At 38.1% G+C, this 114,401-nt stretch carries 120 protein-coding genes, 1 tRNA gene, 1 other RNA gene and 8 pseudogenes; 95 read left to right on the forward strand and 35 right to left on the reverse strand.

The annotated features are described in order from the left end of the window. Positions 1–781 (reverse strand): ISL3 family transposase (locus ACVRZH_RS00810; RefSeq protein ID WP_447453551.1); only part of this gene is annotated, 781 nt, incomplete at its 3' end. Positions 782–1,266: 485 nt separating this feature from the next. After that, positions 1,267–2,176: pseudogene (locus tag ACVRZH_RS00815) on the reverse strand (IS630 family transposase); the annotation flags it as partial. 41 nt (positions 2,177–2,217) lie between these two features. Here ACVRZH_RS00815 and ACVRZH_RS00820 point away from each other — a divergent pair. Both ACVRZH_RS00820 and ACVRZH_RS00825 read left to right on the forward strand, forming a co-directional pair. Continuing rightward, positions 2,218–2,670, forward strand: a complete 453-nt coding sequence (locus ACVRZH_RS00820) for a helix-turn-helix domain-containing protein (protein ID WP_447453435.1) — start codon at positions 2,218–2,220, stop codon at positions 2,668–2,670. Between the two features lie 79 nt (positions 2,671–2,749). Further along, positions 2,750–3,046, forward strand: a complete 297-nt coding sequence (locus tag ACVRZH_RS00825; RefSeq protein WP_447453436.1) for a hypothetical protein — start codon at positions 2,750–2,752, stop codon at positions 3,044–3,046. Between the two features lie 303 nt (positions 3,047–3,349). On the opposite strand, the gene ACVRZH_RS00830 is transcribed toward ACVRZH_RS00825, so the two are convergent. From ACVRZH_RS00830 to ACVRZH_RS00845, 4 genes are all read right to left on the reverse strand, one after another. Beyond that, positions 3,350–3,422, reverse strand: a tRNA-Lys gene (locus ACVRZH_RS00830). Next, a non-coding RNA gene (gene ssrS, locus ACVRZH_RS00835) (6S RNA) lies at positions 3,423–3,615 on the reverse strand. A gap of 364 nt (positions 3,616–3,979) precedes the next feature. Then, positions 3,980–5,275 (reverse strand): replication-associated recombination protein A, encoded by a 1,296-nt coding sequence (locus ACVRZH_RS00840; RefSeq protein ID WP_447453437.1) that lies wholly within the window; start codon positions 5,273–5,275, stop codon positions 3,980–3,982. Next, the gene (locus ACVRZH_RS00845) at positions 5,265–5,762 is read right to left on the reverse strand and encodes a GNAT family N-acetyltransferase (RefSeq protein WP_447453438.1); all 498 of its coding nucleotides are present in this window, start codon (positions 5,760–5,762) and stop codon (positions 5,265–5,267) included. Before ACVRZH_RS00845 ends, ACVRZH_RS00840 begins: the two co-directional genes overlap by 11 nt. Positions 5,763–5,875: 113 nt before the next feature. On the opposite strand from ACVRZH_RS00845, the gene ACVRZH_RS00850 reads away from it, so the two are divergent. From ACVRZH_RS00850 to ACVRZH_RS00860, 3 genes are read left to right on the forward strand one after another with little or no spacing between them, the layout of a single operon-like run. Further along, positions 5,876–6,346: a DUF3013 family protein gene (locus tag ACVRZH_RS00850; protein ID WP_447453439.1), complete on the forward strand. Its 471-nt coding sequence runs from the start codon at positions 5,876–5,878 to the stop codon at positions 6,344–6,346. 19 nt (positions 6,347–6,365) lie between these two features. Continuing rightward, complete coding sequence (gene prmA / locus ACVRZH_RS00855) at positions 6,366–7,319, forward strand: 50S ribosomal protein L11 methyltransferase (protein WP_447453552.1); 954 nt, start codon at positions 6,366–6,368, stop codon at positions 7,317–7,319. Further along, positions 7,320–8,027, forward strand: coding sequence for an RsmE family RNA methyltransferase (locus tag ACVRZH_RS00860; RefSeq protein WP_447453440.1), 708 nt, complete (start codon positions 7,320–7,322; stop codon positions 8,025–8,027). A gap of 126 nt (positions 8,028–8,153) precedes the next feature. Here the strand turns inward: ACVRZH_RS00860 and nrdI are convergent, their stop codons facing one another. Further along, positions 8,154–8,603, reverse strand: coding sequence for a class Ib ribonucleoside-diphosphate reductase assembly flavoprotein NrdI (gene nrdI / locus ACVRZH_RS00865; RefSeq protein WP_447453441.1), 450 nt, complete (start codon positions 8,601–8,603; stop codon positions 8,154–8,156). 83 nt (positions 8,604–8,686) lie between these two features. Between nrdI and ACVRZH_RS00870 the strand changes: the two genes are divergently transcribed. Beyond that, positions 8,687–9,196, forward strand: coding sequence for a methylated-DNA--[protein]-cysteine S-methyltransferase (locus tag ACVRZH_RS00870; protein ID WP_447453442.1), 510 nt, complete (start codon positions 8,687–8,689; stop codon positions 9,194–9,196). Positions 9,197–9,287: 91 nt separating this feature from the next. Here the strand turns inward: ACVRZH_RS00870 and ACVRZH_RS00875 are convergent, their stop codons facing one another. Then, a complete protein-coding gene (locus tag ACVRZH_RS00875; protein WP_447453443.1) occupies positions 9,288–10,322 on the reverse strand; it encodes a M42 family metallopeptidase in 1,035 nt (344 codons plus the stop codon). Between the two features lie 140 nt (positions 10,323–10,462). On the opposite strand from ACVRZH_RS00875, the gene ACVRZH_RS00880 reads away from it, so the two are divergent. The 18 genes from ACVRZH_RS00880 (at position 10,463) to ACVRZH_RS00965 (ending at position 26,199) form a co-directional block, all read left to right on the forward strand. Continuing rightward, a complete protein-coding gene (locus ACVRZH_RS00880) occupies positions 10,463–11,200 on the forward strand; it encodes a response regulator transcription factor (RefSeq protein ID WP_447453444.1) in 738 nt (245 codons plus the stop codon). Further along, positions 11,197–12,537: a GHKL domain-containing protein gene (locus tag ACVRZH_RS00885; RefSeq protein ID WP_447453445.1), complete on the forward strand. Its 1,341-nt coding sequence runs from the start codon at positions 11,197–11,199 to the stop codon at positions 12,535–12,537. The genes ACVRZH_RS00880 and ACVRZH_RS00885 overlap by 4 nt, the downstream gene beginning before the upstream one ends. A gap of 285 nt (positions 12,538–12,822) precedes the next feature. Continuing rightward, the gene (locus ACVRZH_RS00890) at positions 12,823–13,557 is read left to right on the forward strand and encodes a hypothetical protein (protein ID WP_447453446.1); all 735 of its coding nucleotides are present in this window, start codon (positions 12,823–12,825) and stop codon (positions 13,555–13,557) included. A gap of 14 nt (positions 13,558–13,571) precedes the next feature. Continuing rightward, positions 13,572–14,447: an ABC transporter ATP-binding protein gene (locus ACVRZH_RS00895; protein WP_447453447.1), complete on the forward strand. Its 876-nt coding sequence runs from the start codon at positions 13,572–13,574 to the stop codon at positions 14,445–14,447. 2 nt (positions 14,448–14,449) lie between these two features. Continuing rightward, on the forward strand, positions 14,450–15,220 hold the full coding sequence (locus tag ACVRZH_RS00900) for a hypothetical protein (protein WP_447453448.1): 771 nt from the start codon (positions 14,450–14,452) through the stop codon (positions 15,218–15,220). A gap of 139 nt (positions 15,221–15,359) precedes the next feature. Next, positions 15,360–17,573 carry a RelA/SpoT family protein gene (locus tag ACVRZH_RS00905; protein WP_447453449.1) on the forward strand — a complete coding sequence of 738 codons (2,214 nt, stop codon included), beginning with the start codon at positions 15,360–15,362 and terminating at the stop codon, positions 17,571–17,573. Beyond that, a complete protein-coding gene (dtd, locus tag ACVRZH_RS00910; protein ID WP_447453450.1) occupies positions 17,573–18,016 on the forward strand; it encodes a D-aminoacyl-tRNA deacylase in 444 nt (147 codons plus the stop codon). Before ACVRZH_RS00905 ends, dtd begins: the two co-directional genes overlap by 1 nt. A 62-nt stretch (positions 18,017–18,078) precedes the next feature. Further along, positions 18,079–18,351, forward strand: a complete 273-nt coding sequence (locus ACVRZH_RS00915; protein ID WP_447453451.1) for a cytochrome c-type biogenesis protein — start codon at positions 18,079–18,081, stop codon at positions 18,349–18,351. A gap of 135 nt (positions 18,352–18,486) precedes the next feature. Beyond that, entirely contained in the window at positions 18,487–20,382 is a 1,896-nt protein-coding gene (locus tag ACVRZH_RS00920; RefSeq protein ID WP_447453452.1) for a M13 family metallopeptidase, read from the forward strand. A gap of 74 nt (positions 20,383–20,456) precedes the next feature. Further along, a complete protein-coding gene (gene rlmB / locus ACVRZH_RS00925; protein WP_447453453.1) occupies positions 20,457–21,185 on the forward strand; it encodes a 23S rRNA (guanosine(2251)-2'-O)-methyltransferase RlmB in 729 nt (242 codons plus the stop codon). A 2-nt stretch (positions 21,186–21,187) separates the two neighbouring features. Next, on the forward strand, positions 21,188–21,709 hold the full coding sequence (locus tag ACVRZH_RS00930; protein ID WP_447453454.1) for an NYN domain-containing protein: 522 nt from the start codon (positions 21,188–21,190) through the stop codon (positions 21,707–21,709). Positions 21,710–21,953: 244 nt separating this feature from the next. Further along, the gene (locus ACVRZH_RS00935; RefSeq protein WP_447453455.1) at positions 21,954–22,847 is read left to right on the forward strand and encodes a DUF7916 family protein; all 894 of its coding nucleotides are present in this window, start codon (positions 21,954–21,956) and stop codon (positions 22,845–22,847) included. Positions 22,848–22,952: 105 nt separating this feature from the next. After that, positions 22,953–24,008: an LPXTG cell wall anchor domain-containing protein gene (locus ACVRZH_RS00940; RefSeq protein ID WP_447453456.1), complete on the forward strand. Its 1,056-nt coding sequence runs from the start codon at positions 22,953–22,955 to the stop codon at positions 24,006–24,008. Positions 24,009–24,118: 110 nt separating this feature from the next. Next, complete coding sequence (locus ACVRZH_RS00945) at positions 24,119–24,577, forward strand: hypothetical protein (RefSeq protein WP_447453457.1); 459 nt, start codon at positions 24,119–24,121, stop codon at positions 24,575–24,577. Next, positions 24,574–24,765, forward strand: a complete 192-nt coding sequence (gene relB, locus ACVRZH_RS00950) for a type II toxin-antitoxin system RelB family anti-toxin (RefSeq protein WP_447453458.1) — start codon at positions 24,574–24,576, stop codon at positions 24,763–24,765. Before ACVRZH_RS00945 ends, relB (ACVRZH_RS00950) begins: the two co-directional genes overlap by 4 nt. Before the next feature lie 146 nt (positions 24,766–24,911). Then, a complete protein-coding gene (locus ACVRZH_RS00955; RefSeq protein ID WP_447453459.1) occupies positions 24,912–25,232 on the forward strand; it encodes a hypothetical protein in 321 nt (106 codons plus the stop codon). Between the two features lie 290 nt (positions 25,233–25,522). Then, on the forward strand, positions 25,523–25,669 hold the full coding sequence (locus ACVRZH_RS00960; RefSeq protein WP_447453460.1) for a hypothetical protein: 147 nt from the start codon (positions 25,523–25,525) through the stop codon (positions 25,667–25,669). A 338-nt stretch (positions 25,670–26,007) separates the two neighbouring features. Further along, on the forward strand, positions 26,008–26,199 hold the full coding sequence (locus tag ACVRZH_RS00965) for a hypothetical protein (protein ID WP_447453461.1): 192 nt from the start codon (positions 26,008–26,010) through the stop codon (positions 26,197–26,199). 246 nt (positions 26,200–26,445) lie between these two features. Here ACVRZH_RS00965 and ACVRZH_RS00970 read toward each other — a convergent pair whose 3' ends face one another. Both ACVRZH_RS00970 and ACVRZH_RS00975 read right to left on the reverse strand, forming a co-directional pair. Beyond that, complete coding sequence (locus ACVRZH_RS00970) at positions 26,446–26,952, reverse strand: CPBP family intramembrane glutamic endopeptidase (RefSeq protein ID WP_447453462.1); 507 nt, start codon at positions 26,950–26,952, stop codon at positions 26,446–26,448. Between the two features lie 150 nt (positions 26,953–27,102). Next, a complete protein-coding gene (locus ACVRZH_RS00975; protein WP_447453463.1) occupies positions 27,103–27,294 on the reverse strand; it encodes a hypothetical protein in 192 nt (63 codons plus the stop codon). 369 nt (positions 27,295–27,663) lie between these two features. Here ACVRZH_RS00975 and ACVRZH_RS00980 point away from each other — a divergent pair, with 369 nt between their 5' ends. From ACVRZH_RS00980 to rpsI, 6 genes are all read left to right on the forward strand, one after another. Further along, positions 27,664–28,404: a response regulator transcription factor gene (locus ACVRZH_RS00980; protein ID WP_447453464.1), complete on the forward strand. Its 741-nt coding sequence runs from the start codon at positions 27,664–27,666 to the stop codon at positions 28,402–28,404. A 605-nt stretch (positions 28,405–29,009) separates the two neighbouring features. After that, positions 29,010–29,744, forward strand: a complete 735-nt coding sequence (locus tag ACVRZH_RS00985; RefSeq protein WP_447453465.1) for a sensor histidine kinase — start codon at positions 29,010–29,012, stop codon at positions 29,742–29,744. Between the two features lie 190 nt (positions 29,745–29,934). Beyond that, entirely contained in the window at positions 29,935–30,120 is a 186-nt protein-coding gene (locus tag ACVRZH_RS00990; RefSeq protein WP_447453553.1) for a CPBP family intramembrane glutamic endopeptidase, read from the forward strand. Continuing rightward, the gene (locus ACVRZH_RS00995) at positions 30,068–30,253 is read left to right on the forward strand and encodes a CPBP family glutamic-type intramembrane protease (RefSeq protein WP_447453466.1); all 186 of its coding nucleotides are present in this window, start codon (positions 30,068–30,070) and stop codon (positions 30,251–30,253) included. Before ACVRZH_RS00990 ends, ACVRZH_RS00995 begins: the two co-directional genes overlap by 53 nt. A 259-nt stretch (positions 30,254–30,512) precedes the next feature. Continuing rightward, positions 30,513–30,959, forward strand: a complete 447-nt coding sequence (gene rplM / locus ACVRZH_RS01000) for a 50S ribosomal protein L13 (protein WP_447453467.1) — start codon at positions 30,513–30,515, stop codon at positions 30,957–30,959. A gap of 21 nt (positions 30,960–30,980) precedes the next feature. After that, a complete protein-coding gene (gene rpsI, locus ACVRZH_RS01005; RefSeq protein ID WP_115268172.1) occupies positions 30,981–31,373 on the forward strand; it encodes a 30S ribosomal protein S9 in 393 nt (130 codons plus the stop codon). Positions 31,374–31,511: 138 nt separating this feature from the next. Here the strand turns inward: rpsI and ACVRZH_RS01010 are convergent, their stop codons facing one another. Both ACVRZH_RS01010 and ACVRZH_RS01015 read right to left on the reverse strand, forming a co-directional pair. Beyond that, the gene (locus ACVRZH_RS01010) at positions 31,512–32,666 is read right to left on the reverse strand and encodes a site-specific integrase (protein WP_447453554.1); all 1,155 of its coding nucleotides are present in this window, start codon (positions 32,664–32,666) and stop codon (positions 31,512–31,514) included. A gap of 54 nt (positions 32,667–32,720) precedes the next feature. Continuing rightward, on the reverse strand, positions 32,721–33,239 hold the full coding sequence (locus ACVRZH_RS01015) for a helix-turn-helix domain-containing protein (protein ID WP_447453468.1): 519 nt from the start codon (positions 33,237–33,239) through the stop codon (positions 32,721–32,723). Positions 33,240–33,391: 152 nt separating this feature from the next. On the opposite strand from ACVRZH_RS01015, the gene ACVRZH_RS01020 reads away from it, so the two are divergent. The 10 genes from ACVRZH_RS01020 to ACVRZH_RS01065 all read left to right on the forward strand — a co-directional run bounded on the left by ACVRZH_RS01020 (position 33,392) and on the right by ACVRZH_RS01065 (position 44,008). Then, the gene (locus ACVRZH_RS01020) at positions 33,392–33,676 is read left to right on the forward strand and encodes a DNA-binding protein (RefSeq protein WP_447453469.1); all 285 of its coding nucleotides are present in this window, start codon (positions 33,392–33,394) and stop codon (positions 33,674–33,676) included. A gap of 11 nt (positions 33,677–33,687) precedes the next feature. Further along, a complete protein-coding gene (locus tag ACVRZH_RS01025) occupies positions 33,688–34,539 on the forward strand; it encodes a putative phage replisome organizer (protein WP_447453470.1) in 852 nt (283 codons plus the stop codon). A gap of 13 nt (positions 34,540–34,552) precedes the next feature. After that, positions 34,553–34,843 carry a DUF5962 family protein gene (locus tag ACVRZH_RS01030; protein WP_447453471.1) on the forward strand — a complete coding sequence of 97 codons (291 nt, stop codon included), beginning with the start codon at positions 34,553–34,555 and terminating at the stop codon, positions 34,841–34,843. Further along, positions 34,836–35,201: a plasmid mobilization protein gene (locus ACVRZH_RS01035; protein ID WP_018166603.1), complete on the forward strand. Its 366-nt coding sequence runs from the start codon at positions 34,836–34,838 to the stop codon at positions 35,199–35,201. The genes ACVRZH_RS01030 and ACVRZH_RS01035 overlap by 8 nt, the downstream gene beginning before the upstream one ends. Further along, positions 35,198–35,554, forward strand: a complete 357-nt coding sequence (locus ACVRZH_RS01040) for a transposase (RefSeq protein ID WP_447453472.1) — start codon at positions 35,198–35,200, stop codon at positions 35,552–35,554. Before ACVRZH_RS01035 ends, ACVRZH_RS01040 begins: the two co-directional genes overlap by 4 nt. Positions 35,555–35,873: 319 nt before the next feature. Further along, positions 35,874–36,569 (forward strand): DNA methyltransferase family protein, encoded by a 696-nt coding sequence (locus ACVRZH_RS01045; protein ID WP_447453473.1) that lies wholly within the window; start codon positions 35,874–35,876, stop codon positions 36,567–36,569. Positions 36,570–36,572: 3 nt separating this feature from the next. Next, entirely contained in the window at positions 36,573–40,952 is a 4,380-nt protein-coding gene (locus ACVRZH_RS01050; RefSeq protein WP_447453474.1) for an Eco57I restriction-modification methylase domain-containing protein, read from the forward strand. Positions 40,953–40,957: 5 nt separating this feature from the next. After that, entirely contained in the window at positions 40,958–41,929 is a 972-nt protein-coding gene (locus ACVRZH_RS01055; protein WP_447453475.1) for a hypothetical protein, read from the forward strand. A 1-nt stretch (position 41,930) separates the two neighbouring features. Beyond that, entirely contained in the window at positions 41,931–42,515 is a 585-nt protein-coding gene (locus tag ACVRZH_RS01060; RefSeq protein WP_024532988.1) for a KwaA family protein, read from the forward strand. A gap of 59 nt (positions 42,516–42,574) precedes the next feature. Next, positions 42,575–44,008, forward strand: a complete 1,434-nt coding sequence (locus tag ACVRZH_RS01065; protein WP_447453555.1) for an ATP-binding protein — start codon at positions 42,575–42,577, stop codon at positions 44,006–44,008. Positions 44,009–44,152: 144 nt separating this feature from the next. Here ACVRZH_RS01065 and ACVRZH_RS01070 read toward each other — a convergent pair whose 3' ends face one another. Beyond that, a complete protein-coding gene (locus ACVRZH_RS01070) occupies positions 44,153–44,329 on the reverse strand; it encodes an AbrB/MazE/SpoVT family DNA-binding domain-containing protein (RefSeq protein ID WP_164437759.1) in 177 nt (58 codons plus the stop codon). Positions 44,330–44,693: 364 nt separating this feature from the next. Beyond that, positions 44,694–44,810, reverse strand: a pseudogene (locus ACVRZH_RS01075) (integrase); the annotation flags it as partial. A 722-nt stretch (positions 44,811–45,532) separates the two neighbouring features. Here ACVRZH_RS01075 and ACVRZH_RS01080 point away from each other — a divergent pair. Beyond that, positions 45,533–46,750, forward strand: a complete 1,218-nt coding sequence (locus ACVRZH_RS01080; protein WP_447453476.1) for an ATP-binding protein — start codon at positions 45,533–45,535, stop codon at positions 46,748–46,750. Between the two features lie 172 nt (positions 46,751–46,922). On the opposite strand, the pseudogene ACVRZH_RS01085 reads toward ACVRZH_RS01080, so the two are convergent. Beyond that, a pseudogene (locus ACVRZH_RS01085) lies at positions 46,923–47,057 on the reverse strand (site-specific integrase); the annotation flags it as partial. 560 nt (positions 47,058–47,617) lie between these two features. On the opposite strand from ACVRZH_RS01085, the pseudogene ACVRZH_RS01090 reads away from it, so the two are divergent. Further along, positions 47,618–47,833 (forward strand): annotated as a pseudogene (locus ACVRZH_RS01090) (ATP-binding protein); the annotation flags it as partial. A gap of 198 nt (positions 47,834–48,031) precedes the next feature. On the opposite strand, the pseudogene ACVRZH_RS01095 reads toward ACVRZH_RS01090, so the two are convergent. The 6 genes and pseudogenes from ACVRZH_RS01095 to ACVRZH_RS01120 form a co-directional block, all read right to left on the reverse strand. After that, positions 48,032–48,393, reverse strand: a pseudogene (locus ACVRZH_RS01095) (IS3 family transposase); the annotation flags it as partial. Further along, positions 48,381–48,566, reverse strand: coding sequence for a hypothetical protein (locus ACVRZH_RS01100; RefSeq protein WP_447453477.1), 186 nt, complete (start codon positions 48,564–48,566; stop codon positions 48,381–48,383). The gene ACVRZH_RS01100 and the pseudogene ACVRZH_RS01095, both read right to left, overlap by 13 nt. A 73-nt stretch (positions 48,567–48,639) precedes the next feature. Further along, positions 48,640–49,047: pseudogene (locus ACVRZH_RS01105) on the reverse strand (type II toxin-antitoxin system death-on-curing family toxin). After that, entirely contained in the window at positions 49,044–49,265 is a 222-nt protein-coding gene (locus tag ACVRZH_RS01110; protein WP_447453478.1) for an AbrB/MazE/SpoVT family DNA-binding domain-containing protein, read from the reverse strand. Before ACVRZH_RS01110 ends, ACVRZH_RS01105 begins: the two are co-directional and overlap by 4 nt. A gap of 300 nt (positions 49,266–49,565) precedes the next feature. Beyond that, positions 49,566–50,705, reverse strand: coding sequence for an SPASM domain-containing protein (locus ACVRZH_RS01115; RefSeq protein ID WP_447453479.1), 1,140 nt, complete (start codon positions 50,703–50,705; stop codon positions 49,566–49,568). Between the two features lie 34 nt (positions 50,706–50,739). Continuing rightward, positions 50,740–51,504, reverse strand: coding sequence for a DeoR/GlpR family DNA-binding transcription regulator (locus ACVRZH_RS01120; RefSeq protein WP_447453480.1), 765 nt, complete (start codon positions 51,502–51,504; stop codon positions 50,740–50,742). 241 nt (positions 51,505–51,745) lie between these two features. Between ACVRZH_RS01120 and lacA the strand changes: the two genes are divergently transcribed. The 9 genes from lacA to ACVRZH_RS01165 are packed head-to-tail and all read left to right on the forward strand — an operon-like array spanning position 51,746 to position 58,454. After that, positions 51,746–52,171, forward strand: coding sequence for a galactose-6-phosphate isomerase subunit LacA (lacA, locus tag ACVRZH_RS01125; protein ID WP_447453481.1), 426 nt, complete (start codon positions 51,746–51,748; stop codon positions 52,169–52,171). A 15-nt stretch (positions 52,172–52,186) separates the two neighbouring features. Then, on the forward strand, positions 52,187–52,702 hold the full coding sequence (lacB, locus tag ACVRZH_RS01130; protein ID WP_447453482.1) for a galactose-6-phosphate isomerase subunit LacB: 516 nt from the start codon (positions 52,187–52,189) through the stop codon (positions 52,700–52,702). A gap of 11 nt (positions 52,703–52,713) precedes the next feature. Further along, positions 52,714–53,136, forward strand: a complete 423-nt coding sequence (locus tag ACVRZH_RS01135; RefSeq protein ID WP_447453483.1) for a PTS sugar transporter subunit IIA — start codon at positions 52,714–52,716, stop codon at positions 53,134–53,136. A gap of 14 nt (positions 53,137–53,150) precedes the next feature. Further along, positions 53,151–53,621 (forward strand): PTS sugar transporter subunit IIB, encoded by a 471-nt coding sequence (locus ACVRZH_RS01140; RefSeq protein WP_447453484.1) that lies wholly within the window; start codon positions 53,151–53,153, stop codon positions 53,619–53,621. Positions 53,622–53,661: 40 nt separating this feature from the next. Continuing rightward, complete coding sequence (locus ACVRZH_RS01145) at positions 53,662–54,459, forward strand: PTS mannose/fructose/sorbose/N-acetylgalactosamine transporter subunit IIC (protein ID WP_447453485.1); 798 nt, start codon at positions 53,662–53,664, stop codon at positions 54,457–54,459. After that, complete coding sequence (locus ACVRZH_RS01150) at positions 54,456–55,271, forward strand: PTS system mannose/fructose/sorbose family transporter subunit IID (RefSeq protein ID WP_447453486.1); 816 nt, start codon at positions 54,456–54,458, stop codon at positions 55,269–55,271. Before ACVRZH_RS01145 ends, ACVRZH_RS01150 begins: the two co-directional genes overlap by 4 nt. A gap of 19 nt (positions 55,272–55,290) precedes the next feature. After that, positions 55,291–56,787: a sulfatase gene (locus ACVRZH_RS01155; RefSeq protein ID WP_447453487.1), complete on the forward strand. Its 1,497-nt coding sequence runs from the start codon at positions 55,291–55,293 to the stop codon at positions 56,785–56,787. A gap of 13 nt (positions 56,788–56,800) precedes the next feature. Continuing rightward, on the forward strand, positions 56,801–57,661 hold the full coding sequence (locus tag ACVRZH_RS01160) for a formylglycine-generating enzyme family protein (protein ID WP_447453488.1): 861 nt from the start codon (positions 56,801–56,803) through the stop codon (positions 57,659–57,661). 16 nt (positions 57,662–57,677) lie between these two features. After that, on the forward strand, positions 57,678–58,454 hold the full coding sequence (locus ACVRZH_RS01165) for a sulfite exporter TauE/SafE family protein (protein WP_447453489.1): 777 nt from the start codon (positions 57,678–57,680) through the stop codon (positions 58,452–58,454). Between the two features lie 483 nt (positions 58,455–58,937). On the opposite strand, the gene ACVRZH_RS01170 is transcribed toward ACVRZH_RS01165, so the two are convergent. From ACVRZH_RS01170 to ACVRZH_RS01205, 8 genes and pseudogenes are all read right to left on the reverse strand, one after another. Continuing rightward, complete coding sequence (locus ACVRZH_RS01170) at positions 58,938–59,549, reverse strand: Fic/DOC family protein (RefSeq protein WP_447453490.1); 612 nt, start codon at positions 59,547–59,549, stop codon at positions 58,938–58,940. After that, on the reverse strand, positions 59,542–59,730 hold the full coding sequence (locus tag ACVRZH_RS01175) for a hypothetical protein (RefSeq protein WP_447453491.1): 189 nt from the start codon (positions 59,728–59,730) through the stop codon (positions 59,542–59,544). The genes ACVRZH_RS01170 and ACVRZH_RS01175 overlap by 8 nt, the downstream gene beginning before the upstream one ends. A gap of 123 nt (positions 59,731–59,853) precedes the next feature. Continuing rightward, entirely contained in the window at positions 59,854–60,072 is a 219-nt protein-coding gene (locus ACVRZH_RS01180; RefSeq protein WP_447453492.1) for an AbrB/MazE/SpoVT family DNA-binding domain-containing protein, read from the reverse strand. A gap of 414 nt (positions 60,073–60,486) precedes the next feature. After that, positions 60,487–60,673: pseudogene (locus tag ACVRZH_RS01185) on the reverse strand (transposase); the annotation flags it as partial. Between the two features lie 634 nt (positions 60,674–61,307). Beyond that, positions 61,308–63,146 (reverse strand): TcaA second domain-containing protein, encoded by a 1,839-nt coding sequence (locus ACVRZH_RS01190; RefSeq protein WP_447453493.1) that lies wholly within the window; start codon positions 63,144–63,146, stop codon positions 61,308–61,310. Between the two features lie 11 nt (positions 63,147–63,157). Then, positions 63,158–64,099 carry a DUF6574 domain-containing protein gene (locus ACVRZH_RS01195; protein WP_447453494.1) on the reverse strand — a complete coding sequence of 314 codons (942 nt, stop codon included), beginning with the start codon at positions 64,097–64,099 and terminating at the stop codon, positions 63,158–63,160. A 159-nt stretch (positions 64,100–64,258) separates the two neighbouring features. Further along, the gene (galU, locus tag ACVRZH_RS01200; RefSeq protein WP_447453495.1) at positions 64,259–65,155 is read right to left on the reverse strand and encodes a UTP--glucose-1-phosphate uridylyltransferase GalU; all 897 of its coding nucleotides are present in this window, start codon (positions 65,153–65,155) and stop codon (positions 64,259–64,261) included. Between the two features lie 20 nt (positions 65,156–65,175). After that, the gene (locus ACVRZH_RS01205) at positions 65,176–66,192 is read right to left on the reverse strand and encodes an NAD(P)H-dependent glycerol-3-phosphate dehydrogenase (protein ID WP_447453496.1); all 1,017 of its coding nucleotides are present in this window, start codon (positions 66,190–66,192) and stop codon (positions 65,176–65,178) included. A gap of 229 nt (positions 66,193–66,421) precedes the next feature. Here ACVRZH_RS01205 and ACVRZH_RS01210 point away from each other — a divergent pair, with 229 nt between their 5' ends. From ACVRZH_RS01210 to ACVRZH_RS01370, 33 genes and pseudogenes are all read left to right on the forward strand, one after another. Next, on the forward strand, positions 66,422–68,131 hold the full coding sequence (locus ACVRZH_RS01210) for an ABC transporter ATP-binding protein (RefSeq protein WP_447453497.1): 1,710 nt from the start codon (positions 66,422–66,424) through the stop codon (positions 68,129–68,131). Beyond that, positions 68,131–69,927 carry an ABC transporter ATP-binding protein gene (locus tag ACVRZH_RS01215; protein ID WP_447453498.1) on the forward strand — a complete coding sequence of 599 codons (1,797 nt, stop codon included), beginning with the start codon at positions 68,131–68,133 and terminating at the stop codon, positions 69,925–69,927. The genes ACVRZH_RS01210 and ACVRZH_RS01215 overlap by 1 nt, the downstream gene beginning before the upstream one ends. Positions 69,928–70,006: 79 nt before the next feature. Then, positions 70,007–70,537 (forward strand): dihydrofolate reductase family protein, encoded by a 531-nt coding sequence (locus ACVRZH_RS01220; RefSeq protein WP_447453499.1) that lies wholly within the window; start codon positions 70,007–70,009, stop codon positions 70,535–70,537. Positions 70,538–70,609: 72 nt separating this feature from the next. Then, positions 70,610–71,053, forward strand: a complete 444-nt coding sequence (locus tag ACVRZH_RS01225) for a dUTP diphosphatase (protein ID WP_447453500.1) — start codon at positions 70,610–70,612, stop codon at positions 71,051–71,053. Positions 71,054–71,055: 2 nt separating this feature from the next. Beyond that, positions 71,056–72,420 (forward strand): DNA repair protein RadA, encoded by a 1,365-nt coding sequence (gene radA / locus ACVRZH_RS01230; protein ID WP_447453501.1) that lies wholly within the window; start codon positions 71,056–71,058, stop codon positions 72,418–72,420. A gap of 126 nt (positions 72,421–72,546) precedes the next feature. After that, entirely contained in the window at positions 72,547–72,837 is a 291-nt protein-coding gene (locus tag ACVRZH_RS01235; protein WP_447453502.1) for a bacteriocin immunity protein, read from the forward strand. Positions 72,838–73,118: 281 nt separating this feature from the next. Continuing rightward, a complete protein-coding gene (locus tag ACVRZH_RS01240; protein WP_447453503.1) occupies positions 73,119–73,304 on the forward strand; it encodes a hypothetical protein in 186 nt (61 codons plus the stop codon). A gap of 66 nt (positions 73,305–73,370) precedes the next feature. Further along, the gene (locus tag ACVRZH_RS01245) at positions 73,371–74,018 is read left to right on the forward strand and encodes a CPBP family intramembrane glutamic endopeptidase (protein WP_447453504.1); all 648 of its coding nucleotides are present in this window, start codon (positions 73,371–73,373) and stop codon (positions 74,016–74,018) included. An 18-nt stretch (positions 74,019–74,036) separates the two neighbouring features. Further along, positions 74,037–74,267 carry a type II toxin-antitoxin system RelB family anti-toxin gene (gene relB, locus ACVRZH_RS01250; protein WP_447453505.1) on the forward strand — a complete coding sequence of 77 codons (231 nt, stop codon included), beginning with the start codon at positions 74,037–74,039 and terminating at the stop codon, positions 74,265–74,267. 179 nt (positions 74,268–74,446) lie between these two features. Next, complete coding sequence (locus tag ACVRZH_RS01255; protein WP_447453506.1) at positions 74,447–75,613, forward strand: SIS domain-containing protein; 1,167 nt, start codon at positions 74,447–74,449, stop codon at positions 75,611–75,613. Positions 75,614–75,729: 116 nt separating this feature from the next. Further along, positions 75,730–76,445 (forward strand): annotated as a pseudogene (locus ACVRZH_RS01260) (TIGR00266 family protein). A 113-nt stretch (positions 76,446–76,558) separates the two neighbouring features. Then, complete coding sequence (gene gltX, locus ACVRZH_RS01265; protein WP_447453507.1) at positions 76,559–78,013, forward strand: glutamate--tRNA ligase; 1,455 nt, start codon at positions 76,559–76,561, stop codon at positions 78,011–78,013. 257 nt (positions 78,014–78,270) lie between these two features. Then, on the forward strand, positions 78,271–78,930 hold the full coding sequence (locus tag ACVRZH_RS01270) for a DUF4352 domain-containing protein (protein WP_447453508.1): 660 nt from the start codon (positions 78,271–78,273) through the stop codon (positions 78,928–78,930). 284 nt (positions 78,931–79,214) lie between these two features. Then, positions 79,215–79,568 carry a ribonuclease P protein component gene (gene rnpA, locus ACVRZH_RS01275; protein ID WP_447453509.1) on the forward strand — a complete coding sequence of 118 codons (354 nt, stop codon included), beginning with the start codon at positions 79,215–79,217 and terminating at the stop codon, positions 79,566–79,568. Further along, complete coding sequence (locus ACVRZH_RS01280) at positions 79,558–80,370, forward strand: YidC/Oxa1 family membrane protein insertase (protein ID WP_447453510.1); 813 nt, start codon at positions 79,558–79,560, stop codon at positions 80,368–80,370. The genes rnpA and ACVRZH_RS01280 overlap by 11 nt, the downstream gene beginning before the upstream one ends. A 69-nt stretch (positions 80,371–80,439) precedes the next feature. Beyond that, on the forward strand, positions 80,440–81,456 hold the full coding sequence (jag, locus tag ACVRZH_RS01285) for an RNA-binding cell elongation regulator Jag/EloR (RefSeq protein ID WP_447453511.1): 1,017 nt from the start codon (positions 80,440–80,442) through the stop codon (positions 81,454–81,456). Between the two features lie 106 nt (positions 81,457–81,562). Further along, positions 81,563–82,015: a LytTR family DNA-binding domain-containing protein gene (locus tag ACVRZH_RS01290; protein WP_447453512.1), complete on the forward strand. Its 453-nt coding sequence runs from the start codon at positions 81,563–81,565 to the stop codon at positions 82,013–82,015. A gap of 10 nt (positions 82,016–82,025) precedes the next feature. After that, entirely contained in the window at positions 82,026–82,427 is a 402-nt protein-coding gene (locus tag ACVRZH_RS01295; protein ID WP_447453513.1) for a DUF3021 domain-containing protein, read from the forward strand. Positions 82,428–82,596: 169 nt separating this feature from the next. Beyond that, positions 82,597–82,731, forward strand: coding sequence for a 50S ribosomal protein L34 (gene rpmH, locus ACVRZH_RS01300; RefSeq protein WP_002885866.1), 135 nt, complete (start codon positions 82,597–82,599; stop codon positions 82,729–82,731). A gap of 106 nt (positions 82,732–82,837) precedes the next feature. Then, positions 82,838–83,611, forward strand: a complete 774-nt coding sequence (locus ACVRZH_RS01305; RefSeq protein WP_447453514.1) for a TatD family hydrolase — start codon at positions 82,838–82,840, stop codon at positions 83,609–83,611. Then, complete coding sequence (rnmV, locus tag ACVRZH_RS01310) at positions 83,604–84,173, forward strand: ribonuclease M5 (RefSeq protein WP_447453515.1); 570 nt, start codon at positions 83,604–83,606, stop codon at positions 84,171–84,173. Before ACVRZH_RS01305 ends, rnmV begins: the two co-directional genes overlap by 8 nt. Beyond that, the gene (locus ACVRZH_RS01315; protein ID WP_447453516.1) at positions 84,163–84,549 is read left to right on the forward strand and encodes a hypothetical protein; all 387 of its coding nucleotides are present in this window, start codon (positions 84,163–84,165) and stop codon (positions 84,547–84,549) included. Before rnmV ends, ACVRZH_RS01315 begins: the two co-directional genes overlap by 11 nt. After that, positions 84,546–85,013, forward strand: a complete 468-nt coding sequence (locus tag ACVRZH_RS01320) for an HIT family protein (protein ID WP_447453517.1) — start codon at positions 84,546–84,548, stop codon at positions 85,011–85,013. Before ACVRZH_RS01315 ends, ACVRZH_RS01320 begins: the two co-directional genes overlap by 4 nt. 46 nt (positions 85,014–85,059) lie before the next feature. Next, positions 85,060–85,935 (forward strand): 16S rRNA (adenine(1518)-N(6)/adenine(1519)-N(6))-dimethyltransferase RsmA, encoded by an 876-nt coding sequence (gene rsmA, locus ACVRZH_RS01325; RefSeq protein ID WP_447453518.1) that lies wholly within the window; start codon positions 85,060–85,062, stop codon positions 85,933–85,935. A 181-nt stretch (positions 85,936–86,116) separates the two neighbouring features. After that, the gene (locus tag ACVRZH_RS01330) at positions 86,117–86,863 is read left to right on the forward strand and encodes a response regulator transcription factor (RefSeq protein WP_447453519.1); all 747 of its coding nucleotides are present in this window, start codon (positions 86,117–86,119) and stop codon (positions 86,861–86,863) included. Position 86,864: 1 nt separating this feature from the next. Continuing rightward, the gene (locus tag ACVRZH_RS01335) at positions 86,865–88,157 is read left to right on the forward strand and encodes a sensor histidine kinase (RefSeq protein ID WP_447453520.1); all 1,293 of its coding nucleotides are present in this window, start codon (positions 86,865–86,867) and stop codon (positions 88,155–88,157) included. Positions 88,158–88,546: 389 nt separating this feature from the next. Then, positions 88,547–89,398 carry a 4-(cytidine 5'-diphospho)-2-C-methyl-D-erythritol kinase gene (gene ispE, locus ACVRZH_RS01340; RefSeq protein ID WP_447453521.1) on the forward strand — a complete coding sequence of 284 codons (852 nt, stop codon included), beginning with the start codon at positions 88,547–88,549 and terminating at the stop codon, positions 89,396–89,398. 121 nt (positions 89,399–89,519) lie between these two features. Next, entirely contained in the window at positions 89,520–89,963 is a 444-nt protein-coding gene (locus ACVRZH_RS01345) for a zinc-dependent MarR family transcriptional regulator (protein WP_447453522.1), read from the forward strand. Positions 89,964–89,980: 17 nt separating this feature from the next. Continuing rightward, entirely contained in the window at positions 89,981–90,688 is a 708-nt protein-coding gene (locus ACVRZH_RS01350; protein ID WP_447453523.1) for a metal ABC transporter ATP-binding protein, read from the forward strand. Further along, positions 90,681–91,490, forward strand: a complete 810-nt coding sequence (locus tag ACVRZH_RS01355; RefSeq protein ID WP_447453524.1) for a metal ABC transporter permease — start codon at positions 90,681–90,683, stop codon at positions 91,488–91,490. The genes ACVRZH_RS01350 and ACVRZH_RS01355 overlap by 8 nt, the downstream gene beginning before the upstream one ends. A 530-nt stretch (positions 91,491–92,020) precedes the next feature. Next, positions 92,021–92,308, forward strand: a complete 288-nt coding sequence (gene relB, locus ACVRZH_RS01360; protein ID WP_447453525.1) for a type II toxin-antitoxin system RelB/ParD family antitoxin — start codon at positions 92,021–92,023, stop codon at positions 92,306–92,308. Continuing rightward, positions 92,298–92,645, forward strand: a complete 348-nt coding sequence (locus ACVRZH_RS01365) for a type II toxin-antitoxin system RelE/ParE family toxin (RefSeq protein ID WP_447453526.1) — start codon at positions 92,298–92,300, stop codon at positions 92,643–92,645. Before relB (ACVRZH_RS01360) ends, ACVRZH_RS01365 begins: the two co-directional genes overlap by 11 nt. Before the next feature lie 181 nt (positions 92,646–92,826). After that, positions 92,827–92,997, forward strand: coding sequence for a hypothetical protein (locus ACVRZH_RS01370; RefSeq protein ID WP_447453527.1), 171 nt, complete (start codon positions 92,827–92,829; stop codon positions 92,995–92,997). A 548-nt stretch (positions 92,998–93,545) separates the two neighbouring features. Here the strand turns inward: ACVRZH_RS01370 and tyrS are convergent. Then, positions 93,546–94,805 carry a tyrosine--tRNA ligase gene (gene tyrS / locus ACVRZH_RS01375; protein WP_447453528.1) on the reverse strand — a complete coding sequence of 420 codons (1,260 nt, stop codon included), beginning with the start codon at positions 94,803–94,805 and terminating at the stop codon, positions 93,546–93,548. Between the two features lie 103 nt (positions 94,806–94,908). Here tyrS and pbp1b point away from each other — a divergent pair, with 103 nt between their 5' ends. From pbp1b to ACVRZH_RS01390, 3 genes are all read left to right on the forward strand, one after another. After that, the gene (pbp1b, locus tag ACVRZH_RS01380) at positions 94,909–97,353 is read left to right on the forward strand and encodes a penicillin-binding protein PBP1B (RefSeq protein ID WP_447453529.1); all 2,445 of its coding nucleotides are present in this window, start codon (positions 94,909–94,911) and stop codon (positions 97,351–97,353) included. 417 nt (positions 97,354–97,770) lie between these two features. After that, positions 97,771–98,232 (forward strand): CtsR family transcriptional regulator, encoded by a 462-nt coding sequence (locus ACVRZH_RS01385; protein ID WP_447453530.1) that lies wholly within the window; start codon positions 97,771–97,773, stop codon positions 98,230–98,232. 104 nt (positions 98,233–98,336) lie between these two features. After that, entirely contained in the window at positions 98,337–100,772 is a 2,436-nt protein-coding gene (locus tag ACVRZH_RS01390; RefSeq protein WP_447453531.1) for an ATP-dependent Clp protease ATP-binding subunit, read from the forward strand. Between the two features lie 83 nt (positions 100,773–100,855). Here ACVRZH_RS01390 and dhaQ read toward each other — a convergent pair whose 3' ends face one another. Continuing rightward, complete coding sequence (gene dhaQ, locus ACVRZH_RS01395; protein ID WP_447453532.1) at positions 100,856–101,845, reverse strand: DhaKLM operon coactivator DhaQ; 990 nt, start codon at positions 101,843–101,845, stop codon at positions 100,856–100,858. Then, positions 101,838–102,401 carry a dihydroxyacetone kinase transcriptional activator DhaS gene (gene dhaS / locus ACVRZH_RS01400; RefSeq protein WP_447453533.1) on the reverse strand — a complete coding sequence of 188 codons (564 nt, stop codon included), beginning with the start codon at positions 102,399–102,401 and terminating at the stop codon, positions 101,838–101,840. The genes dhaQ and dhaS overlap by 8 nt, the downstream gene beginning before the upstream one ends. Before the next feature lie 156 nt (positions 102,402–102,557). On the opposite strand from dhaS, the gene dhaK reads away from it, so the two are divergent. From dhaK to ACVRZH_RS01440, 8 genes are all read left to right on the forward strand, one after another. Continuing rightward, positions 102,558–103,547 (forward strand): dihydroxyacetone kinase subunit DhaK, encoded by a 990-nt coding sequence (gene dhaK, locus ACVRZH_RS01405; RefSeq protein ID WP_447453534.1) that lies wholly within the window; start codon positions 102,558–102,560, stop codon positions 103,545–103,547. Between the two features lie 72 nt (positions 103,548–103,619). Continuing rightward, positions 103,620–104,195, forward strand: a complete 576-nt coding sequence (dhaL, locus tag ACVRZH_RS01410; protein WP_447453535.1) for a dihydroxyacetone kinase subunit DhaL — start codon at positions 103,620–103,622, stop codon at positions 104,193–104,195. Then, a complete protein-coding gene (gene dhaM / locus ACVRZH_RS01415; protein ID WP_447453536.1) occupies positions 104,195–104,569 on the forward strand; it encodes a dihydroxyacetone kinase phosphoryl donor subunit DhaM in 375 nt (124 codons plus the stop codon). Before dhaL ends, dhaM begins: the two co-directional genes overlap by 1 nt. 169 nt (positions 104,570–104,738) lie before the next feature. Beyond that, positions 104,739–106,244, forward strand: a complete 1,506-nt coding sequence (glpK, locus tag ACVRZH_RS01420) for a glycerol kinase GlpK (protein WP_447453537.1) — start codon at positions 104,739–104,741, stop codon at positions 106,242–106,244. 24 nt (positions 106,245–106,268) lie between these two features. Continuing rightward, on the forward strand, positions 106,269–108,098 hold the full coding sequence (glpO, locus tag ACVRZH_RS01425) for a type 1 glycerol-3-phosphate oxidase (RefSeq protein ID WP_447453538.1): 1,830 nt from the start codon (positions 106,269–106,271) through the stop codon (positions 108,096–108,098). 11 nt (positions 108,099–108,109) lie between these two features. Next, entirely contained in the window at positions 108,110–108,814 is a 705-nt protein-coding gene (locus tag ACVRZH_RS01430) for an MIP/aquaporin family protein (protein WP_447453539.1), read from the forward strand. 194 nt (positions 108,815–109,008) lie between these two features. After that, on the forward strand, positions 109,009–110,346 hold the full coding sequence (locus ACVRZH_RS01435; protein ID WP_447453540.1) for an FAD-dependent oxidoreductase: 1,338 nt from the start codon (positions 109,009–109,011) through the stop codon (positions 110,344–110,346). Further along, the gene (locus ACVRZH_RS01440; protein ID WP_447453541.1) at positions 110,328–111,779 is read left to right on the forward strand and encodes an AcpB/EbpR/MafR family transcriptional regulator; all 1,452 of its coding nucleotides are present in this window, start codon (positions 110,328–110,330) and stop codon (positions 111,777–111,779) included. Before ACVRZH_RS01435 ends, ACVRZH_RS01440 begins: the two co-directional genes overlap by 19 nt. 159 nt (positions 111,780–111,938) lie before the next feature. Here ACVRZH_RS01440 and dusB read toward each other — a convergent pair whose 3' ends face one another. The 3 genes from dusB to ACVRZH_RS01455 form a co-directional block, all read right to left on the reverse strand. Continuing rightward, on the reverse strand, positions 111,939–112,925 hold the full coding sequence (gene dusB, locus ACVRZH_RS01445) for a tRNA dihydrouridine synthase DusB (RefSeq protein WP_447453542.1): 987 nt from the start codon (positions 112,923–112,925) through the stop codon (positions 111,939–111,941). Next, on the reverse strand, positions 112,909–113,784 hold the full coding sequence (hslO, locus tag ACVRZH_RS01450; protein ID WP_447453543.1) for an Hsp33 family molecular chaperone HslO: 876 nt from the start codon (positions 113,782–113,784) through the stop codon (positions 112,909–112,911). Before hslO ends, dusB begins: the two co-directional genes overlap by 17 nt. Before the next feature lie 73 nt (positions 113,785–113,857). Beyond that, complete coding sequence (locus ACVRZH_RS01455; protein ID WP_447453544.1) at positions 113,858–114,148, reverse strand: hypothetical protein; 291 nt, start codon at positions 114,146–114,148, stop codon at positions 113,858–113,860. Positions 114,149–114,401 lie beyond the last annotated feature (253 nt).

Genomic DNA, 114,401 nt, shown 5'->3' on the forward strand with positions numbered 1-114,401 from the left:
GTTTGAATGCCTTGTATTCATGAGACTTTCTGTCAAACTGATTCATGACTTGTATGCGCAAACGATTCATAGCGCGACTCATGTGTTGTACGATGTGAAAGCGATCAAGGACAATTTTAGCGTTAGGAAAAAGTTTCTTAGCGATATCATAATATGGACTAAACATGTCCATTGTAATGACTCTGACACGGTTTCTGACAGCACTAGGATAGCGTAGGAAGTGATTGCGAATAGTTGCCTGTGTCCTCCCATCCAGAATAGCGATCACTTTTAGCGAGTCGAAATCTTGTGCGATAAAGCTCATTTTCCCCTTCTTGAAGCTGTACTCGTCCCAAGACATCTTTTCAGGTAGGTGGTTCAGGTCTGTCTTAAATTGGAACTCCTTTAGCTTTCGGATAACCGTTGAGGTTGATACAGCTAGGGTTTGAGCGATGGCAGTCATGGTTACATTCTCAATGAGTTTCTGTGCAATTTTCTGATTAAGGATGACAGGTATCTGGTGATTTTTCTTGACTAGAGAGGTCTCAGCGACGGTTATTTTTCTGCAGTCATAACAGCGAAAACGTCGCTTTCTCAATCGAATTAGTGTCTTGTAGCCGGCACATTCTAGATAAGGTATTTTGGATGCTTTCTGGAAGTCGTATTTGGCCATTTGACCTTGGCAATGGTGGCATTTTGGGGCGGGATAGTCCAGTTTAGCGATGATTTCCTTATGTGTTCCCGCCTCTTTATAATCCAAGATAGTGATATTAGGGTCTTTTATTTCGAGTAGGTTTGTGATAAACTCCTCGCTTTTTTATTTTTAGGCTCGGGAAGAACTAGTCACTCCCCCGACTAGTTCTTTATTCCATATGAGGCTTTCTAATGATGGTTTGCTTGCTTTTCATTATAGGTCATATGGGACTTTTTGATACTCAAAAGGCCCTATAATCTCTATGGTGGAGTTACCCACTACAGAAATTATAGAGCCAGGTTTTTAAACTTTGTTTCAGACAAAAGACAAACTAGCTCATTTACTAGTTTGTCTTTTTGTTTTCTGTGTTATTTTTGAAAAAATAGTTTAAAAAAGTGGTTTGGGCCAAGACAATACTTAACAAAAATCAAAATCTGATATATAATACTTATATGATATTTACACAAGATCAAATCACAGAACTCAAGTCAGCCTTGAAGGATAAGCAGCTCTCTTCCTATTACAAACGAATTCAAGCGGTCTATTTACGCTCACAAAACTTGACTTATAAGGCTATTTCTGACTTATACTCATCAAATATCAAAATCTGAAAACAACCAATTTCTATAAACAATAGTTTTCAACACAGACCACTGCAGGCTTTGTATCACCTCTTGTAGCTTATCAATGACATCATCAAGCATCTTAAAGGCCTTATTCTTAAATCCTCTCTTACGAATCTCAGCCCAGACTTGCTCAATCGGATTCATCTCAGGCGTATAAGGTGGAATGAATGTAAAGCCAATATTGGCAGGCTTCTCTAAGGTCCGTGATCTATGCCATACAGCGTTATCCATCACAAGTAAGATATAGTCATTAGGGTAGGTTTCAGATAATTGCTTGAGGAATGCATTCATCCAATAGGTATTGCAACCCCCAGCAATGATGCAGAAAGATTCCCCTGTGTTGGCATCGACAGCACCATAGCAGTATCGGTATTCTCGGACATAGTGGCTATGAACATGGGGACGCACTCCTTTTGGTGCCCATGCCTTCCCAATTTTACTAATCCATCCGAACCCTGCTTCATCTTGGTACATAAGTCTGACTTTATGGTAACGACGGCTATACTTAAAGCGCTTTCTTGTCTTCTTGAAAGTAGATTTTATTTTTAGACGCCAAAATCGTTTTGGCATCTGCCTTTTTAGGGTGTTCGGGTCTTGGTGTCACTTTGCGCCAACCGTGACGCTTCAGCAGCGCATAAAATCCTTCTCGGGTTGTCTCTTTCCCGATTTTAATTTGATAAGCCTCATGCATCTCTGCAATGGTGACAAACTGTCCTGAAGTACTACCAACAAACTGTTCTTCTAAGAACGCTTTTTCTTCTTCGTATGTGAGATAAGAACAATGACGGCCTCCTCGTGCATCATAGGTTAGAGAAGAGAGACCTTCTTGTTTATATTTTTTTACCAAACGCCAAATGGTATCATGAGATAAACCGATTAATACTTAACTAATTTCAAAAACTGAAGTATAGTAGAAACATGGAATTTACTAACGAAATGATTACAGAGCTCAAAACAGCTCTAAAAGATAAAAACTTAGCACCTTATCACAAACGTATTCAAGCAGTTTATCTCAGGGCAAATCAAACTCCCTACAAATTCATTATGGATATGCTTGATGTCTCACATGATACGGTTTGGAGATTGACTAAGAAATATCAAGAACATGGTTTAACAGGCCTTGTTTCAGATGCTAGAGGAGGTCGTCGCCACTCTTATATGACAGTTGAAGAAGAAGAAGCTTTTTTGAGTGAGCAGTTAGCTTCTGCTGTAAATGGAGAGTTTGTAACTGTTGAATCCCTCTATAGAGCTTATCAAGATAAACTTGGTCGTACGACGACTAAAGATGGTTTTTACCAACTATTGAAACGTCATGGATGGGTCAAAGAATCAAGAGATTCTTTGAGGTGGGAGATAGAGCTTACGCAGTAAGCAACAAAAGTAACTCCCCGTCCAGAACATCCAAAGAAAGCAGACGCCGAAACGATTTTAGCGTCAAAAAATAAAATCTTTGTACAAGGAAAAATCAAGTAAGCGATTTCTTGAACAAAATGCCTATAAGCAAACCCGTCTTATGTATCAAGATGAGGCAGAGTTTGGTCGGATTAGTAAACTGGGGGCATGTTGGAGTCCTAAAAACTATCGTCCGAATATCTCAAGCCATCACATCCGAGAATGTCGTTCCTGCTATGGTGCGGCAGATGCACATACAGGGGAATCTTTCTTCATAATAGAAGGAGTTAAAATATCAGAATGTTTAAAGTATTTGCGTATTGATAGTGGTAAATCTAAGGATTATTTTCGCTGATTTAGGTTTTTCAAAGACTATGATCTGGGTTGGTAGTAGGCATACTTTTGGAAGCTATCTTTTATCAAAGAAAGTAGATATGTGAGTTGTTGCTAAAATCTTAGGTCATAAAGATATACAACATATGATGGAAACTTATGGTCATTTAATGTTTGAGTTGGAGCAAGAGGGTTTTGATGATGTTAGAACGTTAATGGATTTAAGGTAAATCTTTTAAAAAGCTCAATTTGACCAAATTTTGACCAAAAGCCAATAAAAAATAAAAACCCCTTGATTTCAAAGGGTTTTTACGGAGATATTCAATCCTCCCTGCAGGGTTCGAACCTGCGACCCACGGATTAAGAGTCCGCTGCTCTACCAACTGAGCTAAGGAAGGAAAAGTGCTGTATTGGTACCGATGATTCACAGTTTGTATTGAACCCGCGCAAATAAGCAGGTGGGCAACTCGCTTTGACTTAGCTGCTTCCGCGTGAAACGGCCTGCATGCTGTCAAAAGACTTTTGTTTCCCGAATAATACAAAAAATAGTCGGTCAACACATGAGAGTGAATTCGTATACCACAGCAAAACTTTATATTCCTATCTTACCACTTTTTTAAAAAATTTCAAGTCCCCAATGTGATTTTTTGAAAACGTTATCCTTTATTTGAGGTTGGTACTTTTCAAGTTGCAGATAGTAAATTCCTTTTCTACGTTAAACACATCGAAACTGAGCAGTTTCTACGAAATATTGTTCGTAGTCAAATTTCTTTGCATTGATCTGTTTAACTTGTCCGAAAGTCCTAGGTTTTAGTTTGCGGTAGGCGGTAGGGCGATTCGGACCATATGTTTCGGATTATTGGATGGTTTCAATTATTCTGAAAGTTTGGCTTCAATTTTCCTGCATTATGGTTTAGAAATATAGTGATGAGCTTCTTTTCTATTGCATTTCATTTTACAAGGTGGGTTTATTTTGGTGATTTTTTTGTTTCAAAATGTTGATATTGTCTTGAATCTGGCTTAAGGCTCTTTCGTATTTGCCAGTATCATTGGGTTTGAAATAAATTGTATTTATTAGTTTATCTGGCAGATACTGTTGGTCTACCCATTTTTCTGGGTAATCATGAGGGTAGAGGTAATCTTGGGCGTTGCCGAGTTCTTGGCTTCCCTGATAATGCCCGTCTCTAAGGTGTCTTGGGATGGGTAAGTGTCCATAATTTTTCAAATCGCTTAGTGCAGCGTTCATAGCTAAATAAGCAGAATTAGATTTTGGAGACAGAGCAAGGTCAATCACAACGTTAGCAATCAGGATTCTTGCCTCTGGGAAGCCGATTTTTTGTGCTGCATCTAATGCTGTTACGGTGTGGACTTGCGCATCTGGATTGGCAAGGCCAATGTCCTCGTAGGCAATAATAGTCAAGCGTCTAGCTAGACTAACCAAATCACCTGCTTCAATCAAGCGTGCGGCATAGTGCAAACTAGCATTGACATCTGAGCCACGAATGGACTTTTGGAGGGCTGATAGGATGTCATAGTGAGCGTCACCGTTTTTATCCATGCTAATGTAGCTGCGTTGCAAGCTGTTTGCCATTGTGTCCAAATCAATATGCCTTACGCCCTCGTCATTAGGTTTGGTTGATAGGACAGCTAAATCAAGCGAATGATAGGCAGAACGGAGGTCACCATTAGTGGATTGACTGATAAAATCAAGCGCTTCTTGAGTGATTGTGACAGGGAAATCATAACCCTTGTCTTTATCCTTGAGGGCTTTTTGGATGGCAAATTTAATGTCATCTTGTTCTAGTGGTTCCAGTTCGAAGATTTGTACGCGGCTTCTGATGGCGGGTGTGACGGAGAAAAAGGGATTCTCAGTAGTTGCGCCAATCATGGTGAGGTAGCCATTTTCCAGTAAGGGCAAGAGAAAATCTTGTTTGGTCTTATCTAAGCGATGGATTTCATCTAACAAAAGAACCAAGCCACCTGAGAATTTGGCTTCTTCTGCAATTTCCTGTAATCGTTTTTTGGTGTCTGTGGTAGCGTTGAAGGTTCGAAAGGCGAATTTTGTTGTTCCTGCAATAGCTGACGCGATAGAGGTTTTGCCGATGCCTGGTGGGCCATATAGGATCATTGAGGATAGGCGGTTGGCTTCCACCATCCGTCTGATGATTTTACCGTCGCCAACCAGATGTTGCTGTCCGATGACATCATCAATGGTTTTAGGACGCATTCTAAGGGCTAAATTATCTTGCATAGGAGTTATCTTCTAAGTGTTTTCCATAAATCAGATCATCATGGCTGCTTCCGTCAATCTTGAAATGCCCCGATAATTGTCCTTCTTGCTTAAACCCATTTTTTTCATAGCATTTAATGGCACTGTTATTGCCACTTGTGATATGAATGGCAATTTTGGTATACCCTTTTGATATAGCTACGGATGTGAAAAACTGTAGCAAGGCTCCACCAATACCTTGTCTGCGATAGTTCGGATCTACTAAAAGTCCAAAAGTGACGACATGCTTACCTTGATCAAAAGGATAGTAAGGATTATAACTTAGCGTTCCAACAATCTTATCGTGTATCACAGCAACTAATCGACCAGATCTATTATTTTGTTCCTTGACTAAATCAATCTCGCTTAATTTATTCTCATAAAACGGCGATGTTTGAGCTGTCCAATAAGTATTTTCTAATTCAAGAACATCTAAATAATCTTCTTTTTTTATAGGACGAATGAGCATTGTTTTTCTCCTTTGTTAATTGTAACCATTATATCATAACTGATTCGTAAAATCTTTGATAGAACTGTTGGTTTGAAAATGCTATAATGGTAACAGAAAGTAAGAGGTTTTGTATGAGCAAATATGGTTTTTTGAGTGTTTTGGAAACCGAATTAGAGAAGTCTTTTCCGTTTGATTTTTCAATGAATTGGGATAAGCGTCAACATGCAGTCGAGGTGAGTTTTGTTTTAGAGGCTAACAATGCCAGTCATGTAGAGACTGTTGACATGGATGGTGAAGTTGTGACAGAAGATATTGTTTTGGAAGAATTTGTTTTGTTCTATCATCCTGAAAAGAGTCATTTTGATAAAGAGGACTACTTGGTGACATTACCGTATGATCCTAAAAAAGGTCTGTCCAAAGAGTGGATTGCTTACTTTGTGGATACGCTTAATCAGGTTGCAGAGCAAGGTCTGGATGATTTGATGGATTTCCTAGCAGATGAAGCAGCAGAGGAGTTTGCGATGGTTTGGCCAGAGGAAGCGTTTGATGAGGGACTTGAGACTTTGGTAGAGACAGTGTTTCACCCTTATCCTAGATACTAATGGAGGATGTGTGATGACAATGGATAAATGGCAAGAATTGACAATTGAAATCAGACGTGAGGTTGAGGAGGCTGTTTCGAACATTTTAATTGAGGCAGGGGCAAGTGGTGTTGCGATTGATGATAGTGCCGATTATATTGGGAAAGAGGACTTGTTTGGGGAGATTGTGCCTGAGGTGGAACAGGTTGAGACGGTTCGTATCACCGCTTATTATCCTGATACTGTTGAGATGACAGAACTTGAAGCGGCTATCTTAGCCCGTTTAAATGAGCTTCAGGAACACGGCTTGAATACAGGAGAAGTCCAGATTTTTCGTCAGGAATTGGCAGAGGAGGATTGGGCTGACAATTGGAAGGCTTACTATGAACCCGCTCGTATTACGCATGATTTGACCATTGTTCCGTCTTGGACGGATTATGAGCCTAAGGTTAATGAAAAAATCATTAAATTGGACCCTGGTATGGCTTTTGGAACGGGGACGCATCCAACCACTAAAATGACCTTATTTGCCTTATCGCAAGTCTTGCGTGGTGGCGAGACAGTGATTGATGTGGGGACAGGTTCAGGTGTTCTGTCGATTGCTAGTTCTTTACTTGGGGCGGAATCCATTTATGCTTACGATTTGGATGATGTGGCTGTACGTGTGGCTAAAGAAAACATTGCTCTTAATCCCAATATGACTAATATCCAAGTGGCAACAGGAGATTTGTTAAAAGGTATTAATGTTGAAGCTGATGTGATTGTGGCTAATATTTTGGCAGATATCTTAATTCATTTGACTGAGGATGCTTATCGTTTGGTCAAGGATGAGGGCTATTTGATTATGTCAGGGATTATTTCAGAGAAGTGGGAGATGGTCAAGGCTTCGGCTGAACAGGCAGGGTTTTTCCTCGAAACACACATGATTCAAGGGGAATGGAATGCCTGTGTCTTTAAGAAAACGAAAGACCGTTCTGGAGTGATAGGAGGCTAGATGCAACAGTATTTTGTCAAAGGCGTACTACCTGAAAATCCTGTTACGATTAGTGATAAGGATACCATCAAGCATATGTTTCAGGTGATGCGTTTATCAGAAGGAGATAAGGTGGTTTTGGTCTTTGATAATGGGGTCAAATACCTTTCCCAAGTCCGAGATGATAAGTCATATCAATTTGAACTGCTTGAGGCTTTGCCTGATGATGTTGAGTTACCTGTTGAGGTTGTGATTGCTTCGGCGTTTCCTAAAGGTGATAAGTTAGAATGGATTGCTCAAAAGGCGACAGAATTAGGAGCGAGTGGGCTATGGGCATTTCCAAGTCAATGGTCAGTGGTCAAGTGGGATAGTAAAAAGTTAGCTAAAAAGCTAGAAAAGCTGGCTAAGATTGCCCAAGGAGCAGCTGAACAAAGTCATCGCAACAAGGTGCCAGATGTTAGGTTGTTTGAGACACAGCAGGCATTTTTGGCTAAATTAGCCGGATTTGATAAGGTCTTTCTTGCCTATGAAGAATCTGCTAAAGCTGGTGAACGCTTATTATTTATTTTTGGGCCAGAAGGTGGTATTTCGCCGGAGGAGCTTGCTTTGTTTGAACAGGCTGGAGCTATCAAGGTTGCTTTGGGGCCGCGTATTTTAAGAGCAGAGACTGCTCCCTTGTATGCTCTTAGCGCTGTGAGTTACGCCTTAGAGTTGTCAAAACATAATTAAAATTAGTTATAGTGTCTTTCAACTAATGGCAAAACGAAAAGAGTGGGAGAAAATCGTAATGTCTTAGACATTGATTTTCTCTCACTCTTTTGATGTTGTTTGTGATGATTGTTTTTATATAACACACTAAACGTTATCGATCACAGTTAGGATTTTATTCCCAATTCGTTCAACATCGTCTTGAAGTCCACGCAGTTCAAATTCATCAAGTACAGGAAATCCAAAACGCTGACTATACTGGCGAGCTGTTAGGCAAAATTGATCATTGAAGTTACGATTGCCACTGCCAACAATTCCCATGCAGTTGAGGTGGTTATCATGGGCAGCAATAAAGTCCCCTAGTGGATTAGTTAAGATCTCTACATCACCATTATCAATGCCGTTGCCACCTTCTAAATAAGTGGGTAAGAAAGCGACAAATGATGTGGTGATGGGAAAGGTTTGGTGGTTGAGCTCTTTGATATTGATCGGTATGATAGGGATAGAGAGGTGTTGTTCCAAGTAGGTTTTTAAGCGCGTGACAAAACTTTTGGTATTTCCAGTCAGACTGATATAAACTAGAGGTAGTTCTTGCATAATACTCCTTTGACTAATGGGTGATGACTTGATTATAGCTTGAACTAGTGACCTTGTCAAAGAAAAATCGGTGGAGGAATGGTATGATTTATACGACGATATATCAGTCACCCTTAGGAAAAATCTTATTGGCTTGTGATGACGATGGGTTGTTGGGCCTATGGTTTGAAGGTGCTAAGTATTACGGGAACGGGCTCTCAGAAGATAGTCTTGTCTCACACCATCATCCTATCTTGGTCAAAGCTCTCGCATGGTTGGAGGCTTATTTTTCAAAGCAAATCCTCCCAGAGTTGCCTCCCTTGAAGGCTAGGGGAAGCAGTTTTAGGCGAATGGTCTGGTCTGAATTGCTGACGATTCCCTACGGACAGACGATGACCTATGGCGAGCTAGGGCAACGTGTTGCTAAGCGAATGGGTGTTAAAAGTATGTCTGCCCAAGCGATTGGTGGTGCGGTTGGGCATAACCCATTGTCACTAATGATTCCTTGTCATCGTGTTTTAGGTGCTAAGGGGGCATTGACAGGTTATGCAGGAGGCTTAGAGCGTAAGCGACAGCTCTTAGCTTTGGAGGGTGTTGTGATAGCCGACATTTAAAGCAATTTCTATTATGAAGTCATAAGAAAAAGCCAATGCTATAAGGTTTACGGGTCTTGTTGCATTGGCTTTTTGGTGATGTTGTGGGTGGTTAAATCATTTCGCTGTTGACATAGGCATCGACGAGTTGTTCAGTAGCCTTGACCGAATCAATATGAGTGCGTTCATAAGAATGGCTTGATTCGATACCGGCACCTAGTAGGGCATGGCGAACTTCAGCCCCAGCACGCATGGCTGCTGAAGCATCGCTACCATAGTAGGGGTAGATATCCAGTTTGTAAGGGATATTGTGCTTTTCAGCAAGAGCAACCATGTGTTGACGAAGCCCAAAATGGTAGGGGCCAGACGCATCTTTGACACAGATAGAGACGCTATATTCATCTGTTTGCTGGTCATCCCCCATCGCTCCCATATCAACCGCTAGGTATTCAACGGTTTTTTCAGGGATACTTGAGTTGGCACCGTGCCCCAATTCTTCAAAAGATGAGAAGTAGAAATGAGTAGTGTATGGTAATACGGTTTTGTTTTCGGCATATGTCTTGAGCAGGTTGAGGAGAATAGCCGCTGAAACCTTGTCGTCCAGATGACGAGATTTGATGAAGCCTGTGTCTGTGACGATGGTGCGAGGGTCAAAGGAAATGAAATCGCCAACCTCAATGCCGAGTGCGCGTGTTTCATCGGCACTTGTGACCTTTTCATCTAAACGGACTTCCATATTGGCTTGGTTACGTTCAGCAGTGCCAGCGTCACGATAGACGTGGACAGAAGTTTGGTGCATAAGGATTGTTCCAGAGACTGTCTGACCATTTTTACTGATATGGATAGTACAGTTCTCACCTTCGATAGCATTGTAAACGAACCCGCCGATAAGGTCTAGCTTGAGTCTGCCATCAGGTTTGATAGCTCGTACCATAGCGCCAAGGGTGTCCAAATGGGCAGTGAGCAAGCGATGTTGGTCATCGTTTTGCCCTTTGACTGTCACTAAAACCCCGTCCTTGTGGGTGCGTGTGGCTTGGTAGCCCATGCCTTTGACCTCAGCCATAACATAATCCATGATTTGTGATGTAAAGCCTGTTGGTGAGGGAATGTTAGTGAGGGTTGTAATGTAATTGAGTGTCTGTGTCATTGTGTCCTCCTTTGTCAATTCACCTATTAGTATAGCATACTTAGCAGAAAATGTGGAAGGCATAGTTGCAGGCGAATAGGGTGTTGTCGTCTCGTTATGTTATAATAAATAGCATAGTATAGTTAGGATAGGATGAGTGAATGTTAAGGATTGTCATATTAGAGGATGATTTATACCAACAGGGGAGATTGGAAGAGGCGATTAGGCAATATACGACAAGGCGTGGTCAGAAGTATCGTCGCTTGTCTGTTTTTGGCAAACCGCAACAACTCCTTGAAGCCATTGAGGAGACGGGTGCTCATAATCTGTATTTTTTAGATATTGAGATCAAGGGCGAAGAGAAAAAAGGTATGGAGACGGCTCAGGAGATTCGTCTTAGAGACCCAAGTGCGTTGATTGTATTTGTGACGACGCATTCAGAGTTTATGCCACTGACCTATAAATATCGTGTTTCTGCTTTAGATTTTATTGATAAGGGGCTTTCGGATGAGGATTTTCAAGAAGCTATCTCGTCTGTTTTAGAACATGCTTATGCGACATTGAAAACCTCTATAGCGACGGATGCCTTTGTCTTTAAGAGTGAGCATTCACATATTCAGGTGCCTTTTTCAGATATTTTATACTTTGAGACATCTGCTACGGTACATAAGATTGTGTTGACGACTAAGACGGGTCATATGGAATTTTATGGCAAGGTCTCAGATATTGCCAAGGCGGACAAGCGTCTTTACCAAAGCCATAGGGCTTATGTGGTCAATCCTGATAATATCGTCAAGATTGATCGTCTGAAACACATGGTTTTCTTTGATAATGACGAGTCATGTCTCGTATCGCGGTTAAAACTGAAAGGCTTGATTGAAAGGGTTGAGAAGCGATGATATCTATTGTATTTCTGTTTGGTCTGGATATGCTCCTAAAGATTTATCTCTTTAGCCAATTGAGTAAACAGAAGGTGAAGACGAGTGTTCGGTTTGTTTTTGCCTTTTTGGTTGGTTTAATAGCTGTTTTGCTATCAGAAACTTTCCTATACATAGAGCCAGTCATGCTCTTTTTGTTGGCATTTTGGCTGAGACCGAGATGGCGCTTGAATCAGTATCTGTTTTACTGTCTTCTCCCTTTTTCATCGGTGGACTTGTTCCAGAGAATGTCGGGTTTCTATGAGTTGAAACGGGTTATTTTTTCTTATCCAGCGGACTCCTTTGAGGCTTATCTCTTTATTGTGATTGGCTTAAGTTTGTTTTTGGGGATGTACTTAGTGTTTGTCAAAGTTTTTCGGATTGATTTTGACATTGTTCGTCAGCTTTTTTACTATCCGCAATTTCATTGGTTGGTGCGTTTGTTAAATGCCTCAATGTTGTTTTATAGTGTGTTACTGCATTCTATCCTGGTGTGGGGTGGTAATGATCGGGAAGCGTCAATTACTATGGGACTTGGTTCAACGGAGTTTAGTATTGATCTCAATCTGTCTCAGCTCTTTTTGTTCATTGGTTTTATTATCTACACGAATTTAAAATTGAAAGACATTTTAGAGGAGGAGGTAAGGGAAAGTAAAGAAGATCAGCTAGCGGCTATGATGGCTTACAGTCATCATATTGAGTCCTTATACAAGGAAATTAGAGGATTTCGACATGATTATACTAATGTGCTGATTAGTTTCAATGAAGCTATCAAGCACAAGGATATGGCTACGATTGAAAAGATTTACCGTTCGGTATTGGCAGATTCTGATAAATTGTTTTATAAAAGCGGTTATGACATTGCCAATTTAGCGAATCTACAACATGCTGCTATGAAATCAATTGTGTCAGCTAAGATGATTGAGGCACAATCTAAGGGCATTAGTCTATCTGTTGAGGTCGAAAAGGCAATTGATATTCCAGAAGGTATTGAGGTGATTGAGCTGTTGAAAGTCTTGTCTATCTTTTTGGATAATGCGATTGAAGGAGCAAGTCAAGCATCCACTCCAGAATTGTGGTTTAGTTATTTTAAGGATGGGACGACTTATGTTCTCTTAATTGAAAATAGTAGTTTTGAGGAACGGGTCAATACCAAGACAATCTATGACTATGGGCATTCTAGTAAGGGTGCAGATAGGGGTATAGGTCTGGCAACAGTCAAAACCATTGTGGATAAGTACCCTCAGATGAGCCTGATGACAAGCAGTCAGAATTATCGTTTTAGACAAGAGCTGACAGTGGGAGTAAGTCGTTTTTAGATGAGGTTGTCTTAAGGCTAGTGTTGAGACAATCATAAGTCGAGCAATTGGGTGCTTTGGTGTTACTCTAGTTGTCTTTTTAGGGTGGGATAAGATCGTTTTTGACGAAAGAACGATTGTTCCCATTCTTTTTTTGTGACTTTTATCAGAAGTATGCCTATTTTTTTGTGGCGATAAACCATTCATTACAAAATAAATACCATTTATGACATTTTGCACTAAAACATCTTGTTATATCGTATACTTAATCGTGTTAAATCAATAGTGTGATGAAGGAGTCAGACAATGACATTACTAATATCTGTATTTCGGTCTGTTTTTAAGAGACGAGATGTTAATATTTTACTATCGTTCAGTTTCCTACCGCTGATTATACCAGCCTTGTCTGGAGTGATGGAAGGTCAGTTAAGACAGGATGTTACAGGCAGTCTGGTTAATTTTTTTGCCTCGATCATTGAAACACAGTACCAATTGGTGTTGCCAGCACTGGTGTTTTCTTTGATTGTATCATCTGTTTTTCGTGATGAGATTAACTCAGGTTTACTTTTTTTGTACAAGGACATCAAGCGTTCAACGATTTTAAATGCGAAACTCCTTAGTCTATACTTGGTGTACGTGATTTACTTGATAGGAACCTTTATTGTAACGACAGTGATTTACTTCCTCTCTATTGCGCCACAGACAGCTGTCGCTATTTTTCCGAGACAGGATGGTGGACAGGTCTTTTTACAAATCCTAACAGTAGTGATGATTCATGTGATTTTGATAACACTTGTGGCTGCAGTTTCCCTTAAGAAAACGAGTTTGATAGGGGTTTTGATAGGTATTCTCTTTAATATAATGGCACAAGTAGCTCCTTTGCTTAATGGGTTTAGATATATTTTCCCCAATACCTATCCGACCTTGATTGATAGACTGTCTTTCGGGCCAGCCTTTGGCATCAGTGTTTTTCTTGGTGTCCTTTATATCACATGGGCTTATTTATCGGCACGTCGTCAGTTTAATAAGATTGAATACTAGAAATGGAGAATGCTATGCTTACGATTACAAATTTATCAAAACAATTCGCAGGAAATGATTTTTACTCACTCAAGGATGTTAATTTAGAGATTAAGAAAGGTGAGATTGTCGGTCTGATTGGTAAAAATGGGGCGGGTAAGTCAACATTGATGAAGTTGATGGCCAAGTCTTTAAAACCAACAACAGGTCAGATTATGTATAAGGGTGTTGATATCAACACCGCTGATAATTTGTTGTCAGATTTTGGGATTATGATTGACCCTGTTTTCTATCCTGAGATGTCAGTCGTGGATAATCTGAAGTTTTATTTAAAGCTACATGGTAAAACAGAGTTTCTTCCCAATATTGAAAAGACTTTGAAATTACTGGAGTTATGGGATGCTCGTCATCGTAAGCCTAAAGGCTTCTCGTTTGGGATGAAACAGCGTACAGCACTAGCTATTGCCATGGTAGCTGAACCTGATTTTTTGATTTTGGATGAGCCTTTTGTCGGCTTAGACCCTATCGGTGTCCAAAAGTTGATTGACATTTTGAAAGAGTGGTCAAGCCAACGTCAGATTTCAATGTTAATCTCCAGCCACCAACTTGGTGAATTGGAAGCTCTTTGTGAGCGCTATATCTATATTGAAAAAGGTGAGTTAGCAGATGCGTTTGACGGTCAATCAGCACCAAGTATCTTTGTCCATCTTCGTGCAGAAGCGTTAGAAATGGATTTATCAGCTTATCTCAGTGAAGGTATGATGTTTGATGGTGAAAAGCTAGAGGTGTCAACACAGGTAACATCAGATGACTTGAATACGCTATTAAGCTATTTAGCTAGTCATCAGTGGATTGAGGGGATATCTATAAAAGAAAACCACTTGAAAGAAATCTTTAGCAGAGGAGAATAGTAATGTATCGTATTGTTTTACCTGTTTTCGAGAGTATCTGGAAGCGTAAAGAGACTAAGGTATTCTTATCCTTTTCGGTGCTCTATCCGACCTTGTTTTTGGTATCAACTTTTTTACCTGAGGGGTCAAATTTTCTGGTGCCATCTACGTCAGATGGGTCAAAGTTTGCATTCTCTGATTTGTTTCCTCTCATTTTTGATGCTTCGATTGATTTTGTCTTACCTGTTCTAGCCTTGTTTTATCTAACCTTTACTGTTTTTAGGACAGAAGCTGATAGCCATACCATGTTTCTCTATAAGGATATTAGTCGTAAGGACATCTTTTTGGCCAAATTGTTCAGTTTGGTTATGATTATCCTTAGTTATACAGGATTGTTCTTCCTTGTATTTGGGCTGTATTACTATTTACGCATTGGTCATATGCCTTATGCGGATATGATTTTCCTGTCATCTATTCCTGGGGGCAATGCTGCTCTTGTACAAGTGATTATGGGACTGATTTTTGATATGATTGTCTGTGTATGTTTGGCTACGGTCATGTCCTTGTATTTTGGTATTGGTCTAACGATGACGATGGCTTTTACCTATTCGATTGGTTCAACGATTTTGGGAATTTTTGGTTTTGCTGCTTTTTTCCCTGCAGGTGATATTGGTTATCTTTTCGAAGGGGGTAGTCTCTTGGTTACTTTATCGTTATCCACTTTTGTGACGGTATTGTATTCGGGAGTGCTGACTTACTTTGGCTTGAAGCGTTTTAAGCTACTGGAGTTCTAATCATCACTATCGGTCAATATCAATTATGCTTATCTGATAGAAAAGCTCACTGATTTTCATGTAGTGTGGCTTTTTCTTTTGTCTGAAACATGGTAAAATAGGTAACACGATTAAGAGTTCTAGAGAGAGGAGGCGTTTGATGGCGAAAATTATTGATTTGACTGGTGAAGAAGTTGTTGCCCTGACGAGTTTGTATTTGAATGAAAAAGATGTTGCCTTTGTTCAACGGGCTTTGGATTTTGCGGTTAATGCACACCGATTACAGTTTAGAAAGTCCGGTGAACCCTATATTATTCATCCGATTCAAGTGGCGGGAATTCTTGCAAAGTTACAGTTAGATGCTGTGACGGTTGCCTGTGGTTTTTTGCATGATGTGGTTGAAGATACTGAGACGACGTTAGACGACATGGAAGAAGCTTTTGGTAAGGATGTTCGCAATATTGTAGATGGGGTGACCAAGCTCGGTAAGGTAGAATATAAGTCACATGCGGAGCAGTTGGCGGAAAATCACCGTAAGATGCTGGTGGCGATGTCCAAGGATATTCGTGTTATTTTGGTTAAACTAGCTGACCGTCTGCACAATATGCGTACACTTAAGCATCTTCGCAAGGATAAGCAGGAACGGATTTCACGTGAAACAATGGAGATTTATGCTCCGTTGGCACATCGCTTGGGGATTAGCCGTATCAAGTGGGAATTAGAAGACCTTGCCTTTCGTTATTTGAATGAGCAGGAATTTTACAAGATAACCCGTTTGATGAAAGAAAAACGCCGTGAGCGTGAGCTTTTGGTCGAGGAAGTCGTGACCAAACTGCGTGATTATACGCAAGAGCAAGGGCTGTATGGCGAGATTTATGGGCGTCCCAAGCATATCTACTCCATCTATCGCAAGATGCATGATAAGAAAAAGCGATTTGACCAGATATTTGATTTGACAGCGATACGTTGTGTTATGGCTACGGCAAGTGATGTCTATGCTATGGTAGGTTATATCCATGAGTTGTGGCGTCCTATGCCAGGGCGGTTTAAGGATTATATTGCTGCACCAAAATCCAATGGTTACCAATCTATCCATACGACAGTCTATGGGCCAAAAGGGCCGATTGAGTTTCAGATTCGTACCAAAGCCATGCACGAGGTGGCAGAGTATGGGGTTGCGGCTCACTGGGCTTATAAGCAAGGCATTACTGAAAAAGTCAGTGGCAAGGCGATGGACTGGATTAAGGAGATGATTGAGCTTCAAGCGGACAGTGGAGGCGATGCTCAAGAATTTGTGGATTCGGTCAAAGAAGACCTCTTTGCCGAGCGGATTTATGTCTTTACCCCAAATGGTGCCGTTCAGGAGCTTCCAAAGGATTCTGGTCCGATTGATTTTGCTTATAACATTCATACACAGGTTGGAGACAAGGCGACAGGTGCCAAAGTCAATGGTCGGATGGTGCCTTTGACAGCCAAGTTGAAAACAGGAGATGTGGTTGAAATTATTACCAACAGTAATTCTTTCGGCCCAAGTCGTGACTGGATTAAGATTGTCAAGACCAACAAGGCACGTAACAAAATTCGTCAGTTCTTCAAGAGTCAAGATAAGGAACTATCTATTAACAAGGGTCGCGAACTCTTGATTTCAACCTTCCAAGAACAAGGCTATGTGGCCAACAAGTACCTTGATCGCAAGCATTTTGAAGATTTGCTGCCAAGAATTGGCTATAAGAGCGAGGAAGCCTTGTATGCGGCAATTGGCTTTGGTGAGATTTCAGCGATTAGTGTGTTCAATAAATTGACCGAGAAAGAGCGTCGTGAGCAAGAAAGGGCTAAGGCTAAGGCTGAAGCCGATGAACTGATGAATGGTGGCGAGGTTAAGACGGACAAGCGCGATGTTCTCAAAGTCAAGAGTGAAGGTGGCGTGATTATCCAAGGGGCATCAGGTCTCTTGATGCGTATTGCCAAGTGTTGTAACCCTGTTCCAGGTGACGCTATTGAAGGCTATATCACTAAGGGACGTGGTGTGGCGATTCACCGCTCGGATTGTAATAATATCAAGAGCCAAGATGGCTATGAACAGCGTTTGATTGAGGTTGAGTGGGAAGAGAGCACCGTTAATTCAAGTCAAGAATATATGGCAGAGATTGATATTTATGGTCTCAATCGCAGTGGTTTGCTGAATGATGTGCTCCAAATCCTATCCAACATGACTAAGAATATTTCAACGGTCAATGCTCAGCCGACTAAGGATATGAAGTTCGCCAACATTCATGTCAGCTTTGGGATTACGAACCTTAATAATCTGACAACGGTGGTGGATAAGATTAAGGTTGTCCCAGATGTGTATTCAGTGAAAAGGACGAGTGGTTAATGAAAATTATTATACAACGCGTGTCAGAAGCAAGTGTTGCGATTGATGGTCAGGTGACAGGTCAAATTGGTCAAGGATTGTTATTGCTTGTGGGTGTTGGACCAGATGACGACGCTAACGATATTGCCTATGCTGTTCGAAAAATCAGTCAGATGCGGATTTTTTCTGACCATGATGGCAAGATGAACCTTTCTATTCAAGATATTAAAGGTGACATCTTATCTATCTCGCAGTTCACTTTGTTTGCCCAAACCAAGAAAGGCAATCGTCCAGCTTTTACAGGAGCGGCATCTCCAGACCTTGCTAGTCGTTGTTATGAGGAGTTCAATGAGGCTTTAGCCCAGCTTGTACCGGTGAAAACAGGTGTTTTCGGAGCAGATATGAAGGTATCTCTGGTCAATGACGGGCCTGTGACCATTATTTTGGACACCAAAAACCCATAGTTTTTAAGGATGTTGATGTGAGTCATACTTGAGACTATGGTCAGATAAGAAGGAGAAGTGTTATGGAAACTAAGTGGCTTTGGATCGGTTTGGCAGTGTGGGTATTCTTACTTTATACTGCTTATATCAAGTATCGTCAGCAGATTGCTGCCGTGTTATCCAATCAAGATGTCGTGAAAGAAATTAGCCGTAAATTACTGGCAGGTGAAACAGATGATGCTATATTGAGCTTTATGCGTGAGCATTACAAGATTACAGGAATGGCAGCAGGCAATAGCTTGAATCAAATCAAAAAAGCCTTGGCTCAAAGACAAGCTCAAAAAGAGAAGAAATAGGGATGTAAATATGAACTGGAGCTGAACCTTTTAAGAGGATTTCAGCCCAGTTTTTGGCTATTTTCACAGTTTGGGCTGGTAATATGGGACTTTTTTGGTAAAATGTTAGGTAAGATATGAAGAAAGAGGTATGATATGGTACGATTACAAGATGATTTTTTCCAAGCGGTAAATGGCGAATGGGAAAAGACAGCCGTTATTCCTGATGATAAACCTGTGACAGGCGGTTTTATGGATTTGCATACAGCGATTGAGGACTTGATGCTAGAGACGACAGACGCTTGGTTGGCAAGCGACACGCTACCAAGTGACCCAATTCTTGCCAATTTTGTCAAGTTCCACCGTCAAGTGAGTGATTTTGAGACTAGAGAAAAGCTAGGAGCTGAACCTGTTCAAGCCCTGATTGACGAATACCGCAACTTAAACTCATTTGCTGACTTCACTAAGCGCATGGCTGAGTACGAATTAGCTGGTAAACCTAATCTGTTACCATTTGGTGTGTCGCCAGACTTTATGGACGCTCAGACCAATGTCCTCTGGGCATACGCACCACACACTATCTTGCCTGACACCACTTACTATGCCGATGATAACGACAAAGGTAAGGAATTGTTGGCGACATGGCGTGCTTGTCAAGAAGCCCTACTGCCAAAACTTGGTTTGGCTGATGATGAGATTAAGGATATTTTAGATAAGTGCATCGCTTTGGATGCCAAGATTGCCAAGTATGTTCTGTCAAGTGAAGAAGGTTCAGAGTATGCCAAACTATATCACCCGTATGCTTGGGCAGACTTTAAAGCCTTAGTGCCAGAACTACCGTTAAGCGACATTTTTACATCTATTTTAGGCACGGAACCTGATAAAATCATTGTTCCAGAGGAGCGTTTCTGGACACAATTTGCAGCAGAATTCTACTCAGAAGATAACTGGGAGTATCTAAAAGCCTATCTTGTTCAAGGTGCAGCAGTGGCTTATACGTCTTATTTAACAGATGACATTCGTGTCTTGTCAGGGACTTACAGCAGAGCATTGTCAGGAACACCAGAGGCGATGAATCAGCGTAAGGCAGCCTTTTACTTGGCATCAGGTCCATTTAGCCAAGCGCTTGGTCTTTGGTATGCTGGTGAGAAATTCTCGCCAGAAGCAAAAGCTGACGTGGAACATAAGGTGCAAACCATGATTGATGTTTACAAGTCTCGTCTGGAAAAGACAGAGTGGTTGGCTAAGGAGACACGCGATAAGGCAGTGACCAAGCTAAATGCTATCACAGCCCACATTGGCTATCCAGAGCAATTGCCAGAGACATACGCTAAAAAGGTCATTGATGAAAGCAAGACGTTGATTGAAAATGCTAATGCTCTCGCTCAAATCAGCATTGCGCACACATGGAGCAAGTGGAACAAGCCTGTTGATCGCAAAGAGTGGCATATGCCCGCCCACATGGTCAATGCTTACTATGACCCACAACAAAACCAAATCGTCTTTCCTGCGGCAATCCTTCAAGCACCATTCTATTCATTAGAGCAAAGCTCATCAGCCAACTACGGCGGTATCGGTGCTGTTATTGCCCATGAAATTTCACACGCCTTTGATACCAATGGTGCGTCCTTTGATGAGCATGGTAGTCTCAACGATTGGTGGACTGAAGCAGACTATGCTGCCTTCCAAGAAAGAACGCAGAAGGTCATTGACCAGTTTGATGGTCTTGAGATTGAGGGGGCAAAGGTCAATGGAAAACTCACCGTTTCTGAAAACGTTGCCGATTTAGGTGGTCTTGCGGCAGCACTTGAAGCAGCTAAGCAAGAAGCAGACTTCTCAGCGGAAGACTACTTTACCAATTTTGCAACTATCTGGCGTATGAAAGCTCGTCCTGAGTATGTTCAAATGTTAGTATCCGTTGACGTTCACGCCCCAGGACGCTTCAGAACAAACGTCCAAGTAGCAAACTTTGATGATTTCCATGACACCTTTGATGTCAAAGAAGGGGATGGCATGTGGCGTGATAAAGAGAAGCGCGTGATTATTTGGTAGAGATTTAAGGCTCCAATATCACGAAAGAAGGTCAGAGATTATCCGACCTTCTTTTTCTATGGTATAATAGGTCTATGGAAAATAATGATATCGTCTATGGTGTTCATGCTGTAACGGAGAGTTTACAGGCAGGCACTGGTAATAAATTGTATATTCAAGATGACCTTCGTGGCAAAAATGTGGATAAGATAAAGGCGCTTGCGACTGAGAAGAAAGTGTCGATCTCGTGGACACCTAAGAAAACCCTAACTGAGATGGCAGAAGGAGCTGTCCATCAGGGGTTTGTGTTGCGAGTGGCAGCCTTTGCCTATGCTGAATTATCTGATTTGATGGCTAAAGTAGAAGAAGAGGAAAATCCTCTCATTTTAGTCCTTGACGGTTTGAATGACCCGCATAACTTTGGCTCTATTCTGAGAACGGCTGATGCGACTAATGTGTCAGGTGTCATCATTCCCAAACACCGTGCCGTTGGTGTCACACCTGTGGTCACAAAGACGGCTACTGGCGCTGCTGAACACGTGCCAATTGTACGTGTAACCAACCTCAGTCAAACTCTTGCTAAGCTCAAGGAAGCTGGCTTCTGGATTTTCGGGACAGATATGGCAGGGACACCCTCAACCAAGTGGAATACCAAAGGTAAGCTCGCTTTGATTATCGGTAACGAGGGCAAGGGGATTTCAACTAACATCAAAAAACAAGTCGATGAGATGATTACCATTCCCATGTCAGGTCACGTGCAAAGCCTCAATGCCAGTGTTGCTGCGGCCATCTTGATGTACGAGGTTTATAGAAATCGAGGCTAGGCATGAAGCGTAAAATATTGTTGGTTGACGGTTATAATATGATTGCCTTTTGGGAGGAGACACGTCAGTATTTCAAAAAAGGAGAACTTGATGTCGCACGAAACATTCTCTTAAACCGTCTGAGTAATTACGCTAGTTTTGAACGCTTAGATGTCACGGTTGTCTTTGACGCTGAGTTTGTGCCTGGTGTGCGCTTGCGCTATGACCATTATAATCTGACGGTCGTTTTCACGGCAGAAGGTGAAACGGCAGACGACTACATCGAGCACCTCGCTGCAGAGCTCAACGAAGGCAAGTGGACAGTTTCTGTGGCTACCAGTGACCTCAATGAGCAATGGACGGTGTTTGCCCAAGGAGCACTCCGCGTTCCTGCGCGTGAGTTGGAAGACCGTATCAAAAAAACACGCAAGACCTTGGGTCAGATGAGTGAGACTATCCAACTCTATAATCCTAGACTACGTCCTTGGCGTGAAGAACAATTGGCTAGCCTCCAATCTCTGCTAGATAACTGGGAAGATGACTGAGCATGACTGAAGATTAAGGTACTTGATAAAATGTTCAACCCTCATAGCTGATTTACTAACCTTACGGGGTGAGATAACAAAATGGATTTCAATGAAATCAGGCTTGTTGTCCTACTCCTTTTTGATTACTTTGAGATAGATGGTTGAAGATGGTGATGAATTGATGGTATGACACATAAAAACGTTTTCATAACAATACAATTAGGTTATACTAGTAACTAGATAAAAAGATAGGAGAGAGATAATGAAGCGATTAATCTCATGTTATGCTAGTGACTTAGTTGGTATTAGTAAGGAAGATTTGAAACAAGCGATTAAATCAAGCGAGGGACGGACGATTTTGGGAGAGACAGTTGTCACTGCTGCTCCCTTGATTGAAGGAGTGACTAATGCTGAGATGATGGCTAGTTTTGGTTGTGATCTCCTCGTTTTGAATGAATTAGATGTTTTTCAGCCAGAGATTGTCGGTTTTTACCCTTGTGAGAATCCTGTGGCAGAGATAAAACGCTTGACGGGGCGTCCTGTGGGCATTAATCTTGAGCCTGTGGATGAAAACCTTGCTGTCTTAGATGAGAAAGTCCATTTGCCATCTGGTCGTCTCTTAAGTCAGGAGACCTTAGAGGCGGCAAATCAGCTAGGTGTTGACTTTATCATGCTGACAGGTAATCCATCAACGGGTGTGTCTTTAGAGGCGATTAAAGAGGCGATAAAGCTTTCTGTAACACATTTTGATGGTTTGATTTTTGCTGGTAAAATGCATGGAGCAGGTCTTGGTGAAAAAGTCGTTGACCCAGAAGCCTTGAGGGATTTTGTGACTTTAGGAGCAGATGGTATCTTGGTACCTAGTGTCGGAACAGTACCAGGTATTCGTGAAGAGCTGTTAAGTCCAGTGATTGAGGAGCTACAAGAAAAAGGCGCTCTTGTCATGTCAACTATAGGAACAAGTCAGGAAAGTGCTGATGTGGATACTATCCGCTCATTTGGTTTGAGTAACAAACGTTTGGGAACAGATATTCATCATATCGGAGACGGGGGTTACGGTCGTATGCCAGACCCTGAAAATATAGTGGCTCTAAGCATTGCCGTAAGAGGCAAACGACACACTTACTTCCGTATGGGGCAATCGGTCAGACGGTAGGTGCTTGGTATAGTAGATTTATTTGATATATTCCTCTCAAATAACTTGACAATATATATATATATATATAATGGATTTGATAAAAAAATTTAGGAGAAACAGATAATGAAAAAATCTATTTTAACGTCTTTATCACTTGCAACAGCTGTTCTTTCTTTAGCAACAGCACCTGTTTATGCAACAGAGGTGACTACATCGGAAACAACTGTGTCAACGAATCAGCCTTTTACGGCAGAAGTGACAGTTCAAGGTGATTATGAGTATCTTGTTCCAAGGTTTAGAGGGATATTAGAGAAGGAGACTGGCAATTCTACAGGTATCGACTATCATATTAAGAATTTAGATTCGAATACTTATGTTTCATCCCGTAACTTCTTGGTACATAAGCCAAAAAATACTGAAGACTTTAGTAGAGAACGGATGTCTATTTATAACTTACCTAATGGACATTATAGTGTTGAATTTTATGGAGCTTTTTATAGTGATTATAATGGGCAGTTACTGACTACTGTGTCTTTTGATATTAATCGTAGCAACGCCTCGTCTGAAACGTCTAATCCAGCAGTAAAACCAGAAGCAACACCCGAGGTAAAACCAGAAGCAACACCCGAGGTTAAACCAGAAGTCAAACCAGAGGTTAAACCAGAGGTAAAACCAGAGGTAAAACCAGAGGTTAAACCAGAGGTTAAACCAGAAGTAAAACCAGAGGTAAAACCAGAGGTAAAACCAGAGGTAAAACCAGAGGTAAAACCAGAGGTTAAACCAGAGGCTAAACCAGAAGTAAAACCAGAGGTAAAACCAGAGGTAAAACCAGAAGTAAAACCAGGGGTAAAACCAGAAGTAAAACCAGGGGTTAAACCAGAAGTAAAACCGGAGGTTAAACCGGAGGTTAAACCAGAGGTTAAACCAGGGGTTAAACCAGAGGTTAAACCAGGGGTAAAACCAGAGGTTAAACCAGGGGTTAAACCAGAAGTAAAACCAGAGGTTAAACAAACTTCTCAAGCACCAGTTAAAAAGGAAGCTCAAAAAGTAGCTGTATCTAACACACCTAAATCAACAATGAAGGAATTACCTAAAACAGGTGACGCATCAAGCTTGTTATCATTTGTTGGAATTCTATCAACTGCTGGAGCTTTCTTAGTGAAAAGAAATAAAAAATAATAAAAATGATTAAGAGAGGGCAACCTCTCTTTTTTATGACAAAATGTCAAAAATAATTTACAAAAAGAATGTTAAGTGTTACAATAAAAGAAAAAAACAGGAGGAAGTCAATGATGACAAAAAAAGAAATGGTCAAACTTGACGAACGGCAACAGCACTTTCTATTGAGATCCTATCAAATAGGTTTTTGGACGGTGATAGGCTTGCTTTGGGCGCAGCATGTATTTGGACACTTGTGGACGGATTATATTGCACAAGAGACGCTATATTTTTCGTTCCTATGCATTGGTGTCGGTGTGCAGACAGTTTACGCTGTTCTAAAGGACGCTCATCCTTTTCTGAATCAGAAAAATGATGTCGTAACTCTCAGGATCCTTTTGGTGATATTTGTTTTTGCTATTACTATGCTAGGAGTGACTATCCTGAACATTTTCGGTGGTGATGGTGAGCTTGCTTTGTTGGATAAAGGTGGTGCTACTAGTTTTTTACTGCTGTATGCTACTCTCTTGTCAATGGTCAGTAGCCTTATTTATAAACTATTACAAAATCGTCGTGAGGCAGAAAAATGAAAAACCTCCGATTAAAAGCAGCGAGAGCAGGAAAAGACCTGTCTCAGCAGGAGCTAGCAGAAAAAGTAGACGTCTCACGCCAAACCATATCAGCTATTGAAAAGGGCGATTATAACCCCACCATCAATCTATGCATTCGCATTTGTAAAGCCTTAGATAAAACCCTCGACGAGCTCTTTTGGGAATAAGTCGCATATTATACTAAGACCATAAAGAAATCGATAATTATATTTAGTAGAAAATATGGTCGTTCATTACAAAATAACGACATTTCGTGACAAGAGAAAAAATAATAACACATTTTATCTTATACTGTACATGTAAGGTTGGATTGATGAAAACGGAAGGGCGATGCTTTGTTACTTTAGTATCAAGCAAATCTGTTGGTTTCAGAGCGATATCTAGCTACAAGAATGACAAAACTAAACGTAAAGGAATTGAAGGTGATAATATGGCAAATGTTTTATCAATAATGGAAAGAAAATATCAAAAGCTTGATGCATTTTATAATTCTCTAAGTGTTCTTGGGAAATTATTATGTCTTGTTGGTGTTGCAGCTATCTTGTTAATAATTGGTGCTGTAGTGGTACCAAGCATTTATAAAGCTGGTGAAAGCTTTGGTGCGTATTTATATAACAATTTTAGTTCTAACTAATTACGAGGAGGGATTGTGATATGGATAAAATAAAGAATCTAGTTACTGTTTTTATCGTTGGTTATGCGATTTTATGCATCTTAGGAGACTTATCTATAATCAGTTTTGATATAGAATCATTTCTTCCATCCACATATGCTGTCTTATTTACTGTTATCTTTTTTGACTTTACAAATAGGTCGGCAAAACGACATCAAATCAAAGAATAACAGGACTCAATTTGAAACAAAGAATAATTTGAATACAGATTTTGGATCATTTTTAGATAATGTTTTGGTGAGAGGTATTTTATGAAGCAGGTTAACAATTTAAACTTACGCAATGCCATTGTTTCAATGGTTGCTATAGTGTTGTTATGGCTATTTGCTCCAAGTTTGATCAATGATATTTTTAGCATAGGCAAAGAATTTGGGAAAGCATTAGCACAGTGGTTTTAATGTCAAAAAGATTACATCATAAAAAGCTAACAATGAATGAAAAAGACATTAAGTAATATAGAGGAGAGATTATTATGACTAATAAAAAATCGATAATGACATTTATCAGAGCTTCCATATGCCTGTCTGCCGTTGTTGTATTTAGTATGGATTTAATCATGGAAAATAAACTAAATCTTATGTATGTTTTAGGAAGTGCTATATTACTATACCTAATCAGTGACTAAGGTTATCGCCATTGTTAGCGTAGCATCGGTAACAGTTTATGGATAGGGTAAAGGATTAAAGTAGTATGTGATTGCGCTATAAGATTTTAGATAAATAGAGGAGGAATTATAATGCATAAGTATGATAAAATAGCAACAATTCTTTTGGGAGGATATACTTTATTGTATATGCTTAATGACACGCTGGTTGCACAGGGTATTTCTCATGTTAAACTTCCTAACCTTATGTTAGCCGTGTTTTTTTACACAATATTTAGAAAAAAGGTGAAACGCACTACGAAAGTAAATGATCGATTGAAGTAGTCACATCATTAGGAATGCACTAGTAGGTAATCACTTGCCAATCAAGGCATGTATTCAGTTGACCACTTGAGAGGTATCAAAGTAAAAGGAAGGGTACTGTTAGTTATTGTAAGGGTATTTAGTCATTATTAAAGGTGAAAAAAACTCTCTTGACTATTATTTAGATAAATACTTGACTTAAAAAAGTTCCTAGTATCATTTTTAGATGCTAGGAACTTTTTATATCATAATACATTTCTACGCTATTCATCTCCATCCCATCATATAAGGAAAGGCATTCCACAACATATGATAAAACATCGTATAGTAAATACAGTTTGTTTTCTTAAAATAAGCCCCCATCAATAATCCTGGAATAAAGTAATTCAGAAAATCCATATTACTCCACCCCCAGTACCAAAAATGAGCTGATGAAAATATAGCTGATGATACTACTAAATCCAAATGATATTTCTTGAACTTAGACAATAGTGAAAAAGCAATTCCTCTATAAAAAACTTCCTCAACAAATGGAGCTCTAAATACGGAATTATAAAAATATCTTGAAAACCCTAAAATAGATAGAAATTTATATGATTGACCCCAAACAACAAGAGAATCGTCACCGTAAATACTAACTATATAGAACATCACTACTTGAGTCCATAAATATTGTAATATAAAGATTGCTGGGATCCAGAGGAGATACGACCATTTAAATTTGAATTGAAACATCTCTCTAAATCCATAATTCCAGAGCAATGCAATTCCCAAAATACCTCCTAATACTTGCGTACAATCGTAAATTAAAAAATAGGAGTCATCTGATAGAGAATCAAATGGGGAAGTACCCATTATATGATAAGTAAGTAACGGCAATACAATAAGCAATACAGATAATATATTAAAAATATACTTCTTCATCTATGGTCGTCTTTTTCTACCTGGATCAGTATAAACATCCCAATGATCAGGTCTATGTACAACAGTCGTTCCTCCACCTACAAACACAGGAACACCTCCACCACCAGCATATAAAGGATTAAATAACACATTGACACCACCAGTAGTTTCAATTAATTCTGTTGCTTTTAACTCGGTATATTTTGTTTTCATATTATAATCTCCTTAGAATTTAATAATAGTGATCACAAAATTATTATAACATAAAAAAGGAACAAATCAATAGAATTTTTAGAAAATTGCAAATTTTAAATAAGAATTTGAAAGATAATGTCCTCATTCCAAAATGAATTTGTAAATGTATTGAATCTTATCAGGTCCTTTTGGTCATTTTCATCTCATAAACTTTATTTATGCTAGTTATACAAGATTTTTTCAGTAGGTTATATAGATATCTTTGGTTGTGATATAATATCTATATAGAGTTTAGTTATGGAAACTTCCTATGTTGTTAAAAGAAGACTAATATTTTCAAGATACAAACAAAAGGAACTAGATAAACTATGGAGAAGAGGTTAATTTGTGCTTAATATTTTTGTATTAGAGGATAATTTTTTCCAACAGAGTAGAATAGAAAATGCAATAAAGAGGTGTGTTGAACAAACTGCTGTGAGATATAAATTTTTAGAAGTGTTTGGTAAACCAAATCAATTATTGGCATCTATAAAGGAAACAGGAAACCATCAATTTTTTTTCTTAGATATTGAGATTAAAGGTGAAGAAAAAAAAGGTATGGAAATTGCCAAGGAAATTCGCGCTAGAGATCCGTATGCTGTTATTGTCTTTGTGACGACTCACTCAGAGTTTATGCCGGTAACTTACCGTTATCGCGTTTCTGCTCTAGATTTTATAGATAAAGGTTTGGAAGATAGTGATTTTCAACAAGCTATATCAGATGTCTTAGTTCATGCCTTCGACAGTATAGATCATACTATCGCTGAAAATGCCTTTGTCTATAAGACTGATACTGCCCATGTTCAAGTCCCGTTTAGTGATATTCTTTATTTTGAAACCTCTTCAACAATTCATAAAGTAAGTTTAAAAACAAAAACAGGTCAGATGGAATTTTATGGTAAAGTGTCGGATATAGCTAAAGCTGATGAACGACTTTACCAGGCACATCGTTCTTATGTGGTGAATCCATTAAATATCACAAAAATAGATAGAACCAATCATATTGCCTATTTTGAGACTGGCGATTCTTGCTTTATATCCAGGCTAAAACAAGGGAAATTAGTAGAATTGGTGGAGCATAGGAAATGAATATTACTATTTCACCAGGGTATGATTTACTTTTTTTCATTGATATCTTAATAAGGATTTATATTTTTCAACAGATTAGTGGCTTTCAAATAAAACGAAAACATAAAGTGATCATAGCGTTGGTAATAACCTTCGCATCTATTTTTTTTAGTAGGTTGATTCTATTATGGGAGCCTTTCTCGCTATTGTTGGTAGTTCCTTTTTTAAAAACAGGATGGAATAAAACGCAAAAGATATTCTATTCTTTATTACCATTCGTCATAGGCGATATGTTTCAAAGGATGATAGGATTATATTTACGATTTATTTTTGACATTGATATTATTTTGTCTAATAGTAATCCGTTTTTTAATATTCTTTTAACAGTATTATTAGTTCCGTTTTATCTTATATTCTTCAAAGGTCTAAGGATAGACGCTAAAAATCTTCAGGTTGACACTTTAGATCAAGATTTTAAAAAGACATTCATTGGTATGAATCTATTTTTTGTTACCTATTTTTTGATAATACGTAGTATTGTTCAACTTGAAGTTGGTATCGAAAATGGGTTGAATTTAAACATAGATACATATTATATTAGAACCAATGTCTTACTAGTATATTTTATGTTGTTTACAGCTAGTATACTGTATTTGAACTATCAGAAGAAGGAAAAGCAAGACAGAGAAATTCAGGAGTTGAAGGACAAACAGCTAGCGGATTTAGAACGCTATAGCCGTCATGTCGAATCTCTTTATAAGGAAATTCGCAGTTTTAGACATGATTATACTAATATTCTTATCAGCTTGAATGAAGCTATCAAAGGAGAAGACATTGGTGCGATTCGTTCCATTTATCAAGAAGTTATCGCTGACTCTGATAAGAAATTTTATGATGGGAAGTATGATATAGCTCGACTGTCTAATATACAAAATACTGCTGTTAAGAGCTTGTTGTCATCTAAGATGTTGGAAGCACAAAATAAAGGAATCGAGATTTCGGTCGAAGTGGATTCCGAAATGGAACTACCTTCTTTGGAGTTGATAGAATTCATAACCATTTTATCCATTTTATTAGATAATGCCATAGATGCTGCAGAACAGTGTACCAATGGCAATATCATATTTGCTTATTTCCAGGAAGAAAATCGGAAAACTGTAGTTGTTGAAAATACTACAGTTGAAGATAAAGTAGCTACTGCTCAGATATTTGAATATGGATACTCTAGTAAAGGTGATAATAGAGGGATTGGGTTAGCCAACGTCAAAGCTATTTTAACTAATTATCCTAAATCGTCGTTATTAACCAGCAGTCATAATCATCGATTTATTCAGGAGTTGACCTTTATAGATGAAGACTAGTTTTATTGTATCAGACATTTAAATAGAAAAAGCGCATAACATCAGCATTTTAAAAAGTGATGTTATGCGCTTTTCTTATAATTATAGCTATTTAAAAGTTATTTTTCTTGTCTTAACAGGTATTGCAATACAACTAGTTATATTAAATCTCATTCCTGGAAAGTATGATTCTACAAATGGAGAATATGTCATGAGACTATTCCATTCTAGATTTGTTTTTTTGTTACTTATTGGTACTAATTTTATTAGTCCTATTATAGAAGAATTTGCTTTTAGAGGTATTTTTCAAGAAAGGCTTAAAATCTGTGGTAATCATTTATTGAGTGTGTTCATCTCTGCAGCTGTATTTGCCTTTTTTACATGTTTTTGGCATTGATAAACAATTCCTAATGATTTTATGTCAAGGACTAATCTTTTCTTGGTTATACTATAAAACTGATCATTTGAATTATTCAATTGTAGCACATATTCTAACAAATGTTATTGTTACAATTTTACATTACATGTAATCAATAACAGGAGAAGTGACATGAAAAAAGTAGCTGACTTGATAAAAGCCTTACAAAATTTACGACAGGATTTTATTTGCTAAATAAAGTTAGGAAAAAGAGTAAAAATAGACTCAAAACACTTGACTGGATAGGGTTCTTTTTGATATGATTATAAACGGTATTGTTTACCCCATTTGAAAGGCCCCGGAACCCTTCAAATAACTCGTGGACTGGAACATCCACACTGTAAACAAAAACGATTCGTATAGGAGAAATCATGAATAAAACAACATTTATGGCTAAACCAGGCCAAGTTGAACGTAAATGGTACGTTGTTGACGCAACAGATGTGCCTCTTGGACGTCTTTCAGCAGTAGTTGCTAGCGTTCTTCGTGGTAAGAACAAACCAACTTTCACACCTCACACTGATACAGGTGACTTTGTTATCGTTATCAATGCTGAAAAAGTGAAATTAACTGGTAAAAAAGCAACTGATAAGATTTACTACACTCACTCACTTCACCCAGGTGGATTGAAAGCTATCTCAGCTGGTGAGTTGCGTTCTAAAAACGCTGTTCGCTTGATTGAAAAATCAGTTAAAGGTATGCTTCCGCACAACACTCTTGGACGTGCGCAAGGTATGAAATTGAAAGTCTTCATTGGTGGTGAGCACACTCACGCTGCACAACAACCTGAAGTTCTTGATATTTCAGGACTTATCTAAGAGAAAGGAGCATAGAATAATATGGCACAAGCACAATACACAGGTACTGGTCGTCGTAAAAACGCTGTTGCACGCGTTCGTTTAGTTCCAGGTACTGGTAAAATCACTGTTAACAAAAAAGATGTTGAAGAGTACATCCCACACGCTGATCTCCGTCTTGTTATCAACCAACCATTTGCAGTAACATCAACTGCAGGTTCTTACGATGTTTTCGTTAACGTTGTAGGTGGTGGTTATGCAGGTCAATCAGGTGCTATCCGTCACGGTATCGCACGTGCACTTCTTCAAGTAGACCCAGACTTCCGCGATTCATTGAAACGCGCAGGACTTCTTACTCGTGACGCTCGTATGGTTGAACGTAAGAAACCAGGTCTTAAAAAAGCTCGTAAAGCTTCACAATTCTCAAAACGTTAATATCAGCGATATATCAACGTTTCAAGGCACTTTGCAAGTTACTTGCAAGGTGTCTTTTTTGTGGAAAAGTGGGCTTGGTAATCTTTTTGGTAATCTCTTAAGACCTGGTTAAATTTTAGTGGAAAAAGAAAGCTAAGGTTATTTAGCTTTATCGAGGTATTCTGCGAATTTTGTAATGGATTGTTTTTCACCAGCTTTTGTGGCATGGCTATAAGTGTCTAAAGTCATCTGGCTACTAGCGTGTCCTAACCGTTTAGCAGTATTCACAGGATCAACTCCCATTTCAATCATTAAGGTAGCGTGGGTGTGTCTAAATCCATGTGGACTGATTTTCTTGAGATTATGTTGACGAATGGTTCGCTTGAGAATGTTGTTGATGTAGTCAGCATGAAGAGGTTCAATGTCACCTGTTCTTGAGCAGTAAGTAAACATAAAGTCCTTCTCGATGGAAAGAGGTGCAATATGTAACTGTCCTTTTTCCCTGACAGATTCTTGTTTCCATTTGTTGAGTATACCACACGTTTCATCATCAAGGTAGATAGTGCGTACAGAAAAAGAGTTCTTAGTGCCTTTTTCAACGGCATGACCATCTATTCTACCCAGACTTTTACTGATTGTGAGTAACTGAGTGTCTGAATCAAAGTCTGACCATCTAAGTGCATACAATTCACCTTTTCGTAGGCCGCTGTAAGCTAATAGCCTGAACAAAGCATAGTGCTTGTAAGGTTCATTTTCTAAAATGATTTGCAAAAACTGCTGTAACTCACTAACTGACCAGTAATTTTCACTGGCAGTTTTTTTGATTTTCGGCATAATCACCTTGCTCATAGGATTTCGTTCAATATAATTCATATTAATGGCAAATTCAAATATTTTAGAAGTATAAGATTTGATTTGCTTCATGTTTTTGAATGTCTTGGCTTTGTCAGTGATGAAGGTTTGACAGTCTAAAGGACTGATTTTTGAAATTTTCTTTTCTCCAAAAGCAGGAAGAATATGTAGGCGATAGAGGTCGGCAGTTTTGACTGCAGTAGTTGCTTCAACAGTATCTTTGTAAGCTTCATACCACCTTTGATAAAGCTCTTGATAAGTGTAGGTTGTTTGAGCAGTAATATGGACAAAAGTTCCACTGTTCAACTGATGATTAACAGCAGTTTCATGAGCTTTGGCAGCTTTGCGCGTCTTGAATCCTCGTTTAGTATAATATTTTTTCTTACCGTAGTCGTTTAGACCAAGGTAAACTTTAACAAAATAGGTGACTCCTTTTGTAGATTGGTACTTGTGTACAGATATAACAGTTCTCCGTTTCTAAGTTTTCGGAGCTTATGTAATTGAGAAACTGTTCGTTTATTTTTTGTGTCGGTCTTCTTGTCTAATTCGGTATTCTTCAGTCTGAATCCAGGTTTGCCAAATTTCTGACTCTCGTTTTAAACTATTCATGTGTTTAGTGAAAGTTTTCATGAATTCTTCCTCATGATTGATCAAGTAGCGCGCTAAAAAGCGCCTAAAATCGTCTGAGAAGCCTTCATTTAAGGGCATAGACAAATGAATCTCTCCTAGTTCGATTCCTTTCTTAAGCTTCTCCATATCGCTTTTAAAAGGTGTTACAGAAGTAATTTCAGATGTCTTGAAACTATCAGTGACGATTTTTAAATTTGACGGAGCGTACTTTTCTTCGTCAATTCCAAGGATGTATGCCACTGAGACACCAAAATAATCCGCTAACTTTTGAGTATTCTCTTTTTTAGGTTTTCGTATTCCTTGGTTATAGCTAGATAGTGTTGGGTAGGATATATCTAGCGCTTCACTGATACTTTTTATTTTTTTGCCACTTTCTTCTATAAGTTTAGCTATATTATTAGTCATAGATTCCTCCTAATTGATATTCTACCACATTTAATACAAAAAGTATAATATCGCTTGAAAAGAATACAAAAAAGTATTTATAATTTAAAATGTATAATAAAATATACAAATTCGGAGTTTATTTAATTGAGAAATGGAAACGAGGTAATAATATGTCTGAAGAAGCGACTTTAGTTGTTCAACTTCCCAAAGTTTTGGAAAAACAGTTAAGGGCACATTATGATGAAATGGTCTCTACAGCTATTGAAAGAGCGCTAGAAGATAAAGAACTATACAAACCTATGGTTCGGATGGTAGCTCTTTCTAGGTGGCTTGATGTATCAACGACAACCCTTCAAAAATGGACACGAGAAGGAATGCCTACAATGGTCATTGATGGTGTGACTCTGTACGATAAACGAGCGGTCACTAGATGGTTAAAGCAATATGAAAGATAGGAGGTACACGTATGAGTGAAGTACAATGGATTAAGATTACTACAGATATCTTTGATGATGAAAAAATACAGTTGATTGAGTCAATGCCCGAAGGAGATACTTTAATTGTCATCTGGTTTAAACTACTCGTTTTAGCAGGTAAACAGAATTACAGTGGAGTCTTAGCTCTAGGAGATAAGGTCTTTTATACAGAAGAGATGTTAACTACAGTCTTTAGGAGAAAGTCAACGACTGTGAAGCTGGCTCTGAAAACATTTGAACAATTTGGAATGATTGCTTTTGTGGATGGAGCAGTCACAATTCCTAAATGGGAAAAACATCAGAATATTGATGGTCTAGAAAAAATTCGTAAACAAACAAGAGAAAGAGTGGCTCGTCATCGTCAAAAGCAAAAAACTCTAGTAAGTGGGCAAGATAGTTTATCAATAGAATGTAACGTTACAGAAACGTTACCTGTAACGGAAAGTAACGGTCAAGTAACGCAACAGATTAAGAACAAGAATCAGAAAGAGAATAATAATATACTAGATAATAGTTCTAGAGAGACAGAAGATCAGTCAACAACTTATCTCAAACCAGAGTATTATTCCCTTTTGCAAGTGATTGCGGATAGATATAACGATCGTTTTATTTACCCCTATAATTACACCCTAACGCATAAGCAAAAAATGGCGATTGGACAGTTTTTAAACGAAGGCTATATGACTTCTGATGAAGTCTTGGGAATGATAGATCGTATTCCTAATGATGTAGAGTCACCATTAGCCTATTTAATGAGCTCTATGGAGCACCTAAAAGATGAGCGATTATTGGAAGCTAAGGTAATTGCTCATGAAAATGCTAGAAGAAAATATCAAAACTAATAGGGAGAAAAAGATGACAAATTATTATCAACTTGAGAATATGCTGGTGGCTGGTTTTAAATCAGAAGAAGAGTTACAACGGTATCAAGGGTTAAAAGCAGAGTATGAGGAAGAAACCCTGGATTATAGTTTCTCAATTAGAGAAATTGTCAATCAATTAGAAATTATTATCCAGAGTAGAGAAAATGACTTCCCAAATTTAGAAGAAGGACTGTTGCAAGATTATCAGGAACTTGTAGAATATTTGAGGGAATACGATGTGTCTCAGGCAGAAAAATACACAAGGAGAATTTATCGTGGTTGAGCGTTATCGAACAGTTCTGAAAAAATTCTATATCACAAAATCGCAGAATCAAACGCTAAACTACCTTATCAGTTATACAGGTTTAAGGAATTTTTCTAACTATGCTAGGAAAATGTTATTTAAGAAATTCCCTATTGTTGTGGTATTTGATGAAACTTCATTTGAAGACTTGATATTTTCTTTGAGGCGAATTAAAAATAATATCAATCAGTTAGCAAGGATAGCAGAGCAATCTCAGGATCTTCAAGCATTACGAGCTATGACTTACAGTGTTCAAATGATTGAAAAATATGAAAAATCGTTCCTTAAATACCATAAAACGAAAAAGGCGAGGTTACTATCAAAAGTGGATGAATGAAAAATAGAATTAAAAATATCGTGAAGCAAGTCTTTTTGACTGAGGATGAGAATAAAAGATTGTTAGCATTAATGGCTAATGAAAAAGAGTCAAACTTTTCCGCTTTTGCCAGAAAGAAATTATTTAACCAAGAGATTGAATCATGGACGATTAATTTTCCAGAGTATGAGCAACTGACAGAGCGATCCATTCAGATTGGCAGATCAATTAATAGGATTGCCAAGTTGTCAACTCAGGTTGGAAATATTTCACAACAGAATTTTATAGAACTTGGTCAGTTGATAACTCAATTATTGGATGAATTGGAAAAGGGACTCTCAGTTAACCTGAAAAAGAAGTCTATTAAACATTAAATAAGTAAATGAAACCGCAGGAATTTATCTGCGATTTTCTTATGTCCTTCTAAAAAATGATTGTCTGACAATGTCAGCCACCGTGTCTGGCACGGGGAATTTAGAATTGATACAAAAACATAATTTTAGGTCTTTGCGAGCTCATATAGTGTATACACACTATCGCAAAAAAATAAAACATCAGGAAAGGTCGAACCGACAATTTTCCTGATGTTTTTAATATCTGGGGAGAATCCTCAGACCCCTTGAGAAATAATTTGAGATAAAGTTAGAAAATGGTATAATAGGCGGAGATATAATCGTTTTCAAGGAGTAGGTTTTGGAAGAGAGCTTAATTAAATCAAAACAACGTGTTCAAAAACATGGAGAAGTCTTTACACCTGCTTGGATGGTTCAGAAAATGCTGGATACTCCTGGAGTGAAAGAAGCTTGTGAAAGTGTATCTAAGACCTTTTTAGAGCCATCTGCAGGCGATGGTAATTTTTTGCAAGCTATTTTAGAGAGAAAGCTAGAGGCTGTGGTCAGACAGTATGACAAACGAAATTGGAAAACAAAGTCTTTGATTGCTCTCTCGTCCATATATGGCATAGAGTTTTTAGAAGATAATTTGGAAGTGGCACGTTCACGGATGTTTCTTTGTTATTTAGACTGGTACGAGCAAGCTTTTGGAACTAGACTAAATAGCAAAAATGATATCTATCAATCAGCACACTACCTTATTCATAAAAATATTGTGAGAGGAAATACCTTGACTCAGCAGCATCCAGTTACAGGGGAGCCTATCAGGTTCAATGAGTGGCAACTGGTCAAAGGTCATCCAAGTTTGGTAAGAAAAATTCCTTTTGCACTTTCAGAACTTTTGGGTAAGGAAGTAGAAGACGATCGGACAGTCGTGGAAGGACAACTGAGTTTTTTTGATATAGATGATGAATTTATGATTGAGAATGAATCTGTTAAAAAAGCAGATACGATAAAAGAGATAACCATTCAAAAAGTGTATTTACTAGGAGATTAGGCTATGATTTCAAATTTTGATTTTTTGGCAATTGATATAGATACAGCCGAGCTTTTTAGAACCATAAATATGGCTGAAGAAAATTATACACATGGGGACTATGAAGGCACGCTGACTAAGGTGAGAAAAGTTGCTGAGAATACAGCGAGGTTGGTTGCCGATAGAGAATATTTAGATATTAGTGAGCGCGCCACCTTTAATGACGTACTAAGAGAGATAAGAGACTTTATTCCCAATAAAACAATCGTCGATCACTTTTATGATATCAAGGGAAAGGGGAATAATTCTGCCCATGTCCTTAATCCAGAAGATGCGACAAAAGAAAATGCCTTAAAATCACTAAAACAAGTCTTTGACATACTAGCTTGGGTCATGCTGACCTATATTGAACCGGATATTAAAGCCAGTGCAATTGGTCAGTTTTTAGAACCGAGAGCACAAGAAATGTACACTACGGCTGAGCGGAAGTTTATCTATATTCAAACAGTTAACAATGAAAGTGGACTATTTAATGCCTTCGAAGGGACTCAAAAAATTGGTGAGGGTAGCGTTTCTTCGGATGATATTGAGACAGATTGGTCGCCAAATAGTGACTTTTTACGTACTGTTGCCCCAAAACGTATTAATCAATACATGAAAACATCTGGTCTGCCTTATACGCTTGGTTGGGTAGAGCTTGCTTACAAAAAGGCGACCAAGTCCTGGTTCCATGATTATGATGTGCATAATGTCTTGAAGCGTTCAGGGATTAAACAGGCTGAACAACTGGAAGGAACAGAGTGGTTCAAGACGGATTTAGAGACAGCTAAGGCTGCTATTAAAGCTGTTAAAGAAGGTAGAAATTATCTAAATATTACTGCCAAAGAATCATTTATTGAAGAACCAGTTATCACCCTTCGTCCAGAACAAGAGGCAGCGGTCGAGCAGACGCAAAAAGTCTTTAAGAAAAAAGACCGAATGCTCTGGAATGCTAAAATGCGTTTTGGTAAAACCTTGACGTCCTTGCAATTGGTCAAGAATGAAGCCTTTCAAAGAGTGCTCATCATGACTCATCGTCCTGTTGTGGCGGATTCTTGGTTTGATGATTTCAAGAAAATGAAGATGAGCGCTGATGGGTATGATTATGGCTCAGTTAATCAAGGAGAAACGCTTGAAAACCTGAAGCGAGGTGAGAAACCTTTTGTGTATTTCGCTTCAATCCAATTGCTTCGGTATAATGGTGGTCAAACCAATCTGAAAGATTTTGCGGATGTGGATTGGGATTTGATTATCATTGATGAGGCACACGAGGGAACCCAGACAGAGCTTAGTGCTTCGGTAATGAAAGAACTCGTCAAGGAACATTCTAAGATACTTGAACTATCTGGGACACCTTTCAATCTTTTGGATCAATTTGACGAGGAACAAGTTTATACTTGGGACTATGTCATGGAACAACAGGCTAAGAAGAAGTGGGAATTAGAACGTCCAAGTGAGCCAAATCCTTATGAAACTTTGCCAAAAGTATCGATGTACACTTTTGAAATGAAGCATAAGGAACGTTTTTCTGATGAGAGTAAATCGTTCAACTTTAGGGAATTTTTCCGTGTGGCTGAGGATGGTCAACTTGTTTATAAGCAAGAGGTTCGCCAATTCTTAGATAATATCACACATCCAGACAGTCGTACGAACTACCCTTTTTCAACGAAGTCTTATCGTGAAGAGTTGCGTCATACGCTTTGGCTTATGCCAGGTGTTAAGGAAGCTAATGCTTTTGAGGGCTTGCTTAAAGAACACCCTATTTTCGGGAAAGAATATAAAATTGTTAATGTTGTTCGAGGAGCAAGTAGCGATGATGGAATTGCTAACGATGCGGACATAGAGAAAGTTCGTTCTGCTATTGGTAAAGACCCTTCGCAGACAAAAACCATTACCCTGACAGTTCGTAAGCTGACAACAGGCGTCAATATCCCAGAGTGGACAGCTGTTCTCTTCTTGTCTAATACCAATAGTGCCATGAACTACCTACAAGCTGCTTTCCGTGCCCAGACGCCTTTTTCTCATGAGAAATTAGGAATGAAGACGAATTGTTATGTTTTTGATTTTGCCCCTGATAGAGCCTTGACTGTCATGGCGGAGAGTGCCCAGATTAACTCAGGTGTAGGGAAGAAAAATACGCAAGCACAAAAGCAAGCTATGGCTCGTCTTCTAAACTTTATGCCAATCTTAGGGGCTTCAGACAATGGAATGAAGACCTACGATGTGGATAGAATGCTGACACAGCTCAAGAAAGTTTATGCTGAAAAGGCAGTGCGGTCAGGTTTCGAAGATGACAGTCTATATAATGACAATCTTTTAACTTTAACCGCTGATGATGCAAGCATGTTTACCAAACTAAATGCTATCGTTGGTAAGACACAGAGTCAAAAAATGCCTAAGAAAGTTGTAATTAATGAAAATGGATTGACAACTGAAGAGCATGAGCAAGCTGAAAAAGCTAAAAAGAAACCAAAAGCTAAACGAACAGCAGAAGATCTAGAGGTTATCGAAAAACAAAAAGAAGCGAAGAAACAGCGGAAAAATATGATTTCTATTTTACGTGGGGTTTCTATCCGTATTCCGATGATGATTTACGGTATGGCGGTCGATTTATCAAAAGATATCACCATTCAAGACTTTATCAAGCAGGTGGATGATGAATCGTGGAAAGAGTTCATGCCAAAAGGTTTCACCAAGGGAATGTTTAGTGAGATTACCAAGTATTATGATGCTGAGGTCTTTATCGAAGCAGGTCGTATCATTCGTCAGCGTGCCAAATCCTTTGATGATCTGGACTTCATCGAGCGGGCGGAGCAGATTGCAGAGCTGTTTGGGACCTTTAAAAACCCTGATAAGGAAACGGTACTGACACCATGGCGTGTGGTCAATCTCCAAGTATCTAAGTCTGTCGGTGGTTTGAACTTCTATGATGATAACTTTGAGTCGGCGACAGATGGTGCGAGGTCAAATCTTCACTGGGTGTCTAATGAAGTGACTCCATCAATCTATCAACGAGATACGAAAATCTTAGACATTAACTCGAAGACAGGTCTCTACCCTCTTCATAGCGCCATTAGCTTGTATTATCAAAGAGTGGCAGAAAATGATGACAACCATTTTGAAGCTGACCAAGTCTATCAAGAGATTTTAGCGAATAATATCTACGCTATTGCCAAAACACCAATGGCAAAAACCATTACTGAACGTACACTGACAGGCTATCGGAAGTACAAAACCAATGTGACTTATATAGAAAGCCTGACAGATACCCTAAAAACAGATGGTGAACAAGGTAAGAAACTAGTTGAGGAGGCATTTAACAAGGTGAAATTTGATGTAGTGATAGGAAATCCTCCGTATCAGGAGTCAGATAATCAATCAGGAAATGGAAGTGCTCGACCAATCTATGATAAGTTTATTAATTTGGCAGTAGATTTGAAACCAACCTATATTACATTAATAACTCCTAGTGTATGGTTTCTCGGCGGAAAAGGATTGGATGATTTTAGAAAGCGTGCTTTAGAAGATTCACATTTTAAAGAATTTCATAATTACGTAACTCCAAATGATGTCTTTGCAAATGTGAGTCTTAGAGGGGGCGTAAACTTCTTCTTGTGGGATGACAATTTTGATAATAGAAAAAATGATATATTAGTGAATACTTATAAGGATAATCAGTTAATTGATACCGGCTACCGACCATACAGACTAAAAAATATTAATATTTTTATTTCAGAAACAACATCATACAGATTACTTGAAAAATTAATTAACAAAGGATTTGTCGATGTTGAATACGAAAATAATCAACGTATGTTGTATAATCATGTTTCAGAGCGTAATCCATTTGGTTTTTCAACTACAACAAAATTGAATACTAATGAATTTAAAGGAGCAATTAAAATTTATGCAAGTAAGGGAAAGCTTGGATATTGTTTGCCAGGTGATATAAAGAGAAATTCAACTATTATTGATTGTTACAAGGTATTAACTGCATTTGCTAATAATATTGGAACGGATTTAGCAGATGACAATTTAAACACGATAATTGCTTCTCCAGGAAGTATTTGTACGGAGACGTATTTAGTAGTTGGGGCGGATTTGCAACTTAATGAGAAAAGTGCTATTAATCTGTCAAACTATTTAAAAACAAAATTTGTAAGGTTTCTCATTAGTTTAGCAAAGGCAAATCAAAATGGAACTCGAAAAACATATAGGTTTGTCCCTCTCCAAGATTTTACATCCCACTCGGATATTGATTGGTCACAATCCATCGCTGAGTTAGACGCACAACTCTATCGAAAATATGGGCTTTCTGAGGACGAAATCGCCTTTATTGAAAGTAAAGTGAAGGAGATGGGGTAGGAGATATGAGTGCTTTTGATTTGAACGAGGTCATTAGTGACTTAGTGTCACTTAATCAACAACAAAGTTTTGAGCAAAAAATAGAAATCTTTCTTCTTGTGGTAAAAAAGAAAGAAAATGAGATATACAAGCAGGAAAGTGATAATAGAACTAAAAGAGTATTGTTTGAGTCGTTAAAATCGGAATTAGAAAAATCGAGATTTAAAAATCGTGAGGTGATGGCTTATGATGCAGTGTTCAGTAAGAAAAATACTCATGAATTAGTTAATGTTGGTGATTATGAAAATATAGCAACAAAGCTAGAGGAATTTAATGACGAAAATAATTATTTAACTAGTACTCATGGAATGAATGAAAAGAAATTTCACATGTATATGATTTCTTTAAAAACAGATAATCATAAGTACAAAGTATTCGGTAACTTTTCCAATGTTCTAGAACTCAAGAAAAAATTTATATTTGGGAATTTTTCAGACTCAAGGATAGAATTCTCGGATTCGAATAATATCGTGGGATTTAGCAAAAAGATTGAATTATTAGTGGTAGACGATAAGTATATTTTAATCAATCAAGCGGAGGCTAAATTTGAATCAGTCTTTAAGATGAATGCTCTTTTCTCAGGTCAAGCAACTAAGATTTTGGAAGATAATGAAAAAATTAAATCTATATTTTCTGATACCACTCGAAATAAGTTGATTGACAAAGTGAAATCAGGGAAAAGGATGGCGACTAGACTTATTAAAATTACAAGTGATATAGATCGATTTAATAAAACAGTTGACAACATTAAAAAAATTGAGGAAATTATCAAGGATGATACGCATGCCTTTTACGATAAAGTAAAGGATGTAGTCTATTTTGAAGGACAACTTACTGTTCCAGATGGTAAAGAAGTACAATTGCTTAATGCTATTTCTGATGCCTTTTATCATGCAATTTTTTCAGAAACAGATAATGTAGACGAATCGAGGATGTAAAATGAAAAATGGTTATACTTCAAAATGGCTATTATTCATTACTTCATATTTACCGTTATATTTTTGGCTATTATTTAGTAGTGTTGATTACACTCAGTTGGATTTCTCAAAATATAAATTAGAAACTCTAAAGTCTTTTCCTAATATATTTCGCTTGATACTTTTATGCCTTATAATTATATCGCTTGTCGAAATAATTAATCTATTCATTGGCAGCGGATCTGAAATAAAAACATTGCCAAAGGACATGGAAATTTCACCTGAAAGCGATAGCTTAATGAATTATGTAGTGACATACTTTACACCATTACTTTCTTTTGATCTCAATGATATGAAATCGGTTATGATGAATGTGCTACTCTTTTTACTCATTGGATTGATGTATGTAGGTAGCAGTGCAACTTATTTAAATCCTGTTCTGGGTGTATTTGGATTTAAAATTTTTGGTGTATCTGGCTTTCCGCATGCTCATCATATTATTTCAAGTTTTTCATTTGATGAAATAGAAACAATCAAAAATAGAGGAGATGATGTGATTAGATACCGATTGGGTGATGGTATTTATGTTATTAAAGGAAAAAAATAAATTTAATTAACTAGATTTGTTATGAGAAAGGAGGATTAGATTTGAAAACAGAAAAACAAATGAGTAAAACCCTATCTCACTATCAGTTTTCTCCAGAAAGCCAATACCTAGATCGAAAATCAGCCAGAAAGAAACCGTCTGAACTTCTCAAACACTTGATTGCTTTTGCCAATGCGGATGGCGGTCAACTAGTTATTGGTATTGAGGACGAGAAACAGGAAAATATTATCACTGGTTTCAAGGACGGCAGGGCTTATCCTATAGACGATTTCAAAAAGATTGATCGTGAGATGCGTGAGGATCCTTTGGATTTATCTTTTGAGGAAATCCCTGTAATCAATCATAAGGGTGAAGAAGATGTCATTTTAGTTATCTCAGTTGAATTGTCGTCAAACCGAGTGATTGCTGCGCCAAATGATGAGGTTTATCTTCGTCAGGGTGATGAAACAGTCAAGTTGAGCTACGAGCAACGCACTCAGCTCAGCTATGACAAGGGACAACGTTTCTTTGAAGATGAAGTGGTGCCAGACGCCAGTCTGGAAGATATTGATGAAACTATCGTACAGGATTTCAAAAGTCACTTTGATTTATCAGAGCGATCCACAGAGGAAATTCTCAAAGCTAGACGTTTTTGGGTTAATGGAAAATTGACTAAAGCCGCCATTTTACTTTTTGGAAAGTATCCGTCAGCATTCTTCCCTCAAGCCCGTGTTCGTTTTCAGCGATTTGATGGTACGGATATGGGAACAGGTAGTAGTTTTAATGTTATTAAGGAAGTGACTTTTGATGATGCTCTCCCAATTTTGATTATCAAGGTTCGAGATTTTATTCGTACTCAGCTTCGTGAATTTCAGTATTTGGATGACAATGGGCAATTCCAAATTTTACCTGAGTATCCTGAATTTGCCTGGTTTGAAGGTGTTGTCAATGCTGTAACTCACCGTGATTATTCTGTCTATGGTGATCACATTCGTGTGCTTATGTTTGATGATCGACTAGAGATTCATAGCCCAGGGAAATTACCTAATATTGTAACAGTTGAAAATATCAAGCATGAACGCTTTTCGAGAAATCCACGTATTGCTCGAACTCTGACCGAGTTCGGTTGGGTACGTGAGATGAATGAAGGTGTTAAACGTATCTACTCGGAGATGGAATCTGCATTTCTCCATGAACCTAAATTCTCAGAACCTGGGAATAAGGTTGTCCTGACGCTTGAGAACAACATTGTCAGCCGACATCTCCGTACAAGAGACAGCTTGGAAAAACAGTTCTCTGATTTTGGTGAATTAACAGCAGATGAGCAACTGATTGTCCACTATATGTATAATTCAGGCGAGAGAATGACAACGGCAAAAGCTATTGAGCTTACAGGCAGGAGTCGATCATTTGTTGTTAAATTACTTCATAATCTTCGTGACCTAGAAATCATTACTTGGTTTGGTTCAAGTAAAAATGACCGCAATCAGTATTATCTTTTAGTTGATAAATGATTGTAGTCGGATTACTATTAGTAATAAGAATACAGTAGAATACAGTAGAATACAGTAGAATACAGTAGAATACAGTAGAATACAGAAAAAGTGGTTACCAACTTCAAGTTGACAACCACTTTTTAATTATAGCAGTTAGATACCTCATCTATCCCCTAATTCTTTCAAGAGTTCATCGTAGTGGTTCATTGCTCTTCCTAGTTCTCTGTCGAATTCAAATTTTGGCTCAGTTTCACCAATTTCTGCTCCAAGTATCTCTTTAATTTTATTGGGGATTTTAGTAACAGTGCTATTTCCTGTTTTTCTTAACAGAACATTCATGATTCCACCTCGCTTTTTGTATATACATTATAAATTGAATCTATAAAAAAGTAAATTAAATACATAACTTTCTCAACTACATAAGCCCCGAAAACAGATTTTTTGGTAATCTAATGGTAATCCATTATTTGTAGGATTGGGTTATAAGTATCTATTTTTAATGAAAATGAATCTTGAAAGCTTGATATTATAGCCTTTTACAGATATCTGTCTTCTGCCACCCAAAACCAGGTCTCAAAAAAGCCCGCAAGGCATCACAATTCTCAAAACGTTAATATTCAGTTATATCAACGTTTCAAACGCCTTTTGGTTCACACCATTGGGCGTTTTTTTGTTGATTTTTAGCAAAATTCACACCATTACTTTTAAGATTACGATATGCAATCTCACCAACTGCCATAGGAACGACATTTGAGGTGTTGACATAGGTCTTAGTCATGATAGTGTCGCTATGCGTGAGAGCCTCTGAAATGGCTTCTAGTTACTGTGTTTTCTAATAGTTTACTATTTTGGTTAATAAATGCGTATGCTCAAAATAATGATATCTACGTCGAGGCCTCTTAAAAGATAAAAACGCGTCAAGATAAGAGAGAAGTGTTCCACCTTTCTCTTATCTTAAAAATATCATGTCATTGTTCTAGTTATTTTTAATCATTTATCACTTTCTTTTTTTCTTCTACTTTTGTCTTAAACCTTTTTTTCTGTATCTATTTTTTACTAAATGGTTATTCTGTACTCACCTAAGTTCGTACAAATAACCACTTAGTTTCTTTTCTTTTTTATTCTCTGTCGTTTGCCAATGACAACAAGTCAACAGAAGTTAATCATATGTATATTGCTAATTAACCGAGCCCAGTTTTTCAAAATACATATGATTATTTCATATTTATGTTCTCCATTTAATCAATCATCCTATACTATTATTATGCCATATTTTTTGCTAAAAATTTGAATTCTTGAGAGTCTATCAATGATGTAAAAAATGAATGATAGAATATTAGGTTTGTTGTAGTTAAAAAATAGTGAGAATTTAAATTTCGTATAATAGTATCGCAATATCACATTTTGGAGTTATATTAATTTTGTTATTTGTCAAATTAAGATAGGTATTTAATACACCATAGGTAGTCAATTAACAACTATTTACAAAAAATTGAAAATAGTTGTTTTTTTTGGTATACTTTTTTCGAGAGGTGAAAATAGATGAAATTGATTGATAGACCAATTTATATGGATTTTCTAAGACGGCATAGGGACCGTCAAGTGATAAAAGTGATTAGTGGGGTTAGGCGTTCTGGAAAATCTGTTCTCTTTCACTTATTTAGGGAAGAATTGCTGAAATCTGGCATATCAGCTGATCAGATTATTGTTTTAAATTTTGAGGATTTAAAATACTATGATTTACGGGATTTTAGACAGCTATATGACTATATCGAAGCGCTTTTAGTCTCTACTGACCGATACTATATTTTTCTAGACGAGATTCAACATGTGTCTCAGTTTGAGTTAGTGGCAGATAGCCTCTTTATCAAGCCTAATGTTGATCTCTATTTAACAGGCTCGAACGCTTACTTCATGAGTAGTCAATTGGCAACGAATTTAACGGGGAGATATGTTGAACTTGAAGTTTTACCTCTATCTTTTAGTGAATATGTCCATGGTGTTAGTGAGAAAGATTCATCCAAAACAAAAATAGATTTATTTAATGAATATCTATTTAGCGGTTTTCCATATCTTTTACAAACTAAAACATACCAAGAAAGAATTGAGTATCTACAGGGTATCTACAATTCTGTTCTCCTGAATGATGTTGTTTCAAGGTTAGGTGCAGCTAGTCCTGATTTACTGGAGCGTCTGGTTCGTACTTTGCTGAGTAGTGTGGGTAGTCAGGTATCAACGAATAAACTGAAAAATACCCTTATCAGTCAAGGTATTAAGATTGCTAACAATACTCTGGAAAATTACCTAGATGTTTTGACAGATAGTCTTCTCTTTTATTCTGTTCCACGATTCGATGTGAAAGGCAGACAATTATTGCAACGTCTGGAGAAATATTACGCTGTTGATTTAGGATTTAGACAACTTCTTTTACCTGATCATAAGGAAGATTTAGGTCATATGCTTGAAAATTTAGTTTATCTGGAACTAAGACGTCGCTTTTCAAGGGTCTATATTGGTAATGTTGGAAAATATGAAGTGGATTTCGTTGTTGTGACTGACCAAGGGCATTTTGAATATTATCAGGTAAGTGAAACAACCTTGGCAGCAGAAACATTAGAGAGAGAATTACGTCCCTTCCAAAGTATTCAGGATCATTATCCCAAGTATCTCTTGACCATGGATTTTATTCAACCGTCTGCCAATTATGACGGTATCCAAAAGAAAAATATTATAGATTGGCTTTTGGAAGATAGGAAATAGCGAGATGATAGGGCGTTAAGAATGCAAAAAAGTGACCTGTTATCAACTTGAGGCTTCTCTTTTAAGTAGGAAGTCAAATATAAAAAGTTTCTAAGTAACCTGATTCCTAAATTTCAAAGGAGTCGGGTTTTAATTTCTCTTGATAACATTGTATATTATAAAACTCAATGCAGCTTTCCGATTTCCTATCTCCTAAGAAGAAAGTAGTAAAGAATAAGATGTAGTCTTTGAACGAGAGATTACCGTTTTTTAAGTATTCTTCAAAAGCTATGAACCATGGTAGAAGATCTGATTTCGATAAATATAAAATTTGATGTAAAAAATGAGTAATAGAACATTAGGTTTGTTGTAGTTAAAAAATAGTGAGAATTTAAAATTCGTATAATAGTATCACAATATCACATTTTGAAGTAATATTTTATTTGTCAAATCAAGATAAGTATTTAACATAACATAGTAATCAACGCAAATTTATTTACAAAAATTGAAAAATGATTGTTTTTTTTGTCTAGCTTAATTTGACAATTTAGGTATACTTTTTTTGCGAGGTGAAAATAAATGAAATTGATATGCCGGTTTATATGGATTTTCTAATACGGCCTCCAAAAGAAAAATATTATAGATTGTCTTTTGGAAGTATAGAACTCTATCCTACTACCACTTTTCGCTAGCGATTTAATGCTGATGATGGTTAGCTGGTCACAGGATTTAGGGTGAAAAACAAGATAATATCATCACTGGTTTTAAGCATGGCAAATCATATACAATAGACGATTTCAAAAAGATTGCCCGAGAGATGTGGGACACCTCTTTGGATTTGTCTTTTAGGGAAATTTCTGTAGTGAATCATAAAGGGAAGGAACATTTAATTTTGGAGACCTAAATGCAGATGATCAGCCTATTATCTACTACATGTACAATTCAGGTAAGAAGATGACAACAGCAAAAGCGATTGAATTGACAGGAAGAAGTCGCTCATTTGTTGTCAAACTGCTGCATCATCTTCATGATTTAGAAATTATTACCTGGTTTGGTTCAAGTAAAAATGACCGCAATCAGTACTATTTATTGTCTGATAAATAGTTGACAGGAGCAGTTGAATGAACTATTATTTGTAATTACGAATACAGTAGAATACAGTAGAATACAGTAGAATACAGTAGAATACAGTAGAATACAGTAGAATACAGTAGAATACAGTAGAATACAGTAGAATACAGTAGAATACATAAGAGAAAAAGTGGTCTTCAATGTACTGACCCCAAAAAGTTGGACACTAAATTATTGAAAGGATTTAGTTCTGTACTTCACAGTACTGAGTCCTTTTAGTTTTGTCTTAATGCGTTTATTGTTGTAGTAAAAATATAATCAGTAATAGCTTGTTCGAGTTCGTCAAGTGATTGATAGGCATTCTCAAGTCCGTAACACATCTCATATTTTAAAATGCCAAAGAAGGATTCCATCATACCATTGTCAGGGATATTGCCTTTGCGAGACATGGACGGCCGAATGCCCTTAGAAGCCAGGAAATGATGGTAGGACTTGTGCTGATATTTCCACCCTTGATAACTGTGAAGGATTGTCCCATCATATGATTTAGCTGGTAATGCCTTCTCAAGCATTTCTTGTTTTAATTCTGGTGCGTAATAGGTATTTCCCCTTTTTTAGCCACCGCTTCACCGTACCTGTCCATGAGTTTGACCATGTACCTGAGGTTAGACATTTGAACATCATATAGTTGACTAAGTTGAGAATAGGATAACCCATTTGGTTTCAGTTTATAAATCTTGCGTTTGTCATCATAACTTAATGTCATAAGAAAAGCACTCCAAAGTTAGATTTTTTCTGCCTAACTTTTGGGGTGCAGTTCATTGAAGACCACTTTTTAGTTATAATTTCGTTATATTTCCATCTTGCTTGAGGAAATCAATAATCGTTTTCTTTAGTTCTTCAAAATCTCCCTGAAATGTAGCAATCTCAATTGTCTTTTAAAGTCCATCATGTAATGAAAGATTAGAACAGTAGCTATTCATTGCTAAAAACATGTGTAAGGCAAGGACAGCAGTTCGTTTATTAGCGTTGTAAAAAGGATTCTTTTTAATCAGGTTAATCCAGATAATAGCGGCTTTACTGTAGATATCTGGATAGAGGAATTTTCCGAGAATCTCTTGTTTAGGTTGGTCGACAATCATTTGAAGACTATTTGGATCGGCAATACCAATAGGCTCTTTTGGGGAATATTTGCCAATAACCATAACATTGATTTTGATAATATCTTCTGTAGTTAGATACCTCATATATCCACCAATTCTTTAAAAAGTTCATTGTATTGGTTCATAGCCTTTTCTAGTTCTTTATTAAAATTAATGTTATGGTTCAAATTTACGAATGGAGGAATTATTTTCTGAAGATACAAATTCAATTTCTTCGCCAATTCTGCTCCAAGAGTTTCTTTAATTTTATTCGGAGTAGTAGTGATTGTATTATTGTCCATTTTTCTCAAAATAACAGTCATAATATTTGCATCCTTCTGTATATATTATAAAGAAAACATACAAAAAACAAAGTACATACTTGTGTTTAATCAATGCCAAAGTTCTGTGTTTTGTTGTAAATAACAAAATTTTGTGTATCGTAACCTTAAAACGACTGTGAAATGAAGAAAGAATATTCGATAAGTGTAAAGGGTGTTTGAAGAAAAAAATTTATAAACCTTTTTAGGTTTGATTGTTTACTGATAATTATGAAGTTATCGGTTAATCGCCTACGTATAGAGTTTATTCTTCCTATGGACAATAATATGCTATATTAACAACTATTCTTGTTGACAGTATCTCTCGTTAATGTTTTGTGTATACTCCACAATTTTATTAATTTTAGGAATAAAATCTGATAAGATAGTTTGATATCCGCAGTAATTGGAATAGTTATCAATATACATGGAGTTTTTCATTCGTTTACATCCCCCGCCACAAATAGACAAGAAGGGGCAAGAACTGCATTTTATAGGAAGTGACGAAATAGGTCTAGAGTATAGAAATTTTTTTGATATTTTATTAAAAAAAAGTTCCTTAAGCCCTGTATTCTTAATATTACCTAAGCGATACTCATCTAAAGCATAAAAATCACAGGGGAAAACACTTCCATCTCCCTCAATAACATATTGAATGCTACAATTACCTATCAAGCCACATGAATTCACTTCTTTCCGCACTAGTAAGTTAAAGATATCGTCAAAGAGTTTTATTGAAATGTAATTTCCATTTTGTAATTCTTTTAGCCATAAAGGTAATAATTGTAAATAGAATGTTGAGAATCCTTTTGGTGTTAAAGAAAAATTACTTTTTTCTAAACTATTCATATCATCTAAGCAAGGAATAAACTGAGCATACCTTATTTTCTCTGTTACCAGGAACTCAAACACTTTTTTAGCATTTTGAGATAATTCTTCGGTTAGAACACATAAGATATTGTAGTCAATGTCAAACTCATCAAACAGTTTTTTTGTTTGCAGAACTTTGTGAAAAGTTCCTCGTCCTCTAGGATCTAGTCTATTGATATCGTGAAGAACAGGTGTACCATCTAAAGAAAGTCCAACAAGAAAGTTATTCTCTTTTAAAAATTGACACCACTTTTTGTTTATTATAATACCATTTGTTTGAATGGCATAATGAATGGTTATATTCTTTGTTTGCCTTTTTACACAATCTACAAGATGTTGAAAATATGTTAATCCAGCTAAGGTAGGCTCGCCACCTTGAAAACCTATGGTTAATTCATCGCCATCAGCTAGGTCTCTGAAAATATTTTTGATCATTTTTTCTGTAGTTTCAGATGACATCTTACCATAAGAACTCACTTTTCTTAGTGAACTGACATCAGCATAGAAACAATACTTACATCTTATATTACATAGGGAAGAGGCGGGTTTGATTAAAACAGAAACTCTCTTCATACTCATCTCCTTAGAAAGAAAAATATCTCTTACATTAACGACTGCTATTTTGATCAGTTAATATTTTTGTGAATTTAGAATAATGATTCCGGACCTTGTCGTCAATATTAGGGTCAGTAATCAGATAGTCAATATTATTTAAATCATAAAATTGGTAAAAATCAATTTTATTAAATTTTGAGGAATCTGCTAGTAAAAATCTTTCTTGAGCTTGATTTAAAGCAATTGTTTGCACTTCTCCAGCACTTTCGGTAAATGTCGAGATACTTGAATTATAAATGCCATTACAGCTCACAAAAACTTTAGAAAATTGCATGGTTTCAAGTGCATTTGTAGCAATTCTTCCCACAAATGCACCTGTGTTATCTCTGAATACCCCTCCAATAAGGATCAACTCTTTAAAATTTCTTTGATTTAAAATTGAGAATACAGGCCAACTATTTGTGACAACTCTTATATCCTCGTCGATTATTTTATTAGCTAATTGCTCCAAAGTTGTACCTGAACCAATAAATACTGTATCTCCAGATTTAATAAAATTAGCAGCTATTTTAGCTAGATAATTTTTTTCATCAATATGTAAAAATTGTTTTTCAGATTGAGATTTTTCAAAACGAAGTAATTTACTTTCTGCTCCTCCATGAACTTTAATCAGTTCTTTTTTTTCATCTAATTCATTGAGATATCGTCTAGCAGTCATATCAGAAACTTTGAGTTTTTTTGAAATATCTTTAGTTGAAATATACCCTTTGTCATTCACTGTATTTAAAATAAAATCAAGTTTATCCTTTTTGTTCATATTCATTCTCTCTAATATATTTTTCATCACATATATTAGCATAAATGTGTTTATGTTTCAACGAAAAATAAAACAAAAAAACACAAAAAATTAAAAAATAAACAATATAGCATTGATATACAATAAAAACGAACCGATTTGCAACAAAAGAACAAAAATAACACAAAATTTGTTGACAAAAGGAACAAAAAGATGTACATTATAAAATGTAAACGTTAACATTTTGTAAAAGGAGATGCACATGAGAGTCATTATAGGTGCTGATAAGTCGGGAACAAGATTAAAAAACATAATTAGAGAATTCCTTAAGGAAAGTAATTATGATATTTTAGATGTGAGTGATGAAAACAAGGACTTTGTAGATAATACGCTGGCAGTTGTGGATGAGGTATTATCAAATGACGAAAATTTAGGAATTATGATTGATGGATATGGTGTTGGACCGTTTATGACAGCAACTAAGGTAAAAGGGATGGTCGTAGCGGAAGTATCAGATGAAAGATCTGCATACATGACACGTTCTCACAATAATTCTAGAATGATTACAATGGGTTCCGAGATTGTAGGGGAAGGCATAGCCCAAAATATAGTTAAGGGGTTTTTGGAAGGACAGTATGACGGAGGTCGTCATCAGATTCGAGTAGATATGCTGAATAAGATGTGTTAGTAGGGAGGTAAATACATGAAAATTGCAATTGGTTGCGATCATATTGTGACATTTGAAAAAATAGCTGTTTCGGATTTTCTAAAATCAAAAGGTTATGAAGTAATTGATTTTGGAACTTATGATAATACACGTACGCACTATCCTATATTTGGAAAGAAAGTAGGTGAAGCAGTAGCTAGTGGTGAAGCAGATTTGGGTGTTTGTATCTGTGGTACTGGTGTTGGAATAAATAACGCAGTCAATAAAGTACCTGGTATTCGCTCGGCTCTTGTCAGAGACATGACCTCGGCTATTTATGCCAAAGAAGAGTTAAATGCTAACGTCATCGGTTTCGGTGGTAAGATTACAGGTGAGCTTTTGATGTGCGATATCATAGAAGCTTTTATAAAAGCTGAATACAAGGAAACTGAAGCTAATAAAGAGCTTATTGCAAAAATTTCGGCAGTAGAAACTCAAAATACAGAGCAAAATAGTCCTGAATTCTTTAAAGAGTTTATAGAAAAATGGGATCGTGGAGAGTATCACGATTAGAGGTAGAAACAATGAGATATCTTGTAATTAGTCACGGCCCTATGTCTAGAGGTGCTGTAGAAAGTGCGGAAATGATTTTAGGCCATCAGGAACATGTTAGTGTGTTATCTGTTACTGTAGATTCTACTATTGACTCTATGTATGATGAAATTGTAGAGTTGGTTTCAAATTTTCCGAATCAAGAATGGATTATTTTAACAGACATTATTGGTGGCACACCATTCAATGCGGCGTATCGCTACTTGGAAAAAAATTCAAATGTAATTATTGCCACAGGTTTTAATCTACCACTCTTGATTGAGTTGTTCATGCAACCTAACTTGAAACTGGAAGATGCTAAAGAAACAATTAGAAATGCTCAATTAAATAGTATGTCTATTGTTGATAAGGTTGAAATGGTAGAAACAAATGAAGAAGATAGTTTTGATTTATAAGGAGGAGAAAAACAATGGCTATTGAGTTAGTTAGAATTGATGATCGATTAATCCACGGACAAGTTGCTACAACATGGACCCGTAATTATGAAATTGAGCAAATTTTAATTATTAACGATGATGCAAAGAATGATCCAGTTCAACATAGTGTTGCCAATTTTGCTGTTCCAGCAGGTGTCAAGGTTGTTATTTTTGGAGTTAAACAATTTTCTGAAGTAATGAAAAAAAGTCAAATAAAAAAACGCACAATGCTTCTGTTCGCCAATCCTATAGATATTAAATTCTTGGTTGATGAAGGATTAGAGATTTCGGAAGTTAATGCAGGGGGAATGAGATTTAAAGAAGGTAGAAAGAGACTTGAGAAAGCAATTTCTGTTACAGAAGAAGAGCATCAAGCATTTGTCGATTTAATTGAAAAAGGTATCCATATTAATGTGCAAATGGTACCAAAGGATCCTAGAGTTGATTATAGAGAACTTTATTAAATTATAAAATATAAAAATAAAAAAGAAAGGAGAAAATCAAATGATTTTCAAAGCGTTAATTGTGGCTGTTTGGGCAGGTTTTTGTGCACTTGATCAGTTTGGGCCGCATCTTGGCTTTCGAAAACCATTATTAGCCGGTGTAGTAGTTGGTTTCTTGTTAGGTGATCCATTACAAGGTTTAATTATTGCTGGGACACTTGAGCTATTGTGGTTAGGGACAAACAATGTTGGAGCATATCAACCACCTGATGTCATTTCTGGTGCTGTTGTAGGAGTTGCTATAGGTATTTTATCTGGGGGTGGTGAAGCAGCCGGTGTTGCTGTAGCAGTTCCAGTTGCTCTTCTTGTTCAACAGTTGAGTATGATTATCTTAACAACTAATGTTTCTTTGGTACATAAGGCGGATAAAATAGTACAGTCTGGTGAGTTTGGAAAAATTGATAAATTGCAGTATCTAGGAGGACTATTTTTCTTTCTTAGTAGAGCAATCCCTGTTTTTATAGCGGTTTGGCTTGGAGCTCCTGCGGTTGAAGCAGTGCTTGATATCATTCCACCTTTCGTATTGACAGGTTTGACAGTTGCTTCTAAATTGATTCCTGCAGTAGGTTTAGCGATGTTGTTGTCAATGATGCTGAAAAAAAATATGTGGATTTTCCTCACATTAGGTTTTGCATTGTCCACATTTTTACAAATTCCAACAGTTGGTATAGCTGTTTTTGCTTTAGTTGCAGCGGCATTATATGATATATTGATGAATCGAGGTGGAGAAATAGTTAATGATACCACTGATGCAACTGGTGTAGTAGTTGCTGATGGAGAAGGAGAATTTGATCTATGACAAATGAGAATACAATTACAAAAAAAGATTTGGATAAGATGTTTTGGCGTTGTCAGATGATTCAGTTCTCTCATAACTATGAACGCCTACAAAGTTTAAGTACACTTTTTGCATTGACTCCAGTATTATCTAGGCTTTATAGAGGTAAAAGTAAGGAAGAGTGTGTCAATGCTCAGAAACGTCATTTAGAGTTCTTTAATAGTCATCCGGTTTTAATTCCGTTTATTTTGGGGGTAACGACAGCCTTAGAAGAATCGACAAGCGAAGATGAAAAAGAGTCAGTTATTGCGGTTAAAACAAGTTTAATGGGACCACTAGCTGGTTTAGGTGATAGTTTGTTAAACTTCACTTGGTATCCTATTGCTGGGAGTATAGGAGCATCATTTGCAGTTCAAGGGAACTGGTTGGGACCTATTTTAATGTTCCTATTGATTAATTGTCTATATTTTCCACTGAAATACTATGGTATTCATATTGGCTATAGTAAAGGGAAAGAACTACTAACTTCAGGAAGTGGTAAGAGGATTTTAGATAGAATTTCTACTTCTGCTAATGTTTTAGGTGTAATGGTTGCAGGTGCTTTGATTACGACCACTGTGAAGCTGAATCTAGGCATAAAATTTGGTGAAGGCGATGGAGCGATTGTTGTTCAAGAAATGCTAGATAAAGTAATACCTAATTTACTACCATTATTGCTAACATTATTCTGCCTATATTTGATGAAAAAATGGAATGGTAAATATGTGGTCTCAATGATTTTTGTTATTATCGGAGTGGCTATCGTATTATCATATTTTGGTATAATTGTTTAATTTTGAAATGAGGTAGTATATGAAAGTCGTGCTCATATTAATGGATACATTACGTAAGGATTTTTTAAAAAGCTACAATCCAGACTCATTTGTATCAACTCCTAATCTAGATGCTTTTGCTCAAGATTCTACGACTTTTGATAATCATTTTATAGGTTCTACCCCATGTATGCCTGCCCGTCGTGATATCATGACGGGCCGGCTTAACTTTTTAGAGAGATCATGGGGACCAATTGAACCTTACGATATTACGGTATCAAAAGTCTTACAAAAACATGGTGTGTATTCTCATTTGACGACAGATCATACGCACTATTTTAGAGTAGGAGGAGAAGGATATATTAATCAGTTTACAACTTGGGACTTTCACCGAGGACAGGAAGGAGATCCCTGGGTTTCTCGTATTAAGGATCCTGAGTGGATGCCAGAACAATATTATGGAAAACTGCGTCGTCAATATCAAGCAAACCGAGAGACATGGTATGAGGATGAAGAAAAATATCCTACACCCAGAACTTTTAAATCTGCCTGTGATTGGTTGGAATTAAATAAAGATGAAGATGATTTTTTCATTCAAGTTGAAGTTTTTGATCCTCATGAACCTTTTGATGTACCAAGTAAATACATGGAAATGTATGATGATGTGTATACAGGACCATATTTTGAAACTCCAAATTATGGAGAAGTAGATGTTCCAGAAGAGGCTGTTGATTATATTCGTAAACGTTACGCAGCTTTAATGACAATGACGGACGTTCATTTTGGGCGCTTAATAGATAAAATGAAATCTTTAAATTTATATGAAGATACCCTGATTATTGTGACGTCCGATCATGGCTATTTTTTAGGAGAGCGCAACTTATTTGGCAAAAATTATATGCACAATTACAATGAGTTGGCAGCAATTCCATTGTTTGTAAAAGATCCTATAAACCGAAAAAAAGGCGAACATGTTAATACGGTGTCACAAAATATTGATATTATGCCAACAATTTTAGAGTATTTTGGAATTGATATACCTACAGATGTGCAAGGGAAATCTTGGTTACCATTATTTGATGGTAGAGCAAATGACAAAGAGTATGCAGTTTATGGAGCTCACGGCATAACAGTAAATATTACAGATGGTCGATATACTTATTTCCGTGCTCCTAATGCAAAAAATTATCCCTTATATGAATATGCAGGTATTCCGACAACAATTCGACATTATCTTGGTGAAAATAATCCGGAAGATATACAAATGGGACAATTTTTAAAAAGGACCAAGTATCCTGTTTATAAAGTTCCTATCAAGCAAGCAGCTATTTTAGATGGGCTAGGTGATATGTCTGATTTCACCAAAGATAGTTTATTATTTGATATTTCCGTAGATAAAGAACAAGAAAAGCCAATTCATGATGATATTCTAGAAAATCGAATGAAGAAGATTTTAGTTGATGAATTACGGAAACTGGATGCACCAGAAGAGCAGTTTGAACGCTTAGGTCTTTTGGATGTGAAAGATTTAAACTAAGAGAGGATATCGGATGATTTACATTCCTGGAGGTACTTATCAGATCGGTTCAAGCGATAGTATTGGCTTTGCATATGACTATGAAAGTCCTAGAACAAAAGTAACTGTCGATCCATTTTATATTGATGAGACGACTGTTACTAATAGTGAATTTTCACTTTTCGTTAAAGAGACAGGATATGTTACTGAGGCTGAAAAAATAGGTTGGTCATATGTTTTTAGGTATTTTTTAGATACTGAAAAATTTCCAATCGAAATTTATAAAACTCCATGGTGGATTGCTGTTGAAGGGGCTTCTTGGAGAAATCCAGAAGGACCAAATTCAAGTATTTCTCAACGATTAGACCATCCTGTTGTACATGTCACTCGTAATGATGCAGTTGCGTATTGTCAATGGGCTGGCAAACGTTTGCCTACAGAAGCGGAATGGGAAATAGCTGCTCAAGGAGGTACCAATAATGAACATTATTATTGGGGAGACAGTTTAGAACTTGATGGAGAGCATTTTTGTAATACATGGCAGGGTCAGTTTCCTGTTCAAAATACTTTAGAAGATGGTTATGTTGGTACAGCACCAGTAAAAACATACTCGCCCAATCCGTATGGTCTTTATCAAATGATTGGTAATGTTTGGGAGTGGTGTGTAAATCCAAGTAAAATAGAATTGAACACATTTAGATTTGTAACCGGAAAAGATTTTTGGAGAGAACATCAAATCTATGACGATGAGAGTTATGCTATAAAAGGTGGCTCGTTTCTTTGCCATTATAGTTACTGTAATCGCTATAGGATGTGCGCAAGAAACGGAACAACATCTTCGTCTAGTAGTCAAAATATGAGCTTCCGTTGTGTGAAGGATGTTTCTGATATTTAGAAGTTAATCATAAAATATGATAAAAGGTATACTATATTTCATTGTAATCATCATAGCTAATACAATAGGAGCCATCTCTGGTATGGGTGGCGGTGTTATTATAAAACCAGTGTTTGATTTCGTTGCTGTTGATTCGGTAATGACGATATCATTTTATTCTTCAGTTGCTGTTTTTGTAATGTCAATTGTATCCACTGTAAGACAAATCCAATCTGGACAAAAAATTAGTCCAGCTATCATAATTTATCTTGCATTTGGATCATTGATAGGTGGCTATTTAGGGAATATGTTATTTGATATTCTTATTTCAGTAGCGGGAGATAGACTTGCTCATTTGGTGCAATTAAATGTGACTATAGTTGTTTTAATCTTTTCACTTTTAGCTTCAAGAAATTTTTTTAGGGAATATTGCCTAACCTTATGGGCATGGTATTTTCTTTGTGGTATGATTCTTGGGTGCTTGTCAAGTTTTTTAGGTATTGGTGGTGGACCTATTAACGTTTCTCTATTTATGATACTGTTTAGTATTCCTATTAAGACAGCTACTATATACTCAATAGCGACGATATTTTTTTCTCAATTATCTAAAATCATATCATTGATTTTACTATCGCACTTTAATCAGTTCGACAAAAATATATTAATATTCATCATAGTTGCAGCGATTTGTGGTGGGTTGCTTGGATCAAAGCTAAGTCGAATTTTATCAGAAAGCAAAGTGGTCTTGATTTTTCAATTGGTTGTTATGGGGGTCTTATTAATCAATATATATAATATATATGTGCTGATTTGATTTTTTAATCCTCTTTTTATAATTATAGTTGAAAACACGAAGCTTCCTCAGCTTAGAAAAACAGAGGTGCGCTTTTGATATACTGTCCTTATAGTGCTTAGCTGATAAAACTAGCTTCAGACCGAAGACCAACTAGTCCATTTACTAGTTGGTCTTTTTGTTTTCTGTATTATTTTTGAAAAAAATAGTCTAAAAAAGTGGTTTAGAGCAATATAAACAGGAGTCAGGTGTCTTAAGTTATAAAATTCTTTAAGGAACAGAGCTACTTTTTAGGATCTTGTTCGTAGTAAGTACGGCTCTTTTTTCGAGTATATCTCATAATGTTTCTTTGGGTATAGATAATTTATTAATTCAGAAATAGGTCAAAATAAAGACTCTTCGTCAGCTTAATGCAACAATTGACGAAGAGTCTTTTATAAAGTGTTCATTATAGTACATGAACTGAATTAATTAATTCTAGTTGAAAGCTGATAAGATAGTAAACTACAACTTTTCTAGTATTTTACCAAGCAGTTCTTCTAATTTTTCTAAGTCCCCATAAACTGTTCCGTCCATATAAAGGTTATAAACTTCATCATCTTGTTCCACTCGCATTTGTGCAGAATAGCCTTTTGATAAAGTTAAGGAACGAATAACTTCTCGCTGAGTTTGTCTATTCCCTTCGCGAAAGGGATGGAAATAATTAAGGTTATCAAGAATTTTTGCTAATTGTCTAATTATCTCTTCTTTTGAATTAGCAGTTTGATGGTAGGTATGAATAAGTTGGTTTAGATATGTTGTGGCAGTACTGAAAGATTGTATTGGCATAAAAGGATTGCCACTTTTCGAAATATTCACCTTGCGATATTGTCCCGACCAAGCATATACATCTTGAAATAAATAGTTATGAATGGCTAAAATATCCCTAATAGAAAAGACTTCAATGGTTTTTAAGCGCAAGTCTGCAAGCCTTCTAGTAACGAATAAATGCTCGTTTCGATAAGCTTCTTCAATATTAGTGATATTTTGCTTGTTGACTAAGACTGTAGAATTTGGATAGGTATATTGGTGATTAGGGTCTATGTACTCGTAGCCTTCGTACTGATTTTTAACCAATATTCAGTTCCTTCCGTTTGTTGATGACATAAGTTTTTAAATCAATCACATCTTGGACAGTAGGTTGATAATTTTCAATCATTGATGATCCGATGGCATACCAGATGGTATCAAAATCTGAAAAGTTATCAAAAGGAATCCCTAAAATTGTCAATTCTTCTTTATTGACATCGAGAGTCATGGCGTACCTCCTTGTATAATGTTTCATCTATTATATCATAAAATCGGTGCTTTCGCATAAAGTGATAAAGACTGTTATTAAAGCAGTGCTTTATGATAACACAATTTCTTCATGAAAAAGAATTCATCTACCCACTAATTCTTTCAAGGGTTCATTGTATCGCTTCGTGGCTTTTTCGAGTTCTTTATTAAAATCAAATTTTGGATCGGCTTTAAGAATAGTGGCATCATTTTCTGAAGCCACAAATTCAAGTTCTTTCCCAATTTCTGCTCGAAGAGGTTCTTTAAGTTTATTAAAAGTATTGGTTTTATTATTGTTCGTTTTTTTCAAAATAACACTCATATTCTTTGCCTCCTTATGTATACATTATAAAACAAACATACAAAAAACAAAGTAAATCCGTGTGTTCTGTCAATGACAAAATTGTGTCTTTTTTCACAATGCAATGGTGTGAACTTTTGGTATTTTTAGCTCAATTCTTGGTTTTTTAGGGGTAAAATTCACACCATTCAGATGACATTATTTGAAATTCATTGAAACTACGCTTTCAGAAAAGCGTGGAAACGCCTGATATTAAAGCTTTTTGATATTTATTCAAATGGAATATTGTCAAACCAGGTCTTAAGAAAGCTCGTAAAGCTTCACAATTCTCAAAACGTTAATATCAGCGATATATCAACGTTTCAAACGCCTTTTGGTTCACACCATTGGGCGTTTTTTTTGGCTCATTCTCAACTGTCGTGGTTGGATGAAAAGCTAATATCTGGAGAGAATCAAGTTGCTTCTCTCTATTTTGATGTTCAAGGCAATCAAAATCCTTTTTTAAAGTTGTCATCTTTCGGAATCCAAAGGCATTTCGTTTGATGACTTTGATAAGGTTATTTGTGGCTTATAGTTTGGCATTTGAGTAAGGTAGCTTTAAAGCATTGATAATTTTGTCTCTGACAATGTTGTCATTTTGGGGTAAGATAGTCCAACTTAGCGATGATTTCCTTATGTGTTCCCGCCTCTTTATAATCCAAGATAGTGATATTAGTTTTTTTTATTCCGAGTAGGTTTGTGATAAACTCATCGCTTTTTTATTTTTAAGCTCGGGAATAACTAGTCACTTCCCTGACTAGTTCTTTATTCCATATGAGTCTTTCTAATGATGGTTTGGATGTTTTTCATTATAGGTCATATGGGACTTTTTGATAATCAAAAGGCCCTATAATCTCTATGGTGGAGTTACCCACTACAGAAATTATAGAGCCAAAATAGCTACTGTATTATCTTATTATTTGGCATAAAACCTTGATAGACTTGGTAAATGGTAGAAAAGAGCCTTAAGTAATCAAGTAGCCTAAGTTAGCGTCTTTAGACGCAGCTGGCGGAATCGTCTTACAGGAGAGGGTGTACAAGCTACCTGTTTTCAAGGGGTGATTAACGTATAGTAGATAAATCAATAAGTGACTTTGATTATCAATCAAGAGTCTGTGTTGGATTTTTAATGATTAATCTTGTAGGTATCGTGATAATAAAATATAACTAAATGAGTGGTAGGGATAGTTTATCAAAGAAAATAAACGATATGTTAATTAATGGTTACTAACAACTAAATTTGAAATAATAAAACTATCGCCAGATGGCTTGAGATAATAAACTTTTGTTTTGCGACTGACAGTATTTGGTGTATTATCAATATAATGAACGGTAAAATCTTCATAGGTAGAAACAACAATTACATCATTTTCGTCTTTAATATCTTTAATATTTAGAGCACCTGGTGTATAGTAATCAATTTTAGCTTCTGCTACACCACCACCTGTTGTCCAGGCTACCATTTCGTTATATGAGGCACTTGAAGTATCATAGTACTGTGCATAATAGTTTGCTCGATTGGCTATTGAATTAAAAACATCATTGCGATAAGAATTTAGGAAATTGGTTATTTTTTCATTTCTTGCATTCAGCTCATCTTTTGCTTTTTGAGCATCTAGTTCTTTCGCTTTTTGAGCATCTAATTCTTTGGCTTTTTGAGCCTTTATACTGTCAGTGATACGCTTCTGCAAATCGTTTGATAAAGATAAAGAAACGTTTATATTTTGATCTGAAACTAAGATCTCTTCTTTATTGGTAGTATAAGAGTTTCCATTGTGTTCAAATTTTGAATAGATCTCAAGTTTTTGTCCATTTACAACTTGAAGTTCAGCTGTTAGACCATCAGCAACTTTTTTGCCATTAATGATGAGCTCAATTTTTTCAACAGATTCAGCTATAGAAGGTAGTTGGATGTTTATTTGTTTTTTGTTTGTTTTTAAATCTAGCTCTAATTCATTATTTTTAAGTTTATCCAAGTCTAATATAATTGTTGATTCAACTGTACCTAAATCGGTATTACCTTTAACAATCATTTCACTTTCTGACAGCTTGAGATTTTCAATACTTGTGATACCATCTTTTTTTAAAGGAATCATTTTTTTGCCGTCAACAGTGGCAGTCCCATCAGATAAATTTGTATTTATTTTAGCTTTTACAGGGTGAGCTATTGGTTTAAATTGTGAAAAAATACCGAATAGTTTTGATTGCTCTTTAAAGCTTATAATAGTGTTCTCTCTATTATCAGTTAGCTTGTGTTTTCCGTTTGATTTGATAATATTTTCAAATTCGGTGTCTATATTTTCAACATTCTCAAGAGTATAATGAATAAGGGATTTTGCATCCGATTTAGACCATTTTACATCTTTGGATGATAATGTTTTTGCAATTGAGCTATAATTTTCATCATTGATTTCTTTAATGAAGTCATTAACTGCCACATCAATTCCTGTTCTTGAGTCGAGATAGAGATATATTCCACCTAATGATAAAACAATTAATCCCAATAGAGTAAGTAATTTTGTTCTCAATTTTATTTTTTTGGAAGTAGGAATATTTTCGATGATTTGAACAGGTCTGTTTACGGTTGAATGGTATGGTGGAGTTTGTTCAGTTGTTATTAGGTTAAAACTATCACTATTTTGCTGCTGTTCTGATTGTGAGGGTAGTTGTTTTTGATCAATCTTGTTTTCTGTTGCAGCAATTTGATCGTTAATATCGATATTATCGCTTTGGTTTGGCAACTGTTCTGACTCAACATTTGATTCTATTTTAATATCATCTAGTGTTGATAAATCAAATTGCATATTTTTTGCGTATAGAAACTCTTCAGCTGTCGGTTTACGATTAGTTAATTGTTCAAATTTTGATAGCCATTCATTTTTTGCTGATAAAGAATTGTAGGCGGGGGGACTGTCTGATGTTTCATCAGAACTTGCAATTGTTTTAATTAATTTTAAATCAAAGTCACTCTTCCTACCAGCTATGAATTCTTCAGGTTTGGGTTTACGACCAATAACTTGTTCAAAAAGTTCAACCCATTTTTCTTTAGTTGCCATAATGATCTCCTTTAAAAAACACTACTTACAAACATCTGTGCAACCATTGATAAACCGGTAGAAAAGAAGATAAAGGTAATGATGGCATTGACCAAGATTCCTAAAGAAAAAATGTAAAATTTATCCATTTTGAAGTTATTGGTTAATAATGAGAGTGTATAAAGACTACCTATAGGGATAATTAACATTGCTACATTAAACAAAAAAACAACTAAAGTATAAATGCCCAAAATTGATAGTATGAAACTCATTGCAAACAAAATAATGTTAATTGCATACAAACGTCCAAACCAGTCGATAGTAAACTTAAATGTGAAGTTAGTATCTCTGTATACGAAACGCTTTACAATGTACGCTGAAAAAATTACTGAAAAGAGTAAAAAAGCCACTACTACAAACAGTCTGAAGAACATTTGGAATCCCATGCTAGGAACCCCTGGATATGTATAAGAATAGAGCTCACTTGTCAATTCTGATGGGAGAAAATTTGAGAGAAAACCAGAAAAGATTCTTCCGATTCCTTTAAGTGTGTAGAAGATAGTCAATGTAGCAAAAAAGACTTGCAACCCTAATGATGTCAGCCCGTTCCACTTTCCTTCTGACAAAATGTATGATGTTGGATTTTTCCAAGATGAGGTTAACCACTGCCAAAGTTTGTTAAGATAGATTGAAAATGAAGATGGGACAGCAACTTGAACGTTATAAACTTGTGAATTGGGATTAGCTCCGTGCCCTTGCTGAGTGAATGAGTTTTGAAAATGAGCATTACCTTGATTAGCCTGCGAAGTGAATTGTTCTTGAGTTGTTTGATGATTAGAATCAAACTTGATTTCTGAAGTGTTAGCTGAACTATCTGTAAACTCTCCACTTAGTAGAGCCTTATTTATTTCCTCATGCGTGGCTGCACGACCGTTGATTGCTTCAAAATAGTCTAACCAGTCTTGTTTGTTCATTATATAGTCTCCTTTAAATAAAATTAAGTTATTATAATTATATCACAAATGATATGTCTTTGTAGTGCATATCGCTAACATTCTGTAATTTTTAATACAGTTATTTGATATGTTTTAGTTTATCAACAATATTTTATGTGTGTTAGTTACATTAGCATGTTACTGCTTTTTGTCCAGTTTTTTTCCAAGATTGATGAGGTATTGTTTTAAATCATCTTTTACTTGTGGATGTTTCAAGGCATAGTCGATAGATGTTTTCATGAAACCAAATTTATCACCAACATCATAGCGTTTGCCTGTGAAATTACGGGCAAAAACACGCTGTGTTTTATTAAGTGTGTCAATAGCATCTGTTAATTGTACTTCATTTCCAGCACCTGGTTTTTGGGTTTCCAAGATACCAAATATTTCAGGAGTGAGTAGATAGCGACCGATGATAGCAAGATTACTCGGTGCTTCTTCTGGTGAAGGTTTTTCAACAAAGGTATTAACGCTATACAAGCCGTTAACGCCTTCGCCTTGAGGGTCGATGACACCATAAGCTGACACCTCGTTTTGAGGGACTTCCATAACAGCAATAGTTGACGCATGCGTGGCTTCGAAATCCTCGATGAGTTGTTTGGTGAGAGGAATTGCAGCCTCGTCTGTGATATCCATGAGGTCATCACCGAGCATAACGACAAACGGTTCGTTACCGACAAAAGCTTTAGCTTGGAGGACGGCGTCGCCGAGTCCGCGTGGATGGCTTTGACGAATAAAATGTAGTCGAATACCCGTGGTTTCATCAACTAACTTTAATAAATCGTTTTTCCCTTTTTCTTTTAAATTATGCTCTAACTCAAAGTTTGAATCAAAGTGGTCCTCGATAGAACGTTTCGATTTTCCAGTAACCACCAAAATATCTTCAATGCCAGATTTTAAGGCTTCTTCGACGATAAATTGAATGGTTGGCTTATCTACTATAGGTAACATTTCTTTAGCCAATGCTTTGGTAGCAGGTAAGAAGCGTGTTCCTAAACCCGCTGCTGGAATAACAGCTTTTTTGACTTTTTTCATTTTTAGACTCTCCTTTTCATTTATGACCATTCATTTTCGGCTTTGAACTCATTAGACATTAACTCTAAAATGCTATCCTTGATATTGGCTTTCTCGTAAATGACACGGTAGATGGCACTTGTGATAGGCATATAAACACCTAATTCCAAGGCTAGTTCATGGGCAACTTTTGTAGTTGAGATGCCTTCAATTACCATGCCCATATTAGCTTCAATATCTGCTAATTGTTCACCACGACCAAGGGCGTGACCGGCTCTCCAGTTACGTGAATGGACAGATGTTCCTGTGACAATCAAGTCGCCAACCCCTGATAACCCTGAGTAAGTCAGTGGATCAGCTCCCATTTTAACACCTAGTCTAGTAATTTCTGCTAGTCCACGTGTAATGATGGCTGCTTTGGCGTTGTCTCCAAAGCCAAGTCCATGTATAGCGCCTGCTCCAACAGCGATAATATTTTTTAAAGCTCCTGCCGTTTCAACACCAATGACATCATTTGCGGTGTATAGACGGAAGTAATGATTGCTAAAGAGTTTTTGGACATACCTCGCAGCCTCTAGATCCTTGCTGGCAGCGGTGATGAGTGTAATATCTCGGACAATAGTTTCTTCAGCGTGACTAGGTCCTGAAACGACAACAATTTCACTTCTGTAAATGTCTGGAATTTCTTCTTCTAGGATAGTAGACAAACGTTTGTGTGTTCCTGGTTCGAGTCCTTTTGAAGCATGCATCACAGTTACCTTGTGTTTTAATGTTTTAGCAACTTGTTGAGCAACGATGCGAGTCACTTTGGTTGGTACGACAAATAAGATAGCATCTACATTGTCAAGAGCTTTTTCTAAATCAGTATAGGCGATGATAGTATCGTCTAAGGTCACATCTTTAAAATAATGGCTATTAGTATGATAGGTATTGATTTCATCGATTTGTTCTGGGATGTTTCCCCATAGTCTGACCTCATGACCATTATCGTTTAGCACTTGAGCCAGTGCCGTTCCCCAAGAACCTGGTCCAAGGACAGCAATAGATTGTCGTGTCATGTTTTCTCCTAACGTCTCCATATTTATTCCATTATATCATAAAATACGTGTTGACGTTTGTTGATGAGGTATTTATATGTGTTTAATATTATTGTACAGAAATGGTTAAATCGTCTGATTTGCAATCTAATTTTTATCTCTAGTGTGAATATTATGGTAAACTAGAAACATTATTAAAAAGTGGAGAGGTTATCTCCCTTTTTTCATTGGAAGTCTTAGGGAGGTAAAGATGTTTAAACATGCGATTTTACGATACAAATGGTACGCTTTGGGATCGGTTGTAATGGTTTCCTGCATGGTTGCTAGTGCTTTGTTACAACCACAGTTTTTGAAAGATGTTCTTCAAGCAGTTATCGCTAACGATTCAGATAAGATTATGTCTATAGGAGTGGTTTTAATTGGGATAGCTGCCTTGGGTATGGTGGCTGGAGCTGTCAATACAGCCTTAGCTGCTAAGATTGCACAGGGTGTTTCTGCTGATATTCGTGAAAAGACCTTTCGTCAAATTCAGACCTTTTCGTATGCCAATGTAGAGACCTTTAGTGCGGGTAATCTTGTTGTTCGGATGACAAATGATGTCAATCAAATTCAGACTTTAGTCATGATGATTTTCCAACTCTTGTTACGATTACCCCTCTTGTTTTTTGGTGCTTTTATTATGGCAATAAAAACCTTACCAAGTCATTGGTGGTTGGTGGTTTTAATGGTCGTCTTAATAGGTGCTATCATGATGGCCATTATGGGGGTTATGGGACCACGTTTTGGGAAATTCCAACGCTTGATGGAGCGATTGAATGCTATTGCTAAGGAAAATCTGCGTGGCGCTCGTGTGGTCAAATCTTTTGTCCAAGAGCGTGAGCAATATGATAAATTTAAGACGGTATCAGATGAATTGTTAGACTTAAATCTTTTTATCGGCTATGGCTTCTCAGTCATGCAACCGTCCTTGATTTTTGTGTCCTACATGACGATTTTTGCGGCGGTTTATATGGTATCAGGCATGCTAGAAACGCAACCCGAAGTGATTGGTAGTGTGGCGTCGTTTATCACTTATCTCATGCAGTTGATGTTTTCTATTACTATGGTGAGTTTTGTTGGGATGCAGGCGGGTCGTGCCATGATTTCGATTCGACGGATTGAGGAGATTTTGAACACAGAGCCAGCGATGACTTATGTTGATGGACCTGCAGAGGACTTAGAGGCAGACCTTGTCTTTGACAATGTGAGCTTTACTTATCCCAATGATGATGAACCTGTGTTGAAAAACATTAGCTTTGAGGCAAAAGCTGGTCAAATGATTGGGGTAGTTGGTGCTACGGGTGCTGGAAAATCAACTCTTGCACAGTTAATTCCGCGTCTTTTTGACCCACAAGAAGGTGAGGTGCGCATTGGTGGTCGTGACGTCAAGAGCCTAAGTCGTGAAACGATGAAAGAGACAGTATCTATTGTTTTGCAAAAGGCTGTTCTTTTCAGTGGCACAATTGCTGATAATTTACGTCAAGGTTACTCTAGTGCAGACCAGTTGGCATTAGAAAAAGCGGCAAGTATAGCTCAGGCTAAGGAGTTTATCGACCGTTTAGAGAACACTTATGACAGTCAAGTCGAGGAGCGTGGCAATAACTTCTCTGGTGGGCAAAAACAACGGATGAGTATTGCACGTGGTGTGATTGGTAAGCCTAAGATTTTAGTGCTTGATGATGCAACTTCAGCCCTTGATGCCAAATCGGAAAAGTTGGTTCAGGAGGCATTGAACAAGGAGTTGAAAGGCACGACAACGATTGTTATCGCTCAAAAGATTTCATCTGTTGTTAAGGCAGATAAGATATTGGTTCTTGATGAAGGGGGCTTGATTGGTGAAGGTGCTCATAAGGAGTTAGTCGCTAGCAATGCCGTTTATCGTGAAATTTATGAGACTCAGAAAGGTAAGGAGGTAGATTGATGAAGACAGCACGTTTTTTCTGGTTTTACTTTAGAAAACATAAGGTCGCATTCTTTGGGATTATTGTAGCGATTATTGTGTCGACCTACCTTCAAGTTAAGGCACCTGTGTATTTGGGACAGGCTTTAGCTGAATTGGGGACTTGGGTGCAGACCTATTTTGAGGCAAAAGCTGTTAGTGAGGCGACAGGGGCAAGTGTTGAGTTGCCGTCAATGTCTCCTTTCTACAGTATCATGACAAAGCTCTTCTGGTCTTATATTTTTGTAGCAGTGGCTAGCTTGATTTATAGTCTCCTCTTTACGCGTATTGTGAGTCACTCGACCAGTCGCATGCGTAAAGGCCTGTTTGGTAAATTGGAACGCTTAACCATTCAATTTTTTGATACGCATAAGGATGGTGATATTTTATCACGCTTTACCAGTGACCTTGATAATATTCAAAACACCTTTAACCAGAGTTTATCGCAGGTGTTGACCAATGTCGGACTGTACATCGGGCTTGTTTTGATGATGTTAAAGCAAAATGTGCAGTTGGCACTGGTTACCATGGCAAGCACGCCTATTGCTCTGATTTTCCTAGTCTTTGTCATTCGCATGTCGCGCCGTTACACCAATAAGCAACAAGAAGCGGTTAGTCAGTTGAATGCCTATATGGATGAGAAGATTTCGGGACAGAAAGCGATTATTGTGCAAGGGGTTCAAGCAGAAGTAGTTGAAGGCTTCCTAGTGCACAATGAGGCAGTTCGTCAGGCTACGTTTAAAGGTCGCCTTTTTGCTGGCATGCTGTTTCCGGTCATGAATGGGTTTAGTTTGCTGAATACAGCGATTGTTATCTTTGTTGGCTCATCTCTTGTTTTGAAAGACGATAGTCTGACAACGGCTGCGGCGCTTGGTTTGGTGGTGACCTTTGTGCAATATTCGCAACAATACTACCAACCGATTATGCAAGTGGCAGCCAACTGGGCAGAGTTACAACTGGCTTTCACAGGAGCTAGTCGTATTCAAGATATGTTTGACCAACCTGAAGAAGTCCGTCCTGAGAATGCACCGCTATTTACCGAGTTGAAAGAGGGTGTCGAGATTGACAACATTGATTTTGCCTATGTGCCTGGTAAACCTGTCTTGCAGAAGGTTTCAATATCAGCACCTAAAGGTAAAATGATCGCCGTTGTTGGTCCGACAGGGTCAGGTAAGACGACGATTATGAACTTAATCAATCGTTTCTATGATGTGGATAGTGGTGCTATTCGCTTTGATGGTCGTGATATTCGTGATTATGACTTGGATAGTTTACGCCGCAATACAGGCATTGTTCTCCAAGAATCTGTTCTGTTTAGTGGGACAATCGCAGACAATATTCGTTTTGGGGCACATGATGCTAGTCAGGAAATGGTTGAAGCTGCAGCGCGTGCGACCCATATTCATGATTTCATTATGAGTTTACCAGATGGTTATGAGACTTATGTGACCGATGATGAAAACATCTTCTCAACTGGTCAGAAACAGTTGATTTCCATTTCGAGAACCCTGTTGACAGACCCTCAGGTATTGATTTTGGACGAGGCAACGTCTAATGTTGACACGGTGACAGAAAGTAAGATTCAACGCGCTATGGAGGCTGTGATTGCAGGTCGTACCAGCTTTGTCATTGCCCATCGCCTTAAAACCATTCTGAATGCTGATGAGATTATCGTTTTAAAAGACGGACAAGTTCTTGAGCAAGGTAATCACGAAGAGCTCTTGCGCCAAAATGGCTTTTATGCCGAATTGTACCATAATCAGTTCGTCTTTGAATAAGTGGGAAAAGGAGTGGACAATAGTCTGCTCTTTTGTTGCAAGATGAAAGAGTTTGCCGATTTATAGAAAGGATGTTGACATGAGACAAGTAAAATTGTATATCGGAATGAGTTTAGATGGCTATATAGCAGATAAATATGGTGGTGTTGATTGGATGGTTGGGCATGGCGATGCTAGTGATGACATAGATACTTACAGTCTTTTTACCCAATCTATTGATACCGTGATTATGGGGTGGAAAACCTATGACAAAGTTGTTACAGACCTTTCTCCAGATAAATGGGTTTACAGTGCGTTTGAGACGTATGTCATCACTCATAAGAACATATCAAATAAGCAAGGTATAACCTTTACAGCTGAACATCCTGTTGATTTGGTGAAACGATTAAGCAGAGGAGATGGTAAAGGGATTTGGATTTGTGGTGGGGCAAATATCATAGGACAACTCATGTCTGAAAACCTGATTGATGTCTATCAAATCGCTATTATACCGACTTTATTAGGTGATGGTATCAGACTTTTTGACATGCCTATATCCGAAATCCTATTGCAATTGGTTGACACCAAACAGTATAACGGTATTTCGGAGTTGACTTATATCAAGCGATGACCTTAGGTTTTGGGTTGCTTTTGCGAATATGGTATAATAGGTAGATTGATTAGCGATGTAAAGGAGATTTGGATGAAGATAAGAGGTTTTGAGTTGGTGACGTCATACACTGATAAGGGTTTGTTGCCAAAGCGTGAGACTGCACATGCAGCGGGTTATGATTTGAAAGCAGCAGAGACAGTGGTCATTGAGGCGGGTGAGATAACATTAGTGCCAACTGGCGTCAAGGCCTATATGCAACCGACAGAGGTGCTATATCTCTATGATAGGTCGTCTAATCCAAGAAAAAAAGGTTTGGTCTTGATTAACTCGGTTGGTGTGATTGATGGCGATTATTATGGGAATGCAGCCAATGAAGGACATATCTTTGCCCAGATGAAAAACATCACAGATGCTCCAGTGACTGTTGAAGCAGGTGAGCGAATTGTTCAAGCTGTCTTTGCACCATTTTTAATCGCAGATGGTGATGAAGCCACAGGTCAACGCACAGGTGGTTTTGGTAGTACAGGGGCATAGGCATGGCTAAGAAGAAATCAACATTTGTCTGTCAGGAATGTGGCTACAACTCACCCAAATACTTAGGCCGTTGTCCCAACTGTTCAGAATGGTCATCCTTTGTGGAAGAAGTTGAGGTAGCAGAAGTCAAAAATGCGCGTGTTTCTCTGACGGGTGAGAAAACCAAACCTATCAAGTTGAATGAGGTCACTTCAAGTCAGGTGGCTCGTACCAAGACAGAGATGGAGGAGTTCAATCGTGTGCTTGGAGGAGGTGTTGTTCCAGGAAGTCTGGTTCTAATCGGTGGTGACCCAGGGATTGGTAAGTCAACCTTGCTTTTACAAATTTCGACCCAACTAGCTCATAAGGGCACTGTCTTGTATGTGTCAGGGGAAGAATCTGCAGAGCAAATCAAATTACGCAGTGAGCGTCTGGGTGATATTGATAACGAGTTTTACCTGTATGCAGAAACCAATATGCAGAGCATCCGGTCAGAAATTGAAGCGCTAAGACCTGATTTTTTAATCATTGATTCTATCCAGACTGTGATGAGTCCAGAGATTTCAAGTGTGCAAGGCTCTGTTAGTCAGGTGAGAGAAGTGACTGCAGAATTATTGCAGATTGCTAAGACAAACAATATCGCAACCTTTATCGTTGGTCACGTGACCAAAGAAGGAACGCTGGCTGGACCACGTATGCTAGAGCATATGGTGGATACAGTGTTGTATTTTGAGGGAGAACGTCAGCACACCTTCCGTATCTTACGCGCTGTGAAAAACCGTTTTGGCTCAACCAATGAAATTGGTATCTTTGAAATGCAGTCACAAGGTCTAGTCGAAGTCCTCAATCCCAGTCAAGTCTTTTTAGAGGAGCGCTTGGACGGGGCGACAGGGTCTGCTATCGTGGTCACGATGGAGGGGACACGTCCTATCTTGGCAGAGGTTCAAGCCCTTGTGACGCCGACGGTTTTTGGTAATGCCAAACGCACAACCACAGGGCTTGATTTTAATAGAGCTAGTTTGATTATGGCTGTTTTGGAAAAGCGTTGTGGCTTGTTGCTGCAAAATCAAGACGCCTACCTCAAGTCAGCAGGTGGTGTCAAGTTAGATGAGCCAGCCATTGATTTGGCAGTGGCAGTGGCTATCGCGTCTTCCTACAAGGACAAGCCGACTAATCCACAGGACTGTTTCATTGGCGAAATTGGCTTGACAGGTGAGATCAGACGCGTCAATCGTATCGAACAACGGATTAACGAAGCTAGTAAACTTGGCTTCACAAAAGTCTACGCCCCTAAAAATTCTCTGACGGGATTAACGCTACCACCAAATATCACGGTTATCGGTGTCTCAACGGTTGGTGAGGTTCTAAAGAAAGTTTTTGCAGGCTAGAGTAGGTCGCTGTTAATATGATCAGAGAGGTATGATTAGCTCTGCCTCTTTTTGTTTTTGAAACGCTTGCATTTCAGAATACCTAAGTATATAATTGAGGAAAAAGATAGAAATGAGGTTAGAAGGATGTTATTAGATGATTTAAAGACTTATTTAGCTCTTTCTGAGGTTCAAGCAGATAAAGAACTTCAAGAGATATTGAACCATGCCATCACTGCCTTATCTTCAGGAGATTCGGACAAAGTAGTGAGTGCTTATCTGAATCATAAATTATCTCTTTACTTAGCGGTTCATCACTTTAAGGCTCCAAAGCAAATTGTTGCCTTAGCTGGAAAGACGGCAAATGACTATCATCATTCAAGAGGCAAGGGCAGTTTTTTGATGATGTTAGCACAGAGTCTAGCAGGAATGAAATAAGATTACAACCGCCTAGAGATATGCTTTGGTGGTTCCATATGAAACTATTAGGGAGTACGGTTTACGATGCGACATAGTAAGGATAACAAACTCTGGTCTTTTTGGGAGAACTGGCTCAATATTTTCTATGCCTTGATTGATTTAGTGGTTAGGTGAGCTTGTCCTAGTGGTTACTTCTCTATCATGAAAAGTGTTCTGCCTTTCAAAATACTGAAATGGTGTTTGACTGTTGGAGCTAGCGGATTTAAGATTTTGATGAAAAATAAGAATGAGTTTGTACAATGAAAATTACTAACGCTCAGATTTTATCTAATTCAGAGCTGAGTTGTATTAGTGGAGGTGGCAATTGGAAAAATTATCCAAAAATTTGGTATGCTTTAAGTAATGTACCGCCATCGGGTTATTATGGTATGTGGCCTATCCACCAACCTTGGACTGTTCCAGGATTGCCGATGTTAGGATTGTAATGGTCATCGGACATTGCTACTTTGTTGAGCAATGTCCTTTACTGTTTTTATGGGAGAAGGTATGAAATGTCCTATCGTTTTATTTTTTTGATAATCGTCAGCTATTTGTTGTCACAACTATCTCTTTTGATATTTGCTTATCGTTCTATAATTGTTTACTGGCTATCTCCTAACGCTATGATGTATTATCGTCCTGTGCTAGAGAGCTTGCTTTATGTTAGTGGTTTTATAGCTGTGGCAATCGTTTTATATCTGGCTAAAAGATTTGGCTTGTTAAATGATTATAGAAACCTATGTCGTATCAAACATGTTGCTTTCTTAGTTACGCTATCACTATTACTCTTGATGGTCAATAAGCTAGTTGCTGTTTTTCTTTGGACTTATTTTCCACATCATATCAATACTAATCAAGAAAACATTGCTTATTTGTATCATTCTTTACCACGGTTGTTTTTCTATTGGAGTATTACAGTTGGTGCTGGAGTGTTTGAGGAAGTTATCTATAGAGCTTGTATATTTAAAATTATCAAATCACCACGCCTAGCTCTGATATGCTCTGTCTTGTTATTTGCTTTTGCACATACACAAACCATTAGTGTTTTAGCCTACCTACCGACAGGTATTTTGCTAGGTTCTTATTATAAAAAGACCGATTCCTTATCGGATTGTATCAGCATTCATATTTGTCATAATATCTTGTCTTTATTGGTGTGAGGTGAGTATTTGACATATATGTTACTATTTGATGATGAGCTAATTGCCATAAGAGGAGGAACATATGGTTCTAATATTAAGAGATATCGAGAAGCTATGAATCTAACACAGAAGCAACTAGCTGATCTGCTGTTTGTTTCTCAGCAAACGGTGCATAAATGGGAATACGGTATCAATGAACCAAGTATTCAAACATTAAAGGAGATGAAAAAGATTTTTAACACAACAGTTGATGATATTATTGATTAAATTGCTGATAGGGTAAGTTAGTTGATTGTTATATTTATGAGTATATAGAATCTGCTAAATTTTTAACAAAATATACGGTAAAGACTTGACAACAATATATATTAACACTATAATAAACTTGTTATAACCAGATTGCAAAATCATTAGCAGTCTATCAAAGCAAGAAAAAAGGAGACCCTATGTTTAAACTAGCAGTCGAGAAATTAGTCGCACTAGGTGCAGACATTACAACACGTGAAATCAAGCAGCAACCTCAACTTTGGCAAGAGGCTTGGGGCTTATATGTTGCTAGACGTGACGATATCAAAACGTTTTTAGCTAACATTCAGTCTAAGCATGACTTTGTTCGTGTGATTTTTGCAGGTGCAGGTTCATCAGATTTTGTTGGTGAAAGTATCTTTAAATACCTCAATGCTGTCAATGACCAGAAGAAAATCCAGTTTGACGCAGTAGCAACCGTTGAATTGGTTGGTCGTCCACATGATTATTTCCAACGTGATGTGCCAACGATTTTAGTATCATTTGCTCGTAGTGGCAATTCGCCAGAGAGTTTGGCAACAGTTGAAATCGCTAAACAACTTGTGGATACACTTTATCAAGTGACCATTACATGTGCACCAGAAGGTAAGTTGGCACTTGCTGCTGAAGGTGATGCTGATAATCTTCTTTTGATGCAACCAGCCTTGTCAAATGATAAAGGTTTTGCCATGACAGGAAGTTTTAGTTGTATGATGTTGACAGCTTTGCTTGTCTTCTCAACAGCAGATGAAGCTGAAAAAGAAGCATGGGTTAACACAATCGCACGTCTTGGTCAAGAGGTCTTGGACCGTGAAGATGAGGTGCAAGCTTTAGTTGACCTAGATGTAGAGCGTGTTATCTATCTTGGAGCAGGTGGTTTCTATGGTCTAGCTCATGAGTCACAGTTGAAATTGTTAGAATTAACAGCAGGCAAAGTGGTGACGATGTATGAAACACCGATGGGCTTCAGACACGGGCCAAAATCACTCATCAATGACAAAACACAAGTCTTCCTCTTTAGTTCAAATGATGCTTACACTAAGCAGTATGACCTTGACTTGTTAAATGAAGTTTACGGGGACCAAATCGTGACAAACATTACAGTCTTGTCAGCGACAACTTTAGAGGGCACAGAAGCTCCTCAATTTGTCTTGGGTGAAGGAGCGACTCAATTACCAGATGCCTTGTTAGGATTCCCATACCTTATCTTTGCACAGGCTTACTCACTCTTTACGGCTGTGAAGCATAAAAACCTCCCAGACACACCATCGCCAACAGGCACTGTTAACCGTGTAGTGCAAGGTGTAATTATCCATGATTTAGTTTAATAAATGATTAGGAAGCTGAGCAAGTCTCGGCTTCTTTTTACCTCGTTTTAGTTGACTTTTGGTGGTGTTTTTAGTATCTTTGTATTAACTAAATAAAACAAAAAGAGGTAACTATTATGGCAGATCATCGTATGGCTTATCATATTGATCATAGTATGCAATTTCCTATGGTTGAGATTGCTTTGGAGAAGGGAGAGGCGGTTTATATTCAATCTGGATCTATGATTTACCATAGTCCGAGTGTGACACTTAGCACGCGTCTAAATGGTCGTGGTACAGGCTTAGGGAAGTTAATCGGTGCTTTGGGCGTTCTATGGTTTCTGGTGAGTCAATGTTTATCACAGAAGTCATTTCCCAAGATAACAATGGTCGTCTCGCCTTAGCTCCTTCAACACCTGGTCAGGTTATAGCCTTAGAGTTGGGAGACAAGCAATACCGTTTGAATGACGGAGCCTTCTTGGCTCTGGATGGATCAGCTAGTTATACAATGGAGCGACAAAGCTTTGGTAGAGCTCTGTTTGGTGGGCAAGGTGGCTTTTTCGTCATGACAACAGATGGTGCCGGAACTCTTTTGGCGAATGCCTTTGGCTCGATAAAAAAACTGCAGTTAAATGGTGACACCATCACTATTGATAATGCTCATGTTGTCGCTTGGAGTAAGGAACTTGATTATGACATCCATCTTGAAAATGGCTTTTTCCAATCCATAGGGACAGGCGAAGGTGTTGTTAACACATTTAGTGGACATGGCGATGTTTATGTACAAACATTGAATTTACAACAATTTGCGACAAGCTTAGCACCTTATTTGCCAACGCCTTCTAAATCGTAATCTTTTTGGAGTTCTTTCTAGTGCTTTTATCAGATTTTCTTGTCTGATTTTTAGCTCATGTTGCTAATTTGTGCTATAATAATCACGATTGAATTTTTTTGTAGGAGATTATCATGACGAAACCTATTCGTGTGCGTTATGCACCAAGTCCAACAGGACTATTACATATTGGCAATGCTCGTACAGCTTTGTTTAACTACCTTTATGCCCGTCATCATGGTGGAACATTCATTATCCGTATCGAAGATACAGACCGTAAGCGTCACGTTGAAGATGGTGAGCGTTCACAGTTAGAAAATCTACGTTGGTTGGGTATTGATTGGGATGAAAGCCCTGAGACACATGAGCAGTACCGTCAGTCTGAGCGTTTAGAGATTTACCAAAAATACGTTGATGAATTGCTTGAGAAAGGTCTTGCATACAAATCTTATGTGACTGAGGAAGAATTGGCTGCAGAGCGTGAGCGTCAGGAAGCTGCGGGTGAAACACCTCGTTATGTCAATGAATATCTGGGCATGTCTGAAGATGAAAAAGCCGCTTATATTGCAGAACGTGAGGCTGCAGGCATTGTTCCAACCGTACGTTTAGCTGTCAATGAAGCTGGTATTTATAAGTGGAATGACATGGTTAAGGGTGAGATTGTCTTTGAAGGTGCGAATATTGGTGGAGATTGGGTTATTCAAAAACGTGATGGATACCCAACTTACAATTTTGCCGTTGTTATTGATGACCGCTTGATGGAGATTTCACACGTTATCCGTGGAGATGACCATATCGCTAATACCCCAAAACAATTGATGGTTTATGAGGCACTTGGTTGGGACGCGCCAGAATTTGGCCACATGACCTTGATTATCAATTCGGCAACAGGTAAAAAGCTGTCAAAACGTGATACTAACACACTTCAATTTATTGAGGACTACCGTCGTAAAGGTTACTTGCCAGAAGCAGTTTTCAACTTTATTGCTCTCCTTGGTTGGAACCCAGGTGGTGAGGAAGAAATTTTCTCTCGCGAACAATTGATTGCCTTATTTGATGAGCATCGTCTCAGCAAGTCGCCAGCAGCATTTGACCAGAAAAAATTGGATTGGATGAGTAATGAGTATATCAAAGCAGCAGATTTAGCAACTGTTTTTGAGCTAGCAAAACCATTCTTGTCTGAAGCTGGTCGTTTGACTGAGAAGGCTGAAAAGCTGGTTGAACTTTATAAACCACAGATGACTTCAGCAGATGAAATCGTTGGACTAACAGACCTTTTCTTCTCAGATTTCCCAGAGTTGACTGAAGCCGAAAAAGAAGTGATGTCAGGTGAAACAGTACCGACAGTCCTAACGGCTTTGAAAGAAAAGCTAGAAGCGATGACTGATGATGAGTTCTTGCCAGAAAACATTTTCCCACAAATCAAAGCGATTCAAAAAGAGACAGGGGTTAAAGGGAAAAATCTCTTTATGCCAATCCGTATCGCTGTATCAGGAGAAATGCATGGTCCAGAATTACCAAATACCATCTATCTCTTGGGTCGTGACAAATCTATCCAACATATTGATAATATGTTGCGACAAATATAAATGTCAACAAAGCAGTTGGCCCAAACTAGAATCTTAATCTTTTTCATTTGAACAATAATATAATAAAGAGGCGTGTAATAGTTGTCTTGATACATCATTATATGCCTTTTTGGTTATTGAAAATGTAGGTATTCTTATATTTAGAGTAATGATTACAGGCTAAGGCTTAACATTTAACATTAAATTTTTTGAAAAAACAACTTGACAATATATATATATATATATAATAGTTTTTAGAAAAAATGGAGGAGATAGTTATGGCTAAAAAGATTAAAGATCTGGACGGTAAAGTTTATGTGCAAAAGACCCCATTTTATAAGAAATGGTGGTTTATAGGTATTGTTGTTTTAATGATTATCGGTTATTTAAAGGGAGGTAGCACTTCAGAACAATCTACCATATCTCAGCCTGAAATAAAAGAATCAAGACAATCAGCAGATGTTGTAACGGAAACTGTAAAAGAAGAAGCTAAAGAGGCAGCTAAAGAAATAGTTGAGGAAGTAGTTGAAACAAAAACATACCATATCGGTGAACTTGTGACTGTTGGAGATGTTTCTTATATAGTTAATAGTAAAGAATTAGCAACCAATGTGGGTGGTGATTTTGGAAAAACAGCTAACGGTGTCTATTTGATTTTAGATATTACTGTTACTAATAATGATAAAAAAGCAATAACTGTAACGGATGATTTCTTTAAATTGTTAAAAGGAGATGTTCAATATGAAGCAGATACATCGGCTGGTATTTATGCTAATGTTGACGCCAAGTTCTTTTTAACTGAATTAAATCCTGAAGGAAGTGTAACTGGTAAAGTGGTATTTGATCTAACAGAAGAAACTGCAAATGATCCTAATTTACAATTACAGGTACAAACCGGTTTTTGGGGAACACAAAAAGAATTGATTTCTCTTAACTAAACGCTACTCAACAGAGGTTTATAGAAAATATAATGTCAAATATAAAAAGCGAATAAAACTAGTTTTCTGGTATTCAGAATTCTGTTTTGTTCGCTTTTTATGGTTGTTTTAGGAATGTTAAGTCATTCATAATAAAGCATTTTAAAGATTAAACTTCTTTTTATTATATTTTTGACTTCAAGGATTGCTTTTTGACTATAATATTAATCAGATGTTATATAAAGCTTTTAGGATGAGAGTTTTTTTGATATAATAGAGGTAATTTAGATTAGTGGAGTATCGTTTTGAAGAAAAGTTATCGTGTCAAGAGAGACAAGGATTTTCAGGCGATTTTCGAAAAAGGGACGAGCGTAGCCAATCGGAGATTTGTCGTATATAGTCTTGAGAAGGTGCAACCTCATTATAGGGTAGGTCTCTCTGTCAGTAAAAAACTTGGAAACGCTGTCACTAGAAATGCTATTAAGCGAAAAATTCGTCATTGTCTGATGGCGTTAGGTGATGATTTGGTCGCTTGTGATTTTGTAGTCATTGCTCGTAAAGGTGTTGAAACATTGGATTATCAAGACATCAAAACCAATCTCATTCATGTATTAAAATTAGGAAATATTTATCAGGAAGGTTCAGAAAGTGAAGCGTAAACGTCAACTATTAGTGTTAGTCCTCATGGGACTTGTCTTTTTAACGGCATGTGGTAGAGAAGCCATCAACGGTGATTCTACAGGATTATGGAATCAGTTTGTTTATTTCTTTGCCAATATGATTAAGGCATTGAGTTTGAATGGTGTTGTTGCCATTGGGATTATTTTATTTACCATCCTTATCCGTGTCTTAATGATTCCGATTTACAATTTACAGACGAAATCAACGCAAAAGATGCAGAACATTCAGCCAGAGATTAAGATGATTCAGGCTAGGTATCCGGATAAAGATATGGATAGTCGCATTGCGATGAATGAAGAGATTCAAGCGCTTTACAAAGAACATGGCGTCAATCCATTGATGAACCTCATTCCGATTTTTGTCCAGTTACCGGTCTTGTGGGCGCTTTTCCAAGCGTTAACGAGAGTAGATTTTTTGAAGTCAGGGCATTTTTTATGGTTTGATATCGCCAATCCTGATCCCTATTTCATTTTGCCGATCTTAGCTGCAGGATTTACTTTCCTATCCATGTGGTTGTCAAATAAGGCGCTTAAAGAAAAAAATAGCATGATGACGACGATGATGTTTGCAATGCCAGCGATGATCTTTGTTTTCGGTTTAAGCATGGCGAGCGGTGTTGCCCTATATTGGACAGTCTCTAATGCCTTTCAAGTTGTGCAACTCTTAGTTTTTAATAACCCGTACAAGATTATTGCGGAAAGAGAACGTCTTGAAGCATTGGAAAAGGAAAAAGAAGCTAAAATCCGCCGTGCTAAGAAGAAGGCTCTAAAGAAAAGATAGGTTTTGACACTTAGCAAATGACCTATCTTGTCATGGTAGGAATAGGATCGATAAAAAAGGAGAATGATTATGGTTTTGTTCACAGGAAAAACTGTTGAAGAGGCAATTCAAACAGGTTTGAAAGAATTAAATATTCCACGTATTAAGGCACATATCAAAGTTATCTCAAAAGAGACAAAAGGTTTCTTAGGTTTCTTTAGAAAACCTGCGCAAGTTGACGTTGAGGTGATTGATGAGCCGACGATTCATAAGGCGAATCGTCAAGCAGTCAAAGGTGTTCCTGACGTCATCAACAAACAAAACGAGCCAGTGACATCAACTCTTGAAGATACTGTTGAATTGGGTAAAGTTGTTGCAGCTATCAAGCAAGTAGAACAAGAAGGTCAAACAGCTGCACCGGAAGTCAAAGAGCAGTTGCTTGATAACAAAAAAGCCCCAGAATCTATCTTAGCAGAAACTGATCAAGGCAATGTTTTAGATGCTTTGCATGACTCTAAGGTAAATCAATCAAACCTTATTAACGAGGAGCTTACAGAAGATACAGTTTCAACTGTTTCAACACCTGATAATAAAGACCTTAGTGATTCTGTTTCACCTTCTCTTGATGAGGAGGGGACAAGTAAGGACATTATGAAAGCTTCTGAAGATGTAGCTTCCTATGTTGAAAAAATTATCTACGAAATGGACTTAGAGGCGACATTAGCGATTAGTCATAATCGTCGTCACATTAATATTCAGATTGAAACGCCGGAAGCTGGTCGTGTGATTGGTTATCATGGTAAGGTGTTGAAATCCTTACAATTATTGGCGCAAAACTATTTGCATGATCGTTATTCTAAGAATTTCTCTGTATCGCTTAACGTTCATGATTATGTCGAACATCGTACAGAAATTCTCATCGAATTTAGTAAAAAGATTGCGCAACGTGTCTTGGAGACAGGTCGTGACTATGCTATGGACCCAATGAGCAACAGTGAGCGTAAGGTTGTTCATAAGACTATTACCAAAATTGATGGTGTGGAAAGTTATTCTGAAGGGGACGATCCTAATCGCTATGTTGTTGTCACAGCGCGTGGTGATTACTAAAGTTGACCGCTTAGCTAGAATTATTAACCGCATAATGTGAAAAGTGTCTCAAGGGACACTTTTTTTGCTATGATAGCAGTTGTAGATAGGAGAAGGGAGGTAGCTGATGAAGTGGCGTTTTGAAGAAGATGAGGCTAGCCAGGAAATGACTATTCTAATACGAAAAGATCAGTTAGACACAGAAGTTGAGACGGTGATAGACATTTTGGAACAGCTTCAGAGTGGTCAGAAAGAGGTTATTGCTGTTAAAACACAAGACCGTGTTCAGTTGTTAAAAGTTAAGGACTTGATAGCCGTGGAAGTTGATGGGAATGACTTGGTGATAACCACTGTTAAGGGATTGGTAAGGACACAAGGGAGACTTTATCGCTTAAAGGAACAGTTAGCACATCCAGATATTGTTCAAGTGTCTAAATATTGTCTTATTAATATTGCTCATTTAGATTACTTGGAGAATAGTTTTTCTGGAAATATGATGGCTTTTTTAACAGGTAATATCAAAACGAGTGTGAGCAGACGTTTTCTAAGGGATTTGGAAAAACGATTAGGGATTAGATAGGAGAAAGATGATGAAAACTTATTGGGACGCGTGGGTGTCAGGAGTTGGATTGGGTATGATGGTCTATGTAAGCCTACTTTGGTTAAGTCAGGTACATGCTCAAGGGTTCAGTCAAATACTGATTGTTATGTTAGGTTCTGGTATGATGGGCTTAGCGAGCTTGATTTACAGGATTGATAGCTGGTCGTTACTCAGGCAAAGCATTAGTCACCTAATCGTTATTTTAGGCCTAGTTGTCGCTATGGGACTGATGAATGGCTGGTTTGATACGAGTCAAAGAGATTTTGTCATGGTATTCTTAGGGCAATTTATTTTGATCTATCTTCTGATTTGGGTAGTGGCCTATTATCTTAATTCAAAGCGCGTCAAGCATATCAATGCGGTTTTGAAAGATGGAAATGTGACAAAATAATGATTATATTACCCTTTTTTAACCAGTATTTTGACTAATAAGGTAATTTACAGGTAAGTAGCTCTTGACAAGTATTATGAATTAAGATAGAATAGTCTAGTATGTTTAGTAACTGATATCACAAATAGCCGGCTAAACGAATACGAAAATCTATGAGGAGGTATTCACTGTGAAACGTACTTATCAACCAAGTAAAATCCGTCGTCAACGTAAACACGGATTCCGTCACCGTATGTCAACTAAAAACGGACGTCGCGTGCTTGCTGCTCGTCGTCGTAAAGGACGTAAAGTATTGTCAGCATAATTGATAATCATCAAACCGGTAGAAACTCGAGTCTATCGGTTTTTTTGTGCCGTTGAGAGATGCCGTCAGGCTTTTGTCTTGGTTTAAAATGTGCTAGAATGGTAGTATGATAAAGATATTTGATACCCATACCCATTTGAATGTGGAACAGTTTGATGGGAAAGTAGAAGAAGAATTGGCACTGGCTCGTGAGATGGGCGTGGTCAAGATGAATGTTGTTGGTTTTGATAAACCAACTATTGAAAAAGCCTTACAATTAGCAGATGCTCATGAGGGCATTTATGCAACAGTTGGTTGGCATCCGACAGAAGCTGGTAGCTATTCAGATGCTGTGGAAAATTTCTTGCTTGAGGCACTGAAACATCCAAAGATTCTAGCTCTAGGTGAGATTGGTCTAGATTACCACTGGATGACGGCTTCTAAAGAGGTGCAAAAAGAAGTTTTTAAACGCCAAATCACCTTGTCTAAAGAGCTAGGTTTACCGTTTGTTGTGCATACGCGAGATGCCTTAGAAGATACCTATGAGGTCATAAAGGAAGTTGGTGTAGGCGCTGCGAGGGGGATTATGCATTCTTTTTCAGGTTCTTGGGAGATGGCACAAGCCTTTATTGACTTGGGCATGATGATTTCCCTGTCTGGCGTTGTTACCTTCAAAAAAGCAACGGAACTGCACGATGTAGCGACTAAGATTCCTTTGGAACATTTGTTGGTTGAGACGGATGCTCCGTATCTTGCGCCAGTGCCAAAACGAGGTCGTGAAAACAAGACAGCCTACACACGCTATGTGGTTGAAAAAATTGCAGAACTCAGAGGTGTATCTGTCGAGGAAGTGGCTAGGGCGACTTACGCTAACGCAGAGAGGATATTCAAAATTGACTGAGAAGGTAAACATTCAAGAAGTCATCGTTGTTGAGGGGCGTGATGATACAGCTAATCTCAAACGTTTCTACGAGGTTGATACTTACGAAACGAGAGGTTCAGCGATTTCAGATGAGGATTTAGAACGGATTGAAACCTTGCATCGTTTACGCGGGGTCATTGTTTTTACAGACCCCGATTATAATGGTGAGCGTATTCGAAAAATCATCATGCAGGCCATTCCTGATGTTAAACATGCCTTTCTCAATCGTGGTGAGGCCACGCCGAAGTCAAAAACAAAAGGACGTTCGCTTGGGATTGAACATGCAAGTTTTGAGGATTTGGAAAAGGCTTTGTCCTCCGTTCGAGGTTATTATGACGATGATAATCAATTCGATATTCAGCAACAAGACTTGGTCAGACTTGGCTTGCTCATGGCAGTGGACAGTCGTCAAAGAAGAGAGTATCTGGGAGAGCATTTACGCATCGGATATTCAAACGGCAAGCAACTCTTAAAACGTTTAGAACTATTTGGTATATCATTGCTTGAACTTGAGGAGGCGATGGAGGGGTATGGCAAGTAAGGTTTATAGTGTGCGCTGTTTGTTGCAAAAGACATTTGAACCTAGTTATGACAACTACTCTTCTTACGAAGAAGTCATTTTATTGGTGCCAAATCTTTCAGCGGATTTAGATAGTGACAGCCTAATCTCAGCAGAACAAGTATCAGCTTATGTACGCCCTTTTATTGAGGAGAGTTATATCAATGCAGACGGGTGCTTACTGAAAAGTCGATTGTTTCATATTGTTGGTATTCAAGCAGTTGATGATATGGTTTGTTTTGATAGACCATTTGTGGAAGTTTATCGATGGTTTTACCAATTTAATCGTCATGTTTCAGAGGAGATGTTTTTGGAACACTACTATTTTGATGATTTAGGTGTAGGAGGTTTGAAGTGACAGTATGTTTGATTTGTGAACGGATAGAAGCGATTAAGCAAGGTCAAAATCCTTATTTTGTCAAAGAATATCCGACAGGTTATCTTGTATTGGGAGACCATCAATATTTTAAAGGTTATTGTTTATTTTTAGCTAAGAAACACGTGACAGAATTGCATGACTTGCCTAAGGATGAACGTGACCGTTATCTTTCCGAAATGGCGGATGTTTCTGAGGTTGTGGCTAGAGCTTTTAAAGCAAGCAAAATGAATATTGAGAGTTTAGGCAATGGTGAGGCTCATCTTCATTTTCATTTGTTTCCAAGGCAAGAGGGTGATTTAGGTCATTACGGTCATCAAGGAAAAGGTCCAGTATGGTGGTTGCCGTTTGAAGTGATGTATGGTGATGCCAGCAGACCTAGTCAGAAAGAATTGGATAGATTGAAATTACAGCTTAAGGCTATTTCAGTCGAAGATAAGGTTTAAAGAAGAAAGGAAGATAAGTTATAAGGATAGCTTATCACATAATACCATGAGAATTGCAGATTATAGTGTAACCAAGGCGGTTTTGGAGCGTCATGGGTTTACCTTTAAGAAGTCGTTTGGTCAGAATTTTTTGACGGATACGAATATTTTACAGAAGATTGTGGATACGGCAGAGATTGATGAGTCGGTCAATGTCATTGAGATTGGTCCTGGAATTGGGGCTTTGACCGAGTTTTTGGCAGAGCGAGCAGCGGAGGTCATGGCGTTTGAAATTGATGACCGTTTGATACCGATTTTGGCAGACACTTTGGGGCGTTTTGATAATGTCACTGTTATCAATGAGGATGTTTTAAAGACCGATTTGCAGACACGCATCAAGGGCTTTAAAAATCCTGATTTACCGATTAAGGTGGTTGCCAACTTGCCTTACTACATCACAACGCCTATTTTAATGCACCTGATTGAGAGTGGCATACCTTTTAGTGAATTTGTGGTGATGATGCAAAAAGAAGTAGCAGATCGGATTTCAGCTCAGCCAAATAGCAAGGCGTATGGCTCTTTATCTATCGCTATCCAGTATTACATGACAGCCAAGGTTGCCTTTATCGTTCCCAGAACGGTCTTTGTACCAGCACCAAATGTGGACTCAGCTATTTTAAAGATGGTGCGCCGTCCAGAGCCTTTGGTGAATGTAACCAACGAGAAGTTGCTCTTTAAAGTGGCTAAGGCAAGTTTTGTTCATCGTCGTAAGACCTTATGGAATAATTTGACTAACGCTTTCGGGAAATCTGATGATGTTAAGGAGCAACTAGAGAAGGCTTTGGAGCTGGCTGATATTGCACCGACAACCAGAGGTGAAGCCTTGTCTATTGCTGATTTTGCACGATTGGCAGATAGTTTGGTAGCAGTAGGTTTAGCTTAAATGCTGAGAACTACGTAGTAAATGGTTATCTATGAGTTAACAAATAAGAAAGGTTAGGCATTTTGTCCAGCCTTTTTTAATATTCTTGAAGGTCCATCTTACTTGATTTTTTCATTAAGAGATGGTTAGAAAAGTTGTTTTTATGATAAAATAAGGGTATTATCAGACGGGAGAAAAGGCTATGAATATTTTAGTATTAGAAGACGATTTAGCCCAACAAGGTCGGATTGAAACAGCTCTTCGAGAGATTATCGCTCGGAAACATTATTTTTGTAGGCAATTGGATTTATTTGCCAAGCCTCAGTTGTTGTTAGAGGCGATTCGCGAAAAAGGGAGCCACCAAATCTTTTTTCTGGATATTGATATTAAGGGAGAGGAGCAAAAAGGGTTTGATGTGGCGATGGCGATTCGTGCCAATGACCCTCATGCCAATATTGTTTTTGTGACAACGCATTCGGAGTTTATGCCTATCACCTTCCGATATAAAATCGCAGCTTTAGAGTTTATTGATAAGGCAGATGATGAGTTGACGTTTAGGGAGCGTTTGGAGACTTGTATTGACCATGTGGCTCAGCATCAACGTGGGGATGTGGGTTTGGAAACCTTTGTTTTTGAGACAGCTCAGGCGCAATTACAGGTGCCTTTTTCAGAGATTTTCTACATTGAGACATCGCCGATAAGCCATAAATTGATTTTGCATACGAGGCATGAACGGTTAGAGTTTTATGGGAAATTGGCACAATTGGTCAAGGCTGACAATCGTCTCTATCATTGTCATCGATCTTTTGTAGTGAATCCCATGAATATTCGCAAGATTGATAAGTCTGAGCATATGGTTTATTTTGAGAATGGGGCGTCTTGTTACGTGTCACGACGCCATTACAAAACCTTACTGGATAAGGTGACACAATTACGAGGAAATGACTGATATGATGACGATGAGTTTGAGTTTGGTTACCCATTTGATTGTCCTCTTGGTGTACAAGCAGGTCAGTCGCATCAAGGTAGACTGGCATTGGTACATCTTATTGCCTATCTTCTTTACGTTGTTAAAAGGCTTCTTACCTTTTGTATACGTGGTGTCATACCCTATTGTCTTGATTTGTTTGTCAAATTGGTGGGATCCGCACAAGAGTTGGAATCTACATCTTTTTTATGGTGTTTACGCGGTGTTCATTCAGCTTTTCTTAACCCGATTTTTGTTAGATAGTAGCACGCTTTTTCTACCGGATGGGGCAAAGATGTCAGTGGTATTATTTTTTATTGTTGAACTAGTTATTCTGCCCCTAAACACCTGTTTTCTACACTTAGTCAATGTCAATTTTGCAACCTTACGGTCAATTTTTGATTACAGTTATTTGAGAGATTTGCTACTACCTTTAAATATACTGATGTCTAGTGGTTATTTGATGTTGTCAGGTTTGTTATTAGTCCAGGGCAATGTGATTGATTTGTCCTTGTCACAGCGTCAGTTGTTAGTCTTTTTGTATCTGATTGTGTTTTTGCTAATGCTTTTTCACCTCATTCGCCAACTGATTGCCATGGCGGAACGTGCTCTGTTGGAACAAAAGGATAAGCAGTTGTCTGATTTAGCTTCTTATAGTAAACACGTTGAGTCACTCTATAAGGAAATTCGTTCGTTCAGACATGACTATGCCAATATTTTGATTAGTTTAAAACTAGGTATTGATGAGCGTGATATGGACATGGTTCAAAAGGTTTATGATGGGGTCTTGGCAAGTACGGGTCAGAAATTCCAACAGGCTAAATATGATATTGGTCGCTTGATGAATATCAAGGACGATGCGATTAAGAGTGTTTTATCAGCCAAATTGTTAGAAGCACAGAGTGAGGGGATCAATATTGTGTTAGAAGTTGGTGAAGAAATCGGGAAACCGAATATGGATTTGCTTGATTTTATCACTGTTTTGACCATTCTCTGTGACAATGCTATCTATGAAGCCAAACACACGCAAAGTGCCAATGTCACGATTGCTTATTTTCAACAAGGAGAGGCCAAGGTGCTTATTGTGGAGAATAGCACCAGAGATGAGGTCGTTAACATTTCCAAAATTTTTGAAGATGGTTATAGCACCAAAGGGGAAAATCGTGGTATTGGCTTAGCCAACGTCCGCCAAATCGCAGACAGTGACCCAAAAGTCACTATCCAAACCTCAAGCCGCAACCATGTTTTTAGGCAGACCTTGGAAATGTGGGATTAAAACAGTCAGGGGAGTGACTGTTTTAACCCGAGCCAAGAAATGTAAAAGCGAGGCAGTCAGGGGAGTGACTGTTTTAACCCGAGCCAAGAAATGTAAAAGCGAGGCAGTCAGGGGAGTGACTGTTTTAACCCGAGCCAAGAAATGTAAAAGCGAGGCAGTCATGGGAGTGACTGTTTTAACCTGAGCCAAGAAAGGTGACAAGGCGAGCTATCGGAATACGTGTTTCATCTGAAAACAAATCTTATGAGTGGTTGTTCAAATGTTTGAAAGGTAACTAATTTGGTATTTATTGGGAGCCAAATTGTATGAGAGAATACTGTTTAGCTTTGTCTTACGCTATTATTTTGTGTTATAATTGTACGATGAATGATTGTGTAAAGGAGTAAGCCATGGAAATTATTGAAAAAGCACCAGCCAAAATTAATTTGGGTCTAGATATTTGTGGCAAGCGTGACGATGGTTTTCATGAATTATCCATGATTATGGTCAGTGTTGACTTGAACGATTATGTGACGGTATCTGAGTTAGATGAGAATGTCATTTGTATCGAATCCAATAATTTGAGAATGCCGTTGGATGATAAAAACGACATTTATAAAGCGGCCCATCTCTTGAAAGAGACTTATGGCATCACTAAAGGTGTTCATATTCGTCTGGACAAGCAGATTCCTATTTGTGCTGGTCTAGGTGGTGGTTCAAGTGATGCTGCTGCAACTTTGAGAGCCTTAAATCAGCTTTGGGACTTGAAATTATCACAAGAAGCTCTAACAAAGATTGGTTTTGAGGTGGGAAGTGATGTTCCTTATTGCCTTAGTGCAGGTTGTGCCAAAGTTTCAGGAAAAGGAGATATCGTTGAACCTTTACCTGTTGGTTTATCTGGCTGGGTGGTTTTGGTCAAACCTGATTTTGGTGTATCCACTCGAACGATTTTCCGAGAAATCAAGCCACAAGACATTTCGCGCGTGGATATTGCAGGGATTGAAGAGGCCCTTCAGACAGACAATTACAATTTACTATTAGAAACTATGGGTAATTCACTAGAAGATATTACGATTTCCAAGAGGCCATTCATCCAAAAAATTAAAAATCGCCTGATGAAAGGTGGTGCTGATATTGCCTTGATGACAGGTAGTGGTCCAACCGTCTTTGCCCTATGCAGTAGTGAAAAGCGGGCTGACCGTCTTGTCAATAGTATGAAAGGCTTTTGCAAGGAAGTATATAAAGTGCGGTTATTGGCTTAGTATGTCAGGAGAGTTGCCTCTCCTCTTTTTTTGTGATAAAATTAACTGGTTAATAATATGATATCTCATGATAGTCATAGTGTGATTATCATAGGGTTTGAGGTCTAAGGGAGGGCGTTAGATGTCTTTAGCGCATGATATTGATCAGTTGGTCAATCAAATTTTGGTCAAGGCTGAAAATCAGCATGAATTATTGATAGGAGCTTGTCAAAGTGATGTCAAGCTGACGAACACGCAAGAACATATTTTAATGCTTTTATCAGAAGACATGTTGACCAATAGTGACTTGGCAAGGGAGCTTAAAGTCAGTCAAGCAGCTGTTACTAAGGCTGTGAAATCGTTGGTTAACCAAGGGCTTCTACAAGCGGTAAAAGACAAGGTTGATGCACGTCTCACTTATTTTAAACTAACAGAAGAAGGACTTCCGATTGCACATGAGCATAGCCACCATCATAGACATACTTTGTCTGTTTACGAGGCTTTGTTGCAGGAGTTCGATACGCAAGAAAAAGAGACGATTCATCGCTTTGTAACTGCTTTGTCCCAACAATTAGACCAACATTGATAGACTAGGAGAACGAAATGCGATATATCACTGTAGCAGATTTATCATTTCAATATGATGCCGAACCTGTCTTGGAGCACATCAACTATCACTTAGATAGTGGTGAATTTGTGACAATAACAGGTGAAAACGGAGCTGCTAAATCAACACTAATCAAGGCAACATTGGGGATTTTGACGCCTAAGTCAGGGCAAGTTGAGATAGCAACAACCAATACCAAAGGGAAAAAACTGAGATTGGCTTATCTACCACAACAAATTGCTAGTTTCAACGCTGGTTTTCCAAGTACAGTCCATGAGTTTGTGAGATCAGGAAGATACCCAAGAAAAGGTTGGTTTAAGCAATTGAATGAACATGATGAAGAACATGTTAAGGTTAGTTTAGAGTCTGTCGGCATGTGGGAAAATCGTCATAGGGCTATCGGTAGCTTGAGTGGTGGTCAAAAACAGCGTGCGGTTATCGCACGGATGTTTGCTAGCGACCCAGATATTTTCATTTTGGACGAACCGACGACTGGGATGGATGCCGGAACGACAGGAACGTTTTACGAGCTCATGCACCATAGTGCTCACAATCATGGCAAATCAGTCTTGATGATTACACATGATCCAGATGAGGTCAAAGCTTTTGCCGACCGCAATATTCACCTGGTCCGAAATCAAGACTTACCTTGGCGTTGCTTTAATGTCCATGAAAATGATAGCAAGGAGGAAGGCCATGCTTAGTGATATTTTAGCCTTGGACTTTATGCAACGTGCCTTTATGGCAGTGATTGCAATTAGTATTTTTGCACCGATTTTGGGCCTCTTTTTGATTTTGCGTCGGCAAAGTTTGATGAGTGATACCTTGAGTCATGTGTCTCTTGCGGGTGTCGCTTTTGGATTAGCCTTGGGAGTGTCGCCAACTTGGACGACAATGTTAATTGTCTCTATTGCGGCGGTGGTTTTAGAATACTTGCGAACAGTCTATAAACACTATGTTGAAATCTCAACGGCTATTTTAATGTCAATGGGTCTTGCTCTATCTTTAATTATCATGAGTAAAGTGAGAAGTACATCAGGGATTAGCTTGGATCAGTATTTATTTGGATCTATTATTACAATCAGTCTAGAACAAGTTTATTTCTTATTTGGTATTGCTGTAGTTGTTTTGGGATTAACCATGCTTTTCTTAAAACCGATGTATATATTGACTTTTGATGAGGATACGGCTTTTGTTGATGGGTTGCCTGTTCGAGCGATGTCTATTGCTTTTAACGTCGTGACAGGTATTGCCATTGCCTTGATGATTCCAGCAGCAGGGGCTTTATTGGTCTCAACGATTATGGTACTACCTGCAAGTATTGCCATGCGTTTGGGTAAAAGCTTCAAATCAGTTATTGGTCTAGGTATCTTGATTGGTTTTGTTGGTATGGTTTCGGGCATTATGATTTCGTACTGGGCTGATACACCAGCTAGTGCTACGATTACCATGATTTTTATCGTTATTTTCTTGCTTGTTAGTTTTTTGGATAAATTGATGAAATAGCACGCTAAAAAACACAATAATGTTAAAGAAGATCAATACTTAGAGTATTTATGATAATGCATAACACCCAAAAGCCTTACAAATGGCTTTATTATAGGGGTTTAGCGCACCCTTTTTGTAGTGGTTTTCGGATTGTTTGGGTGCAGTTATCTTTTTTTCAAAACGGACGAATAAGGTGAACTCTTGACTAAACTTGACTTTTTTTATCTCGTTACTGCGGACTTTTTCACGTCAGAAACTCGTTACAAAACGTGACTTTTTTATGTTCAGGAAGCTATTGAACTCCGAGAAATGACAAAAAGGCTCCCCTTTATTTTTTATCGGGGGTAGGAATGTTCGGGAATAAACAACGCTGCCCTTTTCTGTACACAAAATTCCCTTTTTAGAAGTTTTTTGACCTGTAAAAAAGCCGAAAACAAAGGTTTTTAAACGATTTTTAGCCCAAAAACCTACCCCAAAAGAACAACGAATATATTTAACTATACAGATATAGTCGGTAAGTGATATAATAGCATTGAGGAGGGACTAATATGCAAGTCTTAGAAAAAAACACGCAGGTTAACTTTAAAACCAACAGTGAATTACTGGAAAAAGCTAAAGCCATTATAACGGCTCATAATCTAGACATGACAGCTAGCTTTAATTTGTTTTTAGAAAATATAGTACAAAACCAAGCCCTACCTTTTGAGACTGACACCGATAAAGAACGGGCTGAACTACTCGCGGGGTTACGGGCTGAAATTGCCCAAAGTTTTAAGGATTTAGAAAATGGGCGAGTGTATAGCGCTAGTGAAGTGAGGGCAAACCTTGGTATCTGATAACAAACCTTATAGCCTTATTATTTCTGAAACCGTACAGGAACAGTTAAGAAGTATTAAGGACTATATAGCTGACAATTACTTTTCAGAACAGGCAGGAGCTAACACCGTCAACAATATTCTTCACGGGTTAGAACGTCTTGAACTTTTCCCAGAAGCAGGGTTTAACGCAGATGAAAGAGTAGGGGAAATGATTTACCCGCCATATAATACCCGTTGCATTGTTTTAGGAGACTATCTAGCTTTTTATCACATTTTAGAAGATAAAAAAGCCATCTTTATTTCTGACATTATCCATAGCAAACAAGACTATATCCGACTGTTTAAGAAAAAATAAGCGCCTTATTTTAGGGTGTTTTTACAACTCTTAGACCACGTTAGAGGACGACCTGCTTTCAAAGTATAACGGTATTGTTTAGGCTGTTTTTACAAACCATAGACCACGCGCAGGTAAGGGGAAAAGCCGACTTAAAGCCGACTCCCTTGTTATATATCCGTTAATATTATTATAGCATAGGGTGGCAAGTATTGAATATGGTCTAGTAAGTATTTCTAGTGATTGGTATCTGACATTATCTGGAGTTGATTATAACCGTGATGATGGTTTGCTGACCTGGTGGCAACGTGAAGCACCGTATGAGGCTAACGAGATTATAAAAGGCGTTAACGGCATTCCTAACGTCCGATAACGTGCTATTCTAATCATGACCTATATATTACCTATGAGAGCAAATAACAAGGAACAGGTAGACATACTAGGCATTAAAACAAGTACTATCATCTAGCCAAATCAAACGCCTTAATCAGCTTTGCCAAATCGTACAGAGACGGAGAGCTTGAAACGTTGTCAGATTAAAAATAAGATACGCTAAGACTTGCCTTTTGTGTTGGGCAGTATAATAATTTGACTACTGATGACTAGCAGGGCTTAGAATGGCTTATACGGATACAGTAAGAAACAGTAGGATATAGTAAAATACAGTACACGCGCAAAAATGAAAATATAATCACCGGTGCGCGTGGTTATGCTATAATAGATTTATCAGCAATCAAAAAAAGCACGTTTGACCGTGCTAGTTTCTTGCCTACTGAACTCGTATTTTTTAGACCTTAACGGGTCTTTTTTTGTTCCCCTTTTTGTGGACTTTGGGGGAGTAAATAAAATGCTCTAAAGAATAGTGATTTTTTTAAAAAATCAGTTATATCAAGGTTTTAGGGGGGTTAAAGTGATATAAAACTACTTAAATTTCAAAACAAAGTATTTTTTCTTACCACGGCGAATAACGGTTAGTTCACTATCGATTTTATCGCTGTCAGATAAGGTGTAATCAAGGTCTTGGATACGCTCACCATTGATGTAGATGGCACCGTTTTGGACATCTTCACGAGCTTGGCGTTTTGATGTGACAACACCAGCTGTTACTAAGAGTTCCACAATATTGAGATTGTCTTCTGGTGAGACAGTGTAGTTAGGGACATTGTGTAAGCCTTGTTTGAGTTCTTTAGCTGAGAGGTTTTTGATGTTGCCAGCAAAGAGTTGCTCTGTGATATTAACAGCTTGCTTGTAAGCTTCTTCACCGTGAACAAGTGTGACAACTTCTTTGGCTAAGGTTTTTTGAGCTAGACGTTCATGAGGAGCGGCTCCGAATTGCTGACGAATGTCTTCGATTTCCTCTAATGTTAGGAAGGTGAAAATCTTGAGGAAACGAACGGCATCGGCATCCATAACATTGAGCCAGAATTGGTACATATCGTAAGGTGATGTTTTGCTCGCATCTAACCAAACAGCATTACCTTCTGATTTACCGAATTTTTTGCCAGTTGAGTCTGTAATCAAAGGTACAGTCATAACATGTCCAGTCTTATCAGCCTTACGACGAAGTAGTTCGGTACCTGCTGTCATATTACCCCATTGATCAGAACCACCGATTTGTAGAGTCACATTGTGTTTATCATTAAGCTCGTAAAAGTCATAGCCTTGCATGATTTGGTAAGCAAATTCAGTGTAAGAAATCCCTGTCTCGATACGTTTTTTAACGGATTCTTTGCTCATCATGTAATTAACGGTGTAGAATTTACCAACATCTCTGAGGAAATCAATAAAGCTAATGCTTGAAAACCAATCGTAGTTGTTGACCATCTCAGCCTTGTTATCACCATTGTCAAAGTCTAGGAAGCGTGATAACTGGCCTTGGATTTTTGTTACCCAACCATCGACGGTTTCTTTGGTTTGAAGGCTACGTTCGGCGTCTTTAAATGATGGATCTCCTATAAGACCTGTGGCCCCACCGACAAGAGCATAAGGTTTATGACCAGCTAATTGTAGGCGACGGCTAGTGAGGATAGCCACAAGGTGACCAAGGTGTAAACTATCAGCTGTCGGATCATAGCCTGTATAATAAGACACCTGCCCTTCTGTTAAGGCTTTGATAAGGGCTTCTTCGTCTGTTGTTTGAAAGACCAAGCCACGTGCTTTGAGTTCTTCAAAAATATTCATAGGCTATCTCCATTTCTATTTATCATAAGGACTATTATAGCAGAAAAAGCTTGTCGTATGCAAGTTGAAAGAAATTTGCTATAATGTGGGTTGAGGTATTGTTATGTTTAAAAAATCACACCAGAATGAAACAAAAGTGAGTGGTCCTTGGCGTCTATCAGATGTGGGCATGATTTTACTCCGAACGATAAAACTTGTTTTAGATTACATTTATATTTTAATCATCTTATTTGGTATGTTGGGTTTAGGTGTCTCTTTGGGTTATTTAGCTAGTCAGCTAGACGATGTGGAAGTACCTCAAAGGGACGAATTGGTTAATCGTGTTAGTGCTTTGACACGTTTGTCGGATATGCGCTTCTCAGATGGCAGTGTGATTGCAACGGTTGATACGGACCTGTTAAGAACGCCTGTTGCGGGAGAGGACATCTCAAATCATGTCAAGCAAGCCATTGTAGCAACGGAAGATGAAAATTTCTTTGACCATAAAGGTGTTGTTCCTAAGGCTGTTTTTAGAGCAACATTAAGTAGTTTAGTTGGTGTCGGTGCGACAAGTGGTGGCTCAACGCTGACGCAACAATTGATTAAGCAACAAATTTTAGGAGATGACCCAACCTTTAAGCGTAAGTCAAAGGAAATTATTTATGCCTTAGCTTTAGAACGTTACTTGAGCAAAGAAGATATTTTAACGGATTATCTGAATGTGTCTCCTTTTGGTCGTAACAACAAAGGGCAAAATATTGCTGGCATCGAAGCAGCGGCTCAAGGGATTTTTGGGGTGTCTGCTAAGGATTTAACTATTCCTCAGGCAGCATATCTCGCGGGCTTGCCACAAAGTCCAATTGTTTATTCACCTTATACATCAACAGGTCAGTTAAAAACACCTGAGGACATGGCAATCGGTCTACAACGCTCGCGTAATGTCTTGTATAATATGTATCGTGCGGGTTTTTTAAGCCAGACTGATTATGAAAGTTATAAACAATACGACCTTTCTAAAGATTTTAGAGCACCTGAGGCAATTGTACAAGATGCGCATGATTATCTCTACTACACAGTCTTAGAAGAAGCACAGAAACATATGTACACATATCTCTTGAAGCGAGATAAGGTGTCTGCGCTTGAACAGAAAAATGAAGATACCAAGGCAACATATAGACAACTTGCGTTACAAGAATTGAGACTCGGAGGTTATCATATCACGACGACGATTCATAAGTCAGTTCATGAAGCTATGCAAAATGCAGCGGCAACTTATGGTGGTCTCTTAGATGACGGTACAGGTTATGTGGAGATGGGCAATGTCCTCATGGACAATAAAACAGGTGCTGTCCTAGGTTTCATTGGTGGCCGTAACTATCAGCTCAATCAAAATAACCATGCCTTTGATACCAAGCGCTCAACAGGCTCTAGTACAAAACCTATCTTTTATGGCATTGCGATTGACCAAGGTTTGATGGGAAGTGCTAGTCTCTTGTCAAACTATCCAACGACTTTTTCGAGCGGGCAAAAAATCATGCACGTTGACCATGAAGGAACGACAATGATTACTCTCCAAGAAGCTTTGGATATGTCTTGGAATATCCCAGCATTCTGGACTTATCAAGTCCTTCGTCAAAAAGGTGTTGATGTCTATGGTTATATGAGTCAGTTAGGCTATGAGATTCCGGATTATAATATCGAAAGTCTGCCGCTTGGTGGTGGCTTAGAGGTTTCGGTTGCGCAACAAACGAGTGCCTATCAGATGATTGCTAACAATGGTTATTATATGCCTAGACATATGGTATCTCAAATTACGGATAGTCAAGGCAATGTGATATACCAGCACGAAGCACAAGGTAAACAAATTTTTAGCCCAGCGACTGCAACAATTATGCAACAGATGTTGAGAGGGCCTTTAACTTCAGGTTTAACAACTTCTTTCCGTAGTCGCCTATCGGCTCTGAATGGTCAGTTGGCTGGAGCTGATTGGATAGGTAAGACAGGAACGACTAACAACTATTCTGATGCGTGGCTCATGTTAGCGACGCCAACAGTATCTTTGGGCTCTTGGGCAGGTCATGACGATAATGCTTCCTTGAGAGAATTAACAGGTTTTAACAATAATGCCAATTATATGGCACATTTGATCAACGCCATTCATCAGGCAGACCCATCGATTTTTGGTATTGGTGAGCGATTCAATTTGGACAGTAGTGTAATTAGTAGTACAGTCTTAAAATCAACTGGACTCAAACCAGGTAGCTTTACTTACAATGGCAAAACCTACAGTATCAATGGTGAAACAACAACCAGCTACTGGGCAGTTAATGGACCAGGATTTACTACCTATAAGTTTGCCATGGGAGGTACAGAGAGTGATTATCAGAAAGCTTGGAATAGAATATTAGGTAATCAATTGTCATCCAGTGAGAAAAAGCCAGTTGTTCCAGTTGCGAATGAAGAAAAAAAATCGACTGATGTTAAAGATGATAAAAAAGAGCCAGCTAAACCTGAGGAAGTTTCTGAGGAGCCTGCTAATGAAGAAGAGCCGATTGAGTCTTCTGAGTAGTGTGTTTTCTGTTTCACGACTAGTCTTTATTTTCAATTAGATATCAAAAATTGCTAACTTATTCCGATGTCCGATGCGTTCATTCGTTATCAACAGATGTTGCTTTGGGCAATATCTTGATCACGAGTTAAGCAAGAAGTTTTGTGGATTAAGATTATGATAGAGTTCGCCATAACCTTTCTTGATGGTCGTTGATTGGCAGATGTGGCCGCGTTTGCTGCTACATTTCATCAATCAAACCTTGGAGATTATGGGAACTCTTTTTGAATGGTTTGGGTTTTGTTGTTGCTCTACACTCTCTGACTTGATAAAGAATGCTTATCTTGCTATAATAGTCAAGAATGGTCAAATCAGTCATAATCATATATTTTAAATTGGTTTTTATCTAAGGTTGAACCTTGGGAAAGGAGGATGGCTATGGAGCCCAAAAATACATCTGATAGTATCGAAGAATATATCAAACGCCTCTTGCTTCAATCTGGTGTTGCAGAGTTGAAAAGAAGCCATCTCGCAGAATTTTTCCAAGTTGTGCCTAGTCAGATTAACTATGTGATTAAGACGCGCTTCACTGAGAGTCGTGGCTATGTGGTTGAAAGTAAGCGTGGTGGTGGTGGCTATATCCGAATTGCCAAGGTTGAATTTTCAAACAAACATCATTTACTAAACGAGTTAGTAGCAAGTATTGGTGACCAGATTAGTTGGCCAGTTTTTGGCGATTTGGTTCAGTTGTTGTTTGACGAGGGGATTTTAACAGAGCGTGAAGGTAATATTATTTTAGCCAGTGCGGAAGATGATGTTCTAGGTCCTGAATCCTCTCGGATTAGAGCGCGTTTATTACGCAAATTACTGCAACGTATTGACCGTAAGGGGTTCGATTAAGGCCGTGATAAAAAAAACGAGGTCTCTGAACGACGAACAAGAGAGTAGTGAGAATAGTGTACTCACTCTCGTACCTATTTGATGAATAATGAGGAATAAGTAAAATGACATTTTCCTATAAGATGCAAGAAGTTTTTCGCGTAGCCCAGTTTCAAGCTGCGCGTTTTGATAGTTTATATTTAGAGACATGGCATGTTTTGTTGGCCATGGTTGATGTTCAGGAGTCTGTTGCAGGTTTAGCCTTCTTAGAATTTGAACCGTCTATTCCAGTTGAGGAGTATGAGGCGGCAGCTATTTTGCTGTTAGATAAGTCTCCAAAAACAAAACCAAAAATCGATATAAAATCTCATTCACGTGCTTTACAGGAAGTCTTAAGTTTGGCAGAAATGATTTGTCAGGTTGTTTCAGCAGATGAGATTGGAACAGAGCATGTGCTTCTAGCGATGCTTCAACAATTGGATATTCTCTCAAATCGTTTGCTGGAAATGGCAGGCTTCAAGGGTAAAGAAAGCGGTGATAGTCAACCACGTCTATCTGATTTGCGTAAGGCAGTCGAGCGTCAAGCAGGTTTTACGAAAGAGCAGATTAAGACAGTGTTAGAATTACGTCGTCCGAAAAAACCAAAAGGGAGTAACTTCTCAGACATGATGAAGCCACCAACAACGGTTGGTGAATTATCAGAGTTTACAAGGGATTTGAGTGAGATGGCGCGACTAGGTAAATTGGAGCCAGTCGTTGGACGAGATAAGGAAATCAGTCGCATGGTTCAAGTCCTTAGTCGTAAGACCAAGAACAATCCAGTCCTCGTGGGTGAAGCAGGTGTTGGTAAAACGGCTCTTGCCTATGGTTTGGCACAGCGCATTCATTCAGGGATGATACCTTATGAATTAGCGGATATGCGTGTTCTAGAATTAGACATGATGAGTGTCGTCGCTGGGACTCGTTTTAGAGGTGATTTTGAAGAACGCATGAACCAGATTATTGCTGACATTGAAGAAGACGGCAAGATTATTCTCTTTGTGGACGAGTTGCATACGATTATGGGTTCTGGTAGTGGTATTGATAGTACCTTAGATGCTGCCAATATTTTAAAACCAGCTCTCGCTCGTGGTAGTTTGCGTATGGTTGGAGCGACAACTCAGGATGAATATCAAAAGCATATTGAAAAAGATGCTGCTTTATCCCGTCGTTTTGCTAAGATTTTAGTAGAAGAACCTAATATAGATGATGCAATAGCTATTTTAAAAGGTATTCGTGATGGTTTGGAAGAGTATCATCGCGTTACGATTTCAGATGAAGTGGTTCGCTTAGCGGTGACCTCAGCCAAGCGTTATTTGACTAGCAAAAATCTCCCTGACTCCGCGATCGATCTTTTGGATGAGACTAGCAGTATGGTCCAAACTATGATTGATAAACAAGCCCCTGCTTTTTTAACTGAGATAGACAAGGCTTTGCTGGATGGTGATATGAAACGTGTGGGTGATTTACTAGCTGTTGATGAGTTAGACAATACGATTGCTCCAACAGTAGTGACAGAAGAAGCCTTGCTGGCGACATTGAGTAAACTATCGGGTATTCCAACAGAAAAATTGAGTCAAGCAGATAGTCAGAAATATCTTCATTTGGAACAAGAATTGCATAAACGTGTCATTGGGCAAGACCAAGCTGTTTCAAGTATTAGTCGTGCCATTCGCCGTAATCAATCAGGGATAAGAACAGGTAAGCGTCCGATAGGTTCATTTATGTTCTTAGGGCCAACAGGAGTCGGTAAGACAGAGCTTGCCAAAGCCTTGGCAGAGGTTCTCTTTGATGATGAGAGTGCTCTCTTACGCTTTGACATGAGTGAATATATGGAAAAATTTGCGGCCAGTCGTCTCAATGGTGCCCCTCCAGGCTATGTAGGTTATGATGAAGGGGGAGAATTGACAGAGAAAGTCAGAAATAAACCTTATTCGGTCTTGTTATTTGATGAGGTTGAAAAAGCTCACCCTGATATCTTTAATGTCTTATTGCAGGTTCTTGATGATGGTGTTCTCACTGATAGTCGTGGTCGCAAGGTTGATTTCTCTAATACGATTATTATCATGACAAGCAACTTGGGCGCAACGGCTCTTAGAGATGATAAGACAGTTGGGTTTGGGGCTCGTGATGTTGCCACTGATCATCCTTCTATGGAGAAACGCATATTTGAAGAATTGAAGAAGACCTATCGCCCTGAGTTTATTAACCGTATTGATGAGAAGGTTGTTTTCCATAGTCTTGGTCAGGAGCATATGCGTGAAGTTGTTAAAATCATGGTTGCTCCACTGGTTGCTAATCTGGCTGAACAAGGTATTACTCTCAAGTTTCAAGCGACAGCTCTCAAATATTTGGCGGAAAAAGGCTACGATGTTGAGATGGGGGCTCGTCCACTACGTCGAACTCTGCAGGTTGAGGTTGAAGACAAGTTGGCAGAATTGATTTTGTCAGGTCAATTAAGTGCAGGTCATACCTTAAAAATTGGATTGCGTAAGGAAAAACTAACATTTGATGTGAGTTAATCTAGGCAGATAGTGATATCAGATAGAATAAAACCAACCCATTGTAATCAGTCCATAGATTACAGTGAGTTGGTTTTTATTTTTTACCAAGCGGGTGCTTGAGTGGCTGCATTGAGATAATCAAGCCATTGCTCATCTATTAAGCGACAGAGCGTAACGGATATACCTTTCATATCAAGACTTGTCATAAATTTCCCAGTTTTGATAAAAGGAATATCAAGACCTTCGAGTTCTAACAGCTGGCAGATATCGTTGACAAAAACAGCTTGTTCCAACTCAGATGTTGTACCAAGATTGTTAACCAGTAGAATAAAGCGTTCGTGCTCACGCCATCTAAATCGCAGTTTAAGTTTATTGACAATTTCGTTTGCTAACTCTTCAGAGGAGGATAGTGTTACAGTACGATAGCCTTCCTCACCGTGAATACCAATACCGTAAGAGATTTGCCCTTCTTTTAATGGAAATAGTGGTTCGATGGCCCCTGGTAGATGGGGCGCTGTTAAAGCAAAACCAATTGTTGCAATCTGCGTACTGATTTGTAAGCCGAGTGTCTCTAGCTCATCTAAACTAGCGCCATTTTGCGCAGCGGCCCCTAATAGCTTGTGCAATAAAATGGTACCAGCTAAGCCTCTATGACGCACTTGGAAGTTATTTTTGGTATCAACAGAGATGTCATCGTGAGAGACGACATATTTGACAGGAATATTTTCCTTTCTGGCAAGATGAATAGCTTCTTGAAAGACTTTGAGGTCTGCTTCAAAGTTTTTAACAATGGCAAAGACCCCTTTTCCTTTATTAACATGGCGAATAGCTGTTAGGATTTGTTCTGTTGTTGGTGGTATAAAGAGTTGACCATAAATAGCGGCTGAAAGCATACCTTCGCCAACAAATCCTGAATGTGCAGGTTCATGTCCACTACCCCCACCAGAAATAATAGGGATGATTGTTTCATCAGTAGTTTGATGATAGATGATAGGTTGTCCCTTTAATTTTTTAAGTTGAGGGTGTGCTTTGAGATAACCTTGAATGGCTTGACTTTTAAGTTGATGTGGTGTGTTGAGAATACTAGTCATTAGAAGTGTCCTTTACGGGTAAGATAGTTTGTGTCATCACTTTAACCAGATGGTTATAATGATGATGGATGTCAAAATTAGCCTTGCTACTGCTGACCTTAATCATATTAACCAGAGCATTGGCGTGATAATGAGTCAAAAAGCGGCGATACTCTTGGTCGAGGGAAAGTTGATGGATTGTTTGGTAATCAGTGATAATCTTATCAACTAAGATCATACAGTAATTGAGGAAAAAGGAAGAGAAATCATTCTGTCCCTTAATCTGAAAAAGCTGAGCATAGAAGGTTTGGTTAATCTCGAGATAATAGAGTAATTCTTCAAGTAATTTAAAACCACTGATATAGTTGAGGTTATCAGTGACTTGTTCTTGTAACTCGGTCTCAAAAATCCAGTCCATCAATTCATACTTATCAAGGAAGTGATTATAAAAGGTTTGCCTGCGAATTTGAGCTTCTTCCATAATATCGACTACGGATATTTTTTCAAATGATTTCTGACTAAGTTGTTTTTTGAAGGCTTTTGCAATCCGCTTTTTAGTAATTAGTGACGTTGCCATGCGACCTGCCTTATTTATTTTCTTACGTTAATTATACCTTAACAAACCTCTTTTTGAAACAAAAGGGACAAAAAACAAATCTTGTCCCTTTTCTTTTGGAGTGATTAAGCGTAAAATGAAAGCGTAAACAAAAAGAGTTATGTGGAGGACATAAACATGAAAAAAATTATCAACCAACCTGTTGATGTTGTTAACGAAATGCTTGAAGGGTTGACCTTTATGCATAATGACTTGGTAGAGCGTGTACCAGGTTTTGAGGTAATTGTTAGAAAAGCAGAAAAGACAGGTAAGGTTGCGCTTATCTCAGGAGGCGGAAGCGGACATGAGCCATCACATGCCGGTTTTGTTGGAGAAGGTATGCTTTCAGCAGCTGTTTGTGGAGCAGTATTCACATCACCAACACCAGACCAAATCCTTGAAGCGATTAAAGCCGCAGACGAAGGTGCGGGTGTCTTCATGATTATCAAAAACTATTCTGGAGATATCATGAACTTTGAGATGGCTCAAGAAATGGCTGAAATGGAAGGCATTGAGGTTGCAAGTGTTGTTGTAGACGATGATATTGCTGTTGAAAACAGTCTTTACACACAAGGCCGTCGTGGTGTAGCTGGTACTATCTTTGTACATAAAATCTTGGGTTATGCAGCACGCGAAGGCAAATCACTTGCTGAAATCAAAGCTCTAGCAGATGAATTGGTAACAAACATTAAAACAATCGGTCTTGCTCTTTCAGGTGCGACTGTACCAGAAGTTGGTAAACCAGGTTTCGTTCTTGAAGAAGATGAATTTGAATACGGTGTTGGTATCCACGGTGAACCAGGTTATAAGAAAGAAAAACTCCAACCATCTAAAGAATTAGCTAAAGAGTTGGTTGAAAAATTGGCTGAAAGCTTTGAGCTTAAAGCTGGTGATAAATTTGGTGTACTTATCAATGGACTTGGTGCAACACCATTGATGGAACAATATGTCTTTGCTAATGATGTTGCTAAACTATTGACTGAAAAAGGTGTTGAAGTGACTTACAAAAAAATCGGTGACTACATGACATCAATTGATATGGCTGGTTTATCATTGACATTGATTAAACTTGACAATAAAGCTTGGACAGAAGCATTGAAAGCACCTGTAACAACAGTAGCTTGGTAATCAGATCTGGGGGAGTCCCATTTATCAAGACTCCTCCTTCTCTTTTTAAGGCATTATGGAAAGGAAAATAAAATGACTGTAGAAAAGACACTACAATGGATGACATTATTCAATGAGAAAATTCAAGCCAATAAAGATTACTTGAGTGAGCTTGATAGCCCAATCGGAGATGGCGACCATGGTGGTAATATGGCACGTGGGATGGCAGCTGTGATGGAAAACCTTGATGGAAAAGAATTTGCCTCTGATGCTGATATTTTGAAGATTGTTTCGATGCAATTGATTAGTAAAGTTGGTGGTGCGTCTGGTCCACTTTATGGTTCTGCATTTATGGGTATGACGAAAGCAAGTCAATCTGGTGCCAGTCTTGTTGAACAACTTGAAGCTGGTCTTGAAATGATTCAAAAGCGCGGTAAGGCAGAAGTTGGTGAAAAAACGATGGTTGATGTTTGGGTACCAGTGATTGCTGCACTTAAAGAAGGAAAATTGACAACAGATCTTATTAAAGAAGTGGTAGAAGCTACAAAAGATATCCAAGCAACTAAAGGACGTGCCTCTTACGTTGGTGAGCGCTCTATTGGTCATTTAGATCCAGGGTCATATTCGTCAGGTCTTCTCTTTGAAGCTTTAGTAGAGGTAGGTGTATAATGAGCGATTTAGGTATGATTATTGTGTCACATTCTAAAAATTTGGCACAAGGTATTGTTGATTTGATTGGTGAAGTGGCAAAAGACGTTGAGATTACCTATGTTGGTGGTCTTGAAGACGGCAGTATCGGTACAAGTTTTGACCAAGTCCAAGAAATTGTTGACAATAATAGCAAGGAAACTCTCTTAGCCTTCTTTGACTTGGGCAGTGCTCGCATGAACATGGAAATGGTTGCTGATTTTTCAGAGAAAAATATCATCATCAATACTGTTCCAGTTGTAGAAGGTGCTTATACTGCAGCAGCTCTCATTCAAGCTGGGGCAGATTTGGCGACAATCCAAGCTCAATTGGAAGAGTTAGCTATCAATAAATAGTTTTCTCTTTTAGGGTGTCCCAAGATGTCATTATGGTTAATATCTAAAAATTCCTATCATAGATTTTCTCAATAGTATAAAAACATGATAGGATACGCTTTCAATTTTAGTTTATAATAGAAACATAAAGACAAAGAAAACGCTTTCTTGGCGTAATAGGAGGACAAACATGTCAACAGAAAAATACATCATGGCTATCGATCAGGGAACAACTAGCTCTCGTGCAATCATCTTTAACAAAAAGGGTGAAAAAGTAGCAAGTAGCCAAAAAGAATTTCCACAAATTTTTCCACATGCTGGTTGGGTAGAGCACAATGCTAACCAAATTTGGAATTCTGTTCAATCTGTTATTGCTGGAGCTTTCATCGAAAGCAGTATTAAACCGACTCAAATTGAGGCTATCGGTATTACAAACCAACGTGAAACAACAGTAGTTTGGGATAAGAAAACAGGTCTACCAATCTATAATGCTATTGTTTGGCAATCACGTCAGACTGCCCCAATTGCTGAACAGTTGAAAAAAGATGGTCACTTAGAGATGTTCCATGAAAAAACAGGTCTTGTCATTGATGCCTATTTTTCAGCGACTAAAGTCCGTTGGATTTTAGACCATGTACCTGGAGCACAAGAACGTGCAGAAAAAGGAGAGTTACTCTTTGGTACCATTGATACATGGTTAGTTTGGAAATTGACAGATGGTAAGGTACACGTTACAGATTACTCAAATGCTGCGCGTACAATGCTTTATAACATCAAAGAATTGAAATGGGACGATGAGATTCTTGAACTCTTGAACATTCCAAAAGCAATGTTGCCAGAGGTTAAATCTAACTCAGAAGTTTATGGTACGACTGCTCCATTCCATTTCTACGGTGGAGAAGTTCCAATTTCTGGTATGGCTGGTGACCAACAAGCTGCCCTATTTGGACAATTGGCATTTGAACCAGGTATGGTTAAGAATACTTATGGTACCGGATCATTTATCGTGATGAATACTGGTGAAGAAGCTCAGCTTTCTAAGAATAATTTGTTAACAACAATTGGTTATGGTATCAACGGTAAAGTTTACTACGCTCTTGAAGGTTCAATCTTTATTGCAGGAAGTGCTATCCAATGGTTGCGTGACGGACTTCGTATGATCGAAACATCAAGTGAGTCAGAAGGTTTAGCGCTCGAATCACAAAGTGATGATGAAGTTTATGTTGTGCCAGCCTTTACAGGTTTAGGTGCTCCATATTGGAATTCAAATGCTCGTGGTTCAGTCTTCGGTTTGACACGTGGGACAAGCAAGGAAGATTTTACAAAAGCAACGCTTCAATCTATTGCCTACCAAGTTCGTGATGTTATTGATACGATGCGTGTAGATTCAGGTATCGATATCAGCCAACTTAAGGTAGATGGTGGTGCAGCCATGAATAGTTTCTTGATGCAATTCCAATCGGATATTCTTGGTATTGATATTGCGCGTGCTAAGAACCTTGAAACAACAGCACTTGGTGCAGCTTTCTTAGCAGGACTTTCAGTAGGTTACTGGAAAGACTTGGAAGAGTTGAAAGAATTGAATGAAACAGGACAACTCTTCACACCAAGCATGAACGAATCACGCAAGGAAAAACTTTATAAAGGTTGGAAGAAAGCTGTTAAGGCAACACAAGTCTTTGCAGAAGAAGACTAGTTTGTAATGGGTTAGGAGAAAACAATGAAATTTTCAAAAGAGACTAGAAGCAAAGCTTTAGTAAAAATGCAAGAGCGTGAGTTAGACTTACTCATTATCGGTGGTGGTATTACAGGTGCTGGTGTAGCCCTACAGGCTGCCGCTAGTGGTTTGGAGACTGGTTTGATTGAAATGCAGGACTTTGCAGAAGGGACAAGTAGCCGTTCTACAAAACTGGTTCATGGTGGCTTACGTTATTTGAAACAGTTTGATGTAGAAGTGGTATCTGATACTGTTTCTGAACGTGCTGTTGTACAACGCATTGCACCTCATATTCCAAAACCAGATCCGATGCTTTTGCCAGTCTATGATGAAGCTGGTTCTACCTTTAGCCTTTTCCGTCTTAAAGTGGCGATGGATCTTTATGATCTTTTAGCTGGTGTTTCAAATACGCCAGCAGCTAATAAAGTGTTGACAGCTAAAGAAGTACTAGAACGTGAGCCAGGTCTTAAATCAGAAGGCTTACTCGGTGGTGGAGTTTACCTTGATTTCCGTAATAACGATGCCCGTTTGGTGATTGAAAATATTAAGCGTGCCCATCGCGATGGTGCATATATTGCCAATCATGTCAAAGCAGAAGGTTTCTTACTAAATGATTCTGGCAAAGTAGTTGGTGTCAAAGCTAAAGATCTCTTGAGTGGTGAAGTGATTGAAATTAAGGCGAAGTTAGTGATCAATACAACTGGACCATGGTCAGATGTTGTACGTAACTTGACTAATGACGGTAAAGTTTCTAATCAACTTCGTCCAACTAAAGGTGTTCACTTGGTTGTTGATAACAGCAAGCTTAAAGTTTCTCAACCTGTTTACTTTGATACAGGGCTTAATGATGGACGTATGATTTTTGTTCTCCCACGTGAGAATAAGACTTATTTCGGAACAACCGATACAGATTACACAGGTGATTTAGCCCATCCAAAAGTGACTCAAGAAGATGTTGATTATCTCTTGGGTGCAGTTAACAATCGTTTCCCAGAAGCTCATATTACACTGGATGACATCGAAAGTGCATGGGCTGGTCTTCGTCCACTTCTTTCAGGAAATGGTGCATCAGACTATAACGGAGGAAACAGTGGTAAGATTAGTGATGATAGTTTTGAAGAACTCATCGCTACAGTTCAGGGCTACTTGAGTCAAGAAAAAACACGTACAGAAGTTGAAAAAGCTGTTACAAAACTTGAATCAAGTACATCAGAAAAAACACTTGACCCATCAGCCGTTTCTCGTGGATCTAGCTTGGAACGTGATGATAATGGCTTGATTACCTTGGCAGGAGGAAAAATTACTGACTATCGTAAGATGGCAGAAGGTGCAATGGAGCTTATTGTGACCCTCTTGTCAGAAGAGTATGGTAAAACCTTCAAGTTAATCAACTCTAAAACATATCCAGTTTCAGGTGGTGAGTTAAATCCAGCTAACGTTGATTCAGAGATTGAGGCTTATGCACAATTAGGTACGGTTAATGGTCTAAGTCTTGATGAAGCAATGTATTTAGCAAATCTTTATGGCTCAAACGTGCCAAAAGTATTCGCGTTATCACGTACAGTTGCACCAGCAGATAATCTCCCATTGGTGCATGCCTTGTCACTTCAATATGCTATGGAATATGAAATGGCTCTTAGCCCAGCAGATTTCTTCTTACGTCGTACCAATCATATGCTCTTCAAGAGAGAAGGAGTAGAAGCGTTAATTGACCCAGTTGTTGATACAATGGCGTCTTACTATGACTGGTCAGAAGAAGAAAAAGAAAATCAGAAAGCAGATTTATTTGAAGTACTTGCAAATAATGATTTAAAAGAATTAAAAGAAAAATAATGAGGTAATTTATGAACGCAGTTTTAGGTGAATTTTTAGGAACAGCTCTTCTCTTACTCCTCGGTAATGGTGTAGTAGCAGGTGTTGTTTTATCAAAAACAAAAAATAATAATTCTGGGTGGATTGTCATCACTCTTGGTTGGGGTCTAGCTGTTGCAATGGCAGCCTTCGTTTCAGGTAAGCTTGGGCCAGCTCATCTTAACCCAGCAGTATCACTTGCATTTGCTGTAAAAGGTGATATTAGTTTTGCGGTAGCTGTGCAATTTATCTTAGCACAAATGCTTGGTGCCATGCTTGGTTCATTCCTCGTTTATCTTCAATTTAAGCCACACTACGATGCTACAGAAGATAAAGGAGCAGTTCTTGCAACATTCTCTACAGGTCCAGCAATCAAAGATACAGTGTCAAACTTTATCAGTGAAGTTGTCGGAACATTTGTATTGATGCTTGGTATTCTTGCTATCGTTAGCTACGATATGCAACCAGGTCTAGCAACGATTTCAATCGGTCTATTGATTGTTAGTATTGGTTTATCACTTGGTGGAACAACAGGTTATGCTTTAAACCCTGCACGTGACCTTGGTCCTCGTATTCTCCATGCTTTATTACCATTAAAACACAAAGGTGATTCAGATTGGGAATATGCTTGGTTACCGGTAGTAGCTCCAGTTGTAGGTGCTATCCTAGCGGTTGTCGTTTATGGCGGTTTGTTCTAAAATAATATTTAGCTATTAAAGAGAGTTAAGTACTGAACTGCACTTCAAAGGTTAGATGTGATATCTAATCCTTGAGGTGCAGTTTATCTGTTTACTTAGCTCTTTTTGAATGAAATGAACCCGTTGTGGTGTAATCGTTTTCTAAAATAGTTTGGATATGCTATAATAGACATTCAATAGAGAGGTGGTCTAGAATGAGAGTTGTGATTATTGGTGCATCATTTGCAGGTCTAACTTGTCTTAAAAAGCTTGGACAATTGATGCCCGAAGCTGAATTCGTTTTGATAGACGAACATCAAGAAGTGGGCTATATTCCGAATAGTTTGAATTGGTATTATCAAGGAAAAATAGAACAATTAGGGGAATTCGTTTTTAGTAGAGAGGTATTTCAAAGTTTAAATCTCATCAGTTTTTTAGGTTATCAAGTGACCTCGATTGATGGTGGTCTAAAGGAAGTTATTGTAGAGCGAGAAGGTGAAGAACAGGTTATTGCTTATGACAAATTAGTCTGTGCCATGGGTGCAAGTCCACAATCTAGCTATATTGAGGGGACTGATTTGACTGGTGTTTTAACAACAAAAGATTATTATTCTAGCGAGATAGCAAAAGAATGGTTAAATCGTTCGGAGCGATTAGTCATCGTAGGCACTGGTCCTGTAGGTTTAGAAGCTTGTCACACGTACCATGCCCTAGGGAAACAAGTGACTTTGGTTGAGGCTGGTCCTCGCTTAAATTTTAGGGATACCGATGAGGAGATGATTTCGCCGTTACTAGATTACCTCAGACAACATCAAGTTCCTTACTTTGCTAATGAAAGGGTTGAAAGCATTACTGAATCAGAACAAGGGTTACTTGTTAAGACTCAGAATCAACACTTATTAGCAGACGCTGTTTTATTGGCTGTTAACTTTCGTCCTAATAGCACTTTGTTAGAGGGTCAAGTTCTTATGAATTTTGATAAGACGATTACAGTAGACGAGATGATGCGCACAAGTGATTCGGATATTTATGCCATTGGTGATTTGGTTTCCCAAGTAGCACCAAGTGGTGAAAGAGCTTATATTCCATTGGTCAGCAATGCTATTAGAACAGCAGAACAGGCAGCCTATGCGATATATGGCTATACTAATAGACCGTTGTTGCCATCCGTCAAAGCAGTTACACATAGTGTTTTTGGTTTTTACCGTAGCAGTTTAGGGCAGACAGAGGAAGAAGCAAGCTTATATTCTGAAGTCGTTACTCACTATTATGATACGAAGGCATCCATGCTATCAGGTGACTTTTTAGCCTTAAAGTTAATCGTCTCTAAAAAGGATGGTTTGTTTTTAGGTGCTCAAATCATTGCAAGCGTTGATGTTAGTCCGATAGTCGCTCAATTAGTAACTGCAATGAGTCATCAATTAACAGATGAAGATTTAGCAAGTCAAGATTTTATGCTTAGTCTGGGTCACATGGAGCTTTACTATCATTTACACCAAGCGGTTCAGGCTATTTTTGAGAAGAGGATAGGCATATGCAAATCGAAAGCTTAATGGAGAAAACAGAGCAGATACAATATCAGCTCATCACACTCTTAAAAAGCCAGCTAAAACCAATGTCTTTGAAAGAGTTGATGCGTGAAACTGGTCTATCGAGAGTAACCTTGATGAAGTATATTGATGCCATGAATGAACTTTTTGATGAGCATCAACTAGATTGTTATCTCACTTTAGAGGACACACAGCTTTCTTTTTATCAGGGGCCATATGTAAGCTTGCAAGATATAGTGCGTCCTTTTCTCACTAATGCAGTAAAATATCAGATTTTAAGCTATCTTTTTGAACATGAGCATTTTACCATTCAGAAATTATCTCAAGAGTTATTGATTAGCGAGGCAACTCTAAATCGTCATTTAGCCAGTTTGAATCTATTGCTACTAGAATTTAATTTGGCTATCGTGCAAGGGAGTTTATTGGGGCCTGAGCATCAACGCCGTTATTTTTATTATGAGTTGCTACTACAGACTTGGTCAAAAAAAGAATTAGACGACCAAATTAACCGTTACCCTCTTGATAGGGCTTTAGTGATGTTAGAGAGATTATACGGGATTACCTTATCCACTGATAAAGCTTTTCGATTACAACTTTGGTTAAGTATTAGTCTGCAACGCCTCTCTGCTCGCCACAAAGATACAAAGGCTCTTGCTGAGCATCTAGCACCTTATGAAGAGCATGTTTTCTTTCAGCGTCTAGAACGTGCTAGTCTACACTATTTTGGGCAATTTGCCCAAGAATTTGATCGTCATGAAGTAGACTCTTTATTTGCCTACTTATCCTCACACTTTATTCTGCCAATTCAAACGATTGAATATATGTTAGGGTTTGGTGGGCCTATTTCAGAAGTTGTGACCGAGGCAATTGGTTATCTCCGAAGGCAGGGGCTATTACAACATAAACTTCATGAACAAGTGATTTATCGTTTGGGGCAACTAGCTGCTCAAACCTATTTCTTCCAAGGAGCAGTGAGTGTTAGACCTCTAAAGTGGTCGAAAGGCTACTTTGACAGAAGTGTAGAAGAGGATTTAAAGCCTCTTGCCTATGAGTTACAAGGGATACTTCTTTTTAAATCGTCTGACTGGTTAGAGAATGATCTAGTTAATCGTGTCTTGGTAGAGATTTTAAAGTTTTTGATTTTTTTACAAGAAGAACAGCAAACTACCATAACTGTTGGTCTTTACACGGGGGAAGATGAGCTTGAGCAGACCATTTTACAATTGTCTTTAGGCAGACGATTAGAAAATAACCGTTTGATACATTTGGAACCGTATGATGCTAAAAAGTCTTATGATTGTGTTATTACGACAGCCTTTTTAGCTAGCAATAATAATGCTAATCTATATTATCTTCATCATCAAGTGTCTCAAAGAGATATTGATGATCTAGCTATTTTTTTGAAACAAGAACTTCAAAAGAAAAACACTGACTAGTTGAAGTGATGAGATGTTTACAGGATCCATGAAATAATGATTTTGTTTGTAAGGAGGCTAGGATATGATACTGGTCTCTTTTTCATGAGTAATGGTTTTGATAGTCAAGGTTTTGAAGGATAAAAAAAGCAACCATGAAGCAGTTGCTTTTTTGTATTTTTAGTAAGCTCTGACTTGTTCAAAAAGTTCTTGGACCTCTGCTAAGGACTCGGCACGAGATACGGCACCACGAATTTTAGCAGCGCCAGAAGTGCCACGGAGATAGTGTGGGGCTAACCCACGGAACTCACGAACAGCAATGTTTTCACCTTTGAGGTTGACAAGGCGTGTGAGATGGTCTTCAGCGATATCTAATTTTTTTTCAAACGGTAGGTCAGGTAGGATTTCACCGGTTTCAAAATAATGATTGATTTGAGTGAAGATATAGGGATTATTCATGGCAGCACGCCCTACCATTACAGCGTCTGTACCGATGACATCAATCATGTATTTGGCGTCTTCAACAGTCTTGACATCACCGTTTCCAATAAATGGGATTTTTGTCAGTGCCTTAGCCACATTAGCAAGGGTTTCGTGGTCGCAAGTACCTGTGTACATTTGTTCGCGTGTACGACCGTGCATAGCAAGAGCTGATACACCAGCACTTTCAGCAGCGAGGGCGTTTTCCACAGCCAGAGAACTATCTGCCCAACCAGTTCGCATTTTAACGGTTAAAGGAATATTCAATACTTCTTTGACCCTAGAGATAACCGAGTAGATTTTTTCAGGATCTTTTAGCCACATGGCACCAGCTTCATTTTTGACAATCTTATTGACAGGGCAACCCATGTTGATGTCGAGGATATCTGCTTTGGTGTTTTCTTGAATAAATTCAGCGGCACGTGCCAGACTATCGCCATCGCTACCAAATAACTGGATAGACATAGGGTGTTCTTCTTCATCAATATGAAGCATATGAAGGGTTTTTTCGTTGTTGTACTGGATTCCCTTGTCAGATACCATTTCCATGACCACTAGGCCAGATCCGAATTCTTTGGCAATGGTACGAAAGGCAGAATTGGTTACGCCAGCCATTGGGGCGAGTACTGTACGATGTGGGATTTCCACATCGCCAATCATAAAGGATGAGTTAAGTTGCTTGGTCATTGATAATTGTCTCTAAATCACTTTCTGTAAAGGTATAGGTTGTGTCGCAGAATTGGCAAATGATTTCTGCACCATGGTCTTCATCATGCATGGCTTGTAAGTCACTTGTTGGTAGGGTCGCAAGAGCATTTTCGAAACGCTCTTTTGAGCAATCACAGTTAAAACGGATGTCTTCTTCGGACAAGCGTTTGAAAGGTTCATCGCCGTAAATGGCATGGAGTAAGGCTTCAATGTGGTCGTCAGATGCCAATAAGCTTGAGATAGCAGGCATATCTTGGAGGCGTTTCTCAAAACGAGCTATCTCCTCTTCTTTAGCGCCTGGAAGGACTTGCAGCATGAAGCCACCTGCCACCTTGACCTGGTCATTGTCATCTAACAGGACGTTTAGCCCAACGGCAGATGGGGTTTGCTCACTCTCTGTCAAGTAATAGGCAAAATCTTCTCCAATTTCTCCTGTGATGAGAGGGGTTGTAGAAGTGTAGGGGTTGCCTGTGCCATAATCAGTAATAACAACAAAATGGCCGTTGCCCATGAAAGGTCCTACCAAGACCTCGCCTGTGGCTGTTTTTTTGATGTCAACACCCTTGTTTTGAATGTAGCCCTTGACATGTCCCTGTGTATCAGAAACGGCGATGATATGGCCGAATGAGGAATCACCGATAACCTTGAGGGTGATTTTGCTATTGCCTTTTTGGTTGGCAGCTAGCATTTGTGCAGCGATGAGGGCGCGTCCCAAAGCGACAGTCGAACTAGCTAGCGTTTGATGTTTTTCTTGAGCTGTTTTGACAGTTTGTGTGCTATCAAGCACATAGGCACGAAAGGCACCTGATTCTGAAATTGTTTTAATAAGTTTATCCATAACCTCCATTATAGCATAAATCTGTTATGGACAAACAAAAAAGAGCTTGGAACAAGTCTGTTCCAAACCCCGTTTAGTTTCCAACAAATCCTGGTAAAATCGCAAACAGAATAAACATATTTATCCAAAAGGCAAAGATGACTCCGATGCCTAACACAAATAGGCTAACTTTTTTTAGCATGACGGATATAACAATCAAGGAAATACCCAGTACAGGAAATATTTTTTGCAAGAGTAAGGGATAAATGGCTATTCCACCTAATTCAGTATTCCAAGAAAGAAATAAGGTAGATATCCATAGGCAGATAATAAAACCTGCGTAATAGGAATAATACTTCTCAATAAAGTGTTTTGTCTTTAACATCTCCATTTCCTCCTAAAAAGATTAGTTTTTCACCTTCACTATATCGCAATTTTATAAAAAATCAAGTCTGTTATTAAATGTGCTTTTATGTTATAATAATATATTAGCGTTTATGTATTATTATTTTGGGAGTATCTATTTTTAATGTCACTAAGGTTCTTTTTATTGGCTTTATTACTTATTTATGTGTTGGTCAATTTTTTTATAGAAGAAGCTTACCGATTTGAAAGGCTATTTTATGGCATATTGTCGT

It is taken from the genome of Streptococcus fryi, assembly GCF_053206505.1.

What these genes read in the sequence shown, in the direction of transcription:
- ACVRZH_RS00965 (WP_447453461.1), top strand. Translation starts at nt 26,008, where the DNA reads ATGCATAAGTATGATAAAATAGCAACAATTCTTTTGGGAGGATATACT.
- ACVRZH_RS01295 (WP_447453513.1), top strand. Translation starts at nt 82,026, where the DNA reads ATGAAAACTTATTGGGACGCGTGGGTGTCAGGAGTTGGATTGGGTATG.
- ACVRZH_RS01345 (WP_447453522.1), top strand. Translation starts at nt 89,520, where the DNA reads ATGTCTTTAGCGCATGATATTGATCAGTTGGTCAATCAAATTTTGGTC.
- ACVRZH_RS01315 (WP_447453516.1), top strand. Translation starts at nt 84,163, where the DNA reads ATGGCAAGTAAGGTTTATAGTGTGCGCTGTTTGTTGCAAAAGACATTT.
- dhaM (WP_447453536.1), top strand. Translation starts at nt 104,195, where the DNA reads ATGAGCGATTTAGGTATGATTATTGTGTCACATTCTAAAAATTTGGCA.
- ACVRZH_RS00850 (WP_447453439.1), top strand. Translation starts at nt 5,876, where the DNA reads ATGAGCAAATATGGTTTTTTGAGTGTTTTGGAAACCGAATTAGAGAAG.
- ACVRZH_RS01440 (WP_447453541.1), top strand. Translation starts at nt 110,328, where the DNA reads ATGCAAATCGAAAGCTTAATGGAGAAAACAGAGCAGATACAATATCAG.
- ACVRZH_RS00885 (WP_447453445.1), top strand. Translation starts at nt 11,197, where the DNA reads ATGATATCTATTGTATTTCTGTTTGGTCTGGATATGCTCCTAAAGATT.
- relB (WP_447453525.1), top strand. Translation starts at nt 92,021, where the DNA reads ATGCAAGTCTTAGAAAAAAACACGCAGGTTAACTTTAAAACCAACAGT.
- ACVRZH_RS01065 (WP_447453555.1), top strand. Translation starts at nt 42,575, where the DNA reads ATGAGTAAAACCCTATCTCACTATCAGTTTTCTCCAGAAAGCCAATAC.
- ACVRZH_RS00930 (WP_447453454.1), top strand. Translation starts at nt 21,188, where the DNA reads ATGAAGCGTAAAATATTGTTGGTTGACGGTTATAATATGATTGCCTTT.
- hslO (WP_447453543.1), bottom strand. Translation starts at nt 113,784, where the DNA reads ATGGATAAACTTATTAAAACAATTTCAGAATCAGGTGCCTTTCGTGCC.
- ACVRZH_RS00870 (WP_447453442.1), top strand. Translation starts at nt 8,687, where the DNA reads ATGATTTATACGACGATATATCAGTCACCCTTAGGAAAAATCTTATTG.
- pbp1b (WP_447453529.1), top strand. Translation starts at nt 94,909, where the DNA reads ATGTTTAAAAAATCACACCAGAATGAAACAAAAGTGAGTGGTCCTTGG.
- ACVRZH_RS01455 (WP_447453544.1), bottom strand. Translation starts at nt 114,148, where the DNA reads ATGTTAAAGACAAAACACTTTATTGAGAAGTATTATTCCTATTACGCA.
- nrdI (WP_447453441.1), bottom strand. Translation starts at nt 8,603, where the DNA reads ATGCAAGAACTACCTCTAGTTTATATCAGTCTGACTGGAAATACCAAA.
- ACVRZH_RS01205 (WP_447453496.1), bottom strand. Translation starts at nt 66,192, where the DNA reads ATGACACGACAATCTATTGCTGTCCTTGGACCAGGTTCTTGGGGAACG.
- ACVRZH_RS00860 (WP_447453440.1), top strand. Translation starts at nt 7,320, where the DNA reads ATGCAACAGTATTTTGTCAAAGGCGTACTACCTGAAAATCCTGTTACG.
- ACVRZH_RS01175 (WP_447453491.1), bottom strand. Translation starts at nt 59,730, where the DNA reads ATGACTCTCGATGTCAATAAAGAAGAATTGACAATTTTAGGGATTCCT.
- ACVRZH_RS01115 (WP_447453479.1), bottom strand. Translation starts at nt 50,705, where the DNA reads ATGAAGAGAGTTTCTGTTTTAATCAAACCCGCCTCTTCCCTATGTAAT.
- ACVRZH_RS01145 (WP_447453485.1), top strand. Translation starts at nt 53,662, where the DNA reads ATGATTTTCAAAGCGTTAATTGTGGCTGTTTGGGCAGGTTTTTGTGCA.
- ACVRZH_RS01080 (WP_447453476.1), top strand. Translation starts at nt 45,533, where the DNA reads ATGAAATTGATTGATAGACCAATTTATATGGATTTTCTAAGACGGCAT.
- ACVRZH_RS01155 (WP_447453487.1), top strand. Translation starts at nt 55,291, where the DNA reads ATGAAAGTCGTGCTCATATTAATGGATACATTACGTAAGGATTTTTTA.
- ACVRZH_RS00915 (WP_447453451.1), top strand. Translation starts at nt 18,079, where the DNA reads ATGGAAACTAAGTGGCTTTGGATCGGTTTGGCAGTGTGGGTATTCTTA.
- ACVRZH_RS00900 (WP_447453448.1), top strand. Translation starts at nt 14,450, where the DNA reads ATGTATCGTATTGTTTTACCTGTTTTCGAGAGTATCTGGAAGCGTAAA.
- ACVRZH_RS01060 (WP_024532988.1), top strand. Translation starts at nt 41,931, where the DNA reads ATGAAAAATGGTTATACTTCAAAATGGCTATTATTCATTACTTCATAT.
- ACVRZH_RS01210 (WP_447453497.1), top strand. Translation starts at nt 66,422, where the DNA reads ATGTTTAAACATGCGATTTTACGATACAAATGGTACGCTTTGGGATCG.
- glpK (WP_447453537.1), top strand. Translation starts at nt 104,739, where the DNA reads ATGTCAACAGAAAAATACATCATGGCTATCGATCAGGGAACAACTAGC.
- ACVRZH_RS01355 (WP_447453524.1), top strand. Translation starts at nt 90,681, where the DNA reads ATGCTTAGTGATATTTTAGCCTTGGACTTTATGCAACGTGCCTTTATG.
- ACVRZH_RS01030 (WP_447453471.1), top strand. Translation starts at nt 34,553, where the DNA reads ATGACAAATTATTATCAACTTGAGAATATGCTGGTGGCTGGTTTTAAA.
- ACVRZH_RS01435 (WP_447453540.1), top strand. Translation starts at nt 109,009, where the DNA reads ATGAGAGTTGTGATTATTGGTGCATCATTTGCAGGTCTAACTTGTCTT.
- ACVRZH_RS00955 (WP_447453459.1), top strand. Translation starts at nt 24,912, where the DNA reads ATGAAAACGGAAGGGCGATGCTTTGTTACTTTAGTATCAAGCAAATCT.
- ACVRZH_RS00875 (WP_447453443.1), bottom strand. Translation starts at nt 10,322, where the DNA reads ATGACACAGACACTCAATTACATTACAACCCTCACTAACATTCCCTCA.
- ACVRZH_RS00920 (WP_447453452.1), top strand. Translation starts at nt 18,487, where the DNA reads ATGGTACGATTACAAGATGATTTTTTCCAAGCGGTAAATGGCGAATGG.
- dhaK (WP_447453534.1), top strand. Translation starts at nt 102,558, where the DNA reads ATGAAAAAAATTATCAACCAACCTGTTGATGTTGTTAACGAAATGCTT.
- ACVRZH_RS01255 (WP_447453506.1), top strand. Translation starts at nt 74,447, where the DNA reads ATGTTTAAACTAGCAGTCGAGAAATTAGTCGCACTAGGTGCAGACATT.
- relB (WP_447453505.1), top strand. Translation starts at nt 74,037, where the DNA reads ATGTTACTATTTGATGATGAGCTAATTGCCATAAGAGGAGGAACATAT.
- ACVRZH_RS00890 (WP_447453446.1), top strand. Translation starts at nt 12,823, where the DNA reads ATGACATTACTAATATCTGTATTTCGGTCTGTTTTTAAGAGACGAGAT.
- ACVRZH_RS01150 (WP_447453486.1), top strand. Translation starts at nt 54,456, where the DNA reads ATGACAAATGAGAATACAATTACAAAAAAAGATTTGGATAAGATGTTT.
- ACVRZH_RS00820 (WP_447453435.1), top strand. Translation starts at nt 2,218, where the DNA reads ATGGAATTTACTAACGAAATGATTACAGAGCTCAAAACAGCTCTAAAA.
- relB (WP_447453458.1), top strand. Translation starts at nt 24,574, where the DNA reads ATGAAAAACCTCCGATTAAAAGCAGCGAGAGCAGGAAAAGACCTGTCT.
- ACVRZH_RS01100 (WP_447453477.1), bottom strand. Translation starts at nt 48,566, where the DNA reads ATGACATTAAGTTATGATGACAAACGCAAGATTTATAAACTGAAACCA.
- ACVRZH_RS01110 (WP_447453478.1), bottom strand. Translation starts at nt 49,265, where the DNA reads ATGACTGTTATTTTGAGAAAAATGGACAATAATACAATCACTACTACT.
- ACVRZH_RS01160 (WP_447453488.1), top strand. Translation starts at nt 56,801, where the DNA reads ATGATTTACATTCCTGGAGGTACTTATCAGATCGGTTCAAGCGATAGT.
- ACVRZH_RS01270 (WP_447453508.1), top strand. Translation starts at nt 78,271, where the DNA reads ATGGCTAAAAAGATTAAAGATCTGGACGGTAAAGTTTATGTGCAAAAG.
- ACVRZH_RS01050 (WP_447453474.1), top strand. Translation starts at nt 36,573, where the DNA reads ATGATTTCAAATTTTGATTTTTTGGCAATTGATATAGATACAGCCGAG.
- ispE (WP_447453521.1), top strand. Translation starts at nt 88,547, where the DNA reads ATGGAAATTATTGAAAAAGCACCAGCCAAAATTAATTTGGGTCTAGAT.
- rpsI (WP_115268172.1), top strand. Translation starts at nt 30,981, where the DNA reads ATGGCACAAGCACAATACACAGGTACTGGTCGTCGTAAAAACGCTGTT.
- ACVRZH_RS01290 (WP_447453512.1), top strand. Translation starts at nt 81,563, where the DNA reads ATGAAGTGGCGTTTTGAAGAAGATGAGGCTAGCCAGGAAATGACTATT.
- ACVRZH_RS00840 (WP_447453437.1), bottom strand. Translation starts at nt 5,275, where the DNA reads ATGCAAGATAATTTAGCCCTTAGAATGCGTCCTAAAACCATTGATGAT.
- ACVRZH_RS01015 (WP_447453468.1), bottom strand. Translation starts at nt 33,239, where the DNA reads ATGACTAATAATATAGCTAAACTTATAGAAGAAAGTGGCAAAAAAATA.
- ACVRZH_RS01240 (WP_447453503.1), top strand. Translation starts at nt 73,119, where the DNA reads ATGAAAATTACTAACGCTCAGATTTTATCTAATTCAGAGCTGAGTTGT.
- ACVRZH_RS00880 (WP_447453444.1), top strand. Translation starts at nt 10,463, where the DNA reads ATGTTAAGGATTGTCATATTAGAGGATGATTTATACCAACAGGGGAGA.
- tyrS (WP_447453528.1), bottom strand. Translation starts at nt 94,805, where the DNA reads ATGAATATTTTTGAAGAACTCAAAGCACGTGGCTTGGTCTTTCAAACA.
- rsmA (WP_447453518.1), top strand. Translation starts at nt 85,060, where the DNA reads ATGAGAATTGCAGATTATAGTGTAACCAAGGCGGTTTTGGAGCGTCAT.
- ACVRZH_RS00895 (WP_447453447.1), top strand. Translation starts at nt 13,572, where the DNA reads ATGCTTACGATTACAAATTTATCAAAACAATTCGCAGGAAATGATTTT.
- gltX (WP_447453507.1), top strand. Translation starts at nt 76,559, where the DNA reads ATGACGAAACCTATTCGTGTGCGTTATGCACCAAGTCCAACAGGACTA.
- ACVRZH_RS01235 (WP_447453502.1), top strand. Translation starts at nt 72,547, where the DNA reads ATGTTATTAGATGATTTAAAGACTTATTTAGCTCTTTCTGAGGTTCAA.
- ACVRZH_RS01225 (WP_447453500.1), top strand. Translation starts at nt 70,610, where the DNA reads ATGAAGATAAGAGGTTTTGAGTTGGTGACGTCATACACTGATAAGGGT.
- galU (WP_447453495.1), bottom strand. Translation starts at nt 65,155, where the DNA reads ATGAAAAAAGTCAAAAAAGCTGTTATTCCAGCAGCGGGTTTAGGAACA.
- dhaL (WP_447453535.1), top strand. Translation starts at nt 103,620, where the DNA reads ATGACTGTAGAAAAGACACTACAATGGATGACATTATTCAATGAGAAA.
- ACVRZH_RS00935 (WP_447453455.1), top strand. Translation starts at nt 21,954, where the DNA reads ATGAAGCGATTAATCTCATGTTATGCTAGTGACTTAGTTGGTATTAGT.
- ACVRZH_RS01245 (WP_447453504.1), top strand. Translation starts at nt 73,371, where the DNA reads ATGTCCTATCGTTTTATTTTTTTGATAATCGTCAGCTATTTGTTGTCA.
- ACVRZH_RS01330 (WP_447453519.1), top strand. Translation starts at nt 86,117, where the DNA reads ATGAATATTTTAGTATTAGAAGACGATTTAGCCCAACAAGGTCGGATT.
- ACVRZH_RS01120 (WP_447453480.1), bottom strand. Translation starts at nt 51,504, where the DNA reads ATGAACAAAAAGGATAAACTTGATTTTATTTTAAATACAGTGAATGAC.
- ACVRZH_RS00940 (WP_447453456.1), top strand. Translation starts at nt 22,953, where the DNA reads ATGAAAAAATCTATTTTAACGTCTTTATCACTTGCAACAGCTGTTCTT.
- dhaQ (WP_447453532.1), bottom strand. Translation starts at nt 101,845, where the DNA reads ATGACTAGTATTCTCAACACACCACATCAACTTAAAAGTCAAGCCATT.
- ACVRZH_RS01140 (WP_447453484.1), top strand. Translation starts at nt 53,151, where the DNA reads ATGGCTATTGAGTTAGTTAGAATTGATGATCGATTAATCCACGGACAA.
- lacA (WP_447453481.1), top strand. Translation starts at nt 51,746, where the DNA reads ATGAGAGTCATTATAGGTGCTGATAAGTCGGGAACAAGATTAAAAAAC.
- ACVRZH_RS00960 (WP_447453460.1), top strand. Translation starts at nt 25,523, where the DNA reads ATGAAGCAGGTTAACAATTTAAACTTACGCAATGCCATTGTTTCAATG.
- prmA (WP_447453552.1), top strand. Translation starts at nt 6,366, where the DNA reads ATGGATAAATGGCAAGAATTGACAATTGAAATCAGACGTGAGGTTGAG.
- ACVRZH_RS01430 (WP_447453539.1), top strand. Translation starts at nt 108,110, where the DNA reads ATGAACGCAGTTTTAGGTGAATTTTTAGGAACAGCTCTTCTCTTACTC.
- ACVRZH_RS01220 (WP_447453499.1), top strand. Translation starts at nt 70,007, where the DNA reads ATGAGACAAGTAAAATTGTATATCGGAATGAGTTTAGATGGCTATATA.
- ACVRZH_RS01055 (WP_447453475.1), top strand. Translation starts at nt 40,958, where the DNA reads ATGAGTGCTTTTGATTTGAACGAGGTCATTAGTGACTTAGTGTCACTT.
- rlmB (WP_447453453.1), top strand. Translation starts at nt 20,457, where the DNA reads ATGGAAAATAATGATATCGTCTATGGTGTTCATGCTGTAACGGAGAGT.
- ACVRZH_RS01335 (WP_447453520.1), top strand. Translation starts at nt 86,865, where the DNA reads ATGATGACGATGAGTTTGAGTTTGGTTACCCATTTGATTGTCCTCTTG.
- ACVRZH_RS01305 (WP_447453514.1), top strand. Translation starts at nt 82,838, where the DNA reads ATGATAAAGATATTTGATACCCATACCCATTTGAATGTGGAACAGTTT.
- rplM (WP_447453467.1), top strand. Translation starts at nt 30,513, where the DNA reads ATGAATAAAACAACATTTATGGCTAAACCAGGCCAAGTTGAACGTAAA.
- ACVRZH_RS00985 (WP_447453465.1), top strand. Translation starts at nt 29,010, where the DNA reads ATGTTGTTTACAGCTAGTATACTGTATTTGAACTATCAGAAGAAGGAA.
- ACVRZH_RS01135 (WP_447453483.1), top strand. Translation starts at nt 52,714, where the DNA reads ATGAGATATCTTGTAATTAGTCACGGCCCTATGTCTAGAGGTGCTGTA.
- ACVRZH_RS00905 (WP_447453449.1), top strand. Translation starts at nt 15,360, where the DNA reads ATGGCGAAAATTATTGATTTGACTGGTGAAGAAGTTGTTGCCCTGACG.
- dusB (WP_447453542.1), bottom strand. Translation starts at nt 112,925, where the DNA reads ATGACCAAGCAACTTAACTCATCCTTTATGATTGGCGATGTGGAAATC.
- ACVRZH_RS00845 (WP_447453438.1), bottom strand. Translation starts at nt 5,762, where the DNA reads ATGCTCATTCGTCCTATAAAAAAAGAAGATTATTTAGATGTTCTTGAA.
- dhaS (WP_447453533.1), bottom strand. Translation starts at nt 102,401, where the DNA reads ATGGCAACGTCACTAATTACTAAAAAGCGGATTGCAAAAGCCTTCAAA.
- ACVRZH_RS01385 (WP_447453530.1), top strand. Translation starts at nt 97,771, where the DNA reads ATGGAGCCCAAAAATACATCTGATAGTATCGAAGAATATATCAAACGC.
- ACVRZH_RS01020 (WP_447453469.1), top strand. Translation starts at nt 33,392, where the DNA reads ATGTCTGAAGAAGCGACTTTAGTTGTTCAACTTCCCAAAGTTTTGGAA.
- ACVRZH_RS01215 (WP_447453498.1), top strand. Translation starts at nt 68,131, where the DNA reads ATGAAGACAGCACGTTTTTTCTGGTTTTACTTTAGAAAACATAAGGTC.
- ACVRZH_RS00990 (WP_447453553.1), top strand. Translation starts at nt 29,935, where the DNA reads ATGAGACTATTCCATTCTAGATTTGTTTTTTTGTTACTTATTGGTACT.
- lacB (WP_447453482.1), top strand. Translation starts at nt 52,187, where the DNA reads ATGAAAATTGCAATTGGTTGCGATCATATTGTGACATTTGAAAAAATA.
- ACVRZH_RS01180 (WP_447453492.1), bottom strand. Translation starts at nt 60,072, where the DNA reads ATGAGTGTTATTTTGAAAAAAACGAACAATAATAAAACCAATACTTTT.
- ACVRZH_RS00975 (WP_447453463.1), bottom strand. Translation starts at nt 27,294, where the DNA reads ATGAAAACAAAATATACCGAGTTAAAAGCAACAGAATTAATTGAAACT.
- ACVRZH_RS01025 (WP_447453470.1), top strand. Translation starts at nt 33,688, where the DNA reads ATGAGTGAAGTACAATGGATTAAGATTACTACAGATATCTTTGATGAT.
- ACVRZH_RS00945 (WP_447453457.1), top strand. Translation starts at nt 24,119, where the DNA reads ATGATGACAAAAAAAGAAATGGTCAAACTTGACGAACGGCAACAGCAC.
- ACVRZH_RS01165 (WP_447453489.1), top strand. Translation starts at nt 57,678, where the DNA reads ATGATAAAAGGTATACTATATTTCATTGTAATCATCATAGCTAATACA.
- jag (WP_447453511.1), top strand. Translation starts at nt 80,440, where the DNA reads ATGGTTTTGTTCACAGGAAAAACTGTTGAAGAGGCAATTCAAACAGGT.
- ACVRZH_RS01350 (WP_447453523.1), top strand. Translation starts at nt 89,981, where the DNA reads ATGCGATATATCACTGTAGCAGATTTATCATTTCAATATGATGCCGAA.
- ACVRZH_RS01195 (WP_447453494.1), bottom strand. Translation starts at nt 64,099, where the DNA reads ATGAACAAACAAGACTGGTTAGACTATTTTGAAGCAATCAACGGTCGT.
- ACVRZH_RS01390 (WP_447453531.1), top strand. Translation starts at nt 98,337, where the DNA reads ATGACATTTTCCTATAAGATGCAAGAAGTTTTTCGCGTAGCCCAGTTT.
- ACVRZH_RS01040 (WP_447453472.1), top strand. Translation starts at nt 35,198, where the DNA reads ATGAAAAATAGAATTAAAAATATCGTGAAGCAAGTCTTTTTGACTGAG.
- dtd (WP_447453450.1), top strand. Translation starts at nt 17,573, where the DNA reads ATGAAAATTATTATACAACGCGTGTCAGAAGCAAGTGTTGCGATTGAT.
- radA (WP_447453501.1), top strand. Translation starts at nt 71,056, where the DNA reads ATGGCTAAGAAGAAATCAACATTTGTCTGTCAGGAATGTGGCTACAAC.
- ACVRZH_RS01070 (WP_164437759.1), bottom strand. Translation starts at nt 44,329, where the DNA reads ATGAATGTTCTGTTAAGAAAAACAGGAAATAGCACTGTTACTAAAATC.
- glpO (WP_447453538.1), top strand. Translation starts at nt 106,269, where the DNA reads ATGAAATTTTCAAAAGAGACTAGAAGCAAAGCTTTAGTAAAAATGCAA.
- ACVRZH_RS01190 (WP_447453493.1), bottom strand. Translation starts at nt 63,146, where the DNA reads ATGGCAACTAAAGAAAAATGGGTTGAACTTTTTGAACAAGTTATTGGT.